Raw genomic sequence first — 115,343 nt, forward strand, 5'->3', positions numbered from 1 at the left:
CCGGGCGCATCGCGCTGTGCCGGTTCTTTGCCGAGAACCTGCTTGGCGAGACGGGTGCGCTGAAGGATCGTGTCACGGCGGGCGCGGAGAGCCTCGCCATCGCGGGCAAGACGCTGATTTCGGCTTGAATTAGGGACGAGGGACCTTCAGTGACCGACCATATTCTCATCGAGCGGCAGGACGCCGTTCAGATCATCCGGATGAACCGGCCGGACAAGAAGAACGCCATCACCCGGGCCATGTACTCCGAAATGGCGGCAGCACTGGTCGCCGGCGACAGGGACCCTGCTGTGCGTTGCCACGTCTTCCTCGGCGTGCCCGGCGCGTTTTCGTCCGGCAACGACCTCGCCGACTTCATGGCGATCGCAACCGGTGGCGAGGGTGGCACAGAGGTCTGGGACTTTCTCGCGGCCATCGCCATGACCGAAAAGCCCCTCGTCTCCGGCGTCGACGGCATTGCGGTGGGCATAGGCACGACCATCAACCTGCATTGCGACCTGACCTTCGCCACCCCGCGCACAGTCTTCCGCACGCCGTTTGTCGATCTCGGCCTGGTGCCGGAGGCCGGCTCCAGCCTGATTGCACCGCAGGTGCTGGGGCTGCAGGGCGCATTTGCGTTGCTCGGGCTGGGCGAGGGCTTTTCGGCCGAGCGCGCGCTGGCGGCGGGGCTGATCTACAAGGTGGTGGCGGAAGACGAACTGGAAGCGGCAACGCTTGCAGCTGCGCGCGACATTGCCGCCAAGCCCCCGGAGGCGCTGAAGATCGCGCGCGATCTGATGCGCGGCGACCGCGGACCGCTTGTTGCCCGCATCAGGGAAGAAGGCGAGCACTTCCGCGCCCGCCTCAAGTCCGACGAGGCGCGCGCCGCACTCGTTGCCTTCATGACGCGCAAGAAGGGCTGAAGGACGCGCTTAGCCCGTGTCTGCAGAAGTGGGCACGGCGCTGTGGGCAGCTATCTTCTCCCCGTCCTCCACGGGGAGAAGATGCCGGCAGGCAGATGAGGGGCAGCGCGAGCGCAAGATTGCCCCTCACCCTTGAAGAACGGGGAGAGGGGGCATCCGCGTTGCGCTCAGCCTCCGAAAAAAATGCCTAGCTCCTACGAGGCAGGGTAAGCCTATCACGGATAAAGCCTGTCCTTCTCCCACCCGCCATCGGCGGCGCGGGTGAAGACGATGCGGTCGTGCAGCCGGAACGGACGGTCGTGCCAGAATTCGATCTGGCTCGGCACGATCCGGAAGCCCGACCAGTGGGCCGGGCGCGGGATCTCGCCGATGGCGTGGCGCGCGGTGTATTCGGCGACCGCCTTTTCCAAGGCGAAGCGGCTTTCGAGCGGGCGCGATTGCTTCGAGGCCCAGGCGCCGATGCGGCTGCCGCGCGGGCGGGTGGCGAAATACTCGTCGGCTTCGGCGTCGGTGACGATTTCCACAGGTCCCCGCACCCGCACCTGACGGCGCAGCGACTTCCAGTGGAAGCACATCGCTGCCTTCATCGTCGCCAGAATTTCGCGGCCCTTGGCGCTTTCGAAGTTCGTATAGAAGACGAAACCATGCTCGTCGAAGCCCTTGAGCAGCACCATGCGCACGTCGGGCAGCCCATCGGTGTCGACGGTTGCCAGCGCCACCGCGTTGGGATCGTTCGGCTCCTGCGCCGTCGCGTCCTTCAGCCAAGCGGCAAATAGCCGGAATGGCTCCGCGCTCTGGGTGAAGTCACCGCTTGTTAACTCTGTGTCCGTCATAGCTCTTACTCGACCTGCCAATGCCGACCGGGAGAATGCCTATTGTCGCGCCCCGCGCAAGCCTTTGAAGGCCTCTGCCACCCGCAAATCGGGTTCCGATGCCTCAAGGTAGCGGTTCTTTTCGGCCTGATGGCGCTCGGCGCCTGCGGGGCGGGCGGATTCAGCCTCGAAAAGGCTGAGGTGGACAGCAGCCTTCTGACCTCCAAGGTACCCGACAATACGGGTGCCAGCACCGATGCGAATCGCCTGGCCGATCAGGTGACCATTCGCAACGCTGTGTCGTCGGCCGACGTTGAGGGTTTGAACGGACAGGGCATTCCCTGGGCAAATCCGGAGACCGGGTCACGCGGCACCATCACCGCCCTTGCCGAAAGCAACGAGCGCGGCGTTCTGTGCCGCAGGTTCGCCGCCTCGCGCGAAAGCTTCGACGGCGTCACCCTGTTCAAGGGCGAGATCTGCGCCGCCGGCGCCGGCACCTGGCAAATGCTCGCCTTCGAGCCGGTTTGAAGCGGAATCCACCCGCCCGCCTCTGGAATTTCTTCCTAGTGGAGCGCATATAGGGATGGACCAACCCTTTTACTCTACGTGGAATTTTGCATGCGCGACCCCTATGAGGTGCTGGGCGTTGCCAAGAACGCCTCGGCCAAAGACATCAAGTCGGCTTTCCGCAAGCTCGCCAAGAAGCATCACCCGGACCAGAACCCGGATGATCCCAAGGCGAAGGAGCGGTTCTCGGCCGCTAACCAGGCTTATGAGATTCTCGGCGACGAGAAGAAGCGGGCCGCTTTCGACCGTGGCGAAATCGATGCCGAAGGCAAGCAGCGCTTTCATGGCTTCGAAGGCGCTGCCGGCGGCGGCGATCCCTTTGGCGGGTTCCGCAGGCAAGCGGGCGGCGGCCCCGGTGCCAGCCATTTCGAGTTTCGCTCGAGCGGGCCGGGTGGCGCGTCCTTCGACGCAGGCGACATCTTCAGCCAGATTTTCGGCGATTCGTTCAGTCAGCGCGGCGGTGGCGCCGGCGGCGCAGGAACAGGAGCTCATCCGGGTTCCGGAATGGGCGGCGGACGCCGGGCGCAGCCTGGCGCCGACGTCAATGTCAATCTCGACGTCACCCTTGAGGAAGCGGCGACCGCACCCAAGGTGACTGCGCTGTTCCCCGACGGGCGCAAGTTGGCGGTCAAGCTGCCCGAATATGTCGAGGACGGCCAGACGATCCGGCTCAAGGGGCAGGGCGAACAGGGTTTGGGCGGCGCGGGTGACGCGCTCGTCAAGATCAGGTTCCGCCGTCATCCGCGCTACCGCCTTGAAGGGCGCGACCTGCACGTCGATCTGCCGGTTTCGTTGCACGACGCCGTTCTTGGTACAAAGGCGGCTGTCGAGACCCCGACCGGGCGTCTCGCCGTCAAGGTGCCGGGGTGGTCGAGTTCGGACAAGGTTTTGCGCATCAAGGGCCGCGGCTTGCCCGAAAAGACGGGCGGACATGGCGACCTTTACGCCCATGTACGGGTGATGCTGCCCGAGGAAGGCGATCCGGCGCTCGAGGACCTGATGCGCAAGCAGGGCGAGTAGCCTGTCTGCGCTGGTACATATTCGCTGGCGTATGAAAGCTTGAAGGTGGCAAGTGCCTATGCGATAGGGCTCTTAAAACCATTCAAAGTTCAGGAGATCGCGAAAATGGCGGGTGGACAGGGCCTGATGGCCGGCAAGCGCGGCCTAATTCTCGGCGTCGCCAACAATCGATCGATTGCCTGGGGCATTGCCAAGGCGTGCGCCGATCAGGGCGCCGAGCTGGCCTTCACCTATCAGGGCGACGCGCTGAAGAAGCGGGTCGAGCCTTTGGCGGCTGAAATCGGCGCGTTTGTCTGCGGCCATTGCGACGTCACCGACATGTCGACCATCGACGCGGTGTTCGAGACGCTCGAGAAGAAGTGGGGCAAGCTCGACTTCGTCGTGCACGCCATCGGCTTCTCCGACAAGGACGAGCTGACGGGCCGCTATGTCGACACCACCCACGGCAATTTCCTGCGCACCATGGATATCTCGGTCTATTCCTTCACGGCTGTCGCCCAGCGCGCCGAGAAGCTGATGACCGACGGCGGCTCGCTGCTGACCATGACCTATTACGGCGCCGAAAAGGTCATGCCCAACTACAACGTCATGGGCATAGCCAAGGCGGCGCTCGAGGCGAGCGTCAAGTATCTCGCCGTCGACCTCGGCCCGAAGAACATCCGCGTCAACGCGATTTCGGCCGGTCCAATCAAGACGCTTGCCGCCTCCGGCATCGACGACTTCCGCTACATTCTGAAGTGGAACGAGTACAACGCCCCGCTGCGCCGCACCGTTTCGATCGAGGAGGTCGGTGATTCCGGCCTGTACTTCCTGTCGGATATGTCGCGCGGCGTGACCGGTGAGGTCCACCATGTCGATTCAGGCTACCATGTCGTCGGCATGAAGGCCGTCGACGCGCCCGATATCTCCACGGTCAAGGATTGACGAAAAGCCTCGGCCGAAGCCTGCTCGCATGTCGCAAATGATCTACTTCGTACGCCACGGCCAGACGGCCTGGAATGCCGAGCAGCGTCTGCAGGGGCAGGCCGACACCGACATCAATGCGCTCGGCCGCCAGCAGGCCGATCGCAACGGCAAGCGTCTGGCGCAGCTGATCGCCGATCCCGACAAGTTCGATTTCGTCGCCAGCCCGATGCGCCGCACGCGCGAGACCATGGAGCGCGTGCGCAAGGCGATGGGGCTCGACCCGATGGCCTACCGTACCGATCCGCGGCTGGTCGAGGTGCATTTCGGCGACTGGCAGGGCTACACCTTCGCCGAACTCGAGAAGGTACATCCCGGCTCGGCCGATGCGCGCCGCTTCGACAAATGGGATTTCGTGCCACCGGGCCAGGACGCCGAAAGCTACGAGATGCTGACTGTCCGCATCGCGCCGTGGCTTGCCGGGGTGCGGCTGCCGACTGTTTGCGTAACCCATGGCGGCGTGCTGCGATCGGTTTTCAGGCTGGTCGAGCATATGTCCAAAAACAACGCCGCGGCCCTGGAGATCCCCCAGGACCGCGTGCTGAAGCTCGAAGACGGCAAGCTGGTCTGGCTGTAGGCCCGGCCGCCGCGCTGCCGTTCACTGCGGCAGCTGCATGTCGGTAATCAGGTTTTCGCCTGAAACGACGTCATACGCGATCAGAATGTCCATTCCGGGCTTGATGTTGTCGACGTCGAATTCTCCCGGCAGCTTGTAGGACTTGCCGTTGTCGAGCGTGATGACAGCCTTGTCCTTGTCGATCGACTTGATCTGGCCTTCTGCTTCGGCGGCGAAAGCCGCACCGGAAGCCATCAGAATGGCGGCAAAAGCGCCAATAAGGGTACGCATGTCGTCCTCTTTCTACTGCGCCTCTCCCAACGAAGGCGAACGATTTTTCTTATGCGGTCGGAGGGAAGCAGAAACCAACCGAATGTGTCAAAACTAAATCGCCTTCAATCACAGTTTGACCCCCACTAAAACTCCCGGTTGAGCGTTGAAACCTGCACCGGACGCCAAGGCTGCAGCCGTTCGAAAAGGAATTTTACTTTTCGGGGCCATGCGCTAGAACGCGGCGACCTGCCGGAAAGGGCCTTTCTATGTCGCACAACACCTTCGGCCATCTGTTTCGCGTCACGACCTGGGGCGAGAGCCACGGACCGGCGCTCGGCTGCGTCGTCGACGGTTGTCCGCCCGGCATCCGCTTTACGCTGAAGGACATCCAGGACGAGCTCGACAAGCGCAAGCCCGGCCAGTCGCGTTTCGTCACGCAGCGCCGCGAGCCCGACGAGGTCAAGGTGCTCTCCGGCGTAGTCCTCGACGAGGACGGCGAGACGCTCATTTCCACCGGCACGCCGATCTCGATGATGATCGAAAACGTCGATCAGCGCTCGAAGGACTACGGCGAGATCGCCAGGCAGTACCGACCCGGCCACGCCGACTACACCTACGATGCCAAGTACGGCCTGCGCGACCATCGCGGCGGTGGCCGTTCGTCGGCGCGTGAGACCGCGGCCCGCGTTGCGGCGGGCGCCATCGCGCGCAAGGTCGTGCCTGGCCTGGTGGTGCGCGGGGCGCTGGTGTCGATGGGCACCAAGAATATCGACCGCGCCAATTGGGACTGGGATTTCATCGGCAGCGCCGAAAACCCGTTCTTCACGCCCGATGCCGCGTCGGTTGAGGTGTTCGCCGACTACCTCGACGGTATTCGCAAGTCGGGATCATCTGTCGGCGCTGTCATCGAGATCGTCGCCGAGGGCGTACCGGCCGGTCTTGGCGCGCCGATCTATGGCAAGCTCGACCAGGACCTCGCCTCCAACCTGATGTCGATCAACGCCGTCAAGGGCGTCGAGATCGGCAACGGCTTCGAGGCCGCGAGGATTACCGGCGAGGAAAATGCCGACGAGATGAGGATGGGCAATGATGGCCAGCCAATGTTCCTGTCCAATCATGCCGGCGGCATTCTGGGCGGCATTTCCACCGGACAGGCGGTGGTCGCACGCTTCGCCGTCAAGCCGACATCGTCGATCCTCACCCCGCGCAAATCCATCGACAAGGATGGTAAGGAGGTCGACGTGATGACCAAGGGCCGTCATGATCCCTGCGTTGGCATTCGCGCCGTGCCGATAGGTGAAGCGATGGTGGCCTGCGCCATTGCCGACCATTATCTGCGCCATCGCGGCCAGACGGGAAGGATCTAGCGGCATCGGGCGATAGGCGACCGTGGCCGTGGGGCATTTCGCCCTGCCTGCAAAAAAGCCTACTGCCTTGCCGCCTGATTGTCCTAGTCTGCATTTGAACGACACACGCACCGAGTGACCACGCCATGGCATACGACCAGAAGAAAATCGTCGAAGCGCTGAGAGCCTTCGAGCGCGGTGAGATTGTGGTCGTCATGGATGACGACGGCCGCGAGAACGAAGGCGATCTGATCGTTGCCGCCGTTCATTGCACGCCCGAGAAGATGGCGTTCATCGTGCGTCACACCTCGGGCATCGTCTGCACGCCGATGCTCAAGGAAGACGCCCGCCGGCTGAACCTTGCGCCGATGGTCGCCGACAACGATTCCGCGCACACCACGGCCTTTACCGTCAGCGTCGATTTCAAGCATGGCACCACGACCGGTATCTCCGCAGACGACCGCACGCTGACTGTGCGCAATCTTGCCAATCCGAATGTCGGCGGCGGCGACTTCGTCCGCCCGGGCCACATCTTCCCGCTGATCGCGCGCGAAGGCGGCGTGCTGATGCGCTCCGGCCATACCGAGGCCGCGGTCGACCTGTGCAAGCTCGCCGGCCTGCCGCCGGTCGGCGTCATTTCCGAACTGGTCAATGACGACGGCACGGTCATGCGCGGCCCGCAGGTCGCCGCCTTTGCCGAAAAGAACAATCTCAAGCAGGTCTCGGTCGCCGATCTGATCGCCTATCGCCAGCGCCAGGAAACGCTGATCGAGCGCGTCAGCAGCTTCGACATCGACACCCCTGCCGGCAAGGCCAAGGCCATCACCTACACGCTGCCATGGGACGTCATGCACCACCTGGCGATTGTCTTCGGCGACATTCGCGATGGCGAGGAGGTGCCGGTGCGCCTGCATGCCGAAGACGTCGTCACCGACGTTTTTGGCACCAGCAATCGCCTCGACGACATCATGAAGACGTTTGGCGAATGCAATCGCGGCGTGATCGTCTATCTGCGCGAGGGGTCGGTCGGCGTTTCCAATCTCGGCCGCAATCGGCCAGTGGCCGAGCGCGAAGACCATGAAGAAGCGCGTCGCCGCGAGGATGAATGGCGCCAGATCGGCCTTGGCGCGCAGATCCTGAAAGACCTCGGTATTTCGTCGATCAATCTGATCGCCTCGCGCGAGCGCCACTATGTCGGCCTCGAGGGCTTCGGCATCCGCATCGCCAAGACCGAAATCCGCTAGCGCCGAGGGTTTTTCCACCGGAAAAGCGCTGTCTTCAGGTAGGCGGCGAAACGCCCGCCCGGCGTGCTTTTTGTTGCCCAACAGTGCCTCGGGGTCGCTACGGTTGTGCGCGCCTGTGGTTGACAACCGTTCGTCGCAGCGCATCCTCGTGCTCCTCTCGGGGGAGATTCGGCATGTGGGATTTCAGCATCGGCACGAGCCTGGCGATCATGGCGCGCACCTGGCCGTTCATCGCCCTGCGCATGGTCGTCTATTTCGGGATTACCCTTGCTTACATCGTCGCGACGGGTGCCGGAGCAGGCGTCGGCTATGGCGTGGGCCACGCAGCCGCTGATCCCGACGGGCCGGTTTCCTTTGCGTTGTGGGGCGGTATCGCCGGATTCGGCGTCGTTTCCATCGCGGTCTACTGGGTGCGCGAATACATCCTCTACATCGTCAAGGCTGGCCATATCGCGGTGATGGTGCATCTGCTTGATGGTCGCGAAATCCCTGGCGGCCAGAACCAGATCGCCTATGCCCGCGAGGTCGTCACCGAGCGCTTCAGCGAAGCAAGCGTGCTGTTTGTCCTCGACCAACTGGTCAAGGGCGCGGTGCGCGCCATAACCGGGCTGATCGGCGGCATCGCGGCGTTCCTGCCGCTCCCGGGCCTCGATGGGCTGGTCAGGTTCCTCAATACCGTCATTCGCATGTCGCTGACCTATGTCGACGAGATCATTCTTGCCTACAACATCAGGGTCGGCAGCAATTCGCCGTGGCAGACCGCGCGTCAGGGCGTCGTCCTTTATGCCCAGAACGGCAAGATCATGCTCAAGAACGCGGTTTGGCTGTCGATCGTCGCGTGGGTGGTGTCGCTGCTCGTCTTCCTGTTCATGCTCGCGCCAGCCGGCGCCATTCTCTACTTCATGCCGGGCGAACTCGCCGGCTGGGCCTTCGTCATGGCAATCGTCTTTGCCTGGGCCTTTAAGGCGGCGCTGATCGAGCCGTTCGCCATCGCGTCGCTGATGCAGGTCTATTTCAAGGCGATCGAGGGACAGGTTCCCAATCCCGAATGGGACCGCAGGCTCGAGGACGCGTCGTCGAAGTTCCGCGAGCTCAAGGAAAAGGCGTTCGGCTCCGGCGAGGCTTCGCGCTGGGACGGCGCGCCAAGGAACGTCTGAACGATATGCAGCCGGCGCGGCCTGCTTGGGGCCGCGCCGGCTGGTTTCTTACGTGGCGGGGACCGGTGTCGCCACTGTCCGTGTCGAGCGCTGCAGTGTGCCCTGGCCGAGGAAGGTGATCGCAAGCGCTGCGAAGCCTGCCCCCAGCGAAACCAGGAAGCCGTCCGCCGCACCGAGCTCGTCGATGATCCAGCCGGAAGCCGACGAGCCGAGCGCCAGGCCGATGCTGATGCCGGTGATCGCCCAGGTCATGCCTTCCGTCAGCTTGGACGATGGCACCAACTGCTCGACCAGCGCCATCGAGGTGATGATCGTCGGCGACACGGCGATGCCGGCTATGAACAGGACGACGGCCATCGTCGGGATGCTCGTCACCATCAGCAGCGGCAGCGTGGTGAGTGCCGCCAGGGCAATGGTGATGAGCAACTGGCGCGCCAGCGGCAGCTTCAGTTTCAGGGCGCCGAAGGCGACGCCGGCAATGAGCGAGCCTGCAGCATAGGCGGCGAGGGTCAAGCCTGCGGCGCCCTTGTCCCCTTGAGCTTCGGCAAACGCCACGGCCGTCACTTCGGACGTGCCGAAGATCGCGCCGATGGCCATCAGCGTGAGCACGAGGATCTGCATCGACGGAAGCCGGATGACGGAGGCGCCGCCGCCCCTGTCTTGTGCATGGACGGGCGGTTCGGTCGACTTTTGCGCGGCAAACAGCAGGTTGCCGATTGCCAGCAATACCGTTGCCACAAGTGGCCCGGCCTCTGGAAACACGCCGACGCTCAACCCGATCGAGACGATCGGACCGGCGATGAAGATCATTTCGTCGGCGATTGATTCAAAGGCGAACGCCGTGTGCAGCTTGGGTGTGTTGCGATACAGCTCGGTCCAGCGTGCCCTGACCATGGCGCTCATGCTGGGCATGGTGCCTGCCATGACGGCGAACACGAACAGAGCCCAGTTTGGCGCGCCATAGTGCGTGGACAGCATCAGTCCGGAAAGCGCTGCAACCGCAGCGATGGTGCCGGGGATCAGAATTCTGCTCTGTCCGTAGCGGTCGACGAGCCGCGACACCTGCGGCGCGATAAGCGCGTTCGAAAACGCGAATGTCGCTGCAACCGCACCCGCCAGCCAGTATTCGCCGTGGGTTTCCGAAAGCATGGTCACGATTCCGAGCGTGATCATCGACAGCGGCAGGCGGGCGACGAAGCCGGCGGCCGAGAACGCCTTGGCGCCGGGCGCCTTGAAGATTTCTGTGTAGGGATTACGCATGGAAGTCACCGGATATCTGAGATTTCAAAGGCAGTCGAGCCGCCTGGGGCGGCGGCTCGTTGGTTCTGTCGCGAGGTCTTTGCGGGAGGATGGAGGCTCATTCGGCCGCTTGCGCCTGCGCTTGCGGCAACTCGTTGTCGGGCTCGCCGGCGAGTGTTTTCTGGCCAAGCAGGACGACAATGAACGAGATCGTGCCTGCCGCCACCGACACCCAGAAGCCGTTCTGCGCGCCAAAATTGTCGACGACCCAGCCGGCAATGAACGCGCCCAACGCCATGCCGATGCCGATGCCGGTCATCACCCAGGTGATGCCCTCGGTCAGCATGGCCTCGGGCACTCGCCGCTCGATCAGGCCGAAGGCCATGATGAAGGTTGGCGAGATCGCAACGCCGCTGACGAAGATGGCAAGCGCGAGCAGCGGCACCGTGTCCGCAACCAGCAAAGGAAGCGTGGTCAAGGCGACGACAGCGATTGCGATGGCGAGCAGGCGCTGTTTCGGTGCCTTGAGGTTCAGCGCCCCGACAATCAGGCCGACGATCAGCGAGCCGGCGGCGTAGACGCCGATGACCAGGCTGGCGGCGGTGGGTTGTCCGAGTTCCTTGGTGATCGCCACGGCGCTGACTTCGGCTGTGGCGAAGATCGAACCGACGAAAATGAGCGCCAGCGTAATCACCTGGACCGGACGCAGCATGATCGCCGAGCCGCCGCCTGCCAGTTCCGGTGCCCTGACCCTGGGCTCGCTTGACCGTTGCAGGATGAAGGCGGCCATGCCGAAGGCCAGGAACAGCGTGCTCGCCAGCATTCCGGCTTCCGGAAACAAGGCGACGCTCAGGCCGACCGAAAGCGAGGCGCCGGCGATGTAGACCATTTCGTCGGCGACCGATTCGAAGGCGAAGGCGGTGTTGAGTTCCGGCCGGTCGCGGAAGATCTCGGTCCAGCGCGCGCGCACCATGGCTGGCACGCTCGGCATGGCCGCTGCCAGGAATGCCGTTGCGAACAGCGTCCAGACGGGCCAGTTATAGTGGGTCGCGAGGAGCAGGATGGCAAAGGCGAGGACCGAAACGAGGGTTGTGGGGACAGCCACTGCGGTCTGGCCGAGCCGGTCGATCTGGCGAGAAAGCTGTGGGGCGACGAACGCGTTGGTCAGCGCGAAAGTGGCCGAGACCGCGCCGGCCAGCCAGTATTCGCCCCGTGTCTGCGACAGCATCGCAACGATGCCGATAGGGGCCATGGCGATCGGCAGGCGGGCGATGAAGGCGGCCGCTGCGAAGCCCTTGGCCCCGGGAACCCGGAAAATTTCACCATACGGATTGTGCATCGGAGCACTCCTGGGAATTCGAGGATGCGCCACCTACATACGCGGCGTATGTGAATGAGATAATTGCATACGCGACGTATGTCAATTATCATATACGCGGCGTATGTGAAAAAACACGCGACGTATGTGAAGAGACCGTCTGGGAACAAGCGATGAAGACAGCGCACAAGCCCCGTAGCGAAATGATTGCCGAAACGCGCGCCAAGCTGATCGCTGCCGCGCGCAACGCCTTTGCGACCGTGGGGTATGCCAACGCGTCGATGGATGATTTCACCGCCGAGGCCGGGCTCACGCGCGGCGCGCTCTATCACCACTTTGGCGACAAGAAGGGCCTGTTCGAGGCTGTCATGGCCCAGATCGACCATGAGATGTCGGTGCGCCTCACTACCATCTCGGCCAGGGCCAGGACGCGCTGGCAGGGTTTCGTCGACGAGAACATCGCTTATGTCGAAATGGCGCTGGAGCCCGAAATCCAGCGCATCGTCCTGCGCGACGGTCCGGCGGTTCTCGGCGACCCGGCGCAATGGCCCAACGCCAACGCCTGTATCTTGTCGATATCGGGCAATCTCGCTGCGTTGAGGCAGGAGGGCGTCATTCGCGACATCGACCCCGAGGCGATGGCGCGGCTGATCAGCGGCGCATCGCTCTATGCCGCGCAGTGGATCGCCAATTCCGAAGACCCGGCCGCCACCTCAAGGAAGGCGGTCAAGGCGTTCCGCGCGCTGATGGAGGGGCTGCTGGTCAACGGCAAGGCGGTCAGCTAGGGGCGGCCTTGGCTGGCGGTTCCCGTCGGGTCGGTAACGGCGCGACGGCTGCCGATTTTCCCCAGGGCTTTGACAGGTATGGCGTGGTCTGGCCGGCCATTGCTGATAAGGTGGGGCGATGACCACTCGGCTCTACACGCATCCGATCTATCTCGAACACCTGATGCCCGCCGGCCACCCCGAGCGGCCCGACAGGTTGCGGGCCATCGAGCGTGCGCTCGACGACGAACCTTTTGAAGCGCTCGACCGTGTCGAGGCGCCGGAAGGCGATGAACAGACGATCCTGCTGGTTCATCCCGAGCCTTTCGTCGAGGACATCCGCCTGAGGGTGCCGGAAGAAGGCCTCGTCAGGATCGATGGCGACACCGTCGTCAGCCCGAACAGCTGGCGCGCGGCGATCACTGCGATAGGCGCGGCAAATGCCGCCGTGGACGACGTGTTCACCGGCAAGGCCGACAACGTCTTCGTCGCCTCGCGTCCACCCGGGCACCATGCCGAGAAAACCACGGCGATGGGCTTTTGCCTGTTCAACAATGCCGCGATCGCGGCGCGCTACGCCCAGCGCCGGCATGGCGCCGAGCGCGTCGCCATCGTCGACTGGGACGTCCATCACGGAAACGGCACCCAGGACATCTTCTGGAACGACCCGTCCGTGCTCTATTGCTCGACGCATCAGATGCCGCTGTTTCCAGGCACTGGCGCAAAGAGCGAGACCGGCGCAGGCAACATCGTCAATGCGCCGCTCGCGCCCGATACCGGCAGCGACCTCTTCCGGGAGGCGTTCCGCTCGCGCGTGCTGCCGGCACTCGACAATTTCGCGCCCGACCTGATCATCATCTCGGCCGGCTTCGATGCGCACCATCGCGACCCGCTGGCCGAGATCAACCTGACCGAAGCCGACTTCGACTGGGCGACGGGGCAATTGATGGACCGTGCCGCAAGGCATTCGTCGAACCGTCTCGTCAGCTTGCTCGAAGGCGGCTATGACCTCCATGGGCTGGCCTTTTCCGTCGCCGCCCACGTTACCCGCCTGATGAAAGGATGAACCATGGCCGTTGAGCCCAATGACGAAATCAAGGCGATGAGCTTCGAGCAGGCGCTGGCCGCACTGGAAAAGATCGTCGACGACCTGGAGCGCGGCGACGTGCCGCTCGACCAGTCGATCAAGATCTACGAGCGTGGTGAAGCGCTTAAGGCGCACTGCGATCGCCTGCTCAAGACGGCCGAAGACAAGGTCGAGAAGATCCGCCTGTCGCGCGACGGCAAGCCAGTTGGCACGGAACCGCTCGACGGGGAGTGAGCAGGCGGGGGCGGCGCGTTTCGCTTCGCCCTCGTAACCATGCTCGCCAACGTCCGGCTCCGCCGGCAGCCAATGGCTTGACCTTGCGGCATGTTGCGCCCAGTTATGGGGTACCCATACGGTTGAATGAAACCAGGGAGTTGGCTATGTGCCGCAACATCAAGACATTGTTCAATTTTGATCCGCCGGCGACGCATGACGAAATCCGCGACGCAGCTCTCCAGTTCGTGCGCAAACTGAGCGGTTCGACCAAACCTTCGAAGCGAAACGAAGAAGCGTTTCACCTGGCGGTCGACAGGATCGCCGAAGCGGCGCACGATCTGCTTCATTCCATGGAAACGCACCAGCACCCGCGCAACCGCGAGGAAGAAGCCGCAAAGGCGAAGGCGCGCTCGGCGTTGAGGTTTGCGTAGAAGCAACATCGTTGTCGATCCTCCGTCTCCCTAGGATGTACCCATGAGCTTCTTCCCAGCCAATGATCCGACCCCCGGCGACGCCTTTTCCTGCGACCAGATCGAACTGATGGTCGTGCCAAACGCCAAGGACATCGACGGTTTCCAGGTGCGCCGCGCCCTGCCGACGGCCAAGCGCCGGCTGGTCGGGCCGTTCATCTTTTTCGACCGCATGGGGCCCGCCATCATGCGCGCCGGTCAGGCGCTCGATGTCCGCCCGCATCCGCATATCGGGCTGGCGACCGTGACCTACCTGTTCGACGGCAAGATCAGGCACCGTGATTCGCTGGGCACCGAAATGGTCATTGCGCCGGGCGACGTGAACCTGATGACGGCGGGCAGCGGCATCGTTCACTCCGAGCGTACGCCAGAGGAATTGCGCGGCTCGCCGATGTCGATGTCGGGGCTGCAGACCTGGCTTGCCTTGCCCGACGGCAAGGAGGAGGTCGCGCCGCTGTTCGAAAACACCGCCGCGGCGGAGCTGCCGGCATTCGATGCCGATGGCGTTTCCGGACGCGTCATCATCGGCGATTTCAAGGGGTTGCGCGCCCCGGTGCGCCAGGCGTCCGATACGCTTTACGCCGACATCCGGCTGGCGCCGGGCGCCCGGATCAAGATTCCCGCCGATGCGGAGGAGCGTGCCATCTACACGCTCGACGGCGAAATCGACATTCTCGGCGATCGCTTCCCGATCGAGCGGCTTCTGGTGTTCAAACCGGGCGACGAGATCGTCGTGTCGTCGGAGCGGGGAGCGCATTTCATGCTGTTCGGCGGCGCCTCGCTCGGCTCCAAGCGCTATATCTGGTGGAACTTCGTGTCGTCGTCGAAGGAGCGGATCGAGCAGGCAAAGAACGAATGGAAGACCGGCCGCTTCGATATCGTTCCCGGTGATGAGGAAGAGTTCATTCCCTTGCCCGAGAGCTGAGCCGCGTCACCGCCGCGCATTTACATTCGGTGCTCGGGGTCGTATCTGCCAAAGGTTAACGGATGCCAGTCGGTTTGATGAACGCGAAACTTGAAACACCTCTGCTCGACAAGGTCCATGTGCCGGCCGATTTGCGCGCGCTCGACGAAGCGCAGCTGCCGCAGCTTGCGAGCGAATTGCGCGCCGAGCTGATCGACGTCGTCTCGCAGACAGGCGGCCATCTTGGCGCTGGTCTCGGCGTTGTCGAACTGACCGTGGCGCTGCATTACGTCTTCGACACGCCCGGCGATCGGCTTGTCTGGGACGTCGGCCACCAGGCCTATCCGCACAAGATCCTGACCGGACGCCGCGACCGCATGCGCACCTTGCGCCAGGAGGGCGGGCTCTCCGGCTTCACCAAGCGCAGCGAGAGCGAATATGATCCGTTCGGCACCGCGCACTCCTCGACGTCTATTTCGGCCGGTCTCGGCATGGCCGCGGCCCGCGACCTCGATGGTGGCAAGAACAACGTCATAGCTGTCATCGGCGACGGCGCGATGTCGGCCGGCATGGCCTATGAGGCGATGAACAACGCCGGCGCGCTGGGTGCTCGGCTGATCGTCATTCTCAACGACAACGACATGTCGATTGCGCCACCTGCCGGAGCCATGAGCGCCTATCTTGCGCGTCTTGCTTCGGGCCGCACCTATGCCGGCGTGCGCGAGCTTGGCAAGAAGCTGACCTCCTATCTCGGCCGCCGCGTCGACCGCGCGATCACCCGCGCCGTCGAGCACGCGCGCGGCTTCGTCACCGGCGGCACGCTGTTCGAGGAGATGGGTTTCTTCCACATCGGCCCGATCGACGGCCACAATCTCGAGCACCTGGTTCCTGTCCTCAAGAACGTCCGCGACAACGGCACCGGACCGGTGCTGATCCATGTCGTGACCCAGAAGGGCAAGGGCTACGCGCCGGCGGAAGCCGCCGCCGACAAGTATCACGGCGTCAACAAGTTCGACGTCATCACCGGTGCTCAGGCCAAGGCGCCGGCAAATGCGCCGAGCTACACCAAGGTCTTCGCCGAAAGCCTGGTCCAGGAGGCACGCGAGGACGACAAGATCGTGGCCGTCACCGCGGCCATGCCGTCGGGCACCGGGCTCGACCTGTTTGGTGAGGCGTTTCCATCACGTACGTTCGACGTCGGCATCGCCGAGCAGCATGCGGTGACCTTTGCCGCGGGCCTCGCCACCGAAGGTTACCGGCCGTTCGTCGCGATCTATTCGACCTTCCTGCAACGCGCCTACGACCAGGTCGTGCACGACGTCGCCATCCAGAAGCTGCCGGTGCGTTTCCCCATCGATCGCGCCGGCTTTGTCGGCGCCGACGGCCCGACCCACTGCGGCGCCTTCGACACCACCTATCTCGCCTCGCTGCCGGACTTTGTCGTCATGGCGGCAAGCGACGAGGCTGAACTGCGCCATATGGTGCGCACGGCTGCCGAGTATGATGAAGGTCCGATCTCCTTCCGCTATCCCCGCGGCAACGGCGTCGGCGTCGACATGCCCGAGCGCGGCCAGGTCCTGGAGATCGGCAGGGGCCGCATCGTCAGGGAAGGCACCAAGGTCGCGCTGCTGTCCTTCGGGACGCGTCTCAAGGACTGCCTGCTCGCCGCGGAGGAACTCGGCGCTGCCGGCCTGTCGACGACAGTCGCCGACGCGCGCTTTGCCAAGCCGTTGGATGAAGACCTGATCCGCCGGTTGGCGCGCTCGCACGAAGTGCTGGTGCTGGTCGAGGAAGGTTCGGTCGGCGGCTTCACCAGCCAGGTGCTCGACTTCCTCGCCCGCAACGGCTTGCTCGACAACGGTCTCAAGGTTCGCGCGCTGACGCTGCCCGACCAGTTCGTGGATCACGCCAACCCCGACAAGATGTATGTCGATGCCGGCCTCGATTCCGGCGGTATTGTTCGCACGGTCTTTGCCGCGCTCGGCAAGGCCGCCCAGGCTGCTCGGGCCTGAACGGATCGAGTGAGCGCTTGCCTTGCAGGCGCGCATTCGCCATTGAAAGCCATGGAAATCTCACGGCAAGCCGCATCTGCCCGGAAATCGAAGTCGGTTCTCGGCAAGCACGTTGCGCAGGATCAGGAAGCTGGAGCGCCTTCGAGCACCCAACCGGATGCGCAGCGCTCGGAGGGCAGCCTGCGGCTCGACGAACTGCTCGTCAGCCGCGGCCTGTTTGCCAGCCGCTCGCGGGCGCGCGATGCGGTGACGCGCGGCGCGGTGTCCGTTGACGGCCAGGTGGTGAAGAAGCCCGGCCAGACCGTCGCCAGCACCGTCGGCATCGCGGTCGATGATCCGGCCCAGGCCTATGTGTCGCGCGCGGCGCTCAAGCTCATCGCCGGACTCGATCATTTCGGCTTCGATCCCGCAGGCAGCCGGGCGCTCGATGTCGGCGCGTCGACTGGTGGCTTCACGCAGGTTCTGCTGGAACGCGGCGCTGAGCATGTGGTGGCGATCGACGTCGGCCACGGCCAGATGGCCGACAGGCTCAAGGCAGATCGGCGCGTCACCTGCCGGGAGGGGCTCAATGCCCGCAACCTGACGTCGGACGATCTCGACGGGCATCGCCCTGACTTCATCGTGTCCGATGTCAGCTTCATCTCGCTGCGTCTTGCCCTGCCGAATGCCCTCGAGCTGGCGGCTCGCGGCGCGCGCGGAGTCTTTCTGGTCAAGCCGCAGTTCGAGGCCGGCCGCGAGGCGATCGGCAAGGGCGGGCTGTTGAAGAATCCGAACGACGGTCCCCGCATGGCCGAAGAGCTTTTCGGCTGGCTCGACGCCGTACCCGGCTGGCGCGCCGTCGGCACATGTCCGTCGCCGCTCGAAGGCGGTGACGGCAACCTCGAATACCTGCTCGCTGGAGTGAAAGATCGATGACGACACGGTTCGAGATTGCGCGTCTGGGCGCGCATGGCGACGGCGTCGTCGACATGAATGGCGGCCACGTCTTCGTGCCGTTTGCGCTGCCGGGCGAGGTGGTGACAGCCGCGCGCGACAGGGACAGGGCGCAGCTGATCGCGGTGCTGGAAGCATCGCCCCAGCGTGTTGCCCCGGCGTGCCGGCATTTCACCGAATGCGGCGGCTGTGCCATCCAGCATCTCGAAGACAGCGCCTACCGCGAATGGAAGCGTGGCCTTGTGGTCCATGCCCTGAAGGGGCGGGGCATCGATGTCGAGGTCGGCGAGCTTGTCAGCTGCCCTCCTCACAGCCGCCGTCGCGCCGCTTTTACCGCCCGCAACACGGAAACCGGCCTGCATCTCGGCTACAACAAGGCGTTCTCCAACGTCATAGTCGACATCACCGAATGTCCGGTACTGGTGCCGCAAATCGTCGAGGCGACGGGCACCTTGCGCCATCTCGCCGGCATCATCGCCAACACCTCGAAGCCGTTCAGGTTCCTGGTGACGTCGACCGAAACCGGGCTCGACGTTGCCGCCAGCGATTGCGGCAAGCCGACCGAAGCCATCCGCCGCGCCGCCACCGACTTCGTCATCAAGTCGAAGATCGCCCGTCTTTCCATCGATGGCGAAACTATCGTCGAACCGGTCAAGCCGGCGCTGACCTTCGGCACGGCGACCGTCACCCCGCCGACCGGCGGCTTCGTGCAGGCCGTCGCCGAGGCGGAGCAGGCAATGGCGTCGCTGGTTGCCGGACACTTGCGCAAGGCCAAGAAGGTCGCCGACCTGTTTTCGGGGTCGGGAACCTTTGCCCTGCGCCTGGCCGCCAATTCCGAGATCCACGCTGTCGAAGGCGATGGTCCGGCACTTGCAGCGCTCGACCGCGGCTTCCGCTTTGCCAATGGCATGAAGCGGGTGACGGTCGAGCGCCGCGACCTCGATCGCCGTCCGCTGACCTTCAAGGAACTGAACGCCTTCGACGGCATTGCGTTCGATCCGCCGCGCGCCGGCGCTGAAGACCAGTGCAAGCAGATCGCCCGCTCCGATGTGCCGTATGTCGCTGCGGTGTCCTGCAATCCGGCGACGCTCGCGCGCGATCTCAGGATACTCATCGACGGCGGCTATGCCTTGAAGAGCGTCACGCCCATCGACCAGTTCCTGTGGTCCCACCACGTCGAGGCGGTGGCGCTGCTGGAGAAGCCGAAGAAGCGTCGGTGAACGGCTGCGATTGATTGGGCTGGCTCAACCGCCAGCCAGCAGATGCTCGACAAATTCAGGCACGATCTCGGACGCGCGTCCGTGGATCGCCTGGTCGAACAGGCCGCGACCTGACGACGGCTCAAGATTGAGTTCAACGGTGCGCGCGCCGGCGTCGCGCGCCATCTCGACGAAGCCGGCGGCAGGGTAGACGTTGCCGCTTGTGCCAATCGAAACGAACAGATCGCATTGCCACAGCGCCCCTTCGATCTCGTCCATGCGATAGGGCATCTCGCCGAACCACACGACATCCGGCCGCAAATGCCCGACCTGCTGGCAGGACGGGCAGCGCGAGGAGCCGCTCGTGGCGCCGTGCCATTCATGCCGTGCCCCGCACTTGGCGCACAGCGCCTTGGTCAGCTCGCCGTGCATGTGGATCAGCCGTCGCGAGCCGGCCCGCTCGTGCAGGTCGTCGATGTTCTGGGTGACGAGCAGGAACCTGCCCCGGAAAGAGCGCTCGAGCCTGGCCAATGCGGCATGCGCCGCGTTAGGCACGACTTCGGCGAGGCCGCTCCGGCGCTGGTTGTAGAAATCGTGCACCAATTCCGGATCGCGGGCGAAGCCTTCCGGCGTCGCCACGTCGCGGTAGTCGACCTTGGACCAGATGCCGTCCTTGTCGCGAAAGGTGTCGACGCCGGATTCGGCCGAGATGCCGGCGCCGGTCAGCAGGACGATCGAGGCGGGACGGTGCAGCAATTCGTTTCGAATTCCCGGCAGCCTAGACGCGGGTGCCGCCGACGGTCATCTGGTTCATCCGGAGATGCGGCTGGCCGACGCCGACCGGTACGCCCTGTCCCGCCTTGCCGCACATGCCGATGCCGGTGTCGAGCTTCATGTCGTTGCCGACCATCGACACCCGGTGCATGGCGTCCGGCCCGTTGCCGATCAGCATCGCGCCCTTGATCGGCTGCGTCACCTTGCCGTCCTCGATCATGTAGGCCTCGGTGCAGCCGAACACGAATTTTCCACTGGTGATGTCGACCTGGCCGCCGCCGAACGACACCGCATAGATGCCGTTCTTGACCGACGCGATGATCTCTTCCGGCGTCATGTCGCCCGAGGTCATGTAGGTGTTGGTCATCCGCGGCATGGGCTCGTGCGCATAGGATTCGCGACGGCCGTTGCCAGTCGCCTTCATGCCCATCAGGCGTGCGTTCTGGCGATCCTGCATATAGCCGACCAGCTTGCCGTCCTCGATCAGCACGTTGCGGGCGCTGGGCGTGCCCTCGTCGTCGACGGTGATCGACCCGCGCCGCTCGGCGATGGTGCCGTCGTCAACCACGGTGACGCCCTTGGCGGCGACCTGCTGTCCCAAAAGCCCGGCGAAGGCCGAGGTCTTCTTGCGGTTGAAGTCGCCTTCGAGGCCGTGGCCGACCGCTTCATGCAGCATGACGCCCGGCCAGCCGGAAGACAGGACGATGTCGAAGGTCCCGGCCGGTGCGGGGATCGCCTCGAGATTGACCAGCGCCTGCCGCAGCGCTTCGCTGGCGGCGTTCTTCCAGCTTTCGTCGGCGAGGAATTCATCGAAGCTCTTGCGTCCGCCGGCGCCGTAGGAGCCGCTTTCCTGGCGGTCGCCGTCACCGACGACGACGGCAACGCTCATCCGCACCAGCGGCCGGATGTCGCGCACGACCTGGCCATCGCCGCGCAGGATCTCGACATGCTGCCAGGAGGCGGCCAGCGATGCGGTCACCTGACGGACGCGCGGATCCTTGTCACGCAGCCACGCGTCGATCTCCTGCAGGAGCTTGGCCTTGGCCTCGAAGCCGGGCGAGGTGATCGGGTTCTCCTCGCCATAAAGATGACGGTTGGTGCGGGCGGGCGCATCGGCGAGGGTGCCGGAGTAGCCGCCCTTGACCGCCGAAACGGCGTCGGACGCCCGCAGCAGCGCAGCCTCCGAAAGCTCGCTTGAATGGGCGTAGCCCGTGGCCTCGCCGGCGACGGCGCGCAGGCCAAAACCCTGGTCGGTGCTAAAATTGGCCGTCTTTAGCCGGCCGTTGTCGAACATCAGCGCTTCGCCTTCGCGATACTCGAGGAACAGTTCGCCGTCGTCGGCGCCCTCGATAGTGTTGCTGACGAGCTTGCGTACGCGATCTTCGGAAATGTCGAACTGGCTGACGAGGTTCATGGCGGGTTCCCGTACTGGATTGTCGTGATGTAGGGCGGCTTGGCCGCATTCGCAATCGCTGGCGTCGTAAGTGGTCGCGGACAAACCACGCAGGGGCGGAACGCGCTGCAATCAGTAGCTGCGGCCATTTGATTGATGCAAGTATTAAGAGTATTGTGGTTTGGGTTCAATCAGACCGGGTTGAGTGGGGGAGGAAATGGAACAGTTCGTCTTCATTCCGGACAAAAGATCCAACAGCGAGCAACTGATGGCGACCCTGCAGGGCGTGGTGGCCGCCGACGCCGAGCTCGATTTTCTCGCAGCGCCAGCCGGCATGGGTGGCGGGCTGCCGATGGCGGTCGACCCTGTCTCCGGTGGCGGACACCCGCGCGGATTGGAAGTCATCGAGGTGGTTCCGCAAAGCGGAGCTGCGCTGGTCATGACGTCGAATGCCGGTCCAGTTCCGGCGGCGGTCGGGGGGACGTTCCATCCCGTCCTCAACTACACACTTGCCGTTGCGGATGTACGCCTCGGTCGGCTCAAGCTGACCGGTAGCATCGGCCCCACAGGCACCGATTTCCTCAAGATCGTGATTCGATCGGCCGGCGACAACAAGGCGATCGCCAATGCGGTCGCCATATTGGGACTGAAAGACGGCGGCATGCAGCTGACGGCGGTTTCTGACAACGCCGGAGTGGCGAGGTTCGGCCTCCGTGCGCCGGAGGTAGCTGAGGCGATGCTTGCAGTTGAGCCCGGGTTTGCCGGCCATTGGGGCCATTTTCGGCGGCGGGCGAGAATCCAGTCGGGAGACGTGGTGCTTCTCGATCCCGTTGATCTAACCAATGCGCCGGACACGCTCAGGCACTTCATTCCGCCCGGCGACGCCGGGAGCGGCGCAGGCGTCGTGGTCGGCGTGATCGACAGCGGTGTCGGCCCGCACAAGCACCTCACCAACATGAAGGGCGACCCCGACACCTCGATCGGGCACGGCACCCATGTCGCAGGCATCATCGCGGGCAGTGGTACGGGCGGTTACGGCGGTGTAGCCCCAGGCGCATATATCCGCAGCTACAGGGTCTTCGGCGACCCGACGACCGGCGTCGCCCGCAATTTCGAGATACACCGGGCCATCGAGCAGGCGGTCGACGACGGTTGCCACCTCATCAATCTCAGCCTCAAGGCTGAGCGGGAAGCCGACCCCGGCTTCGACGACAAGGTGCTGTCGCGAGCCATCGAGGATGCGGCGGACCATGGCGTGCTAGTCGTTGCCGCCGCCGGCAATGATTTTCGCCGGTTCGTGGCGTTTCCGGCCCGACACCGCGACGCGATAGCGGTTTCGGCACTGGGGTGGGAGCCGGGCCTGCCGGGCGACGCCTACGATCGCTGGACGATTTCGGGCGATCGTGGCGAAGCGGATCCGGACACCTTCTTCGCCACCTTTTCCAACGAGGGGCATGCGCCGACGCGCGTCGATCTTGTCGGCCCCGGGGCAGGGGTGGTGTCGACTGTGCCAGGCGATCACTATGCGCCGATGAGCGGCACCTCGATGGCCTGCCCGGCAATGACCGGGGCGATCGCCAAGGCCCTGGCGGCACATAGTGACGTGCTTGTCATGCCGGCCAACCGTAGCCGGCACGCGAAAATGCGTGAACTGGCGTTCGCCAATCTGAAAAGGATGGGCTTCGGCGCGATCCGTGAGGGGAGCGGCATGATCCTTTGAGCCAAGGCCGGTTGCGACCCGGGCCGGCCAGCCTGTATCCTTGAGCCACGCCGCGCCCGTGACGTGGCGGTGGAGTGCGCGTGAATGGAAAAGCTGGTGTTGATTCTCAGCAAGTCGATCAAAGACAGCGCCAAGATAGCAGGTGAGGTCGATGCCCTGCCCGGGGTTTTCGTGAAGGGGTTTTCGCGCTCGCTTGTCGATGTCGAGGCGTCAGCACCGGAAGCCGCCGAGCAACTGCGCGGTTATGCCCGCGAACACGGCTTCGAAGTCGAACAAATGTCGGCGCCCACGCTGATCGAGCCGATTTCGCCTTTCGGAAAAGGCGTGCCGTTTTCGCCATCGAACAGCGAGGAGGAGGAAGGCTAGCTGCCTTCCCGGTCCAGCCGGCCGCTTACGGCAGCGCGGCGAAGCCTTCGGCGAAACCGTTCAGGTCGACGGGAATGCCGATACCTTCTTCAGGTGTCTGGAACACGATGAACGTTGCCGACTTGCCGGTCTTGAACGAGTCGAGCAGCGGCTTTTCGAGGATGACCTCGGCGTAGCAGCCGTCCTGGAAGCAGCGCACGAAATAGGCGCGGCCGATGTCCTTCTGGTCGATGTTGAGGCCCAGGCCGTTCGGCAAAAGCACGCCAAGCGGCGCGAGCACGCGCAGGATTTCGGCCTTGTTGTCGGCCGTGCGCAACACCACCACCGACAGGCCCATCTCCGGGCGATCCTCGGCGATGACATTCTGCATCATCACGCATTGTTCGTTGGTGGCGCCGGCGGGGGTGTCGCAGATGATCGACCATGCGCCGTGCGTGGACTTCACCGTGCCACCCTGCTGTTGCGCGCCCGCCTGCAGCGGTGCAAGGCACGAAGCGGCGACCAACACCTTCGCCAAGGATCTAAACAGCCCAGACTTCATGACGGCTCCATTGCGAATCACGACTATTTAGGTCGCGCAGGCAGTAAGTAAATAACAAGACAGCGGCTTCGCCATCCTGAAATCTGTGAATTTCCAGACATTCGAGCCCAATCTGGCCCGATTTGCGACGTTCCCAAGGGGGCGGCAACGCAATTGCCGCGCAGGCGATGTCGGCTCGCGCTCCCTGCAAGTAGCGCCAAACGCGCCGCAGCGCCAGCCCGCTGGCCTACGCGCAAAAATGCCGCATGACTAACGCCTCTGCTTCCTTGCGGTTACAAAGAGAGTATGGTTTGAACCTCCGAACGTCTCTGGGATTCCCGTCCCGGAGCGGCACGATTGTCCATGCGGCAATGTTCGCACGGAAATGGGAGATACTGAGGGCGATGAGAAAGATCTTTGCTAGCGCCGTCGCGGCGGCTGCTTCCCTTGCCAGCGTCGCGGCCTTCGCGGCTCAGCCTGTAGACTGGCAAACCAATTTCCAGCCGGCTGCGACCGGCATCATGGAACAAATTACCTGGTTCGAGCGCTACACGCTGTGGTTCATCGTCCCGATTACGCTTCTGGTGCTCGTGCTTCTGGCCTATTGCATCATCAAGTTCCGGGCGAGCGCCAATCCGACGCCGTCGCGCACCAGCCACAACACGCTGATCGAAGTGATCTGGACCGTCGGTCCGGTCGTCATTCTGCTGTTCCTGGCGGTGCCGTCGTTCCAGCTTCTTACGGCGCAGTATTCGCCACCGGAAGAAGCCAAGTTGACGATCAAGGCGACTGCCAACCAGTGGAACTGGGACTACGAGTACCAGACCGAAGAGCCGCTTTCGTTCAACTCGGCCATGCTGGCCGAAGCTGACCGCCCCGCCGCCGGCAAGGAAGACAAGGCTGCCTATCCGCGCCTTCTCGCTGTCGACAATGAAGTGGTGGTTCCGGTTGGTACCATGGTTCGTGTGCTGGTCACCGCCAGCGACGTCATCCACGCCTTCGCTATGCCGGCGTTCGGCGTGAAGACCGACGCTGTTCCAGGTCGCATCAACGAGATCTGGTTCAAGGCCGACAAGGAAGGCCTGTACTACGGTCAGTGCTCCGAGCTTTGCGGCAAAGACCACGCCTACATGCCAATCGCAATTCGCGTCGTTTCCGACGCGCAGTACAATACGTGGCTTGCCGCCGCGAAGTCCGATCTGCCGGGCGCCAACAAGGCGCTGATGGCCGAGACCGACGGTGCGGCCAAGATCGCGGCCGCCGGCAACTAAGTCGCGGCAGAATAGGGATCAGGGAACGGAGCGGAACATGGCAGGCGCTGCAGCTCACGACCACGACGACCACAAGCCGAAGGGCTGGGTTCGGTGGGTGTACTCGACCAACCACAAGGATATTGGAACGCTCTACCTGATCTTCGCGATCATGGCAGGCTGCATCGGCGGTTTCTTGTCCGTCATGATGCGCTGGGAGCTCGCCGAGCCGGGTATCCAGATTTTCAACGGCCTTGCCGAGATGGTCTACGGCGTCGGTGCCGATGAATCCATCGATGCCGGCAAGAGCATGTTCAATGCCTTCACCACGGCTCACGGCCTGGTCATGATCTTCTTCATGGTCATGCCCGCGCTGATCGGTGGTTTCGCCAACTGGATGGTCCCGATCATGATCGGTGCGCCGGACATGGCCTTTCCGCGCATGAACAACATCTCGTTCTGGCTGCTTCCGCCGGCCTTCATCCTGCTCGTGCTGTCGGCGTTCATGCCCAGCGCCCCGGGTGCTCACGGCGTTGGCGGTGGCTGGACGATCTACCCGCCGCTATCGACCTCGGGTCAGCCTGGGCCCGCGATGGATCTCGCGATCCTGTCGCTGCACATCGCCGGTGCGTCGTCGATCCTCGGCGCCATCAACTTCATCACCACGATCTTCAACATGCGCGCTCCGGGCATGACGCTGCACAAGATGCCGCTGTTTGCCTGGTCGGTGCTGATCACCGCCTTCCTGCTGCTGCTGTCGCTGCCGGTCCTGGCAGGCGGCATCACCATGCTTCTGACCGACCGCAACTTCGGCACGAGCTTTTTTGCGCCTGAAGGCGGCGGCGATCCGATCCTGTTCCAGCACCTGTTCTGGTTCTTCGGTCACCCGGAAGTGTACATCCTGATCCTGCCGGGCTTCGGCATCGTCAGCCACATCGTCTCGACCTTCTCGCGCAAGCCGATCTTCGGCTACCTCGGCATGGCCTACGCCATGGTCGCCATCGGCGCCGTCGGCTTCGTCGTGTGGGCTCACCACATGTACACCACCGGCCTGTCGCTCGACACGCAGCGCTACTTCGTGTTCGCCACGATGGTCATCGCTGTTCCGACCGGCGTGAAGATCTTCTCGTGGATTGCCACCATGTGGGGCGGTTCGATCACCATGAAGACGCCCATGATCTGGGCGATCGGCTTCATCTTCCTGTTCACCGTCGGTGGCGTCACCGGCGTGCAGCTGGCCAACGCCGGTCTCGACCGTTCGCTGCACGACACCTACTACGTGGTTGCTCACTTCCACTACGTGCTGTCGCTCGGCGCCGTGTTCGCGATCTTCGCCGCCTGGTACTACTGGTTCCCGAAGATGACCGGCTACATGTACTCGTCGGCGATCGCCAACACCCACTTCTGGGTAACGTTCGTCGGCGTGAACCTGGTCTTCTTCCCGCAGCACTTCCTCGGCCTCGCCGGCATGCCGCGCCGCTACATCGACTATCCGGACGCATATGCCGGCTGGAACATGGTGTCGTCGTACGGTTCGTACATCTCGGCGGTCGGCGTCGTGATCTTCCTGTTCGGTGTCTTTGAAGCCTTCTCCAAGAAGCGCATCGCCGGCGCCAACCCGTGGGGTGACGGTGCAACCACCCTGGAATGGCAGCTGCCTTCGCCGCCTCCGTTCCACCAGTGGGAACAGCTGCCGAAGATCAAGTAAGGCACGAGTGAAATTCGAAACCGCCGGTTCGACCGGCGGTTTCGGCCAAACGGAACGACTGGACGTAAGTACGCATGGCCATTGTCAAGAACAGTGTTGACGACCAGGCCTTCCGCATGTCGGAGGCCACCGCAGGCGACTTCTTCGCACTGCTGAAGCCGCGCGTCATGTCCCTGGTCGTGTTTACGGGCTTTGTCGGCATGGTCGCCGCGCCGGATACGATCAATCCTTTCCTCGCCATCATTGCGATCCTTGCGATCGCCATCGGCGCCGGCGCCTCGGGCGCCCTGAATATGTGGTACGACGCCGACATCGACGCCATCATGTCGCGCACCGTCAACCGTCCGGTGCCGTCGGGCAAGGTGACGCCCCATGAGGCGCTGACTTTCGGCCTGGTGCTCTCGGTGCTTTCGGTGATGACGCTGGGCGTCCTCATCAATTGGCTTTCGGCGGCGTTGCTCGCCTTCACCATCTTCTTCTACGCCGTGGTCTACACGATGTGGCTCAAGCGCTGGACGCCGCAGAACATCGTCATCGGCGGTGCTGCGGGTGCGCTGCCGCCGATGATCGGCTGGGCCGCGGTGACCGGCTCGCTCAGCATCGAGAGCCTGGTGCTGTTCATGATCACCTTCCTTTGGACGCCGCCGCATTTCTGGGCGCTGGCCCTGTTCAAGTCGCAGGACTACGAGCGCGCCGGCATTCCGATGATGCCGAACGTGAAGGGCGAGGCGTCGACACGCCGCCAGATCTTCGCATACTCGCTGCTGCTCGCACCGGTCGGCGTGCTTCCCTGGATTCTGGGCTACACCACCGTCGGCTACGGCATCGTTTCGCTGGCGCTTGGCATCGGTTTTGTCTGGTACGCCTGGAAGGTTCTCCAGATGCCGGACAGCGACCGCGTCATGAAACCCGCCAAGCAGCTGTTTGCCTATTCGCTGCTTTACCTGTTCGTGATCTTCGCCGCTTACCTGGCCGATAGCGTCGTCGAGCGTGTCTTTGCGCTTGGAGGTGCATGATGTCTGACAAGGATCTGGTGACGTTGACCGACAAGCAGAAGAAGGCGCGCCGCAGCCGCAATATTGCGATCGGCCTGGCATTGGCTGCACTGGTGATCATCTTCTACGTTGCGACCATCGCAAAATTCGGCCCGGCGATTCTGGACCGGCCGCTATGAGCAATGGCATGACAAATTCGACACAGGCGGAACAGAAGCAGCAGCGCTCCAACCGCATGGTTGCCGGCATGTGCGTCGCGTTCGTCGGCGGCATGGTCGGCATGGCCTACGCCGCGGTGCCGCTTTACGCGATGTTCTGCCAGATTACCGGCTATGGCGGCACGACCCAGCGCGTCGAGCAATATTCCGACAAGATTCTCGACCGCGAGATCACGGTCCGCTTCGACGCCAATACCTCGGGCGGACTGCCCTGGGATTTCCAGCCGGTCGCCCGCGACGTCAGGATCAAGATCGGCGAGACGACGCAGGCGCACTACAAGGCAACCAACGTCTTTACAGTGCCGACGCAGGGGCGGGCGACGTTCAACGTCACTCCTGACCTGGCAGGTGCCTATTTCAACAAGGTCGAGTGTTTCTGCTTCACGGACACCACGCTGCAGCCGGGCGAAACGCTCGACATGCCGGTGGTCTTCTTCGTCGATCCGGAAATCGTCAACGTGCCCGAACTCAAGGACATCAAGACGATCACCTTGTCGTACACCTTTTTCCCAATTGAGGGGGAAAAGCCCGTAGCTGCCGCGCCCAAGGTCGACGGCGAAACGAAAAATGTTAATTCCGACGGAAAAGCCGGGGGCTGATATGGCAGACGCGCACGCCAAACCACAACACGACTATCACATCATCGATCCCAGCCCGTGGCCGTTCCTCGGCTCGATGGGAGCGCTCATCATGGCCTTCGGCGGCGTCGCCTGGATGCAGCACATGAAGGGCGCGACGTTCCCGATCTTCGGCTACAACGTCGCCAATGCCAACTACTGGATCTTCATGATCGGTCTGGCCGTGGTGCTCTACACCATGTTCGGCTGGTGGTCGGATACCATCAAGGAAGGCAACGAGGGTCATCACACCCGCGTCGTGTCGCTGCACCTGCGCTACGGCATGATCATGTTCATCGCTTCCGAAGTGATGTTCTTCGTCGCCTGGTTCTGGGCGTTCTTCGACGCTTCGCTGTTCCCGAACGAAGCCAACCAGTACATGCGCCTCGAATTCACCGGCGGCGTGTGGCCTCCCAAGGGCATCGAGGTCCTCGATCCCTTCCACCTGCCGCTCTACAACACCATCATCCTGCTGCTTTCGGGCACGGCGGTGACCTGGGCGCACCACGCGCTGCTGCATGACGACCGCAAGAGCCTGATCAACGGCCTGGCGATCACCGTGGCGCTCGGCGTGCTGTTCTCCTTCGTGCAGGCTTACGAGTACATTCACGCTCCGTTCGCCTTCAAGGACTCGATCTACGGCGCGACCTTCTTCATGGCGACCGGCTTCCACGGCTTCCACGTCATCGTCGGAACGATCTTCCTGCTGGTCTGCCTGCTCCGCGCCATGGCCGGCGGCTTCACCCCGAAGCAGCATTTCGGCTTCGAGGCTGCTGCCTGGTACTGGCACTTCGTCGACGTGGTCTGGCTGTTCCTGTTTGCCGCGATCTACGTCTGGGGTTCGGTCGGCGGAACCATTGCCGCGGGTCACTGACCTCACTGCAATTTGAAAAGAGGCGGTCGCGGCAACGCGGCCGCCTTTCTCTTTTTGGGCGCTTTCTTAGGCCAGACAATTGGCATGACAATCAGCCGCATCGCATGTGTGGGATTTGCCCTTCTGGCCTCCCTTGTCTCCGCCGACGCGGAGCAGGCAAGGATCGAACTGGTTCGGGTGAACAAGTCGGAGCGCAAGCTGGAGCTGGTTTCTGGCGAAAGGGTAGTCCGCAGCTACGGCATAGCACTGGGGGCCAATCCCGTCGGCCACAAGCTCCAGGAGGGCGACGAGCGGACGCCCGAGGGCCGCTACGTGCTGGACTGGCGTAATCCCGACAGCGCCTTCACCAAGTCGATCCATATTTCTTATCCCGACGCCGACGACGTCGCTGCGGCAAAGAGGGCAGGTGTCGAAGCAGGTGGAATGATTATGATCCATGGCCAGTCTAAAGGCTTTGGTTGGTGGTCGTGGCTGATGCAGCTCTACGACTGGACGAATGGCTGTATCGCCGTTACCGACGAGGACATGGCGGAGATCTGGCAGATGGTCGAAAACGGCACCCCAATCGAGATAAATCCATGAGCGACGACAAAGCCATCTGGCCGCCCGTCGACCCGGTCTCGGCGGGCCTCAAGGGGCGCTGCCCGCGCTGCGGCGAGGGCAAGCTGTTTTCGAGCTTCCTGACCGTCGGCAAGCAGTGCGGCGTCTGTCGCCTCGACTATTCCTTTGCCGATGCCGGCGACGGCCCGGCGGTGTTCGTCATTCTCATCATCGGCTTCATCGTCGTCGGCCTCGCGCTGTGGATGGAGGTCAATGTTGGGCCGCCGCTCTGGGTGCATTTCCTGATGTGGATTCCGCTCACCCTTGTGCTCAGCCTCGGCGCGCTGCGGCTGATCAAGGGCGTGCTGATCACGCTGCAATATCGCAACAAGGCGGCCGAAGGGCGCCTGGAAAAGAACCAATGAACCAGGACAATACCTTGCAAGCGCCGGTGCGCCGCACCGGGCAATTGCTGATGCTTGTGCTCGGCGCGATCGCTTTTGCCCTCTTGATTGCTCTCGGCACGTGGCAAGTGCAACGGCTGCACTGGAAGAACGGCCTGGTCGAACAGATCGCCGAGCGCACCCAGGCGCAGCCATTGCCTTTGGCCGAAATGGAAGTGAAGTACCGCGCCACCGGCGACGTCGACTACTGGCCGGTGACGCTCTCCGGCACGTTCCTGCATGAGGGCGAACGCCATTTCTTCGCCACCTGGGACGGCCAGTCGGGCTTCTACGTCTACACACCCCTCAAGCTTGACGATGGGCGCTATGTCCTGGTCAACCGTGGCTTCGTGCCATATGACCTGAAGGATGCCGCGAAGCGGCCGACGGGACAGGTAGCGGGCAGTGTCGGCATTACCGGGCTGGCGCGCAATCCGCTTGACGAAAAGCCCGGCGCCCTGGTCCCGGACAACGACCTGGCCAAGAACGTGTTCTATTGGAAGGAGCGCGATGCCATGGCGGCCACCGCAGGCCTGCCGGCGGGCGCAACGGTGCTGCCGTTCTTTGTCGACGCCGACAAGACCGCCAATCCCGGCGGCCTGCCGATCGGCGGGGTGACAATGATCAACATGCCCAACAACCACCTGCAATACGCCGTCACCTGGTACGGCCTGGCGGCGGCGTTGCTTGGCGTGATGGGCGTCTGGCTGCTGCGACGGCCCGATCGCAGATAGCGGCAGTGGCACGAACGGTGCCGCTTCGGTTGCGCCCTTGACAGCAGGGGGGCGCAGACATCATTTCGGGCGCTGAACCAAGAACCGGATGCTATGCTCCAGACCACGACAAAACCACCTTTGACGATCAGGCTCTGCCAGCCCAGAGGCTTCTGCGCCGGCGTCGACCGCGCCATTCAGATCGTGGTCCTGGCGCTCAAGAAATATGGCGCGCCGGTCTATGTCCGCCACGAGATCGTGCACAACCGCTATGTGGTCGAAGGTCTGCAGAATCTCGGCGCTGTGTTCATCGAGGAACTGCACGAGATCCCCGAGGATCACCGCGACGCCCCGGTGGTCTTTTCCGCGCATGGCGTGCCGAAGTCGGTTCCCGCGGATGCGGTTGCCCGCAATCTGTTTTACCTCGACGCCACCTGTCCACTGGTTTCCAAGGTGCATAAGCAGGCGATGCGACACCAGCGCCAGGGCCGCCATGTGCTGTTGATCGGCCATGCCGGGCACCCCGAAGTCATCGGTACCATGGGGCAATTGCCCGAGGGCGCCGTCACGCTGGTCGAGACCGAGGCCGACGCGGCCAGGCTTGCGCCCGCCGACCCCCAGGCGCTCGGCTTCGTCACCCAGACCACCCTGTCGGTGGAAGACACCGCAGGCATCCTGAAGGCGCTGCAGGAGCGGTTCCCGGCGCTCCAGGCGCCCGCTGCCGAATCGATCTGCTACGCCACCACCAACCGCCAGGAGGCGGTGAAGGAAACCGCGCCGGGCGCTGACCTCTATCTTGTCGTCGGCGCGCCCAATTCATCCAACTCGCGCCGCCTCGTCGAGGTCGCCGAGCGGGCAGGGGCGAAGATGTCGCTGTTGGTGCAGCGTGCGTCGGAGATACCTTGGAACGACATCGGCTCGATCTCTACGCTCGGCCTTTCGGCAGGTGCGTCCGCGCCGGAGATCATCGTCGACGAGATCATCAACGCCTTCCGCGAGCGCTTCGAAGTGAACGTGGAACTCGCCATCACGGCGACCGAAACAGAGGACTTTCCGGTGATGCGGGTATTGCGCGACGTCGAGCTGACATCAGCCGACATGGCCTTCGTCAACGGTACGCGCTGATGGCTGTCTACACCGACGTCACGGAAGGCGAGCTCGGGGCCTTCCTCCGCAACTATCCTGTCGGCGACCTGCTCTCCTACAAGGGCATCGCCGAAGGGACGGAGAATTCCAACTTCCTGCTGCATACGACCACGGGTTCGTACATCCTGACGCTCTATGAGAAGCGCGTCGACAAGGCGGACCTGCCGTTCTTTCTCGGCCTGATGCAGCATCTGGCCCACAAGGGCCTTTCCTGCCCGCTGCCGGTCGACGGCAAGGACGGCAATGTCATCGGCACGCTGGCCGGCCGTCCGGCCGTCATCATCACCTTCCTTGAAGGCATGTGGCTGCGCAAGCCGCAGGTCGTGCATTGCCGCGAGGTCGGCAAGGCACTGGCCTCGCTGCACGTCGCCGGCCAGGATTTCACCATGACGCGGTCCAATGCGCTCGCTATCGATGGCTGGAGCAAGCTGTGGGACGCGGCGCGCGGGCGTGCTGACGAGGTTGAGCCGGGACTGGCAAGGGAGGTCGACGCCGACTTCGCGGAATTTGCCGGGAGCTGGCCTACCGACCTGCCTGCCGGCGTCATCCATGCCGACCTTTTCCCCGACAACGTGTTTTTCCTCGGCGACGAGCTGTCGGGCCTGATCGACTTCTATTTCGCCTGCACCGACTTCTATGCCTACGATCTGGCCACCTGCCTCAATGCCTGGTGCTTCGAGAAGGATTTCTCCTTCAACCTGACCAAGGGCACGGCCTTGCTGGAGGGCTACCAGAGCGTCAGGCCGCTGAGCGAGGCGGAGAAGGCGGCGCTGCCGATGCTGGCGCGCGGCTCGGCGCTGCGTTTCATGCTGACCAGGCTCTATGACTGGCTGACGATCCCCGACGGCGGCCTTGTGATGAAGCGCGACCCGATGGAATACATCCGCCGTCTGCGCTTCCACAGGGCGATCAAATCCCCGCAGGAATACGGCCTCAAATGAAGCATGTGGAAGTTTTCACCGACGGCGCCTGTTCGGGCAATCCGGGACCGGGCGGCTGGGGCGCGCTGATGCGCTACAAGGCCAAGGTCAAGGAGCTGTCGGGCGGCGAGGCCGAGACCACCAACAACCGCATGGAGTTGCTGGCTGCCATCTCGGCATTGAACGCGCTCAAGGAGCCGTGCCAGATCGACCTGCACACGGACAGCAAATACGTCATGGACGGGATCTCCAAGTGGATCCATGGCTGGAAGAAGAACGGCTGGAAGACCGCCGACAAGAAGCCGGTCAAGAACGGCGAGTTGTGGCAGGCGCTGGACGAGGCCAACAAGCGTCACAAGGTGACGTGGCACTGGGTCAAGGGCCATGCCGGTCATCCCGAGAACGAACGGGCGGACGAGCTGGCGCGCGAGGGCATGGCGCCCTTCAAGAACGGCCGCAAGGCATCGGCATAGGCCGCCCATGCTTGGTATAGGCGCGCCGCCGAAAGGCCGCGCGCCATTGTCTTTTTCAGAGCTGTTCGAGGATCCGTGCGGCGCCCGAATCGATGGCCTGGCCCGGCGTGCCCTCGATGTTGAGCTGGGTCACCTTGCCGTCGTCGACGATCATCGAAAAGCGCTTCGAGCGCAGGCCCATGCCGGCCGCCGAAAGGTCAAGATCGAGGCCAGCCGCGCGGGCGAAATCGCCGCTGCCGTCGGCGAGGAACTGCACCTTGCCTTCACCGCCGCTGAAGCGCGCCCAGGCGCCCATGACGTGGACGTCGTTGACGGAAACGACGGCGATGGTGTCAACCCCACGCGCGAGGATGGCATCGTGGTTTTCGATATAGCCTGGCAGATGATTGTTGCTGCAGGTCGGCGTGAATGCGCCCGGAACCGCAAACAGCACCACCTTCTTGCCGGCGAACACGTCGTCGGTGGTCAGGTTCTTGGCGCCCTCGGCGGTCATCGTCTTGAAGGTGGTTTCAGGTAGCTTGTCGCCGATCGAAATGGTCATCAGTGTCGCTCGCATCCGTTGATTGAAAAGCCGGTGTTTCCTACCGCAGTGGCAGCGCTTGTCCAATGGTCACGGCAGGAGATTGATTGCGTCAGCAGAATCAGGGGTAGGGCACAAAGCCTTCGACGGCGCCGGCCGGACTCGTCAGCGTATACGGGATGCCCTTGCCGCCGGGAGGTGACTTCGGGCGTTCAAGAACCTTCATCGAGAAGGTCACCTTGCCGTCCGCTTCGTGACGCTCGGGCGTGCCGAACATGTAGCCATCCACACCGGCGACGTACAGATCGGCGTCTCGGGTACCGGCGGGCAGATTTGCCGTTAGCGACAGCATCTGGCCATCGCTGGCGTTTGCCGCAACGCCGAAGTCCGGGCTGGCCGGCCTGGGCAGGGCAGCAAAAGCCGCCTGCACGAGATTTGCATCGCCGGGATTACCCGGATCGATGTTGGGGTCGAGCTCAATCCGCGCCTGGACCGGAACGCAAATGGTTTCGCACACACCCAGGAATACGTCGGCGACGATTTTGGTCGGGGTATCGGAGGACGCGAGCGTGAGAGTTATGGGCAATCCGAGCGAATAATCGTAGCCGGCCCATTTGGAATAACCGTCGTCATGACGCTCTGGGGCAGGAAAGCCGACATCGGCCGTGCTGACGTTCTGGCTGGCGGAGATATCGACCTGCGGCGGCACGCCTGCGTCGCCGGGGTCGCGCCAGTATGTCTTCCAGCCCGGCTTTAGCTCGATGTCGAGCACGCCCCTGAGCTTTCCGTCGGCGTCGGGCTTGCCGGAGGTCACGAGCCGGAAGCGACCTCCCTCGGCTTGATGCCACTCCGACGACGACGCATGGGCCGACGCTGCGGCAAGCAGCGACGCAGACAAACCAGCCGCGAGAACGATCGCATTTTTCATGGGCCTGATTTGATAGTCTCCCGCCGCCATCGCAACCTGCATCGGCTGCATTCGCCATCATTTTTGCGTGACGGCCTTGCTCAAAGATGAACGTGCCGACCTCGACTGCATCTTTCAAGACGCGGGGAAACGCGTTACGTTCTTTCCATGGACCTCTTGCGACAGAAAAAGGGCGCCTCGCAGCGCGGTTTTCTCGACGATCAGTTCCTCATCGCCATGCCGGGGATGAAGGACGACAGGTTCTCGCGTGCGGTGATCTACATCTGCGCCCACAGCGACGAAGGCGCGATGGGGCTGATCATCAACCAGGTTCAGCCGCTGCTGTTTCCCGATCTGCTGGTCCAGCTCGGCATCCTCGACGAGCAGGAGGCGATCCGCCTGCCGATCAAGGCCAAGGACTTCATCGTCCGCAACGGTGGCCCCGTCGATCGCAGCCGTGGCTTCGTGCTGCACAGCGACGACTACAAGGTGGAATCTTCGCTGCCGGTCTCGGAAGAGATCTGCCTGACTGCCACCGTCGATATTCTCCGGGCGATTTCGGCAGGGCGCGGTCCTCGCCATGCCCTGATGGCGCTCGGCTATTCCGGCTGGGGTGCTGGCCAGCTCGAAAGCGAGATTGCCGAAAATGGCTGGCTGACATGTCCCGCTACGTCGGAGCTGTTGTTCGACACCGACATCGACCGCAAGTACGACCGCATCCTGGCCACGCTCGGCATCGACCTTGCGCGGCTCAGCAATGCTGCCGGTCACGCCTGAGCAAGCGGGTACTGCTCTTTCAGCATCTTCAGGGCCTGATCGCCGGGGATCGGCGCCCCGAACATGAAGCTCTGCACGTATTCGCAGCCCATCTGCCGCAATTCGAGTGCGTCGCTCTCGTCGGAGATGCCTTCTGCCACGACCGATAGACCGAGCTCGTGCGCCATGTTGACCATCGACTTGAGCAGCACGGCGCGCTTGGGCGAGGTGTCGTCGACGAAGCTCTTGTCGATCTTGATCGTGTCGAACGGAAAGCGCGTCAGGTAGGCGAGCGACGAGTAGCCGGTGCCGAAATCGTCGAGCGACAGGCCGATGCCGAGTTGCTTGAGCTTGGTCAGCACGTGGTTGGTCTGCTCGGGATTGTCCATGACCAGCGATTCGGTGAGTTCGAGACGGAAGCAGCGTGGCTTGAGATTGGCGCGCGCGATGACCGAACGAACATCGCTGACCAGGTCGCGGCGAATGAGCTGGCGACTCGACAGGTTGACCGACACCGAGAGCGGCGCCTCGCCGATCTGCTTTTGCCAGTCGGCCAGGTCCTCGGCGGCGCGCTGCATCGCAAACAGGCCAAGCTGGACGATCAGTCCGCAGCTCTCCGCGACCGGAATGAAATCGCCCGGCGGGATCATGCCGCGACGCGGATGGTCCCAGCGCAGCAGCGCCTCGAAGCCGGCGACGGAGCCGTCCTCCAGCCGCACGATCGGCTGGTAGGCGAGAGTGAATTCCTTGCGCTCGATGGCGCGGCGCAGATCCGATTCGAGCTGCAGACGGTCGGTGCCGACGGTGCGGAAAGCCGGGCGGAACGGCTCGATGCGGTCGCCGCCGAAGCGCTTTGCCTGGTGCATGGCAAGTTCCGCGTCCTTGACCATGTCTTCGGCCGAGGCCTGCGCCGTAGTCCAGGTAATCAGGCCCACGGAAGCCGTCAGCACGATCTCGCGCTTGGCGAAGGTTATCGGCGCCTTGATCGCCTGCTTGATGGCGTCGGCGACGGCGGCGATGCGCGAGGGGTCCTGCTCGGACAGCAACATCAGGGCGAACTGGTCGCCGGCGAACCGCGACAGCGAGTCCTTGGGCTTGAGCAGCCGGTGCAGGCGCCGCGCGATGGTCAGAAGGATGGTGTCGCCGGCCGAAATGCCAAGGCCGTCATTGACCAGCTTGAAGCGGTCGATGTCGATGACGAACACCGACGGGCGCACCTTCTCTTCGGTGCGGGCGATCGAGATGATCGCCTCCAGCCGGTTCATGAACAGTTCGCGATTGGGCAGGCCGGTCAGGTTGTCGTGCACGGCGTCGTGCAGCAGCCGCTCTTCCGATTTCTTCTGCTCGGTCACGTCGACCATCGTGCCGACGCAGCGGATGACTTCGCCGTCGGAGCCGATGACCGGGCGCGCCTTGAGCGAGAACCAGTGATAGTGGCCGTCGGCGCCGCGCAGGCGGAAGCTTTGCGCGACGCGGCCGCGGCGATGCTCGAGCACGACGTCGAGCGTGGTGCGGAACGTGTCGCGGTCGTCGGCATGCAGCACCGGCAGCCAGTTGCGCGCCGCGCCGCCGAGGCTGTTGGGCGCGAGGCCGAGCTGGATCGAAACATCGGGGCGGGTGACGACGCGGTCGCGCAGCACGTCCCAGTCCCAGACGATGTCGCCCGAACCCGAGATCGCCAGCGCCTGGCGTTCCATGTCGCTGAACAGGCCCTGGTGGGCGCCGCCGCCGGCAAAGGCGTGCTGCATCACCGTGAAGCCGATGAGCAGGATGATCAGGATCAGGCCGCCACCGAGGGCTGGCTGGACGATGTCGTTGTCGAGCACGCCGGTTATCGCCATCCACGAGCCGGTCAGCCATATCAGCACCATCGCCCAACTGGGCACCAGCATGATGGCGCGGTCATAGCCGCGGATGCTGAGATAGACGATCAGGCCCAGGCCGGTGATGGCGGTGGCGGCGAACGAGATGCGGGCGATGCCGGCGGCGACCGCCGGATCGATGATGGCGACGCCGGCGATCAGCAGCAGGCCGAAGATCCAGACCACCGCGCCGTAGCTGAAGTGGCCATGCCATCGGTTGAGGTTGAGATAGGCAAACAGGAAGACGACGAAGGTTGCCGCAAGCGCCACCTCCGTGCCCGCTCGCCATATCTGTTCGTTGCCGGGCGAGACCTCGATGACCTTGTTGAGGAAGCCGAAGTCGACGCAGATATAGGCCAGAACCGCCCATGCCAGTGCTGCGGTCGCCGGGAACATCGAGGTGCCCTTGACCACGAACAGGATGGTCAGGAACAGGGCGAGCAGGCCGGCAATGCCGATCACGATGCCGCGAAACAGCGTGTAGGAGTTGACCGTGTCCTTGTAGGATTCAGGCTCCCACAGATAGACCTGCGGCAGTCGCGGTGAGGCCAGTTCCGCGATGAACGTCACCACGGTGCCCGGGTTGAGCGTCACCAGGAAGACGTCGGCGTCGGGGCTTGCCTGGCGGTCGAGCGCGAAGCCTTCGCTGGGCGTGATGGCGGCGATTCGGCTCGACCCGAGGTCGGGCCAGAACAGGCCGGAGCCGACGAGACGGAAATGCGGGGCGACGATCAGGCGATCGATCTGCTGGTCGGTGGTATTGGCGAGCGCGAACACCGCCCAGTCGCCGCTGGAGCGCTTGTCGTTCGCCTCCACCTCGATGCGGCGGACGATGCCATCGAGGCCGGGCGCCGTCGAAACCTGGAAATTCTCACCCTGGTTCCGGTAGATTTCGACCGCGCCGGAAAGGTTGAGGGCAACGTCGTCGCGCGAAATCTTGATCGGCTCGACTGCGAGCGCCGGCGATATCGCGCACAGGCTGGCGATCACGGAAACGACAAGCGCAAACAGGGGCGCCAGCAGGAAATGCTTCGACAAGTTCAGCCCTTCATGATGACGGCGTTGGGGTCGTCCGCGATCAGTGCGTAGAGATAGTGGTCGTGCCATTCGCCGTTGATCCTGAGGTAGGATCGCAAAAGTCCTTCGCGCCGGAATCCGGCTTTTTCAAGCACACGTACGGAACGCGCATTGTCGGGGATACAGGCAGCTTCGATCCGGTGCAACCGAAGCGTATCGAAGGCGTGCCTGACCACAAGCCGCAGGGCATCGACCATGAAGCCTTGGCCGGCGTAACGCTCGCCGATCCAGTAGCCGATGTGGCCGGTCTGGGCGACGCCGTAGCGGATGTTGCCCAGCGTAATACCGCCGACGAGCTTGCCGCCGGCATTTTCGTAGATGAAGAAGGCGAGCGCCGACCCCTGGATGAATTCATCCTGGTAGCGCGCCAGGCGTATGCGCCATGCCGAGCGTTCGAGTTCGTCAGGTGCCCAGCGCGGTTCCCAGGGTTCCAGGAACGACCGGCTTTCGCCGCGCAGTACGACCCACTCGTGATAGTCGCGCCAGTTGGGCAGGCGCAGGCTTACGCGCTCGCCCTTCAGCGCCGGTGTGTCGCGGCGAAAGAGCGAGAACGGGAACATGCGTGCGGAAGCGGGTCAGACGGCGAGCTTGCGGGCGGCAGCCGGCGTGCCCGGCAGCGAGTCCAGGATCGCCTCGTAGGGCGCCAGGGTGCCCACCGGCCCGACGGCGGTGATGGTTGGCCGCGTCGAGAACAACCGCGACGACAGGTCGGTCAGGCGTTCGGTGTTGAGCGCCGACAGCCGCTCCATCAGCTCTTCCTTGGCGATCGGCCGTCCGAACAACAGCAGCTGGCGTGCGATCTGCGAGGCGCGGCTGGAGCAGCTTTCGGCCGACATGATCAGGCCGGCGCGATACTGCGCGCGCGCCCTGTCGAGCTCTTCCTGGAGGATGTTTTCGCCGGCTTTCTGGAGTTCGCCGATGATGACAGGCAGAAGCTCGGCGATGTCGCTCTGGCCGGTAGCCGCGTGGATGCCGAAGATGCCGGTATCGGAGAAGCCCCAGTGGAAGGCATAGACCGAGTAGCACAGGCCGCGCTTCTCGCGCACTTCCTGGAACAGGCGGGAGGACATGCCGCCGCCGAGAATCATCGACAGGACCTGCGAGGCGTAGAAGTCGCGCACGTGGTAGGCGCGGCCTTCGAATCCAAGCACGATCTGCGCGTCCATCAGGTCGCGGTCTTCGCGGAAGTCACCGCCGACATATTGCGCATATTGCGGAATGGCGCTCTCGGCCTTGGGCCGGAAATTGCCGAGGCGCTTCTCGACCTGGCGCACGAATTCGTCGTGCTTTACGTCGCCGGCGGCAACCACCACCATGCGCTCGGCGCCATACTGGCGGGTCATGAAGTCGTGCAGTTGGGCCGAGGTGAAGGACTGCACCGTCTCGGGTGTGCCGAGGATCGAACGGCCGATGGTCTGGTGGCGGAAAGCCGTTTCGGTGAAACGGTCGAAGACGATGTCGTCGGGCGTGTCGTGCGCGGCGCCGATTTCCTGCAGGATGACGTGCTGCTCGCGCTCGAGCTCATTCGGGTCGAATTCGGAATCCTGGAGAATGTCCGACAAGATGTCGACGGCCAGCGGAATGTCGTCGGACAGCACGCGGGCATAAAACGATGTCGTCTCGACCGAGGTCGCGGCGTTGATCTCGCCGCCGACATTTTCGATCTGGGATGCGATCTGGAAGGCGGTGCGGCTCTTGGTGCCCTTGAAGGCCATGTGCTCAAGCAGGTGGGCCATGCCATGCTCGTCGTCGCGCTCGTTGCGCGCGCCCGACTTGACCCAGGTCCCCAGAGCTACGGTCTCTACGCTCGGAAGTGTTTCGGTGGCCACTGTCAGGCCGTTCGACAGACGGCTTACCTCAACACTCATATTACGCGTACTCCCTAGCGTGCCGCTCGTGTGCGGCGGCTAATGTAATCTTCCACCATTTTTATCTCTGATGGAAGTACCGTGAACTTTTCCTTACGTTCCATCAGCCCGGAGAGCCAATTCGGCAAGTTTGGTTCGATGCCGCAGGCAGCCTTCACCGCTGCGGGGAATTTGGCCGGGTGGGCAGTGCCCAGGATCACCATTGGAGTGGCGCTTGCGGGCAGGGCTCCCGCCACGTGCACGGCAGTCGCCGTGTGCGGGTCGAGCAGGTAGCCGTCGCGTTCCAGCGTCGATCTGATGGTTGCCGCCGTCTCGGTCATGTCGGCGCGGCCGGCACCGAATTCCGAGCGGATGGCGGCAAGCGCCTTGTCCTCGATGGTGAACGCGCCCGACTGCTTGAGCCCGGCCATGTAGCGCCGCACCACGGCCGCGTCGCGGTCCGAGGCTTCGAACAGCAGGCGCTCGAAATTCGATGAAACCTGGATGTCCATCGATGGCGACGTGGTGGCGACCACGCCGGTCTGGCGGTATTCGCCGCTCTTCAGCGTGCGGGCCAGGATGTCGTTGTCGTTGGTGGCGATGACCAGCTGGTCGATCGGCAGGCCCATGCGCTTGGCGGCATAGCCGGCGAAGATGTCGCCGAAATTGCCTGTCGGCACGGTGAACGACACCGGCCGGTCGGGGGCGCCGAGCGAGATCGCCGAGGAGAAGTAATAGACGATCTGGGCCATGATGCGGGCCCAGTTGATCGAGTTGACGCCCGACAACTGCACGCGGTCGCGGAAGCCATGGTCGTTGAACATGTCCTTGATCAGGCCCTGGCAGTCGTCGAAGTTTCCTTCGATCGACAGCGCGTGCACGTTGGCGGCGTCGGACGTGGTCATCTGGCGCTGCTGCACCGGCGACACGCGGCCGTGCGGGAACAGGATGAAGATATCGGTGCGCTCGCGCCCGGCAAAGGCTTCGATCGCCGCGCCACCAGTGTCACCCGATGTCGCGCCGACGATGGTGGCGTGCTGGCCGCGTTCGGCGAGCACATGGTCCATCAGCCGCGCCAGCAACTGCATGGCGACGTCCTTGAAGGCGAGCGTCGGGCCGTGGAATAGTTCGAGCACGAAGCTGTTTGCGCCAGTCTGGATCAACGGGCAGACGGCGTCATGGCGGAACGTGCCGTAGGCCTCGCGCACCAGGCGCTCGAACACTTCCTGCTTGATTTCACCGCCGAGGAAGGGCGTGAGGAGCCTGATCGCCAGCTCGGCGTAGCCGAGACCGCGCATGCTGCGGATTTCGGCGGAGCTGAAGGTCGGCCACTGCGCCGGGAGATACAATCCTCCGTCGCGTGCGAGGCCGGCCAGTACGGCGTCGGAAAATCCAAGCGTGGGCGCTTCCCCACGAGTACTTACATAGTGCATATCTATCCGTTCCAAGGCGCAACGACCTGCCGTTGAACGGCGGGGCGGGGAAAACTGCGCTCCATCAGTCGCATTTTTGCCGCGCGGTTGATATAGAACGACTGCTTTGCGAGAGGGAAGTGCAGTTCATGTTGTTTCGTAAGATCGACGGTCGCTTTGTGGCGGCTTTGGCGACCTCCTGCTTTATGCTTGCCGTCACCGGTTGCCAATCAGGCGGCGCGGGTGGGCTTTTTGGCCCCGCGGCCCCGAAAGATCCCAAACAGATAGCGGCCGAAGAGGGCAAGATCTTGGCCAGCGAGCTGCTTGCCTACTGTCCGAATGTCACGCTGCGCGACGGCACGGCCTTCTTCAACAGCTATGCCAAGGGCGGCCAGGACGATCCGGCCAAGCTGACCCATCAGTCGGCTATTACCGACACGACGCGCAGTTGCACCCGCGCCGATGGCACCATGACCATCAAGGTCGGCGTCGCCGGCAAGGTGGTGGTCGGGCCCGCGGGCGGCGCCGGCACCGTCAACATGCCGATCCGCATCGCGGTCGTGCGGAATGGCGAAGTGCTTTATTCGCAACTTCACAAGAACTCGGTGCAGGTAACCGACCCGTCGACCGCAACCCAGTTCGTGTTCACCGACCAGAACGTCGTGATCCCCATTCCCACCGCGCGCGACATCCAGATATTCGCCGGTTTCGACGAAGGCCCCGCCAAGAAGAAGGCGCAGTAAAGCTTCGTTGAAGCGAGACAACAAAGCGCCGGCCAGTGGCCGGCGCTTTTTGCATTTGAGTCCTGTTCGACGCGATCGGTCAGGCGTGCTCAGACCACATGCTGAGCGCCTGCAGCACGCTGCCCAGGTCGGCCCAGCGCCGGATCACCGTTTCCGCGCCTGCCTCGGTCAGCATGTCGGCATGGCCTGGATAGCTGTGCGCACCGCCAGTGAAGCCGATGACGCGCATGCCTGCCGAAACCGCGCCGGCGATGCCGTGCACCGAATCCTCGATGACGAAGGTATTGGCCGGATTGGCGCCGAGGGTCTTTGCCGCATGCAGGAACACGTCGGGCGCGGGCTTCGGCTTCTTGCTCGGCGTTTCCAAAGCCGAGAAGATGCGGCCCTTGAACAACGGCAGGATGCGCGTGCGCTCGAGCATCATCTCGATGCGTTCGGTTGTCGAATTGGAGCAGATGCAGCGCGGCGCTGCGACTGCTGCCACCGCCTCGTGGACGCCCTCGATGGCTCGCACGTCGTTCTTGAGGCGACGGTCGACAAGCTCTTCGGCCTGGGTGATGAGCGAGGCCTGGAAGGGGATCGCAGCCTTCTCCTCGATCTTCAGCATGATGTCCTTGAAGGTGAGGCCGGCATAGGTCTCGGCGATCTCTTCGGCGCTGATCTCGAAACCTGCCGAGGTCAAGAGCTCCGCCTCGATCCGGGCGGCGATGATTTCTGAATCGACGAGCACGCCGTCGCAATCGAAAATGACTAGATCTGGCTGGGTCATGGTGGTCCGGGGAATGGGGCCGGCGCGTTCGCGCGGGCCGAAGAGTCCAAGGCGCCGCGATTACACCATTCCCGCGCGAACAGCAAATTCCGGGGCGGCTTCACCAAATATTTACGCTGATCAGTAACCATAACGGCGAGTAAACAGTAACGCGTAAGCCGGGTGTCAGAATGTCAGCAGTGCGTCCCCTAAGCCAACTTTCCCGCACGCCGCAGCGCTCCGAGTGGCTCGATACGATCATCAAGGGCGATTGCGTTGCAGCGCTCGACAAGCTCCCCACGGCATCCGTCGACGTCATCTTCGCCGACCCGCCCTACAATCTTCAGCTCGATGGCGACCTGCATCGCCCCGACCAGTCCAAGGTCGACGCAGTCGACGATCATTGGGACCAGTTCGAGAGCTTCGCAGCCTATGACGCCTTCACCCGCGCCTGGCTGCTGGCGGCGCGTCGCGTGCTCAAGCCGAACGGCACCATCTGGGTCATCGGTTCGTACCACAACATCTTCCGCGTCGGCGCGATCATGCAGGACCTCGGCTTCTGGATGCTCAACGACATCGTCTGGCGCAAGACCAACCCGATGCCCAATTTCCGCGGCCGCCGCTTCCAGAATGCGCATGAGACGATGATCTGGGCCTCACGCGACCAGAAGGGCAAGAATTACACCTTCAATTACGATGCGCTGAAGGCCTCCAACGACGACGTCCAGATGCGCTCGGACTGGCTGTTCCCGATCTGCACCGGCGGCGAGCGCCTGAAGGACGACGACGGCAACAAGCTGCATCCGACGCAGAAGCCGGAAGCGCTGCTCGCTCGCGTCATGATGGCTTCGACCCAACCGGGCGACGTGGTGCTCGACCCGTTCTTCGGCTCCGGCACGACCGGTGCGGTCGCCAAGCGTCTCGGCCGTCATTTCGTCGGCATCGAGCGCGAGCAGGCCTATATCGACGCAGCTCAGGAGCGCATCGCTTCGGTGCGCACGCTCGACGGTCCGGAACTGACGGTTCTCACCGGCAAGCGCGCCGAGCCGCGCGTTGCCTTCGTCAGCCTGCTCGACATGGGCCTGCTGGCCCCGGGCACGAAGCTTTACGATGCCAAGAAGCGCTGGTCGGCAACGGTTCGCGCCGACGGCACCATTGCCTCCGACGATACGGCCGGGTCGATCCACCGCGTCGGTGCGGCAGTGCAGGGCTTCGACGCCTGCAATGGCTGGACCTTCTGGCACTATGAGCGGGCTGGTGGCCTGACCCAGATCGACGAACTGCGCCGAATCGTCCGCGTCGGCATGGAAAAGGCAGGCGCCTGACAACTGGCGATCCCGCCTTAGTCGCGCCGCATGGTTCGGCGCGACTTTTCAGGTTCCATGGCTTGTGCCGTCTGGCCCTTCAGGAACGCAGGCAGTTCTGCCAAACAGATCGAAATTCCGGGCCTACGGGTTTCGGATTTCGCCGATCGGCCGGTTTCCAGTCACCGTCCGATCCCGAGACGCTCGAGGTCCGCCTCGAGCGTTTTCGCGTTTGTGAACAGCACCGCCTGCCAGCCGGCGTCGATGGCGGCGTTCACGTTCTTCTGGCTGTCGTCGATGAACAGCGAGGCTTTCGGGTCGAGGCCGAAAGTCTCGACATGCAGGTCGTAGATGCGGCGGTCGGGCTTGATCAGGCCGACATCGCCCGAAACGGTGACGCCACGCGGCTTTTCGAGAAACGGGAAGCGGCCGCGCGCCTCGCGAAAGGTGTCTGAGGCCCAGTTGGTCAGCATGGTGACGTCGTGGCCGGCGGCGACCAGGCTTTCCATCAGCGCGACACTGTCTTCGTAGTGATGCGGCACCATCTCGTGCCAGTGCTGGCGGAAGGCGCGAATGCTGTTTTCGTGCTCGGGAAACTGGGCGATAAGCAGCGCTTCGGCCTCTTCCCAGGTGCGGCCGCGATCCTGTTCGATGTTCCAGTCGCTGGTGCAGACATTGTCGAAGAACCAGCGCCGCTCGACCGGGTCCGGGATGATGCGGCTGAAGGGCAGATCGGGGTCGTAGTGGATCAGCACCTTGCCGATGTCATAGACGATGTGGCGGATTTCACTCATGGCTTGCCTAGCGTCCTCGCTTCGTTGCGCCCGGTATGGCAGCTTCGATGACCTTTTTCATGACGGTTGGCAAGGCTTCGCCGTTAAGCTCGTCCGGAGCGGACCAGAACTGGCCGTCAGTTGCCACGTTTCGGTCGATTTCGGCCCGAAACACGTCGAGTTCCAGTGAAAAATGGGTGAAAACATGCGTGATTGTACCCTTGCGCTGCCATGCGGCGGGGAAGGGCGCGCTGCCTTCGCCCGTTGCGCCGTCGGTCCGCGCGGTCCAGCCGGTCGTCGGCACCTCCGTCATGCCACCCAGCAGGCCCTTGCCGGGACGCTTGCGCAGCAGCACCGAGCCATCGGGCGCAACCGCGACGAAGGCCGCACCCCGCCGCATCGGCTTTTCAGCCTTGGGCGGCTTGACCGGATAGAATTCGGGATCGCCATTGGCGATCGCGCTGCAGTCCTCGCGCAGCGGACACAGCATGCAGCGCGGCCGGCGCGGCGTGCAGATGGTGGCACCGAGGTCCATCATCGCTTGGGCGAAGTCGCCCGGCCGTGATGCTACGAGCATGCGCTCGACATGGGTGCGGATTTCGGGCTTCGCCTCGGGCAGGGGCGTTGCAATTGAAAACAGCCGCGTGACGACACGCTCGACATTGCCATCGACCACCGCCGCCGGCAGGTTGAAGGCGATCGAGGCGATGGCCGCCGCCGTGTAGGGGCCGATGCCGGGGAGGTCGCGCAGGCCTTTTTCGCTCTCGGGAAAGCGGCTGCCGGGCAAGGCGGCGACCATCTCGGCGCAGGCCTTGAGATTGCGGGCGCGAGAATAGTAGCCGAGCCCGGCCCATGCCTTCATGACGTCTTCTGTCTCTGCCGCAGCCAGGGCGGCGACGTCCGGCCATTTTTCCACGAAGGCGCGGAAATAGGGCTTTACCGCCTCGACTGTCGTCTGTTGCAGCATGATTTCGGAAAGCCAGACGCGGTAGGGATCGGGTCGCGCCCCGCTGGCCAACTCGCGCGGCGGCATGCGCCATGGCAACTCGCGGTGATTGGCGTCGTACCAGGCCAGCAGCCCGGCGGCGATCCTGTTGTCAGCGTCATCGGCATGCTTGCGGGTCTGTGCTGGGGATGCCATTGGTGGTCGGAACTGCCTTCGGCTTTACATGTCGACAAGGTTACCTGGAGAACGACATGGCAGGGAAAAGGTGGACGGGCAATCCCGTTCCGGTGAGCGATCTGGCAAGTGCCATCCTCGATCCCGTTCTGCGCAAGCGTACCGGCATCTCCGTCGGGCTGGTGCAGTCGTGGGAGGAGATCGTCGGTCCGCGCCTTGCGCTCAATTCGCGGCCGGAGAAGATCCAGTGGCCGCGCCGGCTGCATGAGGACGATCCGTTCGAGCCGGCGGTCCTGATCGTCGCCTGCTCGGGTCCGGCCGCACTGCATCTGCAGCACGAGACCGGCGAGATCATCGGCCGGGTCAATTCCTATCTCGGCTTCAACGCCATCGGCCGCATTCGCATCGTCCAGAAGCCGGTCTCCGGCAATGCCGCCAAGCCGCGACCGCGTCTGCGCAAGCTGACCGACGCCGAACAGGGCAAGCTCGCGGGAACGGTCCGCTTCATCGAGGACGAGGGCCTCAAGGCGTCGCTGGAAAAACTCGGCGCCAGCATTCTCGGCAGCCGAAAGTAGATACTGAGGTCTTTCTCGCGCATTCGTGATCGATAGCGCGTCAAATCGCAATTGGTTTGGGGACAGGCATGCCTTAATTCGCGCCAACTCTCGCTTTCACGTAACTCGTCATTGCAAAATTCAACCATCGTCAGGTGATTCGTATGCTCCGTTCCATTTCCCGCAGGACCGCACTTACCGGGTTGGCCGCCGTTTCGGCCGCCGCACTGCTTTCCGCCTGCAGCGACTCTGGCGAACAGGCCAACGCGGCAGCGCCCAAGCCAGCAGAGCCGGCAGCGCCTGCGGCTCCGGCGACGCCGGCCGCTGCGGCGGTAAAGGCGCCTGATGCGCAGGGCACCGTCGACATGGCGAAGGTGCTCGAACCAGGTGCCCTGCCTGACATGGTGATGGGCAAGGCCGATGCGCCGGTGACCATCGTTGAATATGCGTCGATGACCTGCCCGCACTGCGCGCATTTCCATGAAACGACACTGCCGGCGCTGAAGACCAAATACATCGACACCGGCAAGGTCCGGTTGATCTTCCGCGAGTTCCCCTTCGATCCGCTGGCCGAGGCGGGCTTCATGCTTGCGCGTTGCTCCAAGGACAACTACCTGCCGATGGTCGACGTGCTGTTCAAGCAGCAGTCGAACTGGGCGGCGTCGCAGACGCCGAAGGATGCGCTGCTGCAGATTTCCAAGCTTGCCGGCTTTACACAGGAGTCGTTCGAGGCCTGCTTGACGGACCAGAAGCTTCTGGACGATATCAGAGCCGTGCGCGCCCGCGGCGAGAAGGACTTCAAGGTCGACTCGACGCCGACCTTCTTCATCAACGGGAACGTCTACAAAGGGGCAATGACCATTGAGGAAATGTCGGCGGTTATCGACGGCATGCTCTGACAGGCTCATGGCGCCGAAGCTTGATGGCTTCGGTGCCTGCTTCCGTGCGGATTGGCGCGAATGAAGTTCTCGCGCCTCCGCCTTCTCGGCTTCAAGTCATTCGTCGAACCGGGCGAGTTCGTCATCGAACGTGGCCTGACAGGCATTGTCGGCCCGAATGGCTGCGGCAAGTCCAATCTGGTCGAAGCACTGCGCTGGGTGATGGGCGAAAGCTCATACAAGAACATGCGCGCCTCGGGCATGGACGACGTCATCTTCTCGGGTTCCGGCACCAGGCCGGCGCGCAACACCGCGGAAGTGACGCTTTTCCTCGACAATTCCGACCGCACCGCGCCGCCCTCCTTCAACGACGCCGACGAACTGCAGGTGTCGCGCCGCATCGAGCGCGAGGCCGGCTCCGTTTATCGCATCAATGGCAAGGAAGCGCGTGCCAAGGACGTGCAGTTGCTGTTTGCCGACCAGTCGACCGGCGCACGTTCGCCGTCGATGGTGGGGCAGGGCCGCATCGGCGAGCTCATCCAGGCAAAGCCGCAGGCGCGCCGCGCGCTGCTCGAAGAGGCGGCCGGCATCTCAGGTCTGCACACCCGCCGGCATGAAGCCGAGTTGCGGTTGCGCGCCGCCGAACAAAATCTCGAGCGCCTCGACGATGTCGTCGGTGAACTGGAAAGCCAGATCGAGAGCCTGAAGCGCCAGGCGCGCCAGGCCTCCCGCTTCAAGAACCTGTCTGCCGACATCCGCAAGGCCGAAGCCACCCTGCTGCATCTGCGCTGGACCCTGGCCAAGGTTCAGGAAGGCGAAGCGCAGTCGGCGCTGGCGACAGCCACTGCGCTTGTCGGTGATCGCGCCGCAGCCCAGATGGCCGCCGCGAAGGACCAGGCCGTCGGTTCGCACAAGCTGCCTGAGATGCGCGACGCGGCTGCAGCGGCTGCGGCGGCCTTCCAGAGGCTGTCCATCGCCCGGACGCAGCTTGAGGAAGAAGCGGGCCGCATCAATTCGCGCCAGAGCGAGCTCGATCGCCGCCTGCAGCAGCTTGACGCCGACATTGCGCGCGAGCAGCGCATGATCGGCGACAATGCCGCCATCCTCTCGCGCCTCGACAACGAGGAACGGGCGCTGCATGACGAAAACGCCGGCGCGGTCGACCGCGAGACGGCAACGCTGGCAGCGCTTGAGGAGGCCAAGGCAATCTTGGCTCTCACCGAGGTCGAACTTGGCCGGGTGACGGCCGAGCGCGCCGAGGCGGCGGCCGGACGCACCCAGGCCGAGCGCGCCATGCGCGATGCGGCCGAGCGCCGCGACCGCTTTGCCCGCCAGCTCTCCGAGCTCGATCGCGAGGCCGGCGAGATCGCCGCTCGTATCGGCGCGCTGGCCGATCCGGCCGAAAAGCAGATGCTTGCCGAGGCTGCACAGGAAGCGCTGGAGGAGGCGGAGTTCGCCGCCACCGAGGCCGAACGCGCCGTCGCCGACGCGCGTCAGGCCGAGGCTTCGTCGCGCACGCCGTTGCAGGAGGCCAAGGCCGAGCTCGCGCGCATCGAGACCGAGGCGCGCACGCTCGCAAAGATCATCAACGCCGCTTCCGGGGACCTTTTCCCGGCAGTGCTTGAGCAGATCGGCGTTGAGCGCGGTTACGAAACCGCCCTTGGCGCAGCCTTGGGCGACGATCTCGAGGCCGCCCTCGACCGCGCAGCGCCGGTTCATTGGGGCGATGCCGAGCCATCGCCGCAAGACCCCAGGCTGCCCGAAGGGGTTCGCAGCCTGGCGGATCTCGTTCGCGCCCCCCGCCAGCTGGCGCGCCGGCTGGCCCAGATCGGCGTTGTCGAAGCTTCCGCCGCCGGAGAGCTGCAGTCGCGCCTCGCGCCCGGGCAGAGACTTGTCAGCCGCGAGGGCGGTCTTTGGCGCTGGGACGGCCTGACGGCAAGCGCCGACGCGCCGACGGCCGCCGCGCAGCGCCTCGCCCAGAAGAACCGGCTTGCCGAACTCGACGCCGAGGCGATCGAGGCGACCCTTGTCGTCCGTTCCGCCGAAGAGACCCTTGCCCGCGCCGAGGCCGCGGTCCGTGAGGCGACCGAGGCGGAGCGCCAGGCGCGACAGGCGTGGCGCGATGCGCAGCATCAGGTTGGCGCCGCGCGCGATGCGCTGGCCCAGGCCGAAAAGGCCGCCGGCGAACTGACCAGCCGCCGCGCGGCGCTGGAAGAAGCCCGCTCTCGCGTCGCCGATTCGCATGAGGAGGCCCAGGAGGCATATGTCGAAGCCGAGGATATGCTGGGCTCGGCGCCCGATCTTGCCGACCTGCAGATGCGCCTCGAACAGCTTTCCGGTGCAGTCGCGCGCGACCGTTCGGCATTGGCCGACGCCCGCGCCGTGCACGACGGTCTAAGCCGCGAAGCGGAGGCGAGGGCGCGCCGTCTGACGGCGATCGCGTCGGAGCGGCAAAGCTGGGTGCTGCGCGCCGAAAGTGCAGCCGAACAGATCGAGGCGCTGGCCGAGCGGCGCGAGGAAGCCGCCGCTGAACGCGAAACGCTTGCCGAGGCCCCGGATGAGTTGGACGCCCGTCGCCGGAGTTTGATGTCGGAACTGAGCCGCGCCGAGGCGGCGCGCAAGGAGGTTCAAGACAGGCTGCAAGAAGCCGAATCCAGGCAGGCGGTGCTCGACAAGGCGGCGACGGCGGCGATCCAGGGACTGGCCGAAGCGCGCGAGGCGCGTGCCCGCGCCGAAGAGCGCCTGACCGCCGCGGACGAACGCCGCCGCGAGATCGAGGCGCGTATCCAGGAAGTGCTTGCCACACCGCCGCACCTGGTCATCCGCCACACCGGCCTCGAAGCTGACAGCCCGATGCCGGATCCTGCCGAGATCGAGCGCACGCTGGAGCGCCTGAAGATCGAGCGCGAGCGGCTTGGCGCGGTCAATCTTCGCGCCGAGGAAGAGCAGAAGGAACTCTCCGATCGGCTTGAGGCGATCGTCTCGGAGCGCGAGGATATCATCGAGGCGATCCGCAAGCTGCGCCAGGGCATTCAGGGCCTGAACCGCGAGGGACGCGAGCGCCTGCTCGCGGCATTCGACCTGGTCAATGGCCACTTCAAGCGCCTGTTCACGCACTTGTTCGGCGGCGGCACGGCAGAGCTTCAGCTGATCGAGTCCGAGGATCCCCTAGAGGCGGGGCTGGAAATCCTGGCGCGCCCGCCCGGCAAGAAGCCGCAGACGATGACGCTGCTTTCGGGCGGCGAGCAGGCGCTGACGGCGATGGCGCTGATCTTCGCGGTGTTCCTGACCAATCCGGCGCCGATCTGCGTGCTGGACGAGGTCGACGCACCGCTAGACGACCACAATGTCGAGCGGTTCTGCAACCTGATGGACGAGATGGCCGCCTCGACCGAGACGCGTTTCGTCGTGATCACCCACAATCCCATCACCATGGCGCGGATGAACCGCCTGTTCGGAGTGACCATGGCCGAGCAGGGCGTGAGTCAGCTGGTGTCGGTCGATCTGCAGGCCGCCGAGGCGCTGCGCGAAGCAAGCTGAGCTCAAGGATCGGTTTCACGTCAACGAAAAAGCCCGCTGCGAGCCGAAGCGGGCTTTCCATCGAGTGCTGCGATCAGTTGGATTTGAATTTCAGCCGGTTCTGGTTGCGATAGCGCCGGTAGTTGATCTGACGCAGCGCGGTCTGTCCCAATGCCTTCACCGAAACCGTCCAATGCCGCTTCTGCTTGATATGGTTGCGGTCAGCTTCAAGCAGGCTTCCGCCGAGACGCTCGCTGATGTCGGTGACCAGGTTGGGCCGAACAGACAGCACCCGCAACTTGAGCTCCCAGAAGTATTTGATGTCCTCGTCGATCTGACGATAGACGCGCGGGCGGCTCAGCATCTTCTCGGCACCCTGCCGGGTGATGAGGTAGCCGACCATGCCGGCAGTCGGGCTGCCATGCGACACGATCGCCACGTCGCCGACGTTGACTTCATCGACAACCGGTCGCTGCTGAAAGTCAAAAAGCTTGAGAATGTCCCATTCGACAGGCGCAGCCAGGAGCCCTTCCATCCGTTCGGTGAAAGCAGCCGGGTCGAGCAGTCGAAAGTCGTCCTCCAGTACCAGGGCCAGGGGCTGTTCTGTATCGAGGAACTCGCGCATCGCCTTGCGATGGCTGGCATAGGCGGCGACTTCGACGGGCGCCAACGGCCGCTTGCAGCGACGCCTGTTCATCTGGGGATCGTAAAGGCAAACGGTCTCCGGGCTTTGCGGAGTCAGGCCCTGCACGAACTGGAACGGCCAGCCCAACGCTGCGAGTTGCAGGTTGGCAGACTTGCGGCGCGGCCCGGATTCGACGTCGACGGTCACAACAAGTGTGAGCGGCTTGGAGTGCTGCATAAAGCTCACTAAAATACGAGTATCGCCAATCTAAACGTAGCTACCGGGCAAAATATCCACGCGGCGGAATTTCTATTTGCACGTTCTTGGTTGCATGTCATCAACTTTATGCAACGTATGGTAGGGGATTGCCCATGAGGAAAAGCTGCCCCGGCCCGCTACCGCCAGCACATTACGACGCGTTCGCCTCAGCGAGCAAATAGGAAATCGCCATGTTGCGTTCATCTTCATGGAGTATGTCCATGTCGAAAAGCTTCATGCTTCGCAGGCCCTCGATAACCAGGAAGGCCACCAGCAGCTTGGCAATATCGGGGGTTTCTGCTTTCAATTGATCGAGCAGATTGCGCTTGAAGTCGCGGACCGGCTGGAGGAAGTCGGGGTCTTCGGCAAGTGCAGCCAATACGCCCGCCGCAGATGGTTGCTTCTGGTCGCATTCCTGGGCCGACAGCTCGATATAGGCGGCGAGGCTTCGAGCGGGATTGTCTGACGCCCTGGCGGCCAGCGCATGCTCGAAAGTCTTGAGGTATTCCTCGACCAGGCCCTGCATGAGCTTGGCCTTGGTCGGAAAATTGTAAAGGAGACCGCCCTTTGACACACCAGCACGCTGCGCGACTGCTTCGAGAGAAAGATTGCCGGGGCCGACCGCATCTGCCAGTTCGGCAGCGGCAGCCAGAATCTTCTCACGGGAACTCGGCCTGTGGCCTGACATGGGCAACGCCTCCTTGTTCACTCTCTTTATCGTGGATTGACATTACCGTCCAGACGGTACAGTAAGCATCTCGAATTTGGGTCTTGCTGAAGCTGGCCCTATTTGCGCGTGGCCCGTCCGGGCGCAGTTCCAAACGATTGGGGTCTCCTTTGATCAAGCGTCTCATCATCGCACTCGTGCTGCTGGCCGTCGTCTGCGGCGGCATCGTCGGGTTCAACATCTTCCGCGACAACGCCATCGAGCAGTTCTTCGCCAACAGGCAGGCGCCCGCAGCTGCTGTCGCCGCAATCACCGTCGAGGCCTCGACCTGGACTCCGGGTATCGAGACGATCGGAACGGTCGGCGCATCCCAAGGCGTCGATCTCGGGGTCGAAACGACCGGCATCGTCAAGGAAATCAAGTTCACCGCCAATCAGCGCGTGAACAAGGGCGATGTCCTGATCCAGCTCGACGACAGCGTCCAGCAGGCCGATCTCGCGGCAGCCAAGACCCAGGCCGAACTCGACCAGCAGTCGCTGGACCGGGCGATCGAGCTGAAGCGTCGCGGCGTCGGTTCGGACGTCACGCTCGATGCAGCCCGCGCTGCCGCGTCGACGTCGGTGTCGCAGGCCCAGAAGCTGCAGGCCGTGCTCGACCAGAAGCAGCTGCGGGCGCCGTTCTCGGGCACCATCGGCATTCCGCGCGTCGACGTCGGCCAGTACCTGGCTCCAGGCACCATCGTGGCCACGCTGCAGGACCTCGAAACGATGCGGGCCGACTTCACTGTTCCCGAGCAGCAGCTCGACCTGCTGAAGAGCGGCCAGCCGGTGCGTTTCGGCGTTTCCGAAGACGACATGCCCTTCCGCGGCTCGATCGTCGGTATCGACCCGAAGGTCGACCCGCAAAGCCGCCTCGTTTCGGTTCGCGCCGAGATCACCAATCCCGAAGGCAAGCTGAGCCCTGGCCAGTTCGTGCGCGTTCGCGTCGAGCTTCCCGAGGAAACCGGCGTCGTAGCCGTGCCGCAGACCGCGCTGGTCACCAGCCTTTACGGCGATTTCGTCTACATCGTCGTCCCGGCCGAGCAGCCCGAAGGCCAGCCCGCAGCCGCGGCAGATGCCGAAAAGCCGACGGTCGCCAAGCAGGTGTTCGTCGAAGTTGGTCGCCGTTCGCAGGGCCGCGTCGAGATCACCAAAGGTGTCGCCAGCGGCGATAAGCTGGTCGTCGCCGGGCAGAACAGGCTGAGCAACGGCGCCTCGGTCAAGATCGACAACACGGTTTCGCCCGTGGCCTCGGCCAACGCAAAGGCGGCGACAAAATGAGTTTCTCGGATATCTTCATCCGCCGCCCCGTCCTGTCGACGGTCGTGGCGCTCATGATCCTGCTCCTGGGTTTCCAGGGCATCTTCAACCTGTCCGTCCGGCAGTATCCGGAGGTCGAGGAGACGGTGATCACCATCTCCACGGTCTATCCGGGCGCCAGTGCCGACCTGATTCAGGGCTTCATCACCGCTCCGATCGCCGCCGCTGTCGCGACGACCGAAAACATCGACTACGTCACCTCCAAGAGCAGCCCGTCGATGAGCACGGTGACTGTTCAGATGGAGCTCGGCTCGGATCCCGATACGGCGCTGACGGAAGTCATGTCCAAGGTTCAGCAGGTGCGCGGCCAGCTGCCCAGCGACGCCAAGGACCCGACGATCGTCAAGGGCACGGGCATGCAGTTCGCCATCATGTACCTGGCGATGCAGAACCCGAACATGAGTTCGGAAGAGCTGACCGAATACATCGAACGCGTCATTCGTCCGCGCATGTCGACCATCGAGGGCGTTGCCGAAGTGCAGGTTCTGGGCGCGGCGAACTATTCGATGCGCGTCTGGATCGACCCGGTGAAGCTCGCCGCGCGCGGCCTGACCGCCGCCGAAGTGCTGCAGGCCATCAACGCCTCGAACTTCCTCTCGGCGCCTGGCAAGACCAAGAACGAATACGTCACCTATTCGATCACCATGAAGTCGACGCTGCAGACGCCTGAGTCGTTTGCCGAGTTGCCGCTCAAGTCGGAGAACGGCAACGTCGTCCGTCTTGGCGACGTCGCCAAGGTCGAACTGGCTGCCGAAAGCACCGACACCGTCGTCAACTTCAATGGCGAGCCGGGCACCTTCATCGGCATCTTCCCGACGCCGTCGGCTAACCCGCTGACCACCGCGGGCGCAGTCATCGCCGAGTTGCCGGCGATCACGGCGAGCCTGCCCGAGGGCATGACCATCACCATGGTCTACGATTCGACCGAGACCATCAGCGCGTCGATCGATGAGGTGTTCAAGACCATCGCCGAGGCCGTTGCCATCGTCGTCGTGGTCATCCTGCTGTTCCTCGGCTCGTTCCGCTCGGTTCTGATGCCTGTCGTCACGATCCCGCTGTCGCTGATCGGTGTCTGTTTCGTCCTTCTGATGATGGGCTATTCGATCAACCTCTTGTCGCTTCTGGCGATGGTTCTGGCGATCGGTCTGGTCGTCGACGACGCCATCGTCGTGGTGGAAAACATCCACCGGCACATCGAAGAGGGCATGACGCCGATGCAAGCGGCGTTCAAGGGCATGCGCGAGATCTTCGGCCCGGTCGTCGCCATGACGATCACGCTGGCGGCGGTGTTTGCGCCACTCATCTTCACCGGCGGTCTGACCGGTTCGCTGTTCCGCGAATTCGCCGTCACCCTTGCCGGCGCAGTCGTCATCTCCGGCTTCATCGCCGTAACGATCACGCCAATGATGTCGGCGCGCCTGTTGAAGTCGGGCGGCCACAGTCGCTTTGCCGCTCTGGTCGACCGCACCTTCGAACGCATCGCCAACCGCTACGAGCGGATGGTGGCGGGCTCGCTCAACTACCGGCCGGTCACGCTGCTTGTGGTCATCGGGCTCGTCTCGGTAACCGGCTTCATGTTCTTCAAGACGTCGACCGAGCTCGCGCCTGAAGAGGATTCCGGTGCACTGTTCTCGCTGGTGACGGCCCCGCGCTACGCCACCACCGAATACACCAGCCTCTACACCGACCAGATCCGCGACCTGACCAAGGATCTGCCGGAGCTCAAGGCCAACTTCTCCATCGTCGGCATGGGCGGAGCGACCAATTCGGGCTTCTCGGTCTGGGCGTTCAAGGACTGGGCCGATCGTGATCGCTCGCAGAAGGAACTGCAGGCCGACATCCAGGGCCGTCTGTCGAAGGTTGCCGGCGTCGAAGCGCTTGTCTTCGCGCCGCCCTCGTTGCCGGGCGCCGGCGGCGGCCTGCCGATCTCCATCGTCATCCAGTCGACCGGCGATCCAAGCCAGGTCTACGAGGTGGCGAACGAGATCAAGGAAAAGGCGCAAGCTTCCGGCCGCTTCATCGTGGTCCAGAATTCGCTGGCCTTCGACGCTCCGCAGGTGACGGTCACAATCGACCGTAACCGCGCGGCGGCCTTGAACCTGTCGGTCCGCGACATCGGCACCACGCTGAGCCTGCTCGTCGGTGGTGGATCGGTTGCGGAATTCGACCGCGATTCGAACAGCTACGACATCATCATGCAGGTGCCGGAAGAGTACCGCGACAATCCCGAGAAGCTCGGCGAGTTCTTCGTCCGCAGCGTCAACGGACAGATGGTGCCGCTGTCGGCCGTGGTGCAGATCAGCACCAACGCATCGCCCGCCTCTATCGAGCAGTTCAACCAGCTCAATTCGGCGACGATCTCGGCGCTGCCGGTGCCGGGCGTGACGACCGGCGAAGGCCTCAAGGCGATCGAGGAAATTGCCGGGCCGCTTCTGCCCGCCGGCTTCTTCGTCGACTATGCCGGCCAGTCGCGTCTCGAAAGCGAGCAGGGCAATACCATCCTGATCGCCTTCGCGCTTGCCATCGTCGTCATCTACCTGGTTCTGGCAGCACAGTTCGAAAGCTTCCGCGACCCGCTCATCATCATGATGTCGGTGCCGTTGTCGATCTTCGGCGCGCTTGTGCCGCTGAACCTCGGACTGGGCACGCTCAACATCTACACCCAGGTCGGTCTGATCACGCTCATAGGCCTGATCACCAAGCACGGCATTCTGCTGGTCGAGTTCGCCAACCAGCAGCGCGAGGAGCACGGCCTGTCGCGGCGTGAGGCGATCATCGCATCGGCCAAGGTTCGCCTGCGCCCGATCCTGATGACCACCGCCGCCATGGCGCTGGGCGTCGTGCCGCTGATCATCGCCTCGGGCGCCGGTGCTGCCGCACGCTACTCGATGGGCCTGGTGATCTTCTCGGGCGTTATCGTGGGAACCATCTTCACCCTGTTCGTGGTGCCGATGTTCTACACCTTCATCGCCCGCAAGGACCGGGCAGAGCATGCCGAGCTGCCAGACGCAGCGCAGATGGCCGAACCGGCCCATCACTGAGGCAAGCAAGGCTTGAAATGAAAAGGCCCCGGAGAAATCCGGGGCCTTTGGCTTTTTGCGTGGCAGAAATGCTGAACAGGCCCGCACATGCAGGTGTGCAATCTGATGACACTGGTTTGGAAGATCTGGGCGATGGCTGGGGCGCCAGGATTCGAACCTGGGAATGTCGGTACCAAAAACCGATGCCTTACCGCTTGGCGACGCCCCAACGAGCCTTGCGCTTTCGGATATCAAGCTGCAGGCGAGTCAATCGACCGCCGCCTTATATGCAGTGTGCGGCAAAAGCACAATCGCGCCTTTGCCGCTTTTCCAATGCTGAAAACCGTCTATTCGCCCCAGACCGCCAGTTCGTTGCCCGCCGGATCGGTGAAGTGGAACCGCCGCCCTCCCGGAAAGGCGAATATCGGCTTGATGATCGTGCCGCCTGATTCCTCGACGGCGGCAAGCGTCTCTTCCAGCGCTTCCGAATACAGGATCGGCAGCGGCTTGGCCGGGGCCTGCGCCTGGAAGCCGCCTTCCAACCCTTCGTCGAAGGCCGCATATTCGGGGCCGTAGTCGGTGAAAGTCCAGCCGAACGCCGCGCTGTAGAAGGCCTTGACGTGGTCCAGCGTGCCGCCTGTTGCCGCCATTTCGATATAGTCGAGCTTGCCGGTCTTTTTCATCGTCATCTCCGCAGTTTGTTCTATTTATGTTCTACAATGGCGCCCGACGGCCCGCAAGGCCGGCGGAGCATCGGACGATTAATCGATTGTAGCTCGTGCCCGTGCGGAAACGCGCCTTGCCTTTCGCACCGCAGCATCATATCGCTCCCGCGAGAAGCAGACCGCAGCCAGGTTTGCCTCCACACTCAGTCGGCGAGGAGAAGGCATGACAAAGTGGGTCTACAGGTTTGGCGACGGTGCGGCGGAGGGGCGCGCGAGCGACCGCGACCTGCTCGGTGGCAAGGGTGCCAATCTCGCCGAGATGTGCAGTCTCGGCCTGCCGGTGCCGCCCGGTTTCACCATCACGACCGGGGCCTGCAACTGGTTTTATGCCAACGGCCGCAATTATCCCGGGACGCTCGAGAGCGAGGTTCGCACGGCCCTCGAACACATCGGCGCGATCGCCGGCCGCAGGTTTGGCGATGCGGAAAACCTGCTCCTGGTGTCTGTGCGCTCGGGCGCACGCGCTTCGATGCCGGGCATGATGGACACCGTGCTCAACCTTGGCCTCAACGACGTGACCGTCGAGGCATTGGCCAAGGACGCGGGCGACGCACGGTTTGCCTATGACAGCTACCGCCGCTTCATCACCATGTATTCCGACGTCGTGCTGGGCCTCGACCACGAGGTCTTCGAGGAGTTGCTCGAGGACGAGAAGGGCAGGCTCGGCCACGAGCTGGACACCGACTTCACCGCCGAGCAGTGGCAGGACGTCATTGCGCTCTACAAGGCCAAGGTCGAGGAGGAGCTTGGCCGCTCCTTCCCGCAGGACCCGCACGAGCAGTTGTGGGGCGCCATCGGCGCGGTGTTCTCGTCCTGGATGAACCATCGCGCCATCACCTATCGCCGCCTGCACGACATCCCCGAAAGCTGGGGCACGGCCGTCAATGTCCAGGCCATGGTGTTCGGCAACATGGGCGACAGCTCGGCCACCGGCGTTGCCTTCACCCGCAATCCCTCGACCGGCGAGAAGATGCTGTATGGCGAGTTTCTGGTGAACGCCCAGGGCGAGGACGTCGTCGCCGGCATCCGCACGCCGCAGAACATCACCGAAGCGGCGCGCATCGCAGCCGGCTCCGACAAGCCGTCGCTGCAGAAGCTGATGCCGGAGGCATTCGCCTCGTTCGTCGCGATCTCCGATCGCCTCGAAAAGCACTACCGCGACATGCAGGACCTCGAATTCACCATCGAGCGCGGCAAGCTTTGGATGTTGCAGACCCGTTCGGGCAAGCGCACCGCCAAGGCGGCGCTCAAGATCGCCGTCGAGATGGCGGCCGAGGGCCTGATCAGCAGGGACGAAGCCATCTGCCGCATCGAACCGGGTTCGCTCGATCAGCTGCTGCATCCGACCATCGACCCCAAGGCGCAGCGCGAGGTCATCTCCGTCGGCCTGCCGGCATCGCCGGGCGCGGCCACGGGCGAGATCGTGTTCTCGTCCGACGAGGCCGAGGAAATGAAGTCGGCCGGCCGCAAGGTGATCCTTGTCCGCATCGAGACCAGCCCCGAGGACATCCACGGCATGCATGCCTCGGAAGGCATCCTGACGACGCGTGGCGGCATGACCAGCCACGCGGCGGTGGTTGCGCGCGGCATGGGCAAGCCCTGCGTTTCGGGCGCCGGTTCGCTGCGCGTCGACTACCGCGCCGGCACGTTGACAGCGCTCGGCAAGACCTTCCGCAAGGGCGACATCATCACCATCGACGGCTCCAACGGCCAGGTGCTGAAGGGCTCGGTGCCGATGCTGCAGCCGGAACTCTCGGGCGATTTCGCCGCCATCATGGAATGGGCTGACGCAGCCAGGCGCATGAAGGTGCGCACCAATGCCGAGACGCCCGCCGATGCGCGCATGGCGCGGTCGTTCGGCGCCGAGGGCATCGGGCTCTGCCGCACCGAGCACATGTTCTTCGACGACGACCGCATCGTCGCGATGCGCGAGATGATCCTCGCGGACACCGAAAACGGCCGCCGCAAGGCGCTCGACAAGCTGTTGCCGATGCAGCGTTCCGACTTCCTCGAACTGTTCGAGATCATGGCCGGCCTGCCGGTGACGATCCGCCTGCTCGATCCGCCGCTGCATGAATTCCTGCCCAAGACCGAGGACGAAATCGCCGAGGTCGCCGAGGCGATGAAGGTGCCCGCCGACAAGCTGCGCCAGCGCACCGAGGTGTTGCACGAATTCAACCCGATGCTCGGCCATCGTGGCTGCCGCCTCGCCGTCTCCTATCCCGAGATCGCCGAGATGCAGGCGCGCGCCATCTTCGAGGCCGCCGTCGAGGCTGGCAAGAAAACCGGAAGCCCGGTCGTTCCAGAAGTGATGGTGCCGCTGGTCGGCCTGATGAAGGAGCTCGACTACGTCAAGGCGCGGATCGATGCGGTCGCCAAGAGCGTCATGGAAGAGACTGGCGTCAACATCGACTATCTCGTCGGCACCATGATCGAGCTGCCGCGCGCCGCCATCCGCGCCCATGTGATCGCCGAGGCGGCCGAGTTCTTCTCCTTCGGCACCAACGACCTGACGCAGACGACCTTCGGCATCTCGCGCGACGATGCGGCGTCTTTCCTGGAAACCTATCGCCAGAAGGGCATCATCGAGCAGGATCCGTTCGTTTCGCTTGACATCGACGGTGTCGGCGAACTGGTCAAGATGGCGGCCGAGAAGGGCAGGGCGACGCGGCCTGAGATCAAGCTCGGCATCTGCGGCGAGCATGGCGGCGACCCGGCTTCGATCCGCTTCTGCGAAAGCGTCGGCCTCGACTATGTCTCGTGCTCGCCATTCCGCGTGCCGATCGCACGCCTGGCGGCTGCGCAGGCTGCAGTGAAGGCGAAGGGGTAGGTGCGACGACGTATGTCAATCAGCCGACGCATGCCGCCGCCGGCGGCCTGGTAGGGCCTGCTTGAGCTGAAGGCCAAGGGCTGCGAGTTTGTACGGCTCGACGATGCCGAGGACGACGGCACCGACGATACGACGAGCTGACAAAGCCGCTCAGGCCGCGGCGCGAAACGCCTCGACCACGCCGACATAGGCTTCGGCGAGCTTGGCCAGCGGACTGGTGCTGCGGGATGCCGACTCTACCCTGAGCTTGCCGCCGGTAACCGGCAGCGATAGCAGCAGGAACTGGCGTCGGCCGCCGTCGCCGATCGACGCTGCGGCGACGTGCCTGTCTTCGCCGTCCTCGTCGATGCGCATCTTGAACAACAAGATGCCGCCGACAGCTTCGAGCGAATCGTCGACCATCTGGGCGAAGTCCTCGTCCGAAATGATTTCGGCGACAATCGCCGGCGCTTCGATGGTCATCGGCGTCGCCTCGGCTGCGACTTCGACGGCCAGATCCTCGGGCGACAGGTCCAACAGGCTTGGCTCTTCTGCTACGGCTTCGTCCGCCGTCTCGATTGCGGTCACGTCTCCGATGTCGTCGACCGGATCGTCGTCGGCCGGTGCATCGTCGATGGCGTCCGCCTGGACCTCAGAAGCGTCGTCGAGAACGGCAGCGTCGGCAAGCAGCGCCTCTTCCGCCGCGACGAGATCCTGCTCGATCGTCGAGGGTGCAATCTGTTCGGGAGCGGGGTGCTCCGGCGCATCGTCCTGCGGCAGGTTCTGGTCCTCCGCGCGAGGCTGCGTATCCATGTGATCCCTCACATTAATTTACCCACCGCGCCAGCCGGTAACAAAGGTTAACCGCGACCGTGGCGGCAATATGGCCGCTGGCCTTTGCTGGCTTGTGGCCATTCCTTTCATCGAACTGGACAATCCCCCAATTGCGCCCAAAGATGGCGGAAAAGCATTTGGGAGGAACGACATGCTGGGATTGATGCAAGAGTGGCCGCTGCTCTGCCACAAGATCATGGACCATGCGGCACGGCAGCATCCGCACCGGGAGGTCGTTTCGCGTTCGATCGAGGGGCCGATCGTTCGCACCACCTACGCCGAGCTGCGGACACGCTCGCTGAAAGTAGCCCAGCGCCTGGAGCGCGAGGGCTACAAGAGCGGCGACCGCATTGCGACGCTGGCCTGGAACACCGCGCGCCACATGGAGGCGTGGTACGGCATCATGGGCATCGGCGCCGTCTACCACACGCTCAATCCGCGCCTGTTTCCCGAGCAGCTGGTCTGGATCATGAATCATGCCGAGGATCAGGCGCTGTTCGTCGACCTGACCTTCATGCCGCTGGTCGAGAAGATCGCGCCGCTGGTTCCCTCCCTCAAGCGCATCATCGTGCTGAGCGATAGCGCCCACCTGCCGCCGAGCTCACTTCCCAACGTCATCGCATTTGAACAATGGCTTGCCGAGGCGGACGGCGATTTCGCCTGGCGGGACCTCGACGAGCATGCCGCCGCCGGCATGTGCTACACCTCCGGCACGACCGGCGATCCCAAGGGCGTGGTCTACAGTCACCGTTCCAACGTGCTGCACGCGATGATCGCGGTGATGCCCGACGCAATGGGCATCTCGGCGCGCGATGTCGTCATGCCGGTCGTGCCGATGTTCCACGCCAACGCCTGGGGCCTCGCCCAGAGCACGCCGATGGTGGGCGCCAAGCTCGTCATGCCCGGGGGCAGGATGGACGGCGCCTCGATCTATGAGATGCTCGACACCGAGCGGGTGACGTTCACCGCGGCGGTGCCGACGGTATGGCTGATGCTGCTGCAGCATCTGGAGGAGACCGGCAAGAAGCTGCCGCACCTCAACAAGGTGGTCATCGGCGGCTCGGCCTGTCCACGCGCGGTGACGGAAAAGTTCGAGCGCAACTACGGCGTCGAGGTCATCCATGCCTGGGGCATGACGGAAATGTCGCCGCTTGGCACGCTGTGCACGATCAAGCCCGAATATGACGACCTTGAAGGCGAAGCCAGGTTGAACATCCAGCAGAAGCAGGGCTACACGCCGTTTGGCGTCGAGATGAAGGTCACCGACGACGATGACAACGAGATGCCGTGGGACGGCCAGACCTTCGGCCGGCTCAAGGTTCGCGGTCCCGCCGTATCCGCCGCCTACTATGGTGGGGCGAGCGCCGACCAGTTCGGCGCCGGCGGATGGTTCGATACCGGCGACGTTGCCCATATCGACGTCAACGGCTACATGCAGATCACCGACCGTTCGAAGGACGTGATCAAGTCGGGCGGCGAATGGATTTCCAGCATCGAACTGGAGAACATTGCGGTCGGGCACCCCGATGTGCAGGAAGCCGCGGTCATCGGCGTGAAGCATCCGCGCTGGGACGAGCGTCCGCTGCTGGTCATCGTCCGCAAGCAGGATAAGGATCCCGCCAAGGCCGACATACTGGCGTTCCTCGACGGCAAGGTGGCGAAGTGGTGGATGCCCGACGATGTCGCCTTCGTCGACGAGATTCCGCATACTGCGACGGGCAAGATCCAGAAGATGGCGTTGCGCGAGCGTTTCAAGGACTATCGCCTGCCGACGGCCGCCAGCACCTGAGCAAGCTGATGTGGGTGAAGGCGGCGAATGCCGCCTTTGCGCTTCAATGGCTGACGGAATCCCTCTAGGCTACGCTAGAGCGCCGTGCGTCCGGATGGACGCACAAAGGACGCACTAGCGTATCGAATCCGATTTTCGGGCCGATGCGCCAGGGGATGCGGACGTGACAGCCGTTGGGTGGATAGCAGACTTCCATGGTCGAGTATCAGACAAGATATCTGGAGCCGCGCACGACACGGGCCGCCGGCGTTTCGAGAGGCCTGGCGTCGTTTTCGGCGGTGCTGCTGATCACCGCCGTCCTCGGCCACCGGCGTGGCCTGATCGATACCACGGCGTTCTTCTGGGTGCTTGCCATCGTCGCCTTGCTGGCGGCGTTCGCGCTGCTGTTTTCCGGCTTTGCCTTTTCGCGGTTGTGGAAATTCGGCGACCAGGGCGGCCATGACCTGACCATCGGCGCATTGCTTGGCCTGATCGTGCTGGCGCCATTTGCCTTCACCGCCTATCAGATTTCCACCTATCCCATGCTGCGCGACATCTCCACCGATGCAGAGGATCCGCCAGCACTCACCGCGGCGGCATCCTTGCGCACTCCCGACATGAACAGGCTGGAATTGGCCACGGCGGGAGAACGCGCGCTGCAGGCACAGGCCTATCCGCTGGTCGCCGGGCGCCGCTATGACCTGTCGCTCGACCGCGTGCTCGACAGCGTGAGAACGGTGCTCGGACGGCAGGGCTGGGAGATCGTGGTTCCGCCTCCTGCCGCCGAGCAGGCCAGCGGCGAGGTCGATATCGAGGCCGTGGCGCGTAGCCTGGTGCTGTCGCTGCCGTCCGATGTCGCGATCCGCGTGGTCGACGACGGCGACTCGACCTTTGTCGACATGCGCTCCGCTTCCCGCTACGGCCGCCATGATCTCGGCGAGAACGCCCAGCGGATTTCAGGCTTCCTCACCGAACTCGATCAGGAAATCGCCACCCAGGCAGGCACCGCGACCGCTCCGCAGGCGGAATGACTATCTGGCCGGCGCATAGACGCCGTCGAGCGACGGCTCGGCATCGCTGACGGCCTTGCCTTTGCCGACCAGGTCTTCCAGATGGGCGAACACCGACAGGCCGGCGGCGCCGTAGAGCCGGGGGTCGGTGTCGCGGTAGATCGCGCGGACAATGTCGGGGATGGTCCGGTCGCCCAACACGAGGCGTTCCAGGATCGCGCGCTCGCGCATCTTTCGGTGCGTCTTCAGCCCGCGCACAAATTTCTGCGGCGAAACGACCGGGCCGCCATGGCCCGGGAGGTAGATCCGGTCATCGCGTCCACCCAGGCGGTCGAGCGAAGCCATGTAGTCGGACATCGCGCCATCGGGCGGCGCGACAATCGAGGTTGACCATGCCATGACATGATCGGCCGAAAACAGGATGCCGGTGCCCTCGAGCGAGAACGCCGCGTGATTCGCTGCATGCCCGGGCGTCAACAACGCGCTGATTCGCCATCCGTCGCCATCGACGACATCGCCGTCGCCGACGACGAGGTCGGGGACGAAATCGGTATCGCTGCTGGCGTCCATCGCCGGGACCTCGCCGAGATGCAGCGGCCTGGCGGATCGATGCGGCCCCTCGGCGACGGTCACAGCACCACTCAGGGCCTTGAGCCGGGCAGCGAGCGGCGAGTGGTCGCGGTGCGTGTGGCTGACGAAGATATGGCTGACCGGGCGGCCCGCGATCGCCCGCATCAGGGCATCGAGATGCGCATCGTCCTCGGGGCCGGGGTCGATCACGGCGAGTGTGTCCTTGCCGATGAGGTAGCTGTTGGTGCCGTGGAAGGTGAACGGGCTCGGATTGTTGACGGTCAGGCGCAGGACGCCATCGGCAACCGGGACGGCGAGGCCGTAGGCAGGCTCGAAACGTGTGTCGAAATCCAGGGTCATGGCACGCCGATATCTGTGTGTTGCAAGGCCTGACGGCATTTTCGTTTGCCGCATAGCACGGAAGACAATATAGGGAAAACCATGTCGGGCATGCTCAGGCGTGCGCAACTCAAGGGGATTTACATGGCAGTTGCATCCACCAGTTCCACCGCGCTCGTCTCCGCGGCGCTTCCTGAAAAGGGTGCGACGCGCCTTGCGACCCAGCTCTTGCTGGCTGTTGCGGGTTCGCTGCTTCTCGTCGCTTCGGCGAAGACCAAGGTCGTGTTCGGCCCGGTCGACATGTCGCTGCAGACGCTGGCCGTTCTCGGCATCGGCGCAGCCTACGGCCTGCGCCTCGGCCTGGCGACGATCATGCTCTACATGGCGCAGGGCGCCATGGGCTATCCGGTGTTCCAGAGCACGCCGGAAAAGGGCATCGGAATTGCCTACATGCTCGACTCGACCGGCGGGTATCTCGCCGGCTTCGTCGCCATGGTGGCGATTGTCGGCTGGGCCGTCGACCGCGGCTGGGGCCGCAGCATCGTCAAGATGCTGGCCGTCATGCTGGTCGCCGAGGTCGTCATGATGGCGATGGGCTTCTCGTGGCTGTCTCTGCTGATCGGCGCGGAAAAGTCGTGGCAGTTCGGCGTCGTGCCGTTCATCGTGCCCGACCTGGTCAAGGTGGCAATCGCTGCCGCAGCGGTTCCGGCAATCTGGGCGCTTCTGCCCAAGAAGGCCTGATCGCCTCAACAGGGCAATGGATTTGCATGCGCCCCGGCCTTAGAAAGGCCGGGGCGTTTTGCATTTGAAGAGCAAGTGAATTCATGACCGTTCTCGTTACCGGCACGGCCGGCTTCATCGGATTCCACGTCGCCAGGCGACTGCTCGCCGACGGCTATGAAGTGGTCGGCTTCGACAGCGTCACCGACTACTACGACACCACGCTCAAGCGCGCGCGGCTGGAGATGCTTGCCGAGCATAAGGATTTCCGCTTCGTCCAGGCCGACCTTGCCGATGCTGCGGCGGTGAAAGCCGCCTTCGAATGCCGTCCGGAGATCGTCGTTCATCTCGCCGCGCAGGCCGGCGTGCGCTACTCGCTCGACCATCCGCAGGCCTATATCGACGCCAATGTCACCGGCTTCCTGAATATTCTCGAAAGCTGCCGCGCCAACCTGCCGAAGCATCTGATCTACGCCTCGTCGAGCTCGGTCTACGGCGGCAACAAGAAGCAGCCCTATTCGCCCCGCGACGGCGCCGACCACCCGGTCAGCCTCTATGCCGCGACCAAGAAAGCCAACGAGCTGATGGCGCATACCTACAGCCATCTGTTTGGCGTGCCCGCTACCGGCTTGCGCTTCTTCACCGTCTACGGGCCGTGGGGCAGGCCCGACATGGCCTACTACAAGTTCACTCGCGCCATCTTCGCCGGCGATACCATCGACATCTACAACAACGGCGATATGTACCGTGACTTCACCTATGTCGACGACATCGTCGAAGGCATCATGCGCTTGCTCGACCTGCCGCCGCAGTCCAATCCCGACTACGACATCACAGCCGGCGGCGCGTCCGGAAGCTGGGCGCCACACCGGGTGATGAATATCGGCAACCGGCGCAAGGAGCATCTGCTGGAGATGATCCGCATTCTCGAGCGCGCGACCGGACGAGAGGCGGTCAAGAACTTCATGCCGTTGCAGGCAGGCGATGTGCTCAGCACCTGGGCCGACGTCACTGACCTCGAAGCGTTGATCGGCGAGCTTCCGCACACGCCGATTGAAGATGGCCTGGTTCGTTTCGTCGACTGGTACGGACGCTATTACCGCGTCCAATGATCGCGCCGGCCTGCGCCGCGCATCCTTTCGGATGCACGGTATCGAAGGCCACATCAAGTTCAGGCATACTGTCCGCCGCTGCTTGCGGAGCCAGCGGCTGACCCCGGAAAGAATGCCGCGCCACCGCTGGTCGTGACGGCTGCGTTTCCGATTACGGAGTACCTGGCACCCGTCACTGTAGCTCCTGCTACGTTGTAGGACACTCCCGCAACGCGGATCATTGCAAGATCGCTCGCTCCGGCAAAGCAGGTGAACGCCAGCGTTCCCGTCAGGGTGACAGTCGGTGTCACGCCGGTGACAAGCTGCAGTCCGGCTTGTTGCCCGATATAGTAGTGGAATGAACCCGCGGAACTGATGGAATAGTTTCCATCGACCCATATCTTGGCGCCGGAGTTTGCCCCCTGAATGTGCGCAAAGCCGGTCGAGTTGAAGACGAGGTTGCGCAAGTAGAGAGCACCAACGCCGTTGTGGACGATGGTCTGCTGCGAGCTGGTGTGTTTGAAACCTCGAACCTTCAGCGCGGCCGGCAACACCGCGTTGGTGATTGAGACCAGCACTCCCGCCGTAACCTCGACATTCGCAGGGGTGGTCTCATCTCCGACAAGCAGTATCTCGCCAGCTCCGGTCCATCCCTTGCTAACCGTCAGGCCCGCGCCGTAAGACCCGGCCCCAACCTGGATCGTGACGGTATGGCCGGCGACATCAAGCGTACTCACAATAACGTCGTAGGCTTTCTGGATGGTCAGGAGCGCGCCGCCGGCCGTGTTCGCCAGGCCATTGTTGGAATCCGAACCATTGGCCCGAACATAGTAGGTCCGATTGGCGGTGAGCATTTCTCGAACATGCCGTTTGGCAACGGCCTGGTTCTGGTCGGTCAAGGAAAGACCTGCCGGCAAAAGCACGCGTCCATCGACGCTGTTCACCTTGAGCGCCTCGGTCCAGGCAGTGCCGTCGGGTGAAACCTTGACATGCCAGTCGTCGTCGCCAGCGAGCCCGAATTCGGCGCGGCCGGAGTAGGTGGTTTGAAACAGCAGAGTGGCGTTTTCGCCGCTCGTTGCCTTGTTGATCTTGACCTGTTGGCCCGCGCCCTGGTTGTCGAACAGCACAGCCTGGCTCTTCACGGACAACCGGTTCGTCGCATCGGCAGTGGTGTTGATACCGACCATTGCTGCCGGGTTGATGCCAAGCGATACGGCATCCAGCCAGTTGGAGCCGTCATGGACGTAGATGCGCTGTTCATCTGCGACCCAGGCGAGCCAGCCCCTGAGCGGAATGTAGAACGTCCAAGTTCCATCTTGCCAAACTGCAATCTGGCCGCTCTTGCCGGCCCAGGCGCCTGTTGCCGCTGCAGCGACAATGTATCGGTCGCCCGCGGCGGGAGTTGCAGGTGGTGCCACGAGATGCCGGTCGAGTGCGGAAAGCTGAACCACGGCGTCCAGCGCTAGCAGCGCTTCATTGTGGGTGACGTGCTTTTGTGCCTGCGAGGGCATGATGAATGGCAATTTCAGATTGGTCGTTTGTTCCAAGGCCAGCTCCTGTCATTGGCTTTGGCACAAGGATAAGGTCGTTCCAAAGGGCGTGGAAAAGCGGCGATTTCTATCCACGCTGGGCTTCGATCAAGCCGCACAGCAGGAAACATGCGGTGCGTATCCATCTGTGTTCAGGCGGCAAAGGTGCCAGCCCTCGCGAGGCGTGCTGAAATCACATTCCAGCAGATGCGCCGTGGCGGCAAAAACTGCCTTGCCTCGCGCCGCATTTTGGGCTGGTCCTGCTTGATGCCCCCTTGGATTGCAGGGATACTCAGGCAACAGGTTGTTTCGGCTCCGACGCCACGGCCAGCAGCAATTTCCAAAGGCTTTTCAATGCTTGCCAGACTGACCCACTTGGACCGTCTCGAGGCGGAGGCGATCCACATCTTTCGTGAGGTCGCGGCCACCTTCACCAAGCCCGTCATGCTCTATTCCGTGGGAAAGGATTCCTCGGTTCTGCTGCATCTGGCGATGAAGGCGTTCTATCCGGCCAAGCCGCCTTTTCCGTTCCTGCATGTCGACACGACCTGGAAGTTCCGCGAGATGATCGAGTTCCGTGACCAGATGGCGCGCGAGCTCGGCTTCGATCTGCTGGTCCACGTCAATCCGGATGGCGTGCGCGACAACATCAATCCGTTTGACCATGGCTCGAACACACATACCCACGTCATGAAGACCGTTGGGTTGCGCCAGGCGCTCGACAAATATGGCTTTGACGCAGCCTTCGGCGGCGCACGCCGCGATGAGGAGAAGTCGCGCGCCAAGGAACGCATCTTCTCGTTCCGCAATGCCCAGCACGCCTGGGATCCCAAGAACCAGCGGCCCGAAATGTGGAAGATCTTCAACACCCGCGTGTCGGCCGGTGAATCGATCCGCGTCTTCCCGCTGTCCAATTGGACCGAACTCGATATCTGGCAGTACATCTTGCAGGAAGAAATCCCCATCGTTCCGCTCTATTTCGCCAAGCACCGGCCGGTGGTCGAGCGCGACGGCATGCTGATCCTGCGCGACGACGACCGCATGAAACTCAATCCGGGCGAGGTGGTGGAAAACAAGCTTGTGCGCTTCCGCACGCTTGGCTGCTACCCGCTGACCGGCGCCATCGAATCCGACGCCGACAGCCTCGAAGGCATCGTCAGCGAGATGCTGACCGCCCGCACCTCGGAGCGGCAAGGGCGCCTGATCGACCGCGACGAAGCTGGCTCGATGGAAAAGAAGAAGCGCGAAGGGTACTTTTGAGAATGCGCCACGCCATGGCCACCAACATCGAGGCCGCTGCAAGCGTCCGTGACTACCTCGCCGCGCAGGAGCAGAAGTCTCTCCTGCGCTTCCTGACCTGCGGCTCGGTGGATGACGGCAAGTCGACGCTGATCGGGCGCCTGCTGTCCGACACAAAGCAGATATTCGAAGACCAGCTGGCGGCGCTCGAGCGCGACTCGCGCAAGCATGGCACGACGGGTGAGGACGTCGATTTCGCGCTTCTGGTCGATGGGCTGGAGGCCGAGCGCGAGCAGGGCATCACCATCGACGTCGCCTATCGCTTCTTTGCCACGCCGAAGCGCAAGTTCATCGTCGCCGATACGCCCGGCCACGAACAATATACCCGCAACATGGCGACGGGCGCTTCGACGGCCGACCTTGCCATCGTTCTCGTCGATGCCCGACAGGGCGTGCTGCGCCAGACGCGCCGCCACTCGATCATCGCCTCGCTGCTGGGCATCCGCAACATCGTCGTCGCCATAAACAAGATCGACCTGGTTGGCTTCGACGAGGCCGTGTTTGACCGCATCGCCGCGGACTATGCGGCGTTTGCGGCGAGCCTTGGCTTCGAGTCGATCGTGCCGATCCCGATGTCGGCCCGCTATGGTGACAATGTCACGCGGCGCACGGAAAAGATGGCCTGGTATTCGGGGCCGACGCTGATCGAACATCTTGAAAATGTGGTGGTCGAGGAAGACGCGGCGGAACGTCCGTTCCGCTTCCCGGTGCAATATGTGAATCGGCCCAATCTCGATTTCCGCGGCTTCGCCGGAACGATCGCCTCGGGCTCGATCTCGCAAGGCGACGAGATCGTCGTCGCCAAGTCCGGCAAGGCTTCCAGGGTCCGTCGCATCGTTGCCCATGGCGGCGACCTGCGCACGGCTGTCGCCGGCCAGGCGATAACGCTGGTGCTCGACGACGAGGTCGAGGTGTCGCGTGGCAACGTGCTGGTGACGCCCGACGCGCGGCCCGATGTTGCCGACCAGTTCGCCGCCAATGTCGTCTGGTTCGACGAGAACGCGCTGCTGCCAGGCCGGTCCTACATCTTGCGCACCGAGACCGACCAGGTCAGCGCCACCGTCACCGATCTCAAATACCGGATCAACGTCAACGACTTCGCCCATGAGGCGGCGAAGTTGCTGGAGATGAACGAGGTTGGCGTTTGCAACATTTCGGCGCAATCGCCCATCGCCTTTGACAGCTTCTCCGACAATCGCACCACTGGCGCGTTCATCCTGATAGACCGGATCAGCAATGCAACGGTCGGTGCCGGCATGATTTTGCATCCGTTGCGCCGGGCCGAGAACATCCATTGGCAATCGCTGGACGTGACGAGAAAGGCGCGTGCCGAGCTCAAGAACCAGCGTCCGGCCGTGCTGTGGTTCACCGGTCTGTCCGGTTCGGGCAAGTCGACAGTTGCCAACCTGCTTGAAAAGAAGCTGCACGCGGCCGGACGCCACACCTATATCCTCGACGGCGACAATGTGCGTCATGGCCTCAATCGCGATCTTGGCTTCACCGATGAGGATCGCGTCGAAAACATCCGTCGCGTCGCCGAAGTTGCCAAACTCATGGCCGATGCGGGCCTTATCGTCGTTGTTTCCTTCATTTCGCCCTTCCGAGCCGAGCGGCGCATGGCACGCGAGCTCATGGGCCAAGGCGAGTTCGTCGAAATCTTCGTCGATACGCCTTTCGAGGAGTGCGCAAGGCGCGATCCGAAGGGGCTCTATGCTCGCGCACTCGCTGGTTCGATCAAGAATTTCACGGGTGTCGATTCACCCTATGAAACGCCGGAGAATCCTGAGATTCATTTGAACACTCTCGGCAAGAAGCCCGAAGAGATGGTCGAAATTGTCGAGAATTGGCTGAATGAGCGGGACCTTGCAGAGCATCAATACGACGACGGCGGCGGTATCTGACGAAGCGATCCTTGCAGTTTTCGAAGGCCTGGCCCTGGAGGCCGGGCAGGGGGTGATGGAGGTCTACAACTCCGACATCGCCGTTACGGCGAAGGCGGATGCGTCGCCGGTCACGCTGGCCGACAAGGCCAGCGAAAAGGTCATTCTCGAAGGTTTGCGCAAGGCTTTTCCAGACGTGCCTTGCGTGTCCGAAGAAGAGATAGCGGAAGGCTTCGTGCCGCCGGCGCTGGGCGGGCTGTTTTTTCTGGTCGATCCGCTCGACGGCACCAAGGAATTCATCAAGCGCCGAACCGATTTCACGGTCAACATCGCCCTTATCCGCAACGGCGCGCCTGAAATCGGCGTGGTCTACGCTCCCTGCACGGGCCGCTTCTTTTCCGGCCGTCCCGGCCGTGCCGAGGCCTTCGAGGCCCGCGACGGGAAAGTCGTCTCCGATCGCCATCGCATACATGTCCGCGATGGCCGCCAGCCGCTGACAATCGTCGCCAGCCGCTCGCACCTGACGCCGGAGACCGAAGAATTCATCAAGAAGGTTTCGGCGGCCGAGATCGTCTCGGTCGGCTCGTCGCTCAAGTTCTGCTTGCTGGCTGCCGGCGAGGCCGACATCTATCCGCGCTTTGGCCGGACGATGGAATGGGACACGGCGGCGGGGGATGCCGTGCTGCGCGCTGCCGGCGGCACCACGCACACGCTGGACGGCGCGTCGCTGGTCTATGGCAAGCGCAACCAGGCCAACGATGCGGATTTCGCCAATCCGCATTTCGTCTCGAGCGGCCGGATCAGCGATCCGGCCTTCGTGTTCTGACCTGAAAGGGCTGCTTACTCGGCCGCGATCTTGGCCGAGTTGGAGCCGACATAGTTGCGGATCGTCGAGATGATCCGATTCTGGTCGGCTTCGCTGAGGTAAGGATGCATCGGCAGGCACAGGATGGTGCCCGGCACGGCATCCGAAACCGGCAGGCCACCCGGCGTGCGCGGATAGTGGCTGTAGGCCACCTGCACATGCAGCGGCTTCACATAGTAGATGACAGACGGAATGCCCTGCTCCTGCAGGTGCTTCTTCAGGCCGTCGCGGTCCGCGGTCTCGATGGCGTACTGCGCCCATGCCGAGCGACCGCCGGAGGGCGCGCGAGCGGCTTTCACGACATCGCCGAGGCCGTCGGCATAACGTTTGGCGATGGCCGCGCGGGCTTGCATCTCGTCTTCCAGGATCGCCAGCTTTTCGATCAGGATCGCCGCCTGCAGCGTGTCGAGGCGCGAGTTCAGGCCGACATGGATGTTGTCGTACTGGGTCTCGCCCTTGCCGTGGAAGGCGAAGGAGCGAAGCTTGGCTGCGAAGGCGTCGTCGTTGGTGAACATCGCACCGCCGTCGCCGTAGCAGCCGAGCGGCTTGGCCGGATAGAAGCTGGTGGCCGCGACATGGCCGTAGGCACCGCACATCTTGCCGTCCTGCGAGCCGCCGATCGACTGGGCGGCGTCTTCGATGACCAGCAGGTTCTCGCGCTTGGCGATGGTGCCGAGCGCAGCGTAGTCGGCAGCGGTGCCGAACAGGTCGACCGGGATAACCGCCTTGGGCTTCAGGCGGCCTTCGGCCTTGATCATGGCGATCGCGGCTTCGAGGCTTTCAATGCTGATGTTGTAGGTGTCGGGTTCGACGTCGACGAACACCGGCTCGGCCTTGGCGAGTGCCACCACTTCAGCGGTCGCGGCGAAGGTGAAGCTCGGCACGAACACGGCATCGCCGGGGCCGATGCCGGAGGCGAGCAAGGGCAGCAGCAAGGCGTCGGTGCCGTTGGCGCAGGCGATGACGTGCTTGACGCCGACATACCTTGCCAGCTGGTTTTCGAATTCGGTCACTTCCGGGCCGAGAATGTAGCGGCCCTCGTCGACGACCTTGTCGATGGCCGCCTTCAGACGGTCGCGGATTCTTTCGCGCTGAGCGCCGAGATCGATGAACTGCATTGTGGCCCCAAAACCCATTCGTTTTCTTCGCGCCGCTGATAGCAGAGTTGCGAAACGCGAAAAAGAAGTGGGCGCTGCGGCATCTCACGCGCGCAATAGGTTCCTGTTACTTTCGGTTGTGACGTTTTTGCGCAGAAAATGGCGGAAAACATGGAGTTTTCCGCAGCTCACTGCTGAGGCGGCTTGGCGATGCGAAACATAAAGTGATCGTCTGCTGCGCCCGAAAGCGACGCAATCAGGCCAATTCGTGTCGCCATGGCGGATTTGCGCCGGCGCGCGATACGGTGACCGCAGCAGCCTGCGCAGCGAGGGTGAGCGCCCGGTGAATTGCCGCTTCGGACAAATCCGCGACCGCCTGCTTGGTCAGCGCGCCTTGCTCGTGCAACGAGGCGAGCACGCCCGCATTGAACGTATCGCCGGCCCCGACCGTGTCGACGACGTTCACCTTGTCGGGCGACACCGAAACGGCGTGGCGGGCGCTGTAGGCGATGGCGCCCTTGCTGCCCTTGGTGATGATGACGAGCTTCGTCCCCTTGTCGAGCCATGTTGCGGCGATCTCGTCATGCGTTCCGGTTTCGCCGAACCATTCGAGATCCTCGTCCGAGAGCTTGACGATGTCGGCCATCGCCAGCATGCGCCGCATGCGGGCCAGGTGGCTCGGCTTGTCGGAAATGAAGCCGGGCCGGATATTGGGATCGAGCATCGTCACGCGGTTGCGATGCTCGCGTTGCATGAGCGCTTCGTAAGCCGAGCCGCACGGTTCGGGGATCAGGCTGATTGCACCGAACAGCATGGCGTCGATGTCGTCGCCAAGTGCCGGCAGGTGGGCGTCGGTGAGCATCCGTCCGGCAGTGTTTTCGTCATAGAAAGTGTAAGTGGCGTGGCCGTTGTCGAGCCGGACGAAGGCCAACGTCGTCGGGCGGCCCGAGAGATTGGCGTAGCGCGAGCCGACCTTGCTGGCGGCCAGCACGTCGCGGATTTGCTGGCCGAAGAGATCCGACGAAAGACCGGAGAAGAACTCGACCGGCGCGCCCAGCCGTCCGAGCGCGATCGCCGAATTGAACACCGCGCCGCCGGCATAGGGCGCGAAGGCGGGTTCGCCGGCCTCGCTTTGACGGGGCAGCATGTCGATCAGCGCTTCGCCGCAGCACAGGATCATGATTTGCCGGCTCCCTCGGGATAGATGACGCCCTTGCGGACAATGACGTTGGCGTAAAGCCTCGGTTCGCTCGTTGCAATGAGCGTGTGCGCCGCCTTGACGCGCTTGTAGAAGGCGTCGCCTGCAAGGGCGACGACGGCGTGTCCGGGAGCGCGACGGGCGCAGACCGCTTCGATTTCCAGATGCACGGGGTCGACGAGCGAGGGGTCGCCCTTGACCGAAGCGCGGAAGATCGCCTGCGGCACGAAGTCGTCGACGGGCAGGACCTGCAGCACCGCATCCAGCACCGGGATCAGCCCGAGCCCGTCGGCGCGAATGACGCGCCGGCCATGCTCGAGGGCAGGATAGTTGCCGTCGACGATGGCGATCTCGTCGCCATGACCCATGGCGCGGAGCGTGAACAGCAATTCGGGACCAAGCAGCGGCGGAATTCCGACAAGCACGCTCAATTTCCCCTTGAAGGCACGGATGCGTTGACGAGGAAGCGCTCCGACAGCGGCAGGCTTGCCCCGCCGAGGGCGCGCGCGTGGATGCCGACGGTACCTTCGCGAACCGAAGGTATGCGCAGGCCCTCGACGTCGATCTGGCGGATCGATGCCTGTACCGCCGCGACAAGGCGGGCGCGGATCGCCGACGGCATCCAGCCGTCGATGACCGCGCTTTCGAAGTCGATCACCGATGCGGAGGCGACGATCGCGTAGGCAAGGGCGTCTCCGGCGGTGGCGAGCCATTGGTCGAGCGCGGACCCGAGTTCGCCCCATTCCTCCGGCGAGGACCACAGATGCGAGGCGTCGACGCCCTGGTCGTTGAGCGCCGCTTCGAGAATGGCGATCGAAGCGATGTCGATCAACTGGGTCGGCCTGCCGGCTGGGCCGGGCACCGGCATCGAGCCGAGCGCCCCGGCGTTGCCAGTAGGTCCGCTATAGAGCCTGCCGTTGAGCACCACGCCGCCGCCGGCAAAGGCGCCGATGTAGAAGTAGACGAAGTCGCGCAAGGCGCCGATATCGCCGAACACAAGCTCGGCGCCGCAGGCCGACGTGGCGTCGTTCTGCAAGTACACCGGGAAGGGAAACAGCGCCTGCAGGTCGGTCCGCATGTCGCGGTTGCGCCATTCCTCCATGATTTCGCGCGGTGCGCCCGCCGTATCCACCCAGTTCCACAACTCGAACGGCATGGCGACGCCAAGTCCGGCAATCCGCTTGTCCTGTTCGCGCGTCAGGCTGGCGCGCATCTGGGCGATGCCCGACCTGACGAAGTCGACGGTGTCGCGCGGGGCAGGGTAACGATAGGAATTCTGCAGCATCGTCCTGGTGTTGCCGAGGAAGTCGATGAGCACGAGTTCGGCGCTGCGGCGTCCGATCTTGAGGCCGATGAAGAATGCGCCTTCGGGATTGAGCGCCATCGGTACGGAGGGCTGGCCGATCTTGCCGCGCACCGGTTCCTGGCGCAGCAGAAGCCCGTCATCCTCCAGTTCGCGCATGATCACGGAGACAGTCTGGGCCGATAGCCCCGTCATGCGGGCAATGTCGGATTTGGCCAGGGCACCGCTCTGCCGAACCAGCGACAACACAAGCCGCTCGTTGTGATCGCGCATGCCGCTCTGGTTGGTCCCGCGCAGATGTTGGCTGTCAGCCACATCAGGCGATCCTTGCCTTGCATTCCCGGCCTCCACCGGCTTCCTCCCGTCATTCCACGTCTTGTTCTTTTGGCCAGAATGCGGGCCGCCTGCAATCCTGTCAATAATAAATAAGAGTGATTTATTTATTGACTCGCATTCGCGATTGGTGCCTATTTTGCTGAGCTCGCACAACATGCCGCATGTCTTAGAGGTCGCCGACCGCATCCATATCCACCGCCTCGGACGGCGTCTCGCGGTGACCGATCCGAAGCAATACATCATGTCGGCCGCGGTTGCCTTCATGATCGGGGCCAAGGCGCCGCCGGAAGCTGCACTTGCAGCCTGACCACAACTTCCAATCTCCGCGACGCCAGCCATTGACGCGGAGATTTAAATCGATTGGAATTGGATCTAGATCGGCTAACATGACCTTGGGAGGATAGGTGTCGGCAAGGGAGGGAAATGACAAGGTGGCCGATTTGGCTAGCTATGCGAGAGGCAAGATGACCCGCGCAGTGACCCCGCAAATCCCCCAGCCGCCCTCTTTGGGCGACACCAGTCCTCAGGCGCTTGCCGCCGAAATCAGGCAGGCGCTGAAGTACCGTCTCGGCAAGGACGCAACGGTCGCCACCGACTACGACTGGCTGACGGCCTCGATCAAGGTCGTGCGCGACCGCATCGTCGACGAGTGGATCTCGTCGACCAAGGAAGCTTACGACCAGAGCGCCAAGCGGGTCTATTACCTCTCCTTGGAGTTCCTGATCGGCCGCCTGATGCGCGACGCGTTCTCCAATCTCGGCCTGATGGAGGCGATGCGCGAGGCGCTGGCCTCCCTCGGCGTCGAATTCGACGTCATCGCCAAGCTCGAGCCGGATGCTGCGCTGGGCAATGGCGGTCTTGGCCGGCTCGCCGCCTGCTTCATGGAAAGCATGGCGACAGTCGACATTCCCGCCCATGGCTACGGCATTCGTTACGCAAACGGCATGTTCCGCCAGGAAATCCATGACGGCTGGCAGGTCGAATTGCCCGAAACCTGGCTCGAGCACGGCAATCCGTGGGAATTCGAGCGCCGCGAGCGCGCCTTCGAGGTTGGTTTTGGCGGCTCGGTCGAGTCGATCACCAGCAAGGATGGCCGGCTGGAACGGCATGTCTGGAAACCGACAGAGCACATGCTGGCGGTTGCCTACGACACGCCCGTCGTCGGCTGGCGCGGCGCGCGCGTCAACACGCTGCGGCTTTGGTCGGGCATGCCGGTCGATCCGATCCTGCTCGACAAGTTCAACGCCGGCGACCACATCGGCGCGCTGGCCGAAAGCAACAAGGCCGACGCCCTGTCACGCGTTCTCTATCCGGCCGACGCCACGCCTGCCGGCCAGGAACTTCGCCTCCGCCAGGAGTATTTCTTCTCGACAGCGTCTTTGCAGGACATCCTGCAGCGTCACCTCAGCCAGTACGGCGACCTGCTGTCGCTACCCGAGAAGGCCGCGATCCATCTCAACGACACCCATCCGGCAGTCGCCGTACCGGAGTTGATGCGCCTCCTGATGGACGTCCATGGGCTCGATTTCGACACCGCCTGGGGACTGACCAGGCAAACCTTCGCCTACACCAACCACACGCTTCTGCCGGAGGCGCTGGAAAGCTGGCCGGTGCCGCTGTTCGAGCGCATCCTGCCGCGCCACATGCAGATCGTCTATGCGATCAATGCCGAGATATTGCTCGAAGCACGCGCCACCGGAAAGTTCGACGGCGACCAGATCAGCCGCATCTCGCTGATCCAGGAGGATGGCGGGCGGCGCGTGCGCATGGGCAATCTGGCGTTTGTCGGCTCACACAGCGTCAACGGCGTGTCGGCGTTGCACACAGAGCTGATGAAGGAGACGGTGTTCGCCGACCTGCACCGGCTCTATCCCCACCGCATCAACAACAAGACCAACGGCATTACGCCGCGGCGCTGGCTGATCCAGTGCAATCCGGGGCTTACTTCCCTGGCATGCGAGGCGATAGGCGACCGGTTCCTCGACGATATCGAGGCCATCCGCGAGCTCGACGCGTTTGCCACCGATGCCTCGTTCCAGGAGCGTTTTGCCGCGGTCAAGCGCGCCAACAAGGAGCGGCTGGCCAATCTGGTTGCCGAGCGGCTGGCCATCAGGGTCGACCCGTCGGCCTTGTTCGACATCCAGATCAAGCGCATCCACGAATACAAGCGCCAGCTGCTCAATATCATCGAAGCGGTGGCGCTCTACGATCAGATCCGTTCACACCCGGAGCGCGACTGGATGCCGAGGGTAAAATTCTTCGGCGGCAAGGCGGCACCCAGCTATCACAACGCCAAGCTCATTATCAAACTGGCCAATGACGTGGCACGGGTCATCAACAGCGACCCGTCGGTACGTGGTCTGCTGAAGGTCGTGTTCGTTCCCAACTACAATGTTTCCGCCGCTGAAATCCTAATGCCGGCCGCGGATCTCTCGGAGCAGATTTCGACAGCCGGCATGGAGGCGTCAGGCACCGGCAACATGAAGTTCGCGCTCAACGGCGCGCTCACCATCGGCACACTCGACGGCGCCAATGTCGAGATCAAGGAACGGGTAGGCGACGACAACATCTTCATCTTCGGCCTGACGGCTGAAGAGGTCGCCCAGCGCCGCGACAATGGCTATCAGCCGGAAACGGTGATCGATGCCTCGCCGGAATTGAAGCAGGCCGTGGCCGCCATCGCATCGGGCGTTTTCTCGCCGGACGATCCGGCGCGCTACCGCGACCTCATGGACGGGCTGCATCAGCACGACTGGTTCATGGTGGCGGCTGATTTCGATGCCTATGCCGCAGCTCAGCGCCAGGTCGATGCGGTCTGGCGCGACAGTCGCGACTGGTTTGCCCGCGCCATCCACAATGTGGCGCGTGTCGGCTGGTTCTCGTCCGATCGCACGATCCGCCAATACGCCAAAGAAATCTGGAACGTACCGGCCTGATGTGATTGCATGAGTTGACCCGAAAGAAACCCCTGGGAGGGGACACCTGGACATGAAGAAGCCGCGTGCGGCCGCCGAAACCACACCGGGGCTCGAAAGGGCTGCGGACGGCGATGTCGAGGCGATTGTCTCCGGCACCCACGGCGATCCGTTCGGTGTTCTGGGATTGCAGGAGACGGCGAAGGGCCTTGTCGAGCGCTGCTTTGTTCCGCATGCCGAACAGGTCACGGCGTTCACGCTTCAGGGCAAGCCGTGCGGCGAACTGGTGCTGCGCCACGATGCCGGCTTCTTCGAAGGCAGGTTGACCATCCGCAAGCGCCAGCCCATCAAGCTGCACGCGCGCAACGCCGGCGGCGACTGGTGGATCGTCGATCCCTACAGCTTCGGACCGGTGCTCGGCCCGATGGACGACTACTTCATTTCGGAGGGGTCGCATCTCCGGCTGTTCGACAAGCTTGGCGCGCACCTGATCTCGCATGAGGGCGTCGACGGTGTGCATTTCGCCGTCTGGGCGCCGAATGCCCACCGCGTGTCGGTGGTCGGCGCGTTCAATGATTGGGACGGCCGCAAGCATCCGATGCGGCTGCGCCAGGATACCGGCATCTGGGAAATCTTCATCCCGGGCATCGGGCCAGGCCAACCCTACAAGTTCGAGCTGATCGGCGCACGCGGCGTACGCCTGCCGCTGAAGGCCGATCCGTTTGCCTTCCGTTCGGAATTGCGCCCGGCCACGGCCTCGGTCACCGACCGGCCACAGGCCCATGCCTGGGGCGACGACAAGCATCGCGCGCACTGGAAGGCCGCCGATCATCGCCGCGAGCCGATCAGCATCTATGAGGTGCATGCAGGCTCCTGGCAGCGCCGCGACGACGGCTCGTTCCTGTCATGGGACGAGATGGCCGACCGGCTGATCCCCTATGTCGTCGATACCGGCTTCACCCATATCGAATTCCTGCCGATCTCCGAGCATCCCTATGATCCGTCCTGGGGTTACCAGACGACCGGGCTGTACGCTCCAAGCGCCCGCTTTGGCGATCCCGATGGCTTTGCCCGCTTCGTCGATGGCGCCCACCGCGCCGGCATCGGCGTGCTGCTGGATTGGGTGCCCGCGCACTTCCCCGTCGACGAGCACGGCCTCGCCCATTTTGATGGCACGGCACTCTACGAGCATGCCGACCCGCGCCAGGGCTTCCACCCCGACTGGAATACCGCGATCTACAATTTCGGCCGGCGCGAGGTGGTGTCGTTCCTGGTCAACAACGCCCTCTACTGGGCCGAGAAATACCATGTCGACGGCCTGCGCGTGGATGCGGTCGCTTCGATGCTCTACCTCGATTATTCGCGCAAGGAGGGCGAGTGGATCCCCAACGAGTTCGGCGGCCGCGAGAACCTGGAATCGGTGAGGTTCCTGCAGAAGATGAACGCCGCCGTCTACGGCACGCATCCCGGTGTCATGACAATCGCCGAGGAATCGACCTCGTGGCCGAAGGTGTCGCAGCCGGTGCATGAGGGCGGGCTGGGCTTCGGCTTCAAGTGGAACATGGGCTTCATGCACGACACTCTGGAGTATCTCTCCAAGGAGCCGGTCCACCGCAAGCATCATCACAACGAGATCACCTTCGGGCTGCTCTACGCCTTCAGCGAAAACTTCGTCCTGCCGCTGTCCCATGACGAGGTCGTGCACGGCAAAGGCTCGCTGCTCAACAAGATGGCCGGCGACGACTGGCAGAAGTTCGCGACCCTGCGCGCCTATTACGCCTTCATGTGGGGCTATCCCGGCAAGAAACTGTTGTTCATGGGACAGGAATTCGCCCAGCGCGCGGAATGGAACGAAGCCAAGGCGCTGGACTGGAACCTGCTCGAGTTCGTTCCGCACAGCGGGGTGAGGCTGCTCGTGCGCGACCTCAACCATGTCTACCGCTCGCGGGCCGCACTCCATGCGCGCGACTGCGAGCCGGAGGGCTTCGAGTGGCTGATCGTCGATGATGCCAAGAACTCGGTCTTCGCCTGGCTGCGCAAGGCGCCTGGTGGCGCGCCGATCGCGGTGATCTCGAATTTCACGCCGGTGCCGCGCGGCAATTATCGCGTACCGCTGCCAAAGGCAGGCAAGTGGCGGGAAGTCTTCAACTCCGACGCGCTGGACTATGGCGGGTCGGGCAAGGGCAACAGCGGCATGGTCACCGCGCAACCGACGGATGGAGGAGGGGCAGCAGCCGCGCTGCTTCTGCCGCCGCTGGCGACGATCATGCTTGAATTCGTGGCGGACTGAGCAGGGAGGATGGCATGGAACTGAAGAGAAACCAGCCGCTGGCGCGCGATGCCATGGCCTATGTGCTTGCCGGCGGGCGCGGCAGCCGGCTCAAGGAACTGACCGATCGCCGCGCCAAGCCCGCGGTCTATTTCGGCGGCAAGACGCGCATCATCGATTTCGCCCTGTCGAACGCCCTGAATTCGGGTATCCGCCGCCTCGGCGTCGCCACCCAGTACAAGGCGCACTCGCTGATCCGCCACCTGCAGCGCGGCTGGAACTTCCTGCGGCCCGAGCGCAACGAGAGCTTCGACATCCTGCCTGCCAGCCAGCGCGTTTCGGAAACGCAGTGGTACGAGGGCACGGCCGACGCCGTCTACCAGAACATCGATATCATCGAGGCCTACGGCCCCGAATACATGGTCATTCTCGCCGGCGACCACATCTACAAGATGGATTACGAGCTGATGCTGCGCCAGCACGTCGATGCCGGCGCCGACGTGACGGTGGGGTGTCTCGAAGTGCCGCGCATGGAGGCATCCGGCTTCGGCGTCATGCATGTCGACAAGAAGGACAATATTATCTCCTTCATCGAAAAGCCGGCCGATCCGCCCGGCATTCCCGACAATCCGGACTTCGCACTCGCCTCGATGGGCATCTACGTCTTCAAGACCAAGTTCCTGATGGAGCAGCTGCGCCGAGACGCCAACGAGCAGGACTCCAGCCGCGATTTCGGCAAGGACATCATCCCCTACATCGTCCAGCACGGTAAGGCGGTGGCGCACCGCTTCACCAAATCCTGCGTTCGCTCGACCTCGGAAGCCGCGCCCTACTGGCGCGACGTCGGTACGGTCGACGCCTACTGGGAAGCCAATATCGACCTGACGGACATCACGCCCGAACTCGATCTCTACGATCGGGACTGGCCGATCTGGACCTACTCCGAACTGACGCCGCCGGCCAAGTTCGTCCATGACGAGGACGGCAGGCGCGGCCAGGCGATCTCGTCGCTGGTCTCCGGCGACTGCATCGTCTCAGGTGCGTCGCTCAAGCGCAGCCTGATCTTCACGGGCGCGCGCATCAATTCCTTTGCCACGCTCGAGGACGTGGTGATGCTGCCGGCCTGCCATGTCGGCCGCAACGCGCGGCTTAATCGCGTGGTCATCGATCACGGCGTACACATTCCCGAAGGGCTGGTCGTCGGCGAGGACCCGGTGCTGGACGCCAAGCGCTTCCGTGTCTCCGAAAAGGGCATCTGCCTGATCACCCAGGACATGATCAACAGGCTGGAGCTGTAGCAGGTGCAGGTACTTTCGGTCACGCCCGAGATATTTCCGCTGATCAAGACAGGCGGGCTGGCCGATGTCACCGGTGCGCTGCCGGAGGCGCTGGCCGGGCTGGGCGTTCAGATGCGCAGCCTGGTTCCCGGCTATCCGGTGGTGCTGGACGCGCTGAAAAAGAAGAAGGTAGTCCATCAGTATTCAGCGCTGCAGGGCGGCAAGGCGACGGTCCACGCCGTCGAGGTGGACGGCCTCGACCTTTTGGTGCTCGACGCGCCGCATCTGTTCGACCGGCCCGGCGGTCCCTATGGCGATGCCACAGGCGCCGACTGGCAGGACAACTGGCGGCGCTTCGCGGCGTTGGGCCGTGTCGGCGCCGACATCGCTGCCGGCGTGGTGAAAGGTTACAAGCCCGACATCGTCCATGCGCATGACTGGCAGTCGGCGATGACGCTGGCCTACATGCGCTACGGCGAGGCGGCGAAAGTGCCGTCGGTGATGACGGTGCACAACCTGGCCTTCCAGGGGCAATTCGGCGCCGGCATCTTCTCAGGCCTTGGCCTTCCGCAGCAGGCGATGGCGCTCGACGGGGTCGAGTATTACGGCGGCGTCGGCTTCCTCAAGGCCGGCCTGCAGGCGGCCTGGGCGATCACCACCGTCAGCCCGACCTACGCCCAGGAAATCCGCTCGCCGGCCTTCGGCATGGGGCTCGACGGGCTGATCAATCTGCGCTCTCCCGATCTGTTCGGCATCGTCAACGGCATCGACGACGACATCTGGAACCCCGAGACCGACAAGCATCTGGCGGCGACCTATACGGCCAAGACGTTGAAGGCGCGCAAGGCCAACAAGCGCTCCGTCGAGGAGCGCATGCTGCTCGACAGCGAAGAAGGGCCAATCTATTGCGTGGTCAGTCGCCTGACCTGGCAGAAGGGCATCGACATTCTTTCCGCCATCATCGATCCGGTGGTGGCGTCGGGCGCTCGGCTGGCGATCCTCGGCTCCGGCGATGCGGGCCTGGAAGGCGCGCTGCTCGCTGCGGCTGCGCGCCATCGCGGCCGCGTCGGGGTGGTTATCGGCTACGACGAAGGGTTGTCGCACCTGCTCCAGGGCGGTGCCGACGGCATCCTGATCCCGTCGCGTTTCGAGCCCTGTGGCCTGACCCAGCTCTACGGTTTGCGCTATGGCTGCGTACCGCTGGTGGCGCGCACGGGCGGGCTGGCCGACACGGTCATCGACGCCAACGAGGCGGCGGTCACGGCAGGGGTGGCGACCGGCTTCCAGTTCGCGCCGGAAAACGCCGGTTCCTTCCACCATGCGATCCTCAGGGCCAATGCGCTGCATGCCGACCCGGCTGCCTGGGCCGCCATCCAGAAGCAAGGCATGAAGTCGGATGTGTCATGGGACCGCAGTGCCCAGAAATATGCCGCACTTTACCGCAAGCTTCTCTCAAAAAGGGATGCCTGAATGATTCGTACTGTTTCCACCACGCCCTATTCCGACCAGAAGCCGGGCACTTCGGGCCTGCGCAAGAAGGTGCCGGTCTTCCAGCAGCCGAACTATGTCGAGAACTTCGTGCAGTCGGTGTTAGATGCGCTCGAAGGCTTCGCCGGCAAGACGCTGGTCGTCGGCGGCGACGGCCGTTTCTACAATCGCGAGGTGATCCAGAAGGTCATCGCCATGGCGGTGGCCAACGGTTTCGGCCGCGTCGTCGTCGGGCAGGGCGGCATCCTGTCGACGCCGGCGGCTTCCCACCTCATCCGCAAGCGCAAGGCCTTCGGCGGCCTCATCCTGTCGGCCAGCCACAATCCCGGCGGCCCGCACGAGGACTTCGGCATCAAGTACAATGCCGAGAACGGCGGCCCCGCGCCCGAGAAGCTGACAGACGCCATCTACGCCCGCAGCACGGCGATATCGGCCTACAAGATCGCCGATGTCGGCGCGGTCGATCTCGACAAGCTCGGCACCTTCGAGGTCGGCGGCATCAAGGTCGAAGTCGTCGATCCGGTGGCCGACTATGCCGCGCTGATGGAAACGCTTTTCGACTTCGACGCTTTGCGTGCGCTGTTCAAGTCAGGCTTCCGCATGCGCTTCGATGCCATGCATGCCGTGACCGGGCCGTATGCCAAGGAAATCCTCGAGCGCCGCTTGGGCGCTGCCGAGGGAACCGCCCGCAACTTCGTTCCGCTCGAGGATTTCGGCGGTCATCACCCCGATCCCAACCTCGTGCACGCCAAGCATCTCTACGACGAGATGATGGGGCCGAATGCACCGGACTTTGGCGCTGCCTCCGATGGCGACGGCGACCGCAACCTGATCATCGGCCGCGGCATCTTCATCACGCCGTCGGACTCGCTGGCGATGCTCGCCGCCAACGCCCATCTCGCGCCCGGCTACAAGTCGGGTCTCAAGGGCATTGCGCGCTCGATGCCGACCAGTGGCGCTGCCGACCGCGTGGCCGAAAAGCTGGGCGTTGGAATGTACGAGACACCGACCGGCTGGAAATTCTTCGGCAACCTGCTCGACGCCGGCATGGCGACGATCTGCGGCGAGGAGAGTGCCGGCACCGGCTCCGACCATGTCCGCGAGAAGGACGGCCTGTGGGCGGTGCTGCTGTGGCTCAACATCCTGGCCGCGCGCGGCGAGAGCGCCAGGGACATCGCCGCCAAGCACTGGGCGACCTATGGCCGCAATTATTATTCGCGCCACGACTACGAGGAGGTCGAAAGCGATCGCGCCAACGCGCTGGTCGATGCTCTCCGGGCCAAGCTTGGCTCGCTGCCGGGTACCAGCGTGCGCAGCATGAAGATCGCCAGCGCCGACGACTTTGCCTACAACGATCCGGTCGACGGCTCGGTAAGCAAGAACCAGGGCATCCGCATCCTGTTCGAAGGCGGTTCGCGCGTCGTCTTCCGCCTGTCGGGCACGGGCACTTCGGGCGCCACCCTGCGCGTCTACATCGAGCGTTTCGAGCCTGACTCGGCACGCCACGATCTCGACACGCAGAAGGCACTTGCCGACCTGATCCAGGCGGCCGAGGACATCGCCGGCATCCGTGCCCATACCGGCCGCGACAAGCCGAGCGTGATTACGTGAGTTTGGCGCTGAAATTGCCCTCTAGGGGGAGGGTGGGGGCTCGCAATTGACCCCGCTTGGCGCGACCGTGACCGATGGCGGCATCCGCTTTGCCGCATGGTCGGGTTCAGCGGAGCGGATGTGGGTGTCGATCTTCGACGCCGCCGGCACGGCGGAGACGGCGCGGCTGGAAATGCCGAAGCAGGAAAACGGCGTTTTCGCGGTGCATGTAGAGGGCCTGGCCGAGGCCACGCGCTATGGCTTCCGAGGCGATGGCCGGTACGCTCCCGAGCAAGGCTCCTGGTTCGACCCCGACAAACTGCTGGTCGATCCCTATGCCGTCAGGATCGACCGGCCATACCGCTACGACGGCAGGCTGGCGGCGCGGCGCGGGCAGGGCGGCGATACCGCCGGCCTGATGGCCAAGGCTGTGGTGGAATCGCTGCCGCTTGTACCGTCGCAGGCACCGCGGTTTGCTCCGGGTGGCCTTGTCTACGAGGTGCCCGTGCGCGCCTTCACGATGCGGCATTCCGGCGTGCCGCATCCATTGCGCGGAACCATTCGGGCGCTTGCCGAACCTGTTGTCATCGAGCACTTGCTGAAACTTGGCGTCTCGGCCGTCGAACTGATGCCTGTCACGGCAACCATGGACGAGCGGCATCTGCCGCCGCTCGGCCTCGGCAACGCCTGGGGCTACAACCCGGTGACCTTCATGGCCCTCGATCCGCGCCTTGCGTCTGGCGGGATGGCCGATCTCAGGGACACCGTCGCTGCCCTTCACGACGCCGGCATCGGCGTTCTTCTCGATCTCGTCTTCAACCACACCGCCGAGAGCGACGAGCTTGGCCCGACCCTGTCGCTGCGCGGGCTCGACAATGCGGCCTACTACCTGTTGGCGCACGACAATCAGGGGCGCTACGTCAACGACACCGGCACCGGAAACACCGTCGCCTGCGATCGGCCGGTGGTGCGGGAACTGATACTCGACAGCCTCCGGCACTTTGTCCGCCATGCCGGCGTCGATGGCTTTCGCTTCGATCTTGCGCCGGTGCTAGGCCGCGTCGACGGCGCATTCGACGTCAATGCGCCGCTGCTGCAGGCGATGCAAAACGACCCGGTCGTCGGCGACCGGGTGCTGATCGCCGAACCCTGGGACATCGGCCATGACGGCTACCGTTTGGGTGGTTTTCCGGGCGCGTTCCTCGAATGGAACGATCGCTATCGCGACGATGTCAGGCGTTTCTGGCGTGGCGATCAAGGCATGGTGGGCGCGCTGGCGACGCGGCTCGCCGGATCGTCTGACGTTTTTGGCAGTGGGCCGGTGACGCGCACGGTGAATTTCGTCGCCGCCCATGACGGCATGACGCTGGCCGACATCGTGCGCTACGAGCGCAAGCACAATGAAGCCAATGGCGAGCACAATCGCGACGGCCACAACGAGAACCTCTCCTGGAACAATGGCGTCGAGGGCGAGAGCGACGCGCCCCGGATCGCCGCCGCGCGTGAGGCCGACACGCGCGCGCTTCTGGCGACGCTGTTTGCCTCGCGCGGTACGCTGATGCTGACGGCCGGCGACGAGTTCGGCCGTACCCAGAAAGGCAACAACAACGCCTATGCCCAGGACAATGATCTGACCTGGCTCGACTGGGGCCGCCGCGATGCCGCGCTCGAAGGCTTCGTCAGCGCTTTGTCGAAGCTGCGGCGTGACGCGCCGGCGCTGGCGCGGCTCGCCCTGCTGACCGGCACTGCGACAGACGGCGCGGCAATCCCCGATGTCGCGTGGCTGACGGAAGCCGGCCGGCCGATGTCCGAGGCCGATTGGCGTCTGCCCGAGCGGCGCTGTCTGGCGATGCTGCTGGCCGGCGGCACCCATTCGGGCGGGCGGCTGGCCGTTCTGGTCAACGGCGCGCACGATGCCGCGTCCTTTGCCCTGCCGCAACGCAGGGAGTTCGTGTGGCGCGGAACCATGGGCGGAGACAATCCAATCGATGGCATCGTGCGTGTTTCGGCGCGCGGCATCGCCTTTGTGCTCGAATACGCATCGGCTGATAGGACGGCTGACCAATAGGAAGGAACAGGAAGATGCCAGGCAAAGCTTCATCGGCAGGCGGCGACTGGTGGCGCGGCTGCGTCATCTACCAGGTCTATCCGCGCTCCTATCAGGATAGCACCGGCGACGGCAGCGGCGACCTTGCAGGCATCACGCGGCGTCTTGCCCACGTCGCGACGCTGGGCGTCGATGCGGTCTGGCTGTCGCCGTTCTTCAAGTCGCCGATGGCCGACATGGGCTATGACGTCTCGGATTATTGCGATGTCGATCCGATGTTTGGAACGCTGGCCGATTTCGATGCGCTGATTGCTGAAGCGCATCGGCTGGGCCTGAAGATCATCATCGACCAGGTGCTTTCGCACACTTCCGACAAACATCCCTGGTTTGTCGAGAGCCGCGCCAGCCGCACCAACGCGAAGGCCGACTGGTATGTCTGGGCGAAGCCGAAGCCGGATGGTTCCGCGCCCAACAACTGGATGTCGATCTTCGGTGGGCCTGCCTGGGAGTGGGATTCGACCCGCCAGCAATATTACATGCACAACTTCCTGGCCTCGCAGCCCGACCTCAACTTTCACAATCCCGAGGTCCAGGCAGCATTGCTCGATACGGTCCGTTTCTGGCTCGATCGCGGTGTCGATGGCTTCCGCCTCGATACGGTGAATTTCTATGTCCACGACATTTGGCTGAGGGACAATCCGCCACTGGCGAAGGCCGTGTCCGGCGAGATCGATGAGAAGAATCCCTACGAATATCAGGACCATCTCTTCGACAAGACGCGTCCCGAGAACCTGCAGTTCCTCAAGAAGTTCAGGGTTTTGCTCGATTCATACGGCGCCCGTGCCTCGGTTGGCGAAGTGGGGGACGGCGAGCGGTCGCTGCAGACCGTTGCGGCCTACACGTCGGGCGGCGACAAGCTCGAAATGTGCTACACCTTCGACCTGCTTGGGCCGAAATTCTCGGCCGATCACGTCCACAAGTGCATCGCCGATTTCGAGGCCGCGGTGGCCGACGGCTGGGTATGCTGGGCCTTCTCCAATCACGACGTGATCCGCCATGTCACCCGCTGGACAAGGCCGGACGGCGACCCCGAAGCGATGGCGAAGTTCTCGATCGCCCTGCTTGCATGCCTGCGCGGCTCGATCTGCATCTACCAGGGCGAGGAGCTTGGTTTCGGCGAGGCGGAACTGGCTTTCGAAGATTTGCGCGACCCCTACGGCATCCGCTTCTGGCCAGGCTTCAAGGGAAGGGATGGCTGCCGCACGCCCATGGTATGGGAGGCGCAGGCGGAGCAGGGTGGCTTTACCGATGGTAAACCATGGCTGCCGATTTCAGCCGATCACCGGGCCCTGGCCGTTGATCGCCAACAAGGCGTATTGGGGTCGGTTCTGGCGCATTATCGCGACGTTCTGGCGTCGAGGCGGCAGCATCCTGCACTCGTTCGCGGCGCGATAGAACTGCTGGATGTGAACGATGACCTTCTTGCCTTCCTGCGCGAGGAAGGCGCAGAGCGGCTGCTTTGCGTGTTCAATTTTTCCGACATCGCTGCCTCGTGGTCGGTGCCCGAGCGGTTCGTCGTGTTGAGTTCCGTGGATTTTCCGGGGGCGGCGGGCGAGGTATCCCAAGGTCGCATCGAAGTCCCGGCATTGGGGTTGTTTATCGGGCGCTTGATTTGATCTCGCTCAAGTTGACTTAGGGTGAGCACGAGTCGTGTTGAAATAAAATTAGGTCGTGGATAGTGTCAGCCACCGCTGGCGGTAGGGAGCCGCTGGCCCGCTCAACGAAACCGGGAAAACCGGCATTCGGGCGCTAACCAGGCGAGGCCGTGTTTGTACGGGGAACACGCCTATTTGGGAGAAGGAAATCATGCTGAAGAACATGCTGAAAGCGACCGTGTTCGCCACGACGCTTGTGTCGACCGCAGGTGTACTGGCGATGCCGGCATTTGCCGAGGTCGTCTACAATCGCGGCAACGACACGGATCCGAAATCGCTTGATCACCACAAGACTTCCACTGTGGCTGAAAGCCACATCAGTCGCGATCTGTATGAAGGGCTCGTTTCCAAGGACGCAAAGGGCGAGCTGATTCCGGGCGTGGCAGAGAAGTGGGAAATCTCTGATGACGGCCTGAAGTATACTTTCCACCTTCGCAACGACGCCAAGTGGTCGAATGGCGATCCCGTGACCGCGGCCGATTTCGTCTACGCCTACCAGCGTATTCAGAATCCGGCGACGGCTGCCGAATACGCCAACATCCTTTACCCGATCAAGAACGCCCAGGCGATCAACAAGGGGACGGCCAAGCCCGAGGACATCGGCGCCAAGGCGATCGACGATCATACCCTTGAAGTGACGCTCGAAGCGCCAACACCGTACTTCCTGGAACTGCTCGTTCACCAGACCGCTTATCCGATCCACAAGGCCTCGGTCGAGAAATTCGGCGATGCATTCACCAAGCCGGGCAACATGGTGACCAACGGCGCGTTCATGCTGGATTCGTTCACGCCGAACGACAAGCTGGTGCTCAAGAAGAACCCGAATTTCCATGACGCGGCAAACGTCAAGCTCGACGTAGTGAACTTCATCCCCTTCGAAGACCGCGCAAACTGCCTGCGCCGCTTCGAGGCGGGAGAGGTGCAGTCCTGCTCCGATATTCCGGCGGAGCAAATGGACTACATGCGCGAAAAGCTGGGCAAGCAGGTGCACGTCGCGCCATACCTTGGCGTCTACTATCTTCCGGTCAAAGGCAAGGAAGGTGGCCCGCTTCGCGATCCGCGCGTCCGCCATGCCATCTCGATGATCATCGATCGCGATTTCCTGGCGAAGGAGATCTGGCATGAGACGATGATCCCTGGCTATTCGATCGTTCCGCCCGGTATCGGCAACTACGACAATCCTGTTTTCCTGGAATACAAGGATCAGGACGTTCTGGACCGCGAAGACAAGGCCAAGGCCCTGCTTGAAGAAGCCGGCGTGAAGCCGAATACGCTCAACGTGGAACTGCGCTACAACACCAGCGAAAACCACAAGAACACCATGACCGCAGTTGCGGACATGCTGAAATCGGCGGGTATCGGTTCGACCCTGGTGGAGATGGAAGGCACCGGCTATTTCGACTACATGAAGAATGATGGCGCGTTCGACATGTCGCGTGCCGGGTGGATCGGCGACTATAGCGATCCGCAGAACTTCCTCTTCCTGTATGAGAGCGACAACCTCGGATTCAACTATCCGCGTTGGAAGAGCCCCGAGTACGACGCGCTGATGGCCAAGGCCGAGACTACGGTTGACCTGAAGGAACGCTCGGCGATTCTGCGGGATGCGGAAGCCCTGTTGCTGAAGGAACTGCCTGCTATTCCTATCCTCTATTATTCGTCGCGCAACCTGGTGTCCGACAAGCTGTCGGGCTGGGAAGAAAACATCAACGACGAGCATCCGTCCCGGTTCATATCGATCGGAGGCTAAGCGCCAGAACGCGTTTCCTGCGGCTCCTTACCGAGCCGCGGGAAACGTTGTATCGTTCTCGCCTGGACTTCGTCGAAGCTGCCGTATCGGTTGCGCGACTGTTGGCTACACTGGAGCCACCACCTTGCCGCCGCGGGAGCGCTTAACTCTCGCGCGTGATCCAGCATCACGGGCGGTATGGGGAGTTGCTCATGTTTGGATATGTTCTCCGGCGTTTTGCCGGCGCAGTCCCGACCCTCTTTTTCATCGTAACGATTGCATTCTTCATGATACGACTCGCGCCGGGCGGGCCGTTCGATCTGGAGCGTCCAATCGATCCACTCATCATGGAAAACCTCAACAAGGCCTATCATTTTGATAAGCCGTTGTGGCACCAGTACTTCATCTACCTGGGGAACTTGCTGCAGGGCGACCTGGGACCGAGTTTTACCCGGCGGGATTTCACCGTCGTTGAACTGTTCCAGACAGGACTTCCTGTTTCGATCAAGCTCGGCAGCCTGTCGCTGTCGATCGCGCTGGTGATCGGGACCTTCCTGGGCGCGATGGCAGCGCTGCGCCAGAACACCTGGATCGACTATGCTGTCGTCGGCACAGCGACCCTGGGCATCACGATCCCGACGTTCATCATCGCGCCACTGCTCAGTCTGGTGTTTGGCGTCATGTTGGGCGTGCTGCCGGCCGGTGGCTGGGATGGCGGGTCATTCCGCAACATGGTCCTTCCGGTTGTCACCCTTGCCTTGCCGCAGATCGCCATCATTGCGCGGCTTACCAGAGGCGCCACTATCGAGGCACTGCGTTCCAATCACGTGAGAACAGCCCGTGCCTATGGGCTTCCAGCCTTTGTGGTCGTTGTCGTGCACACCCTTCGCGCGGCGATCTTGCCCGTGGTTTCCTATCTTGGCCCCACCGCCGCCGCCTTGCTGACGGGCTCGGTCGTGGTCGAGACCGTCTTTGGCATCCCCGGAATTGGCCGCTATTTCGTTCAGGGAGCGCTCGGACGCGACTACACACTGGTTATGGGCACCGTTGTCGTGGTCGCGATCTTTGTCCTGGTGTTCAATCTGATCGTCGACATTCTCTATGCTTGGCTCGACCCCCGCGTCCGGTATGACTGAGGAGAGCACAATGGCCAACGCAGTACATACCCCTGAAGTCGCGACGGTGAGCCAAGGCGCGTCGGAGGCGGCAATTGGCCGCTCTCTCTGGCAGGATGCGTGGATACGCCTCAAGCGCAATCGCGCGGCAGTTGCGAGCGCAATTCTGCTCTTGGTGCTGGCGCTCGCCGCCATCTTCGGTCCGCTGATTGCGCCTCATCCATACGACAAGGTCTATCCGCAGTACGTGCGGGTGCCAGCGAGCCTCCAGGCCTACCCCAGAGAAGAAGCCATCATTCCCGCCTTCGAGCAGGCGCTTGCGCGTGCGCGAGTTACCTTGGGGGAAATCGAAGTTGACGGGATGAAGATTCGGGCTCCGATTTCCGCCGAAACCGAGATTGATCCGCGTATCGTCCGCTATGTCGATCGCTCGGACCTGTTCGAGAATGCGCGCATCGAAGACCTCAGTCAGGACAAGCGCAGCGGCGTCTTGGCGGCGGATGTGAACCGGGTCAGGTTCATTTTCGGAACCGACGGCAACGGCAGAGATCTGCTTTCGCGCATTCTGATCGGCATACGGATCTCGCTGGCGATTGGCGTCCTTGCCTCTGCCATGGCCCTGGTTGTCGGCGTTACCTATGGCGCGGTCTCGGGTTATGCTGGAGGACGTGTCGACGGGACGATGATGCGCATCGTCGACATCCTCTATTCACTGCCGTTCATCTTCTTCGTCATACTGCTCGTGGTTTTCTTCGGTCGAAGTTTCGTCCTGATATTCATAGCCATCGGCTTTACCGAGTGGCTGGACATGGCCCGTATCGTGCGCGGCCAGACGCTGACGCTGAAGCGGCAAGAGTACGTCCAGGCAGCAGAGGCAATGGGCGTCGACAGTGTTGGCATCCTGAAACGGCACATCATTCCGAACACGCTTGGACCGGTGGTCGTGTTCGTTACTTTGCTTGTGCCGAAGGCAATCTTGCTTGAAAGCCTGTTGTCATTCCTTGGGCTGGGGGTGGGGGAACCGCTAACCAGCCTTGGCCTCTTGATTTCCGAGGGAGCTGCAAATCTGCGCGGCGCAACCTGGTTGCTGATCTATCCTGCAATTACGCTGACGCTGATCTTGTTCGCCTTGAACTTCTTGGGCGACGGCTTGCGTGATGCGCTCGACCCGAAGGATCGATGACATGTCAGATCTAAGTGAAGCTGTGCTGAGCATTCGTGGACTGAAGGTCGACTTCGAGACCAATGACGGCCGCGTGCAGGCCGTCAAGGGCGTCGACCTGGAAGTGCGTCGCGGCGAGACGATTGCCATCGTGGGTGAGTCCGGCTCGGGCAAGAGCCAGACGGTCATGGCGGTCATGGGATTGCTTGCGTCAAACGGCAGGGTCTCGGGCTCGGCGAATTATCGAGGCCAGGAACTCATCGGTCTGTCGGACAAGCAGCTGAACAAGGTGCGTGGTGCGAAGATCACGATGATCTTCCAGGAGCCAATGACCTCCCTCGATCCGCTCTACAGGATCGGCAAACAGATAGCCGAGCCGCTGATCCATCACAAAGGTCTGACGGCAAAGCAGGCCAGGCCGCGTGTCCTGGAATTGCTGAAGCTTGTCGGTATTCCGGATCCGGAAAGGCGCATTGATTCCTATCCGCATGAGATGTCCGGGGGGCAGCGCCAGCGTGTCATGATTGCCATGGCGCTCGCCAATGATCCTGACGTGCTGATTGCCGACGAGCCTACAACTGCCCTGGACGTTACGATTCAAGCGCAGATCCTGACGCTCTTGGCCGAGTTGCAGAAGAAGCTCGGCATGGCGATCGTTTTCATCACCCATGACCTTGGGATCGTGCGCCGCCTGGCGGATCGCGTTTACGTCATGCGCTACGGCGAAGTGGTCGAACAGGGAACTACCGAGGATCTGTTCGTTGAGCCGAAGCATGACTACACCAAGATGCTGCTGGCAGCAGAGCCGACAGGTCGCAAAGCCCCTCCGGCCGACAATGCGCCAATTCTTCTCGAGGGCCGCAATGTAGAGGTCGAATTCAAGATCGGCGGGGGATTCCTGGCGGGTCCACCGATGTATCTCAGAGCCGTGGATGGGATATCTGTCTCGCTTCAGCGTGGCCAGACTATCGGGATCGTCGGCGAGTCCGGATCGGGCAAATCAACGCTCGGCAGGGCACTGTTGAGGCTGCTGCCCAGTGAAGGCATCATCCGTTTCGACAATCGAGACATTGCCGAGCTTGAGCGCGCGCAGATGCGGCCGATCCGCAAGGAACTGCAGATCATTTTTCAAGATCCCTTCGGCTCGCTGTCGCCGCGCATGACGGTCGGGCAGGTGATTACCGAAGGGCTGCTGGTTCACGAGCCTGGCTTGTCAGCCAAGCAAAGGGACAAGCGGGCAATCGAGGCGCTCAAGGAGGTCGGGCTCGATGCAATCATGCGCAACCGCTATCCGCACGAATTCTCGGGCGGCCAGCGCCAACGCATTGCGATCGCTCGGGCAATGATCCTGAAGCCTAAGGTGGTGGTGCTTGACGAGCCGACATCGGCGCTCGATCGTTCGGTGCAGAAGCAGATCGTCGAGCTTTTGCGCAAGCTGCAGGCCGATCACGACCTGTCGTATCTGTTCATCAGCCACGACCTGTCGGTCGTCCGGGCCATGTCCGACTACATCATCGTGATGAAGCAGGGCAAAATTGTCGAAGAGGGGCCTACGGACGCCATCTTCGGCGATCCGCGCGAAACCTACACCAGGACGCTGATGGCGGCGGCGATTGACGAAACCAAATTTCGCCAGGCCGTCTGACAAACGGACGCGTCGCCAGGGATCAGAAGGCTGCGGATCGGTCGCAGCCCGTTCTTGTTTCAAAGCACCAGCACGGAGCGGCCGCAAGACACGCCGTGCACACGAATGTCTGCCTCGCCCACTTTCACGCCAAGCAACGACAAGGCGTTGAACAACAGCTTGTCGACTGGTGCGGTTACACCTGACAGCAAGCCCGTTACCGCGGTTTTCACCGCCGCTTCCGATGGAACGAACAGGCCGATGCCGAGGCCAAGCACCGAGACCTTCGCGTTGAGCGTCAGGTTTCCGATCAGCGACGATGTCAGCGATTGCGTCAGGTTCTGCGACGAGACGTTCTTGATGACGCGATTGTCGATGTCGTTCTTGGTGAAGGTCAGGTTCTTCGGCACCATGTTGCCGATATCGACATTTGCGCTACCGGTGACTTCAACCTTGATCAGGTTGACGGCGTTGACGTTAATCAGTTGCGCCGGGTTCACCTTGGGCTTCTTGTCGAAGAGCTTGAGGTCGGCTGGATTGATCTCGCCGAGCCAGACCTCAGCAACACCGGGCTTGGCAGCGACGGTGACCACGGCGCTGGCAGGCTTGCCGGTCGGGCAAGACACGCTCTTCAACTGGCCTTCGCCATAGGCAAGCTCGACGTAGATCGGAAGCTTGACCGTGGTCCCCAGTACGCCGTTGAGCAGGCCTCCAGCCCCGCCGACCGTTGCCTCCAGCCGCAGGCGCGTTTGTGCCGTCCGCACGATCTTTCCGGTCTCGCCTATGCCGAACCAGGTGTAGCCCTGCGGTGGCTCGCCTATGGCCACATCCAGCTTGACCTGGAGAAGCCCGGGCACGCCGCCACCCAGATCAAGGGCAACCTGGTTCTTGCCGTTCGCTATCGCGGCCGCGGCGCCCAACAGTTCCATGATGCCGACATTGGCGTCCAGTCCGGCGGTGCTGTAGCCAGTTGACAGCTTGCTGAGTTGGCCAAGGTCAATGAAGTGGGCCAGCGGCACTTTGAGCGAGCCGGGAATGTTGGCGCCGAGAAGCTTGGCGAGCGCAACGTCGGCAGCCTTGTCTTTCGTGGTCGTGGCCAGGGCGGAGACGATCTGGCCAACGGTTGCTTCCGATTTCAGCACGTCGGCATAGGTGCCGGCGGTGAGCTTCAGTTCGGTGGCCAGCGCATTCATGAATTGCAGCGCGCTGACATCGGTTGCGAGCAGCGCGTTGTAGTCCATCAGCGAGAGCGAGATGCTGGTGTCCAACAGGCTGCCGAGAAGACTGTTGAGCAGCCCGTCGTTGAGGCTGGCGAGGCGCGAGCCGATCGAAAACGCTGCCTCGGCTGGCGCGCTCGCGACCGCCTCTGTGACGATGGTGCGCTGCCCTAGAAGTGCATTGGCGAAATAAGTCGTGCCATCCTTGCGGAAGGTCACGCGCACCGCGTTGAATGGCGTCGCTCCGAGGACGAAACGTTTGCCCGCAGCCACTGACGGGTCACGCGCATAGCGGCCCTTTTCAACTTGCACCTGCCTGAAGCCGGCGGCCATTCCCTGGCTGCTCATGTCGCCGACCAGGGTGGCGTCCTGGAGATTGTTGCTGAACACCTTCAGGACCGCGGCATCCGCCTTCGCGATGTTTGCGGCAGCGTAGATGGCGGCGAGATCGGTGATCGATTGTGCTTGGCGACGCTCTACGTAAAGCGAGCCTTCATCCACTGCAAAGGCGGCGCAAGCGATGCCGATAGGCAGCGTCAGCGCGAACATGGTCGCGAAATTGCCGCTGCGTGATCGGCCCAGTTGGGAGAACTTGCGGGAAAGCTGCCTAAACATCAGATGCCTCCTACGCGAATGGTAGAACTGCGTACGATGGTCTTTTCAGGTACGGGCAGGACGGGCAGCAGGTTCCAGACAGGCAGTTGGCGAGCGTCGTAGCGCAAGGAAACGACGAACTGCTCGGCGTCCGCCTCGCTGTCCTTTACGCTGACAACAAGTTTGCTTTTGTCGATGAATACGTAGCCGTCGGCGTTGAGGTCGATGAAACGCTGCGCAAGCGCCTTGCGCTCGGTTTCGTCAAGGCCTGCGATTGCCGTGCGGGCCGCGTCGGCTGCCATTTGTTGCACCGAGTGCATGGCGCCGAAATAAATGCCGTAGGCGATCATTCCGAAGACGAGGAGGAGGAAGACCGGGGCAATGATGGCGAATTCGATCGCCGAAGTACCGGATTGACAGGTCAGGAACGGAGTGGGGTTCGGAGGTTGTTGTGGAGGCGGTGTTGCCTTGATCGAACCGATCCGCTCGGTAAACGAAGGCAGCACATCTGCTCGCGATCTATTGCGGTAGCGGAATGTTTGCCAAAACCCAAGGTTGTCGCGTCTTGCAAGCCCGTCGGTCGTGCAGCAAGATTGTTTGTGTACAAAGTATTTATGCAATTCCATTCGGCACCTGCTTGGCTTTGCCAAGGTAGAAGAGAATCTTCCTTTTGAAGATAAACAGCAGCATGGGTGCAGAAGATTATTGATTTGCTAATGGCGAGGTTTGGCAACCGGAATAAACAACGAAGTTTCAAGCCTGCAGGCAGCATGTGAATAAAAGTCGAACTAAGTCGATGGGAAACGCCACGAAGCTGGGGCGCTTTTGCGAATCGAAAAAAACTTGCCGAATTCACACCAGTTTGTAGTGGCGCTCACGAGAGATTGGTTTCGGAAAGCAAGTATAGAGCACTTGTTGATTTAGATGTCGCGTAGTTTTCTTGAGGTAATGACGCGTCGAAGCGCGAGCTTAGTGCCGTCTTGGCGTGGCGATCTTGTCCGCCAGGCCAAGCAGTCCAAGCATGCGGATTGAGAGATACGTAACGTCAACCTCCCACCACCGATGGCCGTGGCGCGCTGAGCGCGGATCGGCGTGGTGGTTGTTGTGCCAGCCCTCGCCGTTGCTGAGAAGGCCGATCACCATGTTGTTGGTGCTGTCGTCTGCGGTCTCGTAGTTGCGGTAGCCCCAGACGTGGGTGACCGAATTGACCGACCACGTGATGTGCCAGACGATGACAGTGCGAACAAAGACGCCCCAGACAAGCAGGCTGAGGCCGAATTGCGTCGCCTCGGCCGCGCTTTGCCCGGCGATCAGGCTCGCCGCCATGCCGCCGAAGAAGAATGCCGCCCAGGAGCCGAGGATAATGCCGAGATAGACATGGGGTTTGTCGAGCTTGCGGTAGAACGGATCGCGCACGATGTCCTTGGCGTAGCGGCTGTAGATCTGCATGCGCTCCATGTCGGGCGATTTTACCACCAGCCAGCCGATGTGAGCCCAGAGAAAGTTGATGATCGGGCTGTGGGGATCGGGCTCTTTGTCTGCATGTTCATGATGGCGGCGGTGGATGGCGACCCAGCGCGCCGGTGTGTCCTGGAACGCGCATACTGCAATGACTGCGAGACCATGCTCGAGCCATTTGGGGCAGGTGAAGCCGCGATGGGTGAGCAGCCGATGGTAGCAGAGATTGATGCCCAGGGTGCCGAAGACATATATCCCGGCAAGGCAGAGAAAAACGCCGGTCCAGCTGAAAAACCATGGCAGTAGGGCGTAGAGCGCGACCAGATGGTAGAAGGCGAGGCCGCTCAGGGTGAGCCAGTCGATGCGTGCTAGAAGACGTCCCCGCGCGACGTCCTCTACAGGCGTCGCAACTGCATTCTTGGACATTTCTCCCCCCGTTTTTTTCAACGAAGGTGCGCAGTTTCCCAAGGGAGGTCAAGCAATTGCTGTGACCGTACCGCTTTTGGCGTCGGCGTATGAAGCCGGAATATCGTCACCGACGGTGCGTCTTTTCGGCCTTACGCAGAACAACGTGCAAAATCATCGAAAACAGCTGAAGCCGGTTTCTGAAATTTGTGACGTGGAAGGATTTCGGGATGGCAACAAATACCTGAAAAGTATTTGTTATCTGGTCGGAGTGGCAGGATTCGAACCTGCGACCCCATCGTCCCGAACGATGTGCGCTACCAGGCTGCGCTACACTCCGTGACCAGTGGGCGGGCTTATAGCTGCCGCTTCGGCTTCCTGCAAGCGCCAAAGGTTCGACTGGCACAATTTTTCGCAAGTGGGTAATCTTGTTGTGCTTTTAAGCCTTTTTGCTGCCGTAGCGGGAGGGGACAGAACCGCGATCTTGCGGTATTCGATCCCGAACGGAATCTATGCACAGCATGGCGCATCGGAGTGAAGTCGTGAATATCAAGCCAGTTGCCCAAGCATCTCCCAATACCTTCGAGTTCGAGACGCTCGCTTTGGTCAAGCCAACCGGCTTTCGCGAATATGATGCGCGCTGGTGGTTCGGTCATCCGAACTCGACCAAGGAGCCGGAGCTCAATCTCATCGGCGTCCAGGCGCTGGGCATGGGCATCGGCACATTGATCAGGCGGCTCGGCGCTGGGCCTGACATCGTCGTCGGCCACGATTTCCGTTCCTATTCTATGTCGATCAAGCTGGCTCTTGTGTCGGGTCTTCTGGCCGCGGGGGCGCGAGTGAAGGACATCGGCCTCGCGCTGTCGCCCATGGCCTATTTCGCCCAATTCGCGCTCGACACGCCCTCTGTCGCCATGGTCACCGCCTCGCACAACGAGAACGGCTGGACGGGCGTCAAGATGGGCGCGCAACGGCCGCTGACCTTCGGACCGGATGAGATGTCGGCGCTGAAGGAGATCGTGCTCAACGGCGAATTCGATCTGATCGGCGGCGGCTCGTACGAATTCGTGCCGGATTTCCGCAAGACCTACATCGACGACCTGGTGGCCGGCAAACGCATTGGCCGCAAGCTGCGCGTCGTCGCCGCCTGCGGCAATGGCACGGCGGGCGCCTTCGCACCGGAAGCGCTGGAGCGCATCGGCTGCGAGGTCATTCCGCTCGATATCGAACTCGACCATTCGTTCCCGCGCTACAATCCCAACCCCGAGGACATGCAGATGCTGCATGCCATCAGGGACAAGGTGCTGGAGACCGGCGCCGATGTCGGGCTCGGTTTCGACGGCGACGGAGACCGCTGCGGCGTGGTCGACAACGAAGGCAACGAGATCTTCGCCGACAAGGTGGGGGTGATGCTCGCGCGCGATATTTCGGCGCTCTATCCGAACTCGACCTTTGTCGTCGACGTGAAGTCGACCGGCCTGTTCAACACCGACAAGGTGCTGGCAGCCAACGGTGCGAAGACCGACTACTGGAAGACCGGCCACTCCTATCTCAAGCGCCGCGTCGCCGAACTCGGCGCCATCGCCGGCTTCGAAAAGTCCGGCCATTTCTTCTTCAACCCGCCGATCGGCCGCGGCTATGACGACGGCATCGTTACCGCTATCGCCGTCTGCCAGATGCTGGACCGCAGCCCCGGCAAGTCGATGGCCGATCTCTATCGCGACCTGCCGTTGACCTATGGCACGCCGACCATGTCGCCGCATTGCGACGACGAACTGAAATACGGTGTCGTCGATAAGGTGGTCGCCGACTTCGAGGCGATGAAGCGCAACGGCGAGATTTTCGCCGGACAGAAGATCGTCGACCTGGTGACCGTCAACGGCGTGCGCGTCGTTGCAGAGGATGGCACCTGGGGGCTCGTTCGCGCGTCGTCTAACAAGCCGGAATTGGTCGTGGTGGTCGAAAGTCCGGTGTCGTCGGCGCGCCGGCGTGAGATGTTCGAGGGCGTCGATGCCGTGCTGAGGCGCAATCCGTCGGTCGGCGCCTACAATCAGACGTTTTGAGAGGGGCGGGCATGGCTGAGAGGATCATCGGTTTTGTCATGAGCGGCGGCGTCGGCTCCCGGCTCTGGCCGCTGTCGCGCGAAGACAATCCCAAGCAGTTCCATGATCTGTCCGGCGACGGCTCGATGCTGGTCAAGACGCTGAAGCGTCTGGCGGCGCGCGATGAAGGCGAAACGCCGATCTATCTGATCGCTTCCGAGCGTCATGCGGCGCGCGTTCGCGCCGACCTCGCGGCAATTGACCTCGCTGGCGGCGGCGCGATCTTCGAGCCGACCGGCCGCAACACGGCGGCCGCGGTGGCGATTGCGGCGCTGCAGACGATCAAGACCTATGGTGACGGCTTCGTGCTGGTGGTGCCGTCCGATCACGAGATTTCGACGCAGCGCCAGTTCTGGGAAACGGTCGAACGTGGCGTGCCGGCGGCAAATGCCGGTCGGATGGTGGTGTTCGGCATCCGCCCGACCGCGCCCGAGACCGGCTATGGCTACATCGAGGCCGGCGCCGAGAGCGGCGGCGTTTCCGACGTCACCCGCTTCGTTGAGAAGCCCGATCTCAAGACCGCGGAAGGTTATCTCGCGGCCGGAAACTTCTTCTGGAACGCCGGCATCTTCCTGTTCAAGGCAAGCGCCATGCGCGACGCCTTCCTGAAGCACCAGCCCGACATCTGGCAGAAGGCCGAGGCGGCCTTTGAGGCGGCGACCAGCGATCTTTCCGGTGTCTATATGCCGCTCGAGCTTTACCAGGACATTCCGTCCAACTCGATCGACTACGCCATCATGGAGCGCGCCAGCGGCATCGCCATGGTGCCGGCGAGCTTCCGCTGGAACGACCTCGGTTCGTGGCAGTCGCTCCTCGACGTCAGCCCTTCCGACAAGAACGGAAATGTCATTGTCGGCGACGTCGTCGCCATCGACTGCGAGAACTCCTACCTGCGCGGCGAAGGGCGCCTGCTTTCGGCAATCGGCCTCAAGGACGTCGCCATCGTCTCGACTTCCGACGCGACATTCGTGGCGCCGGTCAGCCACAGCCAGAACGTCAAGAAGATCGTCGAGCAGCTCGAGAAGAGCGGCCGGCTGGAGACCAAGTTCACGCCGGCGCACGGCCGTGTGCTGGCCAACGGCGCCTGGCGCCGGCGGGTTCAGCACTGGCTTATGGAAGAGACGCTGCCCTTATGGTCGACGTCGGGCGTCGACGAGCAGTTCGGCGGCTTCCACGAAGCGCTTGGCTTTGACGCACGGCCTTTGGCCAAGCCCAAGCGCATGCGCACCATGGCGCGCCAGGTCTATGCCTTTGCTGTCGCCAAGCAGCGCGGTTGGGACGGCAAGGCCGACCAGCTGATCGATCACGGCATACGCTTCATGGCCGACAAGGGCCGTACCGAGCGCGGCGGCTGGGTGCGCGCGCTGAACCCTGATGGTAGTGTCCTGGACCCTATCGAAGACGCATACGACCACGCTTGCGTTCTACTGGCGCTGGCCCACGCCCATCGCTCGGGCAACGCCGAGGCGCTTGGCCTCGCCGAAGAAACCTTCGCCTTCCTCGACAAGCACCTCGAGGACGAGCGCATGACGGGCTTCATGGAAAGCCCCGACGGCGAGGGCGTGCGCCGCTCCAACCCGCACATGCATCTGTTGGAGGCTTTCCTGGCCTGGCATGCGGTGACAGGAGACCGCGCCTATCTGCGCCGCGCCGCGCGCATCATCGATTTGTTCCGCAGCCACTTCTTCGAGGTCGACAGCTGGACGCTTGGTGAATTTTTCGACCGCGACTGGCATCCTGCCACTGGCGACAAGGGCCAGTGGACCGAACCCGGCCATCATTTCGAGTGGGCCTCGCTGCTGGTCGACTTCGCCGACAAGAGCGGCCAGAAGGACCTGGTTGCCTTCGGCCGCAAGCTCTATGCCTCGGCGGTGGCCAACGGCCTCAACCGCGCGACGGGGCTGGCCTATGGCGCAGTCTCCCGGCAGGGCCTGCCGCTCGACAGCATCTCGCGCAGCTGGCCGCAGACTGAGGCGATCAAGGCGGCTGTCGCTCTCGACGGCACCGGCGGCCCCGACCTCAAGCCGGAGATCGAGGCGCGTGTCGGCCGCCTGTTCCGCTGGCACATCGACCCCGCGCCGCAGGGGCTGTGGATCGACCAGATCGACGAGCGCGGTCGTTCGCTGGCCAAGGAAGTTCCGGCCAGCATCTTCTACCACCTGGTGACGGCGTTGACGCAGTATCTCGATAAGACTGAGGCGGTTTAGGGCGGGGCGCTGCGATCTCGCTGGCGATCGCAGCGGTGCCGTTTTCCTTAGCTTCTTCGGTTTGCGCCGCCCCTCATCCCCCTGCCGGGACCTTCTCCTCGTAAACGGGGAGAAGGAGGCTGGCCGCGACGCTGCCGCTTCTTCCTTCTCCCCGTCCTAACGGGGAGAAGGTCCCGGCAGGGGGATGAGGGGCGGCGCTGAGACCTCAGGACGACCCGCGCATTCAAGCCAGAACAAGCCCAGGCGTCAGTCCTGCATCTCGCCAGATTTCAGTACGGACTCGCGACGTCGCCCGTCTCGACATAGACAGTCTTGAGCTGCGAGTAGTGCGAAAGTGCGGCAAGCGAGTTCTCGCGGCCGATGCCCGACTGCCTGGCGCCGCCGAAGGGAATTTCGACTGGTGTCAGGTTGTAGGCGTTGATCCAGCAGGTGCCGGCCTTGAGTTCTCCGATGACGCGATGGCCGCGCATGATGTCCGTCGTGAACACACCGGTGGCGAGGCCGAACTCGGTGTCGTTGGCACGCGCGATCACCTCGTCCTCGCTGTCGAACGACAGCACGCTCATGACCGGGCCGAAGATCTCCTCGCGGGCGATGCGCATGGTGTCCTTGACGCCGGTGAAGACGGTCGGCTCGACGAAACAACCGCCCTCGAAACCCTGCAGCGACGGCGTGCCGCCGCCGCAGCGCAGCTCGGCGCCCTCGCGCTGGCCGATGGCGATGTAGTCGAGGACCTTGTCGTGTTGGGCCTTGCTGACCAGCGGACCCATCTGCGTTTCGGGGTCGAGCGGGTCGCCGATGCGGATCGACTTGGTGCGTTCGACCAGTCGTTCGACGAAACGGTCGTGCAGGCCCTTCTGGACGAAGACGCGGGTGCCGTTGGAGCAGACCTGGCCGGTCGAGTAGAAATTGCCGAGCATCGCGCCGCCAACGGCGTTTTCGAGGTCGGCGTCGTCGAAGACGATGATCGGCGACTTGCCGCCGAGCTCCATCGTGGCGTGCTTCATGTGCGAGCCGGCAAGCGCGAGCACCTTCTTGCCTGTCGGCACCGAGCCGGTGAGCGAGATCTTGTCGACGACGGGATGGGAGGCGAGGGCAGCACCGACGTCGCCATAGCCCTGGACGACGTTGAACAGCCCGTCGGGCAGGCCGGCTTCGGTGTAGATTTCGGCCAGCGCCAGCGCCGACAGCGGGGTGTTCTCGGAGGGCTTGAACACCATGGCATTGCCCATGGCGAGCGCGGGGGCGGATTTCCAGCCTGCGATCTGGATCGGGTAGTTCCAGGCGCCGATACCGACGCAGACGCCGAGCGCCTCGCGCTTGGTGTAGGCGAAGGGGCCGCCGAGGTCGACGTAGTCGCCGTTGAAGGCAGCAACAGCGCCGGCGAAGAATTCGAGGCAGTCGGCGGCTGACGCGGCGTCGGCGACAAGCGTCTCCTGGATCGCCTTGCCGGTGTCGAGTGTCTCCAGCCGCGACAGCTCCTCATTGCGGGCGCGCAGGATGTCAGCGGCGCGACGCAGGATGCGGCCGCGTTCGACCGGCTTCAGCCGCGCCCAGGCCGGCTGCGCCTCGCGGGCCGCCTCGATCGCCAGTTCGACGATGTTCGGCGTTGCCGATCGCAGCTCGGCAATGGTCTCGCCTGTCGCCGGATAGATGACCGGGATCGGGGCACCGCGCTCGTCGTCGATGTAGCGGCCGTTGACATAATGCGAGGCTTTTGGCTGGGCGCGCATGCGTTTGCTCCAGTTGTATTTTCGATGGTCCGGGCGAGTTGGCCGGATGATGCTCTATCTGTCGGAGACCTGCCAGCGCGGATTGATCCACGGTTCCTGGTTCGACGGCGCGAGCGGTGTCCGTCCCAGTATGTGGTCGGCGGCTTTTTCGCCAGTCATGATCGACGGGCCGTTGAGGTTGCCGTTGGTGACGCGCGGGAAGATCGAGGAGTCGGCGACGCGCAGGCCCTCGACGCCGATCACCCGGCACTCCGGATCGACAACGCTGGTCGGATCGTCGGCACGGCCCATGCGGCAGGTGCCGCAGGGATGGTAGGCGCTCTCCGAATGCTCGCGGATGAAGGTGTCGAGCTGCTCGTCCGACTGCACGTGGCTGCCGGGCGAAATCTCCTTGCCGCGGAAGGGATCGAAGGCCGACTGCCCGAAAATCTCGCGGGTGAGGCGGATGCAGTGGCGGAAGTCTACCCAGTCGTCGGGATGCGACATGTAATTGAAGCGGATCTCCGGCTTCGCCCACGGGTCGCTGGAGCGAAGGGTGACCGCGCCGCGCGACCTCGACCGCATGGGGCCGACATGGGCCTGGAAACCGTGTGACTTGGCAGCCGCCTTGCCGTCGTAGCGCACGGCCGCCGGCAGGAAGTGGAACTGGATGTCGGGATAGTCGACGCCTGCTTTCGAGCGCACGAATGCTGCCGCCTCGAAATGGTTGGTGGCGCCAAGGCCGGTCTTGAACAGCAGCCACTCCGCGCCGATCAGCGCCTTGGAGAACGGGTTGAAGACCGAGTGCAAGGTGATCGGCTGGGTCGCCTCCTGCTGGATGTAGAGCTCCATGTGGTCCTGGAGATTCTGGCCGACACCGCGCCTGTCGGCGACAACCGATATGCCGTGCTTCTTCAGGTGTTCGGCCGGGCCGATGCCCGACAGCATCAACAGTTTCGGCGAATTGATGGAGGACGCAGCGACGATCACCTCACGTCGCGCCTTAACGACCTGCACCTTCTTTCGAGCTTCGATCTCAACACCGACGGCACGTTGATTCTCGATCACCACGCGCCGGGCGAAGCCATTGACGATGCGGACGTTTCCGCGTTTCAGCGCCGGCCTGAGATAAGCGTTGGCGACCGACCAGCGGCGGCCATTGTGGATGGTCTGTTCCATGGCACCGAAGCCTTCCTGCTTGGAGCCGTTATAGTCCTCGGTCAGCTCGAAGCCGGCCTGCCGGCCGGCATCGACGAAGGCCTGGTAGAGCGGGTTCTTGCGCGGGCCGCGCTGCACGTTGAGCGGTCCCGAGGTGCCGCGCCAGCCATCCTCGCCGCCGTTCGAATGCTCCATGCGCTTGAAATAGGGCAGCACGTCGGCATAGCCCCAGCCGGTGGCACCCTGTTCGGCCCAGTGGTCGAAGTCGTGGGCGTGGCCGCGGACATAGACCATGCCGTTGATCGACGATGAACCGCCGAGCACTTTTCCGCGCGGAGTGGCGAGAACACGGCCGCCGAGATGTGGTTCGGGCTCGCTGGAATAGCCCCAGTCGTAGCGGCTCATGTTGAGCGGGATCGACAGCGCCGACGGCATCTGGATCAGCGGGCCGAAGTCGGTGCCGCCATATTCGATGACGATGACGGAGTGCTTGCCGTCCTCCGACAGGCGGTAAGCCATGGCCGAGCCGGCGGAGCCGGAGCCGACGATTACGAAATCTGCTTCAAGCATTGTGTATATGAACCATGAAATCGGCGAGCGAGACGTTGCCGCCGGTTGCGACGACGAGCACGGTCTTGCCGGCAACGTCGACCTTTCCTCCCAGAAGCGCCGCGAGCGACGAGGCCCCCGACGGCTCGAGCACGAGCTTCAGCCGCTCGAAGGCGACTTTCATCGCACCACGGACGGCAGTGTCCTCGACGGTCAGCCCGCGCACATTGGTCGTTGTGACAGCCGCGTAGGGCGCATCACCTGGCCTGCGCGCCATGAGGCCATCGCAGATCGACTTTTCTGCCAGCGGCACGGCCGATAGCGCACCACTGGCCAGCGAAGCGCCCATACCGTTGAAGCCTTCGGGCTCCACGGCGATCACCTGCGTTTGCGGCGACAGATAATGGAAAGCCAGCGCAACGCCGCCGATGAGCCCGCCGCCGCCCACCGGGCACAGCACGATGTCGGCTACGACACCTTTGGCTGCCAGCTGGTCGAGCGCTTCGAGGCCGACGCCGGCCTGTCCCGCGACGATTTCCGGATCGTCAAACGGATGCAGCAGGACGAGCCCTTCGGTCTCGGAGATTTCGCGCGCCCTGGCGGCTGCGACTTCTTCGCGCGCACGGTCGCCATGGTCGGTCAGGACCACGCTTGCGCCATAGCCCTTGGTTGCCTCGCGCTTGGCTGCGGGCACGTCGAAAGGCATGACGATGGTGACGGGAATGCCTAGCGCCTGTCCGGCGGCGGCGAGGCCTTGGGCAAAGTTGCCCGAGGAGAAGGCGACCACACCGCGCCGCGCTTCGTCAGGCGTGAGTTGCTTCAGCCGCCAGTAGGCGCCGCGCGCCTTGAACGAGCCTGCCCATTGCAGCGACTCGGCCTTGACGAAGACGCGCGCCGCGCCGGCTTCGCGGGCGAGGGCGGCGGATTCGAGCAGCGGCGTGAGCTGCGTCGCCTGCGATGTCTCGGCATAGGCCTGACGCAGCCGGTCGAGGCCAGGAACAGTCGCGGTCATCATTCACCCCTCGGGAAACGCTTGCTGTCTTCGAGCACGTTGAGGTCCATGTGGTTGCGCATGTAGCGCTCGGATGCCTTCTGCAACGGCTGGAAATCCCACGGGTAGTAGGCGCCGTTGCGCAGCGCGGGGTAGATCACCCAGCGGCGCGCCTGGCTTTCACGCACGGCTGCGTCGAACGCCGCCATGTCCCAACGGGCGCGGACCCTTGCCATGAAGCCGGCCACCAGATCGGCATGATCGGGATCGGCGGCGAGGTTCTGGAGCTCTTGAGGATCCGATTCCAGATCAAACAGTTGCGGCGGGTCGATCTCGCAGTGGACGAACTTGAAGCGGCCGTCGCGAATGGCGACCAGCGGCGCATAGGAGCCTTCGGCGGCGTACTCCATCAGCACCGGGGCGGCGCGCCGGTCGCCGCGCGCCAGCGGCAGCAGCGATTGCCCGTCGGTCCAGGGGGCGATATCGGAAAGGTCGATGCCGGCGAGATCGCACAGTGTCGGCAGGACATCGAGATTGGACGTCGGCGTTTCGATCAGACCGGCGGGCACCCCCTTGCCGGCGACCATCAGGGGCACGCGCGCCGAGCCCTCGTAGAAGCACATCTTGAACCACAGCCCGCGCTCGCCGAGCATGTCGCCGTGATCGGAGCAGAACAGGATGACGGTGTCGTCGAGCATGCGCGTGCGCTCGAGCACCGAGAGAAGTTCGCCGACCTTGTCGTCGATATAGGAGACGTTGGCGAAGTAGCCACGGCGCGAGCGGCGCACCTGCTCGGGCGTGATGTCGAAGCTGGCATAGTCGCTGGCTAGGTAGAGGCGCCGCGAATGCGGGTCCTGCTGGTCCTCAGGGATGAAGCCGACCTCGGGATCAAGCGCAGGGCAATCCTCGTAGAGGTCCCAATACTGGCGGCGCGCGACATAGGGGTCGTGCGGATGGGTGAAGGACACGATGAGGCACCAGGGCCGGCGATCGTCCTGATCGGAGACGCGGGCGAAGTCGTAGAGCTTCTGGGTCGCGAGGAAGGCGACCTCGTCGTCATACTCCATCTGGTTGCTGATCTCGGCAGTACCCGCGCCGGTGACCGAGCCGAGATTGTGGTACCACCAGTCGATACGTTCGCCCGGCTTGCGATAGTCCGGCGTCCAGCCGAAATCGGCTGGATAGATATCGGTTGTCAGCCGCTCCTCGAAACCGTGCATCTGGTCCGGTCCAACGAAGTGCATCTTGCCTGAGAGAACAGTCTGGTAGCCGGTGGCGCGCAGGTGATGCGCAAAAGTCGGGATCGACGAGGTGAACTCGGCGGCGTTGTCATAGACCCCGGTGCGTGACGGTAGCTGCCCTGACATGAAGGCTGCGCGCCCGGGCGCGCAAAGCGGCGACGCCGTGTAGTTGTTGCTGAAGCGGGCCGAACGCGCGGCAAGCGCCTTGAGATGCGGCGCATGCAGGAAGTCGGCTGGACCGTCTGGGAACAGCGTGCCGGCCAACTGGTCGACCATGACGATGAGGATGTTGGGTTGCCCGCTCATCATACGCATCCGGTCCTTGAGAGCTTGGTCTCGAGATAGTCTTCGATGAGGGCAGCAGTTGTCGCCGCATCCGGCACCCCGTCCTTGAGGGCTCTGCGAATGTAGAGGCCGTCGATCAGCGCCGCCGTGGTTTCCGCGACCCGCTCGGCGTCGGAGCGCGACAATAGGGCGACGAGGCCGCTCATCAGGTTGGAGTGCAAGCGTCGTGCGTAGACCCTGAGCAGCCGGCGCAGGGCTGGCGACTTCTGCGCCTCGACGTAGAAGGCGAGCCAGGCCGCAATCGTTTCGGGTTGAAACTGCTTTTCGGAGAAGTTGACCGAGATGACGGCCGAGACACGCTCTCGCGCGGTGTGGCTCGTCTTCAGCGCCGCGCGGCAGTCGCCGTTCAACTCGCTGAGCAGATAGCGCATGGTCGCCTGCAGCAGGTCTTCCTTGGCACCGAAATAGTGATGGGCCAGAGCCGAGGACACGCCGGCCCGTCCGGCGATCTCCGACATGGTCACATCGAGTGTGCCATGCGCGCCGATGGCCGATATCGTCGCATCGATGAGCGCCTTTCGGCGCAGGGGCTCCATTCCGACCTTGGGCATTCAGTCTCCTCCACCTCGCAGCGTATTTTTTATTGACGCATCAATCAATAAAACCCGCGCCGTTCAGTGCCTCATTTCCGACGTTGAAAGCGGTATGGATTTGTTCAATATTGAACTTAATAGGGGCGTTGGATTCACCCCGTAAATGGCGCAACATGCGCCTTGCGATTGGAGGCAGTGATGACCGCATGCATCGTAGGCTGGGCGCATTCGCGTTTCGGCAAGCTTGAAGGCGAAACGCTGGAAAGCCTTATCACGCAGGTTGCCAACGAGGCGCTTGCGCATGCCGGGATCGGCCCGCAGGATGTCGATGAAATCGTGCTCGGCCACTTCAATGCCGGCTTTTCCGCCCAGGATTTCACCGCAAGCCTTGTGCTGCAGGCCGACGACCGGCTGCGTTTCAAGCCGGCGACCCGCGTCGAGAACGCCTGCGCAACGGGTTCGGCGGCGGTGCGCCAGGGCATTCGCGCGGTCAGTTCCGGCCAGCGCATCGTGCTGGTGGTCGGCGCCGAGCAGATGACGACGACGCCAGGGCCGGAGATCGGCAAGAACCTGCTTAGGGCATCCTATCTGCCCGAGGACGGCGATACTCCGGCGGGGTTCGCCGGTGTATTCGGCAAGATCGCGCATGCCTATTTCCAGCGCTACGGTGATCAGTCGGACGCGCTGGCGATGATCGCAGCCAAGAACCACAAGAACGGCGTCGAGAATCCTTATGCCCAGATGCGCAAGGATTTCGGTTTCGACTTCTGCCGCCAGGAAAGCGAGAAGAACCCCTTTGTTGCCGGGCCGCTCAAGCGCACCGACTGTTCGCTGGTCTCCGACGGCGCCGCAGCCCTGGTCCTGACCGACAGCACGACGGCACTTGGCATGCGCCGGGCAGTCGCTTTCCGGGCCAACGAGCATGTGCAGGACTTCCTGCCGATGTCGAAGCGCGACATCCTGCAGTTCGAAGGCTGCGAGGTGGCCTGGAACAAGGCTCTCAAGTCGGCAGGCGTAACCCTCGACGACCTGTCTTTCGTCGAGACGCATGACTGCTTCACCATTGCCGAGCTGATCGAGTACGAGGCGATGGGCCTTGCCCCGCGCGGCGAGGGCGCCCGGATTGCCATGGAAGGCATCACCGCCAAGGACGGCCGCTTGCCGGTCAATCCCTCCGGCGGTCTGAAGTCGAAAGGGCACCCGATCGGTGCTACCGGCGTTTCCATGCATGTCCTGACGGCGATGCAGCTGACCGGCGAGGCAGGCGGCATCCAGGTCAAGGACGCCAAGCTCGGCGGCATCTTCAACATGGGCGGCGCTGCCGTCGCCAACTACGTGTCGATCCTGGACCGCATCAGATGAAGCATTCCGCCATCGTCATCGGTGGCGCTTCGGGCGTCGGTCTTGCAGTGACCGAGCGCCTGATCGCGGACGGATGGCCGGTGGCGGTGATCGATCCCGACGGTGGCGCGCTGGAGGCTGCCGAAGACCAGATCGACAACGATGATGTCGTGTTCATCGAAGCCGATCCGACCGACGAGGACGACATCGCCGAAGCGTTCGACCAGGTGGTGGACCGGCTTGGCCTCGTCGGCGGGCTGGTGTCCGTCGCAAGCTTTGCGCGATGCGCCACGGTGGAGGACACCAGCGCCGAGACGTTGCGCGAAGCGCTCGATGTCAATCTTGTCGCGCCGTTCATCGCGGCGCGCGCAGCGCTTGAACGAATGGGTGCTTCTCTTTCGATCGTCAGCATCGGCTCGGTGGCCGGCTTGCGCGCGCATCGCGGCCAACTCGCTGTTTCCGCCTCGCAAGGCGGCCTCAAGCTGATGTCGGAGGTCATCGCGCTGGAATATGCGGGCCGCGGCGTTCGCGTGAATGCCATCGCTGCCGGTCCGACCATGGAGGCCGCGGGCAATGGCTGGGCCGAACCGCAGCACCTGCCCCAGGCGCGCTATGCCGAACCCGAAGAGATTGCCGCAGCGGCAGCGTTTCTGCTGTCCCCCGAGGCGAGCTATGTCAACGGCCATACGCTGGCCGTGGATGGCGGATTGCTCGCCGCCGCGCTATCGGTAGGCTGGCCGTGACGTCCGGTTGCCGTGCTGGCGACGTGTCCGGTTGGACCTGAATTCCCGCACGTTCATGAAGGCTCGCAAACAATGACAAATCCGGTCCTGGTCGAGGTGCTGCGCGGCAGCCTCGTCGAAAGCGCCCATCGCGGATCGTTCGTGGTGATGGATGCCGATGGCAGGAACGTTGCCGCCGCTGGTGACACCGGGCGCCCCGTCTTTCCGCGTTCGGCGGTGAAGGCGATACAGGCGCTGCCCTTCGTCGAGAGCGGCGCTGCCGACGCCTACGGATTCGGCAATCGCGAGATCGCACTCGCCTGCGCTTCGCACTCCGGCGAAAAGCCGCACACCGATGTTGCTAACGCGATGCTGGGCAAGGCCGGTCTCGACGTCGGCGCGCTCGAATGCGGTGCTCATTGGCCAGACCACGAAACGACGGTGGCGCTGGCGCGCAGCGGCGGTTCGCCAACCGCCTTGCACAACAATTGTTCGGGCAAGCATTCAGGCTTTGTCTGCACCTGCCGCCATCTCGGCATCGATCATCGAGGCTACGTCCGGCCCGGGCACCGCTTCCAGCAGATGGTGCGGCAGGCGATGGAGGACGTGACGGGTGCCGCGCACAATGAGACCAATCGCGGCACGGATGGCTGCTCGATCCCGACCTTTGCAGTGCCGCTCGACAATCTGGCGCTCGGCTTCGCCCGCATGACGACCGGCAAGGGGATGTCGCCGGAGCGCGCCAGGGCTGCCCGCCGATTGCTCGGCGCCTGCATGGCCGAACCTTTCATGATCGCCGGAACCGGAAGGGCCGATACGGAGTTGATGCAGGCCGCACCCGGAAGGATTTTCGTCAAGATCGGCGCCGAAGGCGTCTTTTGCGCGGCGGTCCCTGAACTTGGAGTGGGCATTGCCCTGAAGAGCGACGACGGCGCCGGACGGGCAGCCGAGGCCATGATCGCAGCCATACTGGCGAAGCTTCTGGCAAGCGACCATGCACTGGCAGAGACGCTGGCCAGGGCATCGAGCCCGGTGCTGAAAAACTGGAACGGCATCGAGGTCGCGTCGTTGCGGCCGACGGCCGCTTTCGGCTGAAGGGTGTAGGGCAACAGGCCGGTTTGCCGGCTTGTTATCGAAGCAACGAATACTTAGGTTCAATTGATGAGCAGAGCTTTCACCCGCGAAGACGACAGTGAAAACCAGATCGCCGACATCGGCGAGCGGCCTGTCAGCACCCACCGCAATCTCGTGTCGGAGCGCGGGCTTGCGCAGATCGAATCTGAGCTTGCCGGCTTGCGCGAGGACCTGGCAAAAGCCGAGGCAGACGCTGACCGCGAAAGGATCGCGACCGTTTCGCGCGACCTGCGCTACTGGCAGTCCCGGCGCGAAACGGCCGAGGTGTCTGTGCCGGAAACCGACAGTTCCGTCGTGCGCTTCGGCATGACGGTGACCATCGAAGACGATGACGGCAAGCGCAACCGCTGGCAGATCGTCGGCGAGGATGAAGCCGACGCCGCCAAGGGGCGCATCTCCCACGTCTCGCCCATGGCGCTTGCACTGTTCGGCAAGTCGGTCGGCGACGTCGCGACCGTCAATGGCCACGATTGGGAAATCGTCGAACTGAAAGCCTGAATGCCGGATTTCGACGGCTATGGTGTGATCGCGGAAAAATGCGGCCGCACCCGCCTCGCGCTCGCGCGCGGTCTCCATCTTGCGTTCGAATTCTTCCGGATCGTCCTCGGCCGGGCGAAGGATTGAACCAAGCCATTGTCGGGTCGCTGAGGCGCATCTATACCTTTGAAGGAACCGCCAGGGCGGTCGCGCATCAGCATTGGGAGAAGGTCGCCGATGGCACAGGACGAGAGCATTTTCATTGGTGCCAGCCGCAAGCCGGACGATAGCTACCAGAGACCCGAGGCCTTGCTGTTGAAATACGGCAATCGTCATGGATTGGTCACCGGTGCAACAGGCACAGGCAAGACCGTGACGCTGCAGATACTTGCCGAAGGTTTCTCCAATGCTGGGGTTCCGGTGTTCTGCGCCGATATCAAGGGCGATTTGTCGGGCATCGCGATGATGGGCGAGGCGAAGGATTTTCTCGTCGCCCGCGCGCAGGCGGTGAAGCTCGATCCCTATGAATTCCAGGAATTCCCGGTGATCTTCTGGGACCTGTTTGGCGAACAAGGACACCCGATCCGCGCGACGGTGTCGGAAATGGGGCCGCTGCTGCTGTCGCGTCTGATGAACCTGACCGACGCACAGGAAGGCGTGCTCAACATCGCGTTCCGCATTGCCGACGAAGAAGGCCTGCTACTCCTCGACATGAAGGACCTGCAGGCGCTGCTCACCAACATCGCTGATCGCGCCGAAGAAATCGGCGCACGCTATGGCAACGTGACCAGGCCGTCGGTTGGGGCAATCCAGCGTTCGCTGCTGGTGCTCGAACAACAGGGCGGCAACCATTTCTTCGGCGAGCCGGCGCTCAACATCGCCGACATCATGCGCACCACGCGCGACGGTCGCGGCGCCATCAACGTGCTTGCCGCCGACAAGCTGATGATGAACCCGCGGCTCTATGCGACGTTCCTGCTGTGGCTGCTGTCGGAGCTGTTCGAGGTGCTGCCGGAAGTCGGAGACCCCGACAAGCCCAAGCTGGTGTTTTTCTTCGACGAGGCACATCTGTTGTTCGACGAGGCGCCGAAGATCGTCGTCGACCGCGTCGAACAGGTGGTTCGCCTGATCCGCTCGAAAGGCGTCGGCGTCTATTTCGTCACCCAGAACCCGCTCGATGTGCCGGAAACGGTGCTGGCGCAGCTTGGCAACCGCGTCCAGCATGCGCTGCGCGCCTACACCCCGCGCGAACA

At 63.3% G+C, this 115,343-nt stretch carries 100 protein-coding genes, 2 tRNA genes and 1 pseudogene (2 of these 103 running past the window's edge); 67 read left to right on the plus strand and 36 right to left on the minus strand.

The annotated features are described in order from the left end of the window. Together PCJ21_RS14395 and PCJ21_RS14400 are read left to right on the plus strand one after the other, a co-directional pair. Window positions 1-128: the end of an acyl-CoA dehydrogenase gene (locus PCJ21_RS14395; protein WP_269932108.1), read on the plus strand. It extends 1,651 nt beyond the left edge of the window; 128 of the gene's 1,779 nt are visible here — the last part of the coding sequence; its start codon lies off the left edge, out of view; the stop codon is at window positions 126-128. A 21-nt stretch (window positions 129-149) separates the two neighbouring features. Beyond that, complete coding sequence (locus PCJ21_RS14400; protein ID WP_269932109.1) at window positions 150-902, plus strand: crotonase/enoyl-CoA hydratase family protein; 753 nt, start codon at window positions 150-152, stop codon at window positions 900-902. 215 nt (window positions 903-1,117) lie between these two features. On the opposite strand, the gene pdxH is transcribed toward PCJ21_RS14400, so the two are convergent. Then, entirely contained in the window at window positions 1,118-1,735 is a 618-nt protein-coding gene (gene pdxH, locus PCJ21_RS14405; RefSeq protein WP_269932110.1) for a pyridoxamine 5'-phosphate oxidase, read from the minus strand. Window positions 1,736-1,777: 42 nt separating this feature from the next. Between pdxH and PCJ21_RS14410 the strand changes: the two genes are divergently transcribed. From PCJ21_RS14410 to PCJ21_RS14425, 4 genes are all read left to right on the plus strand, one after another. Next, entirely contained in the window at window positions 1,778-2,242 is a 465-nt protein-coding gene (locus PCJ21_RS14410; RefSeq protein ID WP_269932111.1) for an RT0821/Lpp0805 family surface protein, read from the plus strand. A gap of 90 nt (window positions 2,243-2,332) precedes the next feature. Next, a complete protein-coding gene (locus PCJ21_RS14415) occupies window positions 2,333-3,301 on the plus strand; it encodes a J domain-containing protein (protein WP_269932112.1) in 969 nt (322 codons plus the stop codon). Window positions 3,302-3,406: 105 nt separating this feature from the next. Further along, entirely contained in the window at window positions 3,407-4,225 is an 819-nt protein-coding gene (gene fabI / locus PCJ21_RS14420; protein WP_269932113.1) for an enoyl-ACP reductase FabI, read from the plus strand. A gap of 28 nt (window positions 4,226-4,253) precedes the next feature. Beyond that, a complete protein-coding gene (locus tag PCJ21_RS14425) occupies window positions 4,254-4,841 on the plus strand; it encodes a histidine phosphatase family protein (protein ID WP_269932114.1) in 588 nt (195 codons plus the stop codon). A gap of 21 nt (window positions 4,842-4,862) precedes the next feature. Here the strand turns inward: PCJ21_RS14425 and PCJ21_RS14430 are convergent, their stop codons facing one another. After that, window positions 4,863-5,111, minus strand: a complete 249-nt coding sequence (locus PCJ21_RS14430) for a DUF1344 domain-containing protein (RefSeq protein ID WP_269932115.1) — start codon at window positions 5,109-5,111, stop codon at window positions 4,863-4,865. 248 nt (window positions 5,112-5,359) lie between these two features. Here PCJ21_RS14430 and aroC point away from each other — a divergent pair, with 248 nt between their 5' ends. The 3 genes from aroC (at window position 5,360) to PCJ21_RS14445 (ending at window position 8,840) form a co-directional block, all read left to right on the plus strand. After that, window positions 5,360-6,460: a chorismate synthase gene (gene aroC, locus PCJ21_RS14435; protein WP_269932116.1), complete on the plus strand. Its 1,101-nt coding sequence runs from the start codon at window positions 5,360-5,362 to the stop codon at window positions 6,458-6,460. A 125-nt stretch (window positions 6,461-6,585) separates the two neighbouring features. Next, a complete protein-coding gene (ribB, locus tag PCJ21_RS14440) occupies window positions 6,586-7,683 on the plus strand; it encodes a 3,4-dihydroxy-2-butanone-4-phosphate synthase (RefSeq protein ID WP_269932117.1) in 1,098 nt (365 codons plus the stop codon). 173 nt (window positions 7,684-7,856) lie between these two features. Further along, entirely contained in the window at window positions 7,857-8,840 is a 984-nt protein-coding gene (locus PCJ21_RS14445; RefSeq protein WP_269932118.1) for a hypothetical protein, read from the plus strand. A 48-nt stretch (window positions 8,841-8,888) separates the two neighbouring features. Here PCJ21_RS14445 and PCJ21_RS14450 read toward each other — a convergent pair whose 3' ends face one another. Then, on the minus strand, window positions 8,889-10,100 hold the full coding sequence (locus tag PCJ21_RS14450) for an MFS transporter (RefSeq protein ID WP_269932119.1): 1,212 nt from the start codon (window positions 10,098-10,100) through the stop codon (window positions 8,889-8,891). A gap of 97 nt (window positions 10,101-10,197) precedes the next feature. Further along, the gene (locus PCJ21_RS14455; protein WP_269932120.1) at window positions 10,198-11,418 is read right to left on the minus strand and encodes an MFS transporter; all 1,221 of its coding nucleotides are present in this window, start codon (window positions 11,416-11,418) and stop codon (window positions 10,198-10,200) included. Window positions 11,419-11,570: 152 nt separating this feature from the next. On the opposite strand from PCJ21_RS14455, the gene PCJ21_RS14460 reads away from it, so the two are divergent. The 8 genes from PCJ21_RS14460 to PCJ21_RS14495 all read left to right on the plus strand — a co-directional run bounded on the left by PCJ21_RS14460 (window position 11,571) and on the right by PCJ21_RS14495 (window position 19,003). Continuing rightward, the gene (locus PCJ21_RS14460) at window positions 11,571-12,182 is read left to right on the plus strand and encodes a TetR/AcrR family transcriptional regulator (protein WP_269932121.1); all 612 of its coding nucleotides are present in this window, start codon (window positions 11,571-11,573) and stop codon (window positions 12,180-12,182) included. Window positions 12,183-12,300: 118 nt separating this feature from the next. Continuing rightward, window positions 12,301-13,227, plus strand: a complete 927-nt coding sequence (locus PCJ21_RS14465; protein ID WP_269932122.1) for a histone deacetylase family protein — start codon at window positions 12,301-12,303, stop codon at window positions 13,225-13,227. A 3-nt stretch (window positions 13,228-13,230) separates the two neighbouring features. After that, entirely contained in the window at window positions 13,231-13,482 is a 252-nt protein-coding gene (locus PCJ21_RS14470) for an exodeoxyribonuclease VII small subunit (RefSeq protein ID WP_269932123.1), read from the plus strand. Window positions 13,483-13,628: 146 nt separating this feature from the next. After that, entirely contained in the window at window positions 13,629-13,895 is a 267-nt protein-coding gene (locus PCJ21_RS14475) for a DUF2277 domain-containing protein (RefSeq protein ID WP_269932299.1), read from the plus strand. Between the two features lie 43 nt (window positions 13,896-13,938). Continuing rightward, window positions 13,939-14,859: a pirin family protein gene (locus PCJ21_RS14480; protein ID WP_269932124.1), complete on the plus strand. Its 921-nt coding sequence runs from the start codon at window positions 13,939-13,941 to the stop codon at window positions 14,857-14,859. A gap of 77 nt (window positions 14,860-14,936) precedes the next feature. After that, on the plus strand, window positions 14,937-16,850 hold the full coding sequence (gene dxs / locus PCJ21_RS14485) for a 1-deoxy-D-xylulose-5-phosphate synthase (RefSeq protein WP_269932125.1): 1,914 nt from the start codon (window positions 14,937-14,939) through the stop codon (window positions 16,848-16,850). 51 nt (window positions 16,851-16,901) lie between these two features. Next, entirely contained in the window at window positions 16,902-17,765 is an 864-nt protein-coding gene (locus PCJ21_RS14490; protein WP_269932126.1) for a TlyA family RNA methyltransferase, read from the plus strand. Continuing rightward, window positions 17,762-19,003, plus strand: coding sequence for a class I SAM-dependent RNA methyltransferase (locus PCJ21_RS14495; protein ID WP_269932127.1), 1,242 nt, complete (start codon window positions 17,762-17,764; stop codon window positions 19,001-19,003). Before PCJ21_RS14490 ends, PCJ21_RS14495 begins: the two co-directional genes overlap by 4 nt. Before the next feature lie 24 nt (window positions 19,004-19,027). Here the strand turns inward: PCJ21_RS14495 and cobB are convergent, their stop codons facing one another. Together cobB and tldD are read right to left on the minus strand one after the other, a co-directional pair. Beyond that, window positions 19,028-19,735 carry a Sir2 family NAD+-dependent deacetylase gene (gene cobB / locus PCJ21_RS14500; protein ID WP_269932300.1) on the minus strand — a complete coding sequence of 236 codons (708 nt, stop codon included), beginning with the start codon at window positions 19,733-19,735 and terminating at the stop codon, window positions 19,028-19,030. Between the two features lie 25 nt (window positions 19,736-19,760). Then, window positions 19,761-21,170: a metalloprotease TldD gene (tldD, locus tag PCJ21_RS14505; RefSeq protein ID WP_269932128.1), complete on the minus strand. Its 1,410-nt coding sequence runs from the start codon at window positions 21,168-21,170 to the stop codon at window positions 19,761-19,763. Window positions 21,171-21,366: 196 nt separating this feature from the next. Between tldD and PCJ21_RS14510 the strand changes: the two genes are divergently transcribed. Together PCJ21_RS14510 and PCJ21_RS14515 are read left to right on the plus strand one after the other, a co-directional pair. Further along, complete coding sequence (locus PCJ21_RS14510) at window positions 21,367-22,869, plus strand: S8 family peptidase (RefSeq protein ID WP_269932129.1); 1,503 nt, start codon at window positions 21,367-21,369, stop codon at window positions 22,867-22,869. 84 nt (window positions 22,870-22,953) lie between these two features. Further along, entirely contained in the window at window positions 22,954-23,235 is a 282-nt protein-coding gene (locus PCJ21_RS14515; protein WP_269932130.1) for a hypothetical protein, read from the plus strand. A 25-nt stretch (window positions 23,236-23,260) separates the two neighbouring features. Here PCJ21_RS14515 and PCJ21_RS14520 read toward each other — a convergent pair whose 3' ends face one another. Beyond that, on the minus strand, window positions 23,261-23,776 hold the full coding sequence (locus PCJ21_RS14520) for an invasion associated locus B family protein (RefSeq protein WP_269932131.1): 516 nt from the start codon (window positions 23,774-23,776) through the stop codon (window positions 23,261-23,263). A gap of 383 nt (window positions 23,777-24,159) precedes the next feature. On the opposite strand from PCJ21_RS14520, the gene coxB reads away from it, so the two are divergent. From coxB to rnhA, 12 genes are all read left to right on the plus strand, one after another. Then, a complete protein-coding gene (gene coxB, locus PCJ21_RS14525) occupies window positions 24,160-25,026 on the plus strand; it encodes a cytochrome c oxidase subunit II (RefSeq protein WP_269932132.1) in 867 nt (288 codons plus the stop codon). 37 nt (window positions 25,027-25,063) lie between these two features. After that, entirely contained in the window at window positions 25,064-26,713 is a 1,650-nt protein-coding gene (gene ctaD / locus PCJ21_RS14530; protein ID WP_269932133.1) for a cytochrome c oxidase subunit I, read from the plus strand. A 74-nt stretch (window positions 26,714-26,787) separates the two neighbouring features. Then, complete coding sequence (locus PCJ21_RS14535) at window positions 26,788-27,729, plus strand: heme o synthase (RefSeq protein ID WP_269932134.1); 942 nt, start codon at window positions 26,788-26,790, stop codon at window positions 27,727-27,729. Further along, a complete protein-coding gene (locus PCJ21_RS14540; protein ID WP_269932135.1) occupies window positions 27,729-27,887 on the plus strand; it encodes a hypothetical protein in 159 nt (52 codons plus the stop codon). The genes PCJ21_RS14535 and PCJ21_RS14540 overlap by 1 nt, the downstream gene beginning before the upstream one ends. Window positions 27,888-27,895: 8 nt before the next feature. Then, window positions 27,896-28,525 (plus strand): cytochrome c oxidase assembly protein, encoded by a 630-nt coding sequence (locus tag PCJ21_RS14545; RefSeq protein WP_269932136.1) that lies wholly within the window; start codon window positions 27,896-27,898, stop codon window positions 28,523-28,525. A 1-nt stretch (window position 28,526) separates the two neighbouring features. Then, the gene (locus PCJ21_RS14550; RefSeq protein ID WP_269932137.1) at window positions 28,527-29,417 is read left to right on the plus strand and encodes a cytochrome c oxidase subunit 3; all 891 of its coding nucleotides are present in this window, start codon (window positions 28,527-28,529) and stop codon (window positions 29,415-29,417) included. 84 nt (window positions 29,418-29,501) lie between these two features. Continuing rightward, window positions 29,502-29,999, plus strand: a complete 498-nt coding sequence (locus PCJ21_RS14555; RefSeq protein WP_269932138.1) for a L,D-transpeptidase family protein — start codon at window positions 29,502-29,504, stop codon at window positions 29,997-29,999. Beyond that, window positions 29,996-30,382 carry a DUF983 domain-containing protein gene (locus PCJ21_RS14560; protein ID WP_269932139.1) on the plus strand — a complete coding sequence of 129 codons (387 nt, stop codon included), beginning with the start codon at window positions 29,996-29,998 and terminating at the stop codon, window positions 30,380-30,382. Before PCJ21_RS14555 ends, PCJ21_RS14560 begins: the two co-directional genes overlap by 4 nt. Beyond that, a complete protein-coding gene (locus PCJ21_RS14565) occupies window positions 30,379-31,134 on the plus strand; it encodes an SURF1 family protein (RefSeq protein WP_269932140.1) in 756 nt (251 codons plus the stop codon). The genes PCJ21_RS14560 and PCJ21_RS14565 overlap by 4 nt, the downstream gene beginning before the upstream one ends. Window positions 31,135-31,227: 93 nt before the next feature. Then, window positions 31,228-32,238 carry a 4-hydroxy-3-methylbut-2-enyl diphosphate reductase gene (ispH, locus tag PCJ21_RS14570; protein WP_269932141.1) on the plus strand — a complete coding sequence of 337 codons (1,011 nt, stop codon included), beginning with the start codon at window positions 31,228-31,230 and terminating at the stop codon, window positions 32,236-32,238. After that, window positions 32,238-33,200 (plus strand): homoserine kinase, encoded by a 963-nt coding sequence (locus PCJ21_RS14575; protein ID WP_269932142.1) that lies wholly within the window; start codon window positions 32,238-32,240, stop codon window positions 33,198-33,200. The genes ispH and PCJ21_RS14575 overlap by 1 nt, the downstream gene beginning before the upstream one ends. After that, entirely contained in the window at window positions 33,197-33,652 is a 456-nt protein-coding gene (rnhA, locus tag PCJ21_RS14580) for a ribonuclease HI (protein WP_269932143.1), read from the plus strand. The genes PCJ21_RS14575 and rnhA overlap by 4 nt, the downstream gene beginning before the upstream one ends. Before the next feature lie 55 nt (window positions 33,653-33,707). Here the strand turns inward: rnhA and PCJ21_RS14585 are convergent, their stop codons facing one another. Next, entirely contained in the window at window positions 33,708-34,193 is a 486-nt protein-coding gene (locus PCJ21_RS14585) for a peroxiredoxin (protein ID WP_269932144.1), read from the minus strand. Between the two features lie 100 nt (window positions 34,194-34,293). Then, complete coding sequence (locus PCJ21_RS14590; RefSeq protein WP_269932145.1) at window positions 34,294-35,151, minus strand: protein-disulfide reductase DsbD domain-containing protein; 858 nt, start codon at window positions 35,149-35,151, stop codon at window positions 34,294-34,296. A 96-nt stretch (window positions 35,152-35,247) separates the two neighbouring features. Here PCJ21_RS14590 and PCJ21_RS14595 point away from each other — a divergent pair, with 96 nt between their 5' ends. Further along, window positions 35,248-35,856, plus strand: coding sequence for a YqgE/AlgH family protein (locus PCJ21_RS14595; protein ID WP_269932146.1), 609 nt, complete (start codon window positions 35,248-35,250; stop codon window positions 35,854-35,856). Here the strand turns inward: PCJ21_RS14595 and PCJ21_RS14600 are convergent. Genes PCJ21_RS14600 through thrC form a run of 4 tightly spaced genes read right to left on the minus strand, consistent with a single transcriptional unit; the run spans window position 35,847 to window position 42,054 of the window. Beyond that, entirely contained in the window at window positions 35,847-38,735 is a 2,889-nt protein-coding gene (locus tag PCJ21_RS14600; RefSeq protein ID WP_269932147.1) for an EAL domain-containing protein, read from the minus strand. The genes PCJ21_RS14595 and PCJ21_RS14600 overlap by 10 nt on opposite strands. A gap of 2 nt (window positions 38,736-38,737) precedes the next feature. Further along, window positions 38,738-39,334: a GNAT family N-acetyltransferase gene (locus tag PCJ21_RS14605; RefSeq protein ID WP_269932148.1), complete on the minus strand. Its 597-nt coding sequence runs from the start codon at window positions 39,332-39,334 to the stop codon at window positions 38,738-38,740. A 15-nt stretch (window positions 39,335-39,349) separates the two neighbouring features. Continuing rightward, window positions 39,350-40,642: a M16 family metallopeptidase gene (locus PCJ21_RS14610; RefSeq protein WP_269932149.1), complete on the minus strand. Its 1,293-nt coding sequence runs from the start codon at window positions 40,640-40,642 to the stop codon at window positions 39,350-39,352. Between the two features lie 14 nt (window positions 40,643-40,656). After that, window positions 40,657-42,054: a threonine synthase gene (gene thrC, locus PCJ21_RS14615; protein WP_269932150.1), complete on the minus strand. Its 1,398-nt coding sequence runs from the start codon at window positions 42,052-42,054 to the stop codon at window positions 40,657-40,659. Between the two features lie 32 nt (window positions 42,055-42,086). Here thrC and PCJ21_RS14620 point away from each other — a divergent pair, with 32 nt between their 5' ends. Further along, the gene (locus PCJ21_RS14620) at window positions 42,087-42,776 is read left to right on the plus strand and encodes a hypothetical protein (protein ID WP_333474399.1); all 690 of its coding nucleotides are present in this window, start codon (window positions 42,087-42,089) and stop codon (window positions 42,774-42,776) included. Window positions 42,777-42,855: 79 nt separating this feature from the next. On the opposite strand, the gene PCJ21_RS14625 is transcribed toward PCJ21_RS14620, so the two are convergent. Continuing rightward, entirely contained in the window at window positions 42,856-43,545 is a 690-nt protein-coding gene (locus PCJ21_RS14625) for an HAD family hydrolase (RefSeq protein ID WP_269932151.1), read from the minus strand. 170 nt (window positions 43,546-43,715) lie between these two features. Here PCJ21_RS14625 and PCJ21_RS14630 point away from each other — a divergent pair, with 170 nt between their 5' ends. Then, entirely contained in the window at window positions 43,716-44,849 is a 1,134-nt protein-coding gene (locus PCJ21_RS14630; protein ID WP_269932152.1) for a site-specific DNA-methyltransferase, read from the plus strand. Window positions 44,850-45,010: 161 nt separating this feature from the next. Here the strand turns inward: PCJ21_RS14630 and PCJ21_RS14635 are convergent, their stop codons facing one another. Together PCJ21_RS14635 and mutY are read right to left on the minus strand one after the other, a co-directional pair. Further along, on the minus strand, window positions 45,011-45,622 hold the full coding sequence (locus tag PCJ21_RS14635) for an HAD family hydrolase (protein WP_269932153.1): 612 nt from the start codon (window positions 45,620-45,622) through the stop codon (window positions 45,011-45,013). A 7-nt stretch (window positions 45,623-45,629) separates the two neighbouring features. Further along, entirely contained in the window at window positions 45,630-46,742 is a 1,113-nt protein-coding gene (mutY, locus tag PCJ21_RS14640) for an A/G-specific adenine glycosylase (RefSeq protein WP_269932154.1), read from the minus strand. A 56-nt stretch (window positions 46,743-46,798) separates the two neighbouring features. Here mutY and PCJ21_RS14645 point away from each other — a divergent pair, with 56 nt between their 5' ends. The 3 genes from PCJ21_RS14645 (at window position 46,799) to smc (ending at window position 51,693) form a co-directional block, all read left to right on the plus strand. Continuing rightward, the gene (locus PCJ21_RS14645; RefSeq protein WP_269932155.1) at window positions 46,799-47,296 is read left to right on the plus strand and encodes a DUF721 domain-containing protein; all 498 of its coding nucleotides are present in this window, start codon (window positions 46,799-46,801) and stop codon (window positions 47,294-47,296) included. Between the two features lie 143 nt (window positions 47,297-47,439). Next, window positions 47,440-48,174: a DsbA family protein gene (locus PCJ21_RS14650; RefSeq protein WP_269932156.1), complete on the plus strand. Its 735-nt coding sequence runs from the start codon at window positions 47,440-47,442 to the stop codon at window positions 48,172-48,174. Between the two features lie 60 nt (window positions 48,175-48,234). Further along, entirely contained in the window at window positions 48,235-51,693 is a 3,459-nt protein-coding gene (gene smc / locus PCJ21_RS14655; protein WP_269932157.1) for a chromosome segregation protein SMC, read from the plus strand. A 73-nt stretch (window positions 51,694-51,766) separates the two neighbouring features. On the opposite strand, the gene PCJ21_RS14660 is transcribed toward smc, so the two are convergent. Together PCJ21_RS14660 and PCJ21_RS14665 are read right to left on the minus strand one after the other, a co-directional pair. Beyond that, window positions 51,767-52,534, minus strand: a complete 768-nt coding sequence (locus PCJ21_RS14660; RefSeq protein WP_269932158.1) for a glycosyltransferase family 25 protein — start codon at window positions 52,532-52,534, stop codon at window positions 51,767-51,769. Window positions 52,535-52,706: 172 nt separating this feature from the next. Then, on the minus strand, window positions 52,707-53,243 hold the full coding sequence (locus PCJ21_RS14665; RefSeq protein WP_269932302.1) for a TetR/AcrR family transcriptional regulator: 537 nt from the start codon (window positions 53,241-53,243) through the stop codon (window positions 52,707-52,709). A 149-nt stretch (window positions 53,244-53,392) separates the two neighbouring features. On the opposite strand from PCJ21_RS14665, the gene PCJ21_RS14670 reads away from it, so the two are divergent. Both PCJ21_RS14670 and PCJ21_RS14675 read left to right on the plus strand, forming a co-directional pair. Further along, on the plus strand, window positions 53,393-54,541 hold the full coding sequence (locus PCJ21_RS14670) for an efflux RND transporter periplasmic adaptor subunit (RefSeq protein WP_269932159.1): 1,149 nt from the start codon (window positions 53,393-53,395) through the stop codon (window positions 54,539-54,541). Then, window positions 54,538-57,621, plus strand: a complete 3,084-nt coding sequence (locus tag PCJ21_RS14675; RefSeq protein ID WP_269932160.1) for an efflux RND transporter permease subunit — start codon at window positions 54,538-54,540, stop codon at window positions 57,619-57,621. Before PCJ21_RS14670 ends, PCJ21_RS14675 begins: the two co-directional genes overlap by 4 nt. Before the next feature lie 133 nt (window positions 57,622-57,754). On the opposite strand, the gene PCJ21_RS14680 is transcribed toward PCJ21_RS14675, so the two are convergent. Beyond that, window positions 57,755-57,829, minus strand: a tRNA-Gln gene (locus tag PCJ21_RS14680). 118 nt (window positions 57,830-57,947) lie between these two features. After that, complete coding sequence (locus tag PCJ21_RS14685) at window positions 57,948-58,283, minus strand: VOC family protein (RefSeq protein WP_269932161.1); 336 nt, start codon at window positions 58,281-58,283, stop codon at window positions 57,948-57,950. A 205-nt stretch (window positions 58,284-58,488) separates the two neighbouring features. Between PCJ21_RS14685 and ppdK the strand changes: the two genes are divergently transcribed. Beyond that, on the plus strand, window positions 58,489-61,155 hold the full coding sequence (gene ppdK, locus PCJ21_RS14690) for a pyruvate, phosphate dikinase (protein WP_269932162.1): 2,667 nt from the start codon (window positions 58,489-58,491) through the stop codon (window positions 61,153-61,155). A 150-nt stretch (window positions 61,156-61,305) separates the two neighbouring features. On the opposite strand, the gene PCJ21_RS14695 is transcribed toward ppdK, so the two are convergent. After that, the gene (locus PCJ21_RS14695; protein WP_269932163.1) at window positions 61,306-61,947 is read right to left on the minus strand and encodes a hypothetical protein; all 642 of its coding nucleotides are present in this window, start codon (window positions 61,945-61,947) and stop codon (window positions 61,306-61,308) included. Between the two features lie 172 nt (window positions 61,948-62,119). Here PCJ21_RS14695 and PCJ21_RS14700 point away from each other — a divergent pair, with 172 nt between their 5' ends. Then, entirely contained in the window at window positions 62,120-63,757 is a 1,638-nt protein-coding gene (locus PCJ21_RS14700; RefSeq protein ID WP_269932164.1) for a fatty-acid--CoA ligase, read from the plus strand. Between the two features lie 194 nt (window positions 63,758-63,951). Further along, window positions 63,952-64,767, plus strand: a complete 816-nt coding sequence (locus tag PCJ21_RS14705) for a DUF1499 domain-containing protein (protein ID WP_269932165.1) — start codon at window positions 63,952-63,954, stop codon at window positions 64,765-64,767. Here PCJ21_RS14705 and PCJ21_RS14710 read toward each other — a convergent pair whose 3' ends face one another. Further along, the gene (locus tag PCJ21_RS14710) at window positions 64,768-65,676 is read right to left on the minus strand and encodes an MBL fold metallo-hydrolase (RefSeq protein WP_269932166.1); all 909 of its coding nucleotides are present in this window, start codon (window positions 65,674-65,676) and stop codon (window positions 64,768-64,770) included. 123 nt (window positions 65,677-65,799) lie between these two features. On the opposite strand from PCJ21_RS14710, the gene PCJ21_RS14715 reads away from it, so the two are divergent. Then, window positions 65,800-66,396, plus strand: coding sequence for a biotin transporter BioY (locus tag PCJ21_RS14715; RefSeq protein WP_269932167.1), 597 nt, complete (start codon window positions 65,800-65,802; stop codon window positions 66,394-66,396). Between the two features lie 83 nt (window positions 66,397-66,479). Beyond that, complete coding sequence (locus PCJ21_RS14720; protein WP_269932168.1) at window positions 66,480-67,487, plus strand: SDR family NAD(P)-dependent oxidoreductase; 1,008 nt, start codon at window positions 66,480-66,482, stop codon at window positions 67,485-67,487. A gap of 59 nt (window positions 67,488-67,546) precedes the next feature. On the opposite strand, the gene PCJ21_RS14725 is transcribed toward PCJ21_RS14720, so the two are convergent. Next, window positions 67,547-69,013, minus strand: coding sequence for a DUF2793 domain-containing protein (locus PCJ21_RS14725; RefSeq protein WP_269932169.1), 1,467 nt, complete (start codon window positions 69,011-69,013; stop codon window positions 67,547-67,549). A gap of 336 nt (window positions 69,014-69,349) precedes the next feature. Here PCJ21_RS14725 and cysD point away from each other — a divergent pair, with 336 nt between their 5' ends. From cysD to cysQ, 3 genes are read left to right on the plus strand one after another with little or no spacing between them, the layout of a single operon-like run. Next, a complete protein-coding gene (gene cysD / locus PCJ21_RS14730; protein WP_269932170.1) occupies window positions 69,350-70,255 on the plus strand; it encodes a sulfate adenylyltransferase subunit CysD in 906 nt (301 codons plus the stop codon). A 2-nt stretch (window positions 70,256-70,257) separates the two neighbouring features. Further along, complete coding sequence (gene cysN / locus PCJ21_RS14735) at window positions 70,258-72,195, plus strand: sulfate adenylyltransferase subunit CysN (RefSeq protein ID WP_269932171.1); 1,938 nt, start codon at window positions 70,258-70,260, stop codon at window positions 72,193-72,195. Continuing rightward, on the plus strand, window positions 72,146-73,000 hold the full coding sequence (cysQ, locus tag PCJ21_RS14740) for a 3'(2'),5'-bisphosphate nucleotidase CysQ (protein WP_269932172.1): 855 nt from the start codon (window positions 72,146-72,148) through the stop codon (window positions 72,998-73,000). Before cysN ends, cysQ begins: the two co-directional genes overlap by 50 nt. 14 nt (window positions 73,001-73,014) lie before the next feature. On the opposite strand, the gene PCJ21_RS14745 is transcribed toward cysQ, so the two are convergent. From PCJ21_RS14745 to PCJ21_RS14760, 4 genes are all read right to left on the minus strand, one after another. After that, window positions 73,015-74,157, minus strand: a complete 1,143-nt coding sequence (locus PCJ21_RS14745) for a DegT/DnrJ/EryC1/StrS family aminotransferase (protein WP_269932303.1) — start codon at window positions 74,155-74,157, stop codon at window positions 73,015-73,017. 235 nt (window positions 74,158-74,392) lie between these two features. Continuing rightward, window positions 74,393-75,316 carry a carbohydrate kinase family protein gene (locus PCJ21_RS14750; protein WP_269932173.1) on the minus strand — a complete coding sequence of 308 codons (924 nt, stop codon included), beginning with the start codon at window positions 75,314-75,316 and terminating at the stop codon, window positions 74,393-74,395. Further along, complete coding sequence (locus PCJ21_RS14755) at window positions 75,313-75,759, minus strand: RbsD/FucU family protein (protein ID WP_269932174.1); 447 nt, start codon at window positions 75,757-75,759, stop codon at window positions 75,313-75,315. The genes PCJ21_RS14750 and PCJ21_RS14755 overlap by 4 nt, the downstream gene beginning before the upstream one ends. A 2-nt stretch (window positions 75,760-75,761) precedes the next feature. Further along, window positions 75,762-76,988 carry an ROK family transcriptional regulator gene (locus PCJ21_RS14760; protein WP_442866016.1) on the minus strand — a complete coding sequence of 409 codons (1,227 nt, stop codon included), beginning with the start codon at window positions 76,986-76,988 and terminating at the stop codon, window positions 75,762-75,764. A gap of 106 nt (window positions 76,989-77,094) precedes the next feature. Here PCJ21_RS14760 and PCJ21_RS14765 point away from each other — a divergent pair. The 12 genes and pseudogenes from PCJ21_RS14765 to PCJ21_RS14820 all read left to right on the plus strand — a co-directional run. Then, window positions 77,095-77,280, plus strand: a pseudogene (locus tag PCJ21_RS14765) (sugar ABC transporter ATP-binding protein); the annotation flags it as partial. Between the two features lie 157 nt (window positions 77,281-77,437). Further along, window positions 77,438-79,909 (plus strand): glycogen/starch/alpha-glucan phosphorylase, encoded by a 2,472-nt coding sequence (locus tag PCJ21_RS14770; protein ID WP_269932175.1) that lies wholly within the window; start codon window positions 77,438-77,440, stop codon window positions 79,907-79,909. A 52-nt stretch (window positions 79,910-79,961) separates the two neighbouring features. Then, window positions 79,962-82,178: a 1,4-alpha-glucan branching protein GlgB gene (gene glgB / locus PCJ21_RS14775; protein ID WP_269932176.1), complete on the plus strand. Its 2,217-nt coding sequence runs from the start codon at window positions 79,962-79,964 to the stop codon at window positions 82,176-82,178. A 14-nt stretch (window positions 82,179-82,192) separates the two neighbouring features. After that, the gene (gene glgC / locus PCJ21_RS14780; RefSeq protein ID WP_269932177.1) at window positions 82,193-83,455 is read left to right on the plus strand and encodes a glucose-1-phosphate adenylyltransferase; all 1,263 of its coding nucleotides are present in this window, start codon (window positions 82,193-82,195) and stop codon (window positions 83,453-83,455) included. A gap of 3 nt (window positions 83,456-83,458) precedes the next feature. Next, window positions 83,459-84,904, plus strand: coding sequence for a glycogen synthase GlgA (gene glgA, locus PCJ21_RS14785; protein ID WP_269932178.1), 1,446 nt, complete (start codon window positions 83,459-83,461; stop codon window positions 84,902-84,904). Then, window positions 84,905-86,533 (plus strand): alpha-D-glucose phosphate-specific phosphoglucomutase, encoded by a 1,629-nt coding sequence (locus PCJ21_RS14790; RefSeq protein ID WP_269932179.1) that lies wholly within the window; start codon window positions 84,905-84,907, stop codon window positions 86,531-86,533. A 46-nt stretch (window positions 86,534-86,579) separates the two neighbouring features. Continuing rightward, complete coding sequence (glgX, locus tag PCJ21_RS14795; protein ID WP_269932180.1) at window positions 86,580-88,580, plus strand: glycogen debranching protein GlgX; 2,001 nt, start codon at window positions 86,580-86,582, stop codon at window positions 88,578-88,580. Window positions 88,581-88,594: 14 nt separating this feature from the next. Continuing rightward, window positions 88,595-90,235 carry a beta-galactosidase BglA gene (gene bglA / locus PCJ21_RS14800; RefSeq protein WP_269932181.1) on the plus strand — a complete coding sequence of 547 codons (1,641 nt, stop codon included), beginning with the start codon at window positions 88,595-88,597 and terminating at the stop codon, window positions 90,233-90,235. Window positions 90,236-90,437: 202 nt separating this feature from the next. After that, entirely contained in the window at window positions 90,438-92,024 is a 1,587-nt protein-coding gene (locus PCJ21_RS14805; protein WP_442866022.1) for a peptide ABC transporter substrate-binding protein, read from the plus strand. 191 nt (window positions 92,025-92,215) lie between these two features. After that, window positions 92,216-93,139 carry an ABC transporter permease subunit gene (locus PCJ21_RS14810; RefSeq protein ID WP_269932182.1) on the plus strand — a complete coding sequence of 308 codons (924 nt, stop codon included), beginning with the start codon at window positions 92,216-92,218 and terminating at the stop codon, window positions 93,137-93,139. A 10-nt stretch (window positions 93,140-93,149) separates the two neighbouring features. Beyond that, window positions 93,150-94,301 carry an ABC transporter permease gene (locus PCJ21_RS14815; protein ID WP_269932183.1) on the plus strand — a complete coding sequence of 384 codons (1,152 nt, stop codon included), beginning with the start codon at window positions 93,150-93,152 and terminating at the stop codon, window positions 94,299-94,301. 1 nt (window position 94,302) lies between these two features. Continuing rightward, window positions 94,303-95,925, plus strand: a complete 1,623-nt coding sequence (locus PCJ21_RS14820) for an ABC transporter ATP-binding protein (RefSeq protein ID WP_269932184.1) — start codon at window positions 94,303-94,305, stop codon at window positions 95,923-95,925. Window positions 95,926-95,984: 59 nt separating this feature from the next. On the opposite strand, the gene PCJ21_RS14825 is transcribed toward PCJ21_RS14820, so the two are convergent. From PCJ21_RS14825 to PCJ21_RS14840, 4 genes are all read right to left on the minus strand, one after another. After that, window positions 95,985-97,736, minus strand: coding sequence for a TadG family pilus assembly protein (locus PCJ21_RS14825; RefSeq protein WP_269932185.1), 1,752 nt, complete (start codon window positions 97,734-97,736; stop codon window positions 95,985-95,987). Next, window positions 97,736-98,341 carry a TadE/TadG family type IV pilus assembly protein gene (locus PCJ21_RS14830; protein WP_333474400.1) on the minus strand — a complete coding sequence of 202 codons (606 nt, stop codon included), beginning with the start codon at window positions 98,339-98,341 and terminating at the stop codon, window positions 97,736-97,738. Before PCJ21_RS14830 ends, PCJ21_RS14825 begins: the two co-directional genes overlap by 1 nt. A 343-nt stretch (window positions 98,342-98,684) precedes the next feature. Continuing rightward, window positions 98,685-99,599: an acyl-CoA desaturase gene (locus tag PCJ21_RS14835; protein ID WP_269932186.1), complete on the minus strand. Its 915-nt coding sequence runs from the start codon at window positions 99,597-99,599 to the stop codon at window positions 98,685-98,687. 242 nt (window positions 99,600-99,841) lie between these two features. Continuing rightward, window positions 99,842-99,918 (minus strand) — tRNA-Pro (locus PCJ21_RS14840). Window positions 99,919-100,099: 181 nt separating this feature from the next. Here PCJ21_RS14840 and PCJ21_RS14845 point away from each other — a divergent pair. Both PCJ21_RS14845 and PCJ21_RS14850 read left to right on the plus strand, forming a co-directional pair. Next, window positions 100,100-101,641: a phosphomannomutase/phosphoglucomutase gene (locus tag PCJ21_RS14845; RefSeq protein ID WP_442866017.1), complete on the plus strand. Its 1,542-nt coding sequence runs from the start codon at window positions 100,100-100,102 to the stop codon at window positions 101,639-101,641. A gap of 11 nt (window positions 101,642-101,652) precedes the next feature. After that, window positions 101,653-103,887: a mannose-1-phosphate guanylyltransferase/mannose-6-phosphate isomerase gene (locus tag PCJ21_RS14850; protein ID WP_269932188.1), complete on the plus strand. Its 2,235-nt coding sequence runs from the start codon at window positions 101,653-101,655 to the stop codon at window positions 103,885-103,887. Window positions 103,888-104,156: 269 nt separating this feature from the next. On the opposite strand, the gene betB is transcribed toward PCJ21_RS14850, so the two are convergent. Genes betB through betI form a run of 5 tightly spaced genes read right to left on the minus strand, consistent with a single transcriptional unit; the run spans window position 104,157 to window position 110,434 of the window. Then, the gene (betB, locus tag PCJ21_RS14855; protein WP_269932189.1) at window positions 104,157-105,620 is read right to left on the minus strand and encodes a betaine-aldehyde dehydrogenase; all 1,464 of its coding nucleotides are present in this window, start codon (window positions 105,618-105,620) and stop codon (window positions 104,157-104,159) included. A 54-nt stretch (window positions 105,621-105,674) separates the two neighbouring features. Then, the gene (betA, locus tag PCJ21_RS14860; protein WP_269932190.1) at window positions 105,675-107,327 is read right to left on the minus strand and encodes a choline dehydrogenase; all 1,653 of its coding nucleotides are present in this window, start codon (window positions 107,325-107,327) and stop codon (window positions 105,675-105,677) included. Then, a complete protein-coding gene (locus tag PCJ21_RS14865; RefSeq protein ID WP_269932191.1) occupies window positions 107,320-108,318 on the minus strand; it encodes a pyridoxal-phosphate dependent enzyme in 999 nt (332 codons plus the stop codon). Before PCJ21_RS14865 ends, betA begins: the two co-directional genes overlap by 8 nt. Further along, window positions 108,318-109,844 (minus strand): choline-sulfatase, encoded by a 1,527-nt coding sequence (gene betC, locus PCJ21_RS14870; RefSeq protein WP_442866018.1) that lies wholly within the window; start codon window positions 109,842-109,844, stop codon window positions 108,318-108,320. Before betC ends, PCJ21_RS14865 begins: the two co-directional genes overlap by 1 nt. Further along, entirely contained in the window at window positions 109,844-110,434 is a 591-nt protein-coding gene (gene betI / locus PCJ21_RS14875; protein WP_269932193.1) for a transcriptional regulator BetI, read from the minus strand. The genes betC and betI overlap by 1 nt, the downstream gene beginning before the upstream one ends. Window positions 110,435-110,614: 180 nt before the next feature. On the opposite strand from betI, the gene PCJ21_RS14880 reads away from it, so the two are divergent. From PCJ21_RS14880 to PCJ21_RS14905, 6 genes are all read left to right on the plus strand, one after another. Further along, on the plus strand, window positions 110,615-111,778 hold the full coding sequence (locus PCJ21_RS14880; RefSeq protein WP_269932194.1) for an acetyl-CoA acetyltransferase: 1,164 nt from the start codon (window positions 110,615-110,617) through the stop codon (window positions 111,776-111,778). Further along, the gene (locus PCJ21_RS14885; RefSeq protein ID WP_269932195.1) at window positions 111,775-112,500 is read left to right on the plus strand and encodes an SDR family NAD(P)-dependent oxidoreductase; all 726 of its coding nucleotides are present in this window, start codon (window positions 111,775-111,777) and stop codon (window positions 112,498-112,500) included. Before PCJ21_RS14880 ends, PCJ21_RS14885 begins: the two co-directional genes overlap by 4 nt. Window positions 112,501-112,572: 72 nt before the next feature. Further along, on the plus strand, window positions 112,573-113,574 hold the full coding sequence (locus PCJ21_RS14890; RefSeq protein ID WP_269932196.1) for an asparaginase: 1,002 nt from the start codon (window positions 112,573-112,575) through the stop codon (window positions 113,572-113,574). A gap of 66 nt (window positions 113,575-113,640) precedes the next feature. After that, a complete protein-coding gene (greA, locus tag PCJ21_RS14895; RefSeq protein ID WP_269932197.1) occupies window positions 113,641-114,111 on the plus strand; it encodes a transcription elongation factor GreA in 471 nt (156 codons plus the stop codon). Continuing rightward, window positions 114,112-114,237: a hypothetical protein gene (locus PCJ21_RS14900; protein ID WP_269932198.1), complete on the plus strand. Its 126-nt coding sequence runs from the start codon at window positions 114,112-114,114 to the stop codon at window positions 114,235-114,237. Window positions 114,238-114,327: 90 nt separating this feature from the next. Beyond that, a protein-coding gene (locus tag PCJ21_RS14905) for a helicase HerA-like C-terminal domain-containing protein (protein WP_269932199.1) crosses the window boundary here: on the plus strand, window positions 114,328-115,343 show its 5' portion. Its footprint extends 532 nt past the window's final position; 1,016 of the gene's 1,548 nt are visible here — the first part of the coding sequence; it begins with the start codon at window positions 114,328-114,330; its stop codon lies off the right edge, out of view.

It is taken from the genome of Aminobacter sp. HY435, from assembly GCF_027568395.1.
Lineage (GTDB): Bacteria > Pseudomonadota > Alphaproteobacteria > Rhizobiales > Rhizobiaceae > Aminobacter.

Bases quoted from the DNA above. Each gene is read 5' to 3' on its own strand.
- pdxH (WP_269932110.1), bottom strand. From the start codon at position 1,735: ATGACGGACACAGAGTTAACAAGCGGTGACTTCACCCAGAGCGCGGAG.
- PCJ21_RS14415 (WP_269932112.1), top strand. From the start codon at position 2,333: ATGCGCGACCCCTATGAGGTGCTGGGCGTTGCCAAGAACGCCTCGGCC.
- fabI (WP_269932113.1), top strand. From the start codon at position 3,407: ATGGCGGGTGGACAGGGCCTGATGGCCGGCAAGCGCGGCCTAATTCTC.
- PCJ21_RS14425 (WP_269932114.1), top strand. From the start codon at position 4,254: ATGTCGCAAATGATCTACTTCGTACGCCACGGCCAGACGGCCTGGAAT.
- PCJ21_RS14430 (WP_269932115.1), bottom strand. From the start codon at position 5,111: ATGCGTACCCTTATTGGCGCTTTTGCCGCCATTCTGATGGCTTCCGGT.
- aroC (WP_269932116.1), top strand. From the start codon at position 5,360: ATGTCGCACAACACCTTCGGCCATCTGTTTCGCGTCACGACCTGGGGC.
- ribB (WP_269932117.1), top strand. From the start codon at position 6,586: ATGGCATACGACCAGAAGAAAATCGTCGAAGCGCTGAGAGCCTTCGAG.
- PCJ21_RS14445 (WP_269932118.1), top strand. From the start codon at position 7,857: ATGTGGGATTTCAGCATCGGCACGAGCCTGGCGATCATGGCGCGCACC.
- PCJ21_RS14450 (WP_269932119.1), bottom strand. From the start codon at position 10,100: ATGCGTAATCCCTACACAGAAATCTTCAAGGCGCCCGGCGCCAAGGCG.
- PCJ21_RS14455 (WP_269932120.1), bottom strand. From the start codon at position 11,418: ATGCACAATCCGTATGGTGAAATTTTCCGGGTTCCCGGGGCCAAGGGC.
- PCJ21_RS14460 (WP_269932121.1), top strand. From the start codon at position 11,571: ATGAAGACAGCGCACAAGCCCCGTAGCGAAATGATTGCCGAAACGCGC.
- PCJ21_RS14465 (WP_269932122.1), top strand. From the start codon at position 12,301: ATGACCACTCGGCTCTACACGCATCCGATCTATCTCGAACACCTGATG.
- PCJ21_RS14470 (WP_269932123.1), top strand. From the start codon at position 13,231: ATGGCCGTTGAGCCCAATGACGAAATCAAGGCGATGAGCTTCGAGCAG.
- PCJ21_RS14475 (WP_269932299.1), top strand. From the start codon at position 13,629: ATGTGCCGCAACATCAAGACATTGTTCAATTTTGATCCGCCGGCGACG.
- PCJ21_RS14480 (WP_269932124.1), top strand. From the start codon at position 13,939: ATGAGCTTCTTCCCAGCCAATGATCCGACCCCCGGCGACGCCTTTTCC.
- dxs (WP_269932125.1), top strand. From the start codon at position 14,937: ATGAACGCGAAACTTGAAACACCTCTGCTCGACAAGGTCCATGTGCCG.
- PCJ21_RS14490 (WP_269932126.1), top strand. From the start codon at position 16,902: ATGGAAATCTCACGGCAAGCCGCATCTGCCCGGAAATCGAAGTCGGTT.
- PCJ21_RS14495 (WP_269932127.1), top strand. From the start codon at position 17,762: ATGACGACACGGTTCGAGATTGCGCGTCTGGGCGCGCATGGCGACGGC.
- tldD (WP_269932128.1), bottom strand. From the start codon at position 21,170: ATGAACCTCGTCAGCCAGTTCGACATTTCCGAAGATCGCGTACGCAAG.
- PCJ21_RS14510 (WP_269932129.1), top strand. From the start codon at position 21,367: ATGGAACAGTTCGTCTTCATTCCGGACAAAAGATCCAACAGCGAGCAA.
- PCJ21_RS14515 (WP_269932130.1), top strand. From the start codon at position 22,954: ATGGAAAAGCTGGTGTTGATTCTCAGCAAGTCGATCAAAGACAGCGCC.
- PCJ21_RS14520 (WP_269932131.1), bottom strand. From the start codon at position 23,776: ATGAAGTCTGGGCTGTTTAGATCCTTGGCGAAGGTGTTGGTCGCCGCT.
- coxB (WP_269932132.1), top strand. From the start codon at position 24,160: ATGAGAAAGATCTTTGCTAGCGCCGTCGCGGCGGCTGCTTCCCTTGCC.
- ctaD (WP_269932133.1), top strand. From the start codon at position 25,064: ATGGCAGGCGCTGCAGCTCACGACCACGACGACCACAAGCCGAAGGGC.
- PCJ21_RS14535 (WP_269932134.1), top strand. From the start codon at position 26,788: ATGGCCATTGTCAAGAACAGTGTTGACGACCAGGCCTTCCGCATGTCG.
- PCJ21_RS14540 (WP_269932135.1), top strand. From the start codon at position 27,729: ATGTCTGACAAGGATCTGGTGACGTTGACCGACAAGCAGAAGAAGGCG.
- PCJ21_RS14545 (WP_269932136.1), top strand. From the start codon at position 27,896: ATGACAAATTCGACACAGGCGGAACAGAAGCAGCAGCGCTCCAACCGC.
- PCJ21_RS14550 (WP_269932137.1), top strand. From the start codon at position 28,527: ATGGCAGACGCGCACGCCAAACCACAACACGACTATCACATCATCGAT.
- PCJ21_RS14555 (WP_269932138.1), top strand. From the start codon at position 29,502: ATGACAATCAGCCGCATCGCATGTGTGGGATTTGCCCTTCTGGCCTCC.
- PCJ21_RS14560 (WP_269932139.1), top strand. From the start codon at position 29,996: ATGAGCGACGACAAAGCCATCTGGCCGCCCGTCGACCCGGTCTCGGCG.
- PCJ21_RS14565 (WP_269932140.1), top strand. From the start codon at position 30,379: ATGAACCAGGACAATACCTTGCAAGCGCCGGTGCGCCGCACCGGGCAA.
- ispH (WP_269932141.1), top strand. From the start codon at position 31,228: ATGCTCCAGACCACGACAAAACCACCTTTGACGATCAGGCTCTGCCAG.
- PCJ21_RS14575 (WP_269932142.1), top strand. From the start codon at position 32,238: ATGGCTGTCTACACCGACGTCACGGAAGGCGAGCTCGGGGCCTTCCTC.
- rnhA (WP_269932143.1), top strand. From the start codon at position 33,197: ATGAAGCATGTGGAAGTTTTCACCGACGGCGCCTGTTCGGGCAATCCG.
- PCJ21_RS14585 (WP_269932144.1), bottom strand. From the start codon at position 34,193: ATGACCATTTCGATCGGCGACAAGCTACCTGAAACCACCTTCAAGACG.
- PCJ21_RS14590 (WP_269932145.1), bottom strand. From the start codon at position 35,151: ATGCAGCCGATGCAGGTTGCGATGGCGGCGGGAGACTATCAAATCAGG.
- PCJ21_RS14595 (WP_269932146.1), top strand. From the start codon at position 35,248: ATGGACCTCTTGCGACAGAAAAAGGGCGCCTCGCAGCGCGGTTTTCTC.
- PCJ21_RS14605 (WP_269932148.1), bottom strand. From the start codon at position 39,334: ATGTTCCCGTTCTCGCTCTTTCGCCGCGACACACCGGCGCTGAAGGGC.
- PCJ21_RS14610 (WP_269932149.1), bottom strand. From the start codon at position 40,642: ATGAGTGTTGAGGTAAGCCGTCTGTCGAACGGCCTGACAGTGGCCACC.
- thrC (WP_269932150.1), bottom strand. From the start codon at position 42,054: ATGCACTATGTAAGTACTCGTGGGGAAGCGCCCACGCTTGGATTTTCC.
- PCJ21_RS14625 (WP_269932151.1), bottom strand. From the start codon at position 43,545: ATGACCCAGCCAGATCTAGTCATTTTCGATTGCGACGGCGTGCTCGTC.
- PCJ21_RS14630 (WP_269932152.1), top strand. From the start codon at position 43,716: ATGTCAGCAGTGCGTCCCCTAAGCCAACTTTCCCGCACGCCGCAGCGC.
- PCJ21_RS14635 (WP_269932153.1), bottom strand. From the start codon at position 45,622: ATGAGTGAAATCCGCCACATCGTCTATGACATCGGCAAGGTGCTGATC.
- mutY (WP_269932154.1), bottom strand. From the start codon at position 46,742: ATGGCATCCCCAGCACAGACCCGCAAGCATGCCGATGACGCTGACAAC.
- PCJ21_RS14645 (WP_269932155.1), top strand. From the start codon at position 46,799: ATGGCAGGGAAAAGGTGGACGGGCAATCCCGTTCCGGTGAGCGATCTG.
- PCJ21_RS14650 (WP_269932156.1), top strand. From the start codon at position 47,440: ATGCTCCGTTCCATTTCCCGCAGGACCGCACTTACCGGGTTGGCCGCC.
- smc (WP_269932157.1), top strand. From the start codon at position 48,235: ATGAAGTTCTCGCGCCTCCGCCTTCTCGGCTTCAAGTCATTCGTCGAA.
- PCJ21_RS14660 (WP_269932158.1), bottom strand. From the start codon at position 52,534: ATGCAGCACTCCAAGCCGCTCACACTTGTTGTGACCGTCGACGTCGAA.
- PCJ21_RS14665 (WP_269932302.1), bottom strand. From the start codon at position 53,243: ATGTCAGGCCACAGGCCGAGTTCCCGTGAGAAGATTCTGGCTGCCGCT.
- PCJ21_RS14675 (WP_269932160.1), top strand. From the start codon at position 54,538: ATGAGTTTCTCGGATATCTTCATCCGCCGCCCCGTCCTGTCGACGGTC.
- PCJ21_RS14685 (WP_269932161.1), bottom strand. From the start codon at position 58,283: ATGAAAAAGACCGGCAAGCTCGACTATATCGAAATGGCGGCAACAGGC.
- ppdK (WP_269932162.1), top strand. From the start codon at position 58,489: ATGACAAAGTGGGTCTACAGGTTTGGCGACGGTGCGGCGGAGGGGCGC.
- PCJ21_RS14695 (WP_269932163.1), bottom strand. From the start codon at position 61,947: ATGGATACGCAGCCTCGCGCGGAGGACCAGAACCTGCCGCAGGACGAT.
- PCJ21_RS14700 (WP_269932164.1), top strand. From the start codon at position 62,120: ATGCTGGGATTGATGCAAGAGTGGCCGCTGCTCTGCCACAAGATCATG.
- PCJ21_RS14705 (WP_269932165.1), top strand. From the start codon at position 63,952: ATGGTCGAGTATCAGACAAGATATCTGGAGCCGCGCACGACACGGGCC.
- PCJ21_RS14710 (WP_269932166.1), bottom strand. From the start codon at position 65,676: ATGACCCTGGATTTCGACACACGTTTCGAGCCTGCCTACGGCCTCGCC.
- PCJ21_RS14715 (WP_269932167.1), top strand. From the start codon at position 65,800: ATGGCAGTTGCATCCACCAGTTCCACCGCGCTCGTCTCCGCGGCGCTT.
- PCJ21_RS14720 (WP_269932168.1), top strand. From the start codon at position 66,480: ATGACCGTTCTCGTTACCGGCACGGCCGGCTTCATCGGATTCCACGTC.
- cysD (WP_269932170.1), top strand. From the start codon at position 69,350: ATGCTTGCCAGACTGACCCACTTGGACCGTCTCGAGGCGGAGGCGATC.
- cysN (WP_269932171.1), top strand. From the start codon at position 70,258: ATGCGCCACGCCATGGCCACCAACATCGAGGCCGCTGCAAGCGTCCGT.
- cysQ (WP_269932172.1), top strand. From the start codon at position 72,146: ATGAGCGGGACCTTGCAGAGCATCAATACGACGACGGCGGCGGTATCT.
- PCJ21_RS14745 (WP_269932303.1), bottom strand. From the start codon at position 74,157: ATGCAGTTCATCGATCTCGGCGCTCAGCGCGAAAGAATCCGCGACCGT.
- PCJ21_RS14750 (WP_269932173.1), bottom strand. From the start codon at position 75,316: ATGATCCTGTGCTGCGGCGAAGCGCTGATCGACATGCTGCCCCGTCAA.
- PCJ21_RS14770 (WP_269932175.1), top strand. From the start codon at position 77,438: ATGACCCGCGCAGTGACCCCGCAAATCCCCCAGCCGCCCTCTTTGGGC.
- glgB (WP_269932176.1), top strand. From the start codon at position 79,962: ATGAAGAAGCCGCGTGCGGCCGCCGAAACCACACCGGGGCTCGAAAGG.
- glgC (WP_269932177.1), top strand. From the start codon at position 82,193: ATGGAACTGAAGAGAAACCAGCCGCTGGCGCGCGATGCCATGGCCTAT.
- PCJ21_RS14790 (WP_269932179.1), top strand. From the start codon at position 84,905: ATGATTCGTACTGTTTCCACCACGCCCTATTCCGACCAGAAGCCGGGC.
- bglA (WP_269932181.1), top strand. From the start codon at position 88,595: ATGCCAGGCAAAGCTTCATCGGCAGGCGGCGACTGGTGGCGCGGCTGC.
- PCJ21_RS14805 (WP_442866022.1), top strand. From the start codon at position 90,438: ATGCTGAAAGCGACCGTGTTCGCCACGACGCTTGTGTCGACCGCAGGT.
- PCJ21_RS14810 (WP_269932182.1), top strand. From the start codon at position 92,216: ATGTTTGGATATGTTCTCCGGCGTTTTGCCGGCGCAGTCCCGACCCTC.
- PCJ21_RS14815 (WP_269932183.1), top strand. From the start codon at position 93,150: ATGGCCAACGCAGTACATACCCCTGAAGTCGCGACGGTGAGCCAAGGC.
- PCJ21_RS14820 (WP_269932184.1), top strand. From the start codon at position 94,303: ATGTCAGATCTAAGTGAAGCTGTGCTGAGCATTCGTGGACTGAAGGTC.
- PCJ21_RS14825 (WP_269932185.1), bottom strand. From the start codon at position 97,736: ATGTTTAGGCAGCTTTCCCGCAAGTTCTCCCAACTGGGCCGATCACGC.
- PCJ21_RS14830 (WP_333474400.1), bottom strand. From the start codon at position 98,341: ATGGAATTGCATAAATACTTTGTACACAAACAATCTTGCTGCACGACC.
- PCJ21_RS14835 (WP_269932186.1), bottom strand. From the start codon at position 99,599: ATGTCCAAGAATGCAGTTGCGACGCCTGTAGAGGACGTCGCGCGGGGA.
- PCJ21_RS14845 (WP_442866017.1), top strand. From the start codon at position 100,100: ATGGCGCATCGGAGTGAAGTCGTGAATATCAAGCCAGTTGCCCAAGCA.
- PCJ21_RS14850 (WP_269932188.1), top strand. From the start codon at position 101,653: ATGGCTGAGAGGATCATCGGTTTTGTCATGAGCGGCGGCGTCGGCTCC.
- betB (WP_269932189.1), bottom strand. From the start codon at position 105,620: ATGCGCGCCCAGCCAAAAGCCTCGCATTATGTCAACGGCCGCTACATC.
- betA (WP_269932190.1), bottom strand. From the start codon at position 107,327: ATGCTTGAAGCAGATTTCGTAATCGTCGGCTCCGGCTCCGCCGGCTCG.
- PCJ21_RS14865 (WP_269932191.1), bottom strand. From the start codon at position 108,318: ATGACCGCGACTGTTCCTGGCCTCGACCGGCTGCGTCAGGCCTATGCC.
- betC (WP_442866018.1), bottom strand. From the start codon at position 109,844: ATGAGCGGGCAACCCAACATCCTCATCGTCATGGTCGACCAGTTGGCC.
- betI (WP_269932193.1), bottom strand. From the start codon at position 110,434: ATGCCCAAGGTCGGAATGGAGCCCCTGCGCCGAAAGGCGCTCATCGAT.
- PCJ21_RS14880 (WP_269932194.1), top strand. From the start codon at position 110,615: ATGACCGCATGCATCGTAGGCTGGGCGCATTCGCGTTTCGGCAAGCTT.
- PCJ21_RS14885 (WP_269932195.1), top strand. From the start codon at position 111,775: ATGAAGCATTCCGCCATCGTCATCGGTGGCGCTTCGGGCGTCGGTCTT.
- PCJ21_RS14890 (WP_269932196.1), top strand. From the start codon at position 112,573: ATGACAAATCCGGTCCTGGTCGAGGTGCTGCGCGGCAGCCTCGTCGAA.
- greA (WP_269932197.1), top strand. From the start codon at position 113,641: ATGAGCAGAGCTTTCACCCGCGAAGACGACAGTGAAAACCAGATCGCC.
- PCJ21_RS14900 (WP_269932198.1), top strand. From the start codon at position 114,112: ATGCCGGATTTCGACGGCTATGGTGTGATCGCGGAAAAATGCGGCCGC.